Annotated in this window: 120 protein-coding genes and 1 riboswitch (1 of these 121 cut by a window edge); of the genes, 79 read left to right on the top strand and 41 right to left on the bottom strand. The window is 36.3% G+C overall.

The genetic code is table 11. From position 1 onward, the window contains the following. Positions 1 to 522 precede the first annotated feature (522 nt). From AC58NB_RS11805 to AC58NB_RS11765, 9 genes are all read left to right on the top strand, one after another. Entirely contained in the window at positions 523 to 1,422 is a 900-nt protein-coding gene (locus tag AC58NB_RS11805) for an EamA family transporter (protein ID WP_497427027.1), read from the top strand. Between the two features lie 236 nt (positions 1,423 to 1,658). Next, positions 1,659 to 2,018: an ArsR/SmtB family transcription factor gene (locus AC58NB_RS11800; protein ID WP_497427026.1), complete on the top strand. Its 360-nt coding sequence runs from the start codon at positions 1,659 to 1,661 to the stop codon at positions 2,016 to 2,018. 1 nt (position 2,019) lies between these two features. After that, positions 2,020 to 4,146 (top strand): heavy metal translocating P-type ATPase, encoded by a 2,127-nt coding sequence (locus tag AC58NB_RS11795; RefSeq protein ID WP_497427025.1) that lies wholly within the window; start codon positions 2,020 to 2,022, stop codon positions 4,144 to 4,146. A gap of 273 nt (positions 4,147 to 4,419) precedes the next feature. Further along, positions 4,420 to 4,863: a GNAT family N-acetyltransferase gene (locus tag AC58NB_RS11790; protein ID WP_497427024.1), complete on the top strand. Its 444-nt coding sequence runs from the start codon at positions 4,420 to 4,422 to the stop codon at positions 4,861 to 4,863. Positions 4,864 to 4,913: 50 nt separating this feature from the next. Next, positions 4,914 to 5,399 (top strand): methylated-DNA--[protein]-cysteine S-methyltransferase, encoded by a 486-nt coding sequence (locus tag AC58NB_RS11785; protein ID WP_497427023.1) that lies wholly within the window; start codon positions 4,914 to 4,916, stop codon positions 5,397 to 5,399. A gap of 105 nt (positions 5,400 to 5,504) precedes the next feature. Next, entirely contained in the window at positions 5,505 to 6,344 is an 840-nt protein-coding gene (locus AC58NB_RS11780; protein WP_497427022.1) for a MerR family transcriptional regulator, read from the top strand. A gap of 28 nt (positions 6,345 to 6,372) precedes the next feature. Further along, positions 6,373 to 7,596: an MFS transporter gene (locus AC58NB_RS11775; protein ID WP_497427052.1), complete on the top strand. Its 1,224-nt coding sequence runs from the start codon at positions 6,373 to 6,375 to the stop codon at positions 7,594 to 7,596. Positions 7,597 to 8,068: 472 nt separating this feature from the next. After that, positions 8,069 to 8,560: a GNAT family N-acetyltransferase gene (locus tag AC58NB_RS11770; RefSeq protein ID WP_497427021.1), complete on the top strand. Its 492-nt coding sequence runs from the start codon at positions 8,069 to 8,071 to the stop codon at positions 8,558 to 8,560. A 215-nt stretch (positions 8,561 to 8,775) separates the two neighbouring features. Further along, positions 8,776 to 9,387, top strand: a complete 612-nt coding sequence (locus AC58NB_RS11765) for a DedA family protein (RefSeq protein WP_497427020.1) — start codon at positions 8,776 to 8,778, stop codon at positions 9,385 to 9,387. A 46-nt stretch (positions 9,388 to 9,433) separates the two neighbouring features. On the opposite strand, the gene AC58NB_RS11760 is transcribed toward AC58NB_RS11765, so the two are convergent. Then, positions 9,434 to 10,372: an alpha/beta hydrolase gene (locus AC58NB_RS11760; protein WP_497427019.1), complete on the bottom strand. Its 939-nt coding sequence runs from the start codon at positions 10,370 to 10,372 to the stop codon at positions 9,434 to 9,436. Between the two features lie 331 nt (positions 10,373 to 10,703). On the opposite strand from AC58NB_RS11760, the gene AC58NB_RS11755 reads away from it, so the two are divergent. Continuing rightward, positions 10,704 to 11,936 (top strand): BRCT domain-containing protein, encoded by a 1,233-nt coding sequence (locus AC58NB_RS11755; protein WP_497427018.1) that lies wholly within the window; start codon positions 10,704 to 10,706, stop codon positions 11,934 to 11,936. A gap of 16 nt (positions 11,937 to 11,952) precedes the next feature. On the opposite strand, the gene AC58NB_RS11750 is transcribed toward AC58NB_RS11755, so the two are convergent. The 3 genes from AC58NB_RS11750 to AC58NB_RS11740 form a co-directional block, all read right to left on the bottom strand. Continuing rightward, positions 11,953 to 12,363, bottom strand: coding sequence for a putative ABC transporter permease (locus AC58NB_RS11750; protein WP_497427017.1), 411 nt, complete (start codon positions 12,361 to 12,363; stop codon positions 11,953 to 11,955). A gap of 60 nt (positions 12,364 to 12,423) precedes the next feature. After that, entirely contained in the window at positions 12,424 to 12,552 is a 129-nt protein-coding gene (locus AC58NB_RS11745; RefSeq protein WP_497427051.1) for a YpzI family protein, read from the bottom strand. Positions 12,553 to 12,735: 183 nt separating this feature from the next. After that, positions 12,736 to 13,920 carry a NupC/NupG family nucleoside CNT transporter gene (locus tag AC58NB_RS11740; protein ID WP_497427016.1) on the bottom strand — a complete coding sequence of 395 codons (1,185 nt, stop codon included), beginning with the start codon at positions 13,918 to 13,920 and terminating at the stop codon, positions 12,736 to 12,738. Between the two features lie 269 nt (positions 13,921 to 14,189). Between AC58NB_RS11740 and AC58NB_RS11735 the strand changes: the two genes are divergently transcribed. From AC58NB_RS11735 to AC58NB_RS11720, 4 genes are all read left to right on the top strand, one after another. Further along, the gene (locus AC58NB_RS11735; protein ID WP_497427015.1) at positions 14,190 to 14,978 is read left to right on the top strand and encodes an HAD family hydrolase; all 789 of its coding nucleotides are present in this window, start codon (positions 14,190 to 14,192) and stop codon (positions 14,976 to 14,978) included. 161 nt (positions 14,979 to 15,139) lie between these two features. Further along, complete coding sequence (locus tag AC58NB_RS11730) at positions 15,140 to 15,838, top strand: Crp/Fnr family transcriptional regulator (protein ID WP_497427014.1); 699 nt, start codon at positions 15,140 to 15,142, stop codon at positions 15,836 to 15,838. Positions 15,839 to 16,034: 196 nt separating this feature from the next. Next, a complete protein-coding gene (locus AC58NB_RS11725; RefSeq protein ID WP_497427013.1) occupies positions 16,035 to 16,205 on the top strand; it encodes a DUF1657 domain-containing protein in 171 nt (56 codons plus the stop codon). Positions 16,206 to 16,247: 42 nt separating this feature from the next. Then, positions 16,248 to 17,108: a DUF421 domain-containing protein gene (locus AC58NB_RS11720; RefSeq protein WP_497427012.1), complete on the top strand. Its 861-nt coding sequence runs from the start codon at positions 16,248 to 16,250 to the stop codon at positions 17,106 to 17,108. A gap of 565 nt (positions 17,109 to 17,673) precedes the next feature. Here the strand turns inward: AC58NB_RS11720 and AC58NB_RS11715 are convergent. Next, positions 17,674 to 18,699, bottom strand: a complete 1,026-nt coding sequence (locus AC58NB_RS11715; protein ID WP_497427011.1) for a nuclease-related domain-containing protein — start codon at positions 18,697 to 18,699, stop codon at positions 17,674 to 17,676. Positions 18,700 to 18,739: 40 nt separating this feature from the next. Further along, positions 18,740 to 19,012 carry a hypothetical protein gene (locus AC58NB_RS11710; protein ID WP_497427010.1) on the bottom strand — a complete coding sequence of 91 codons (273 nt, stop codon included), beginning with the start codon at positions 19,010 to 19,012 and terminating at the stop codon, positions 18,740 to 18,742. A 256-nt stretch (positions 19,013 to 19,268) separates the two neighbouring features. On the opposite strand from AC58NB_RS11710, the gene AC58NB_RS11705 reads away from it, so the two are divergent. After that, positions 19,269 to 19,481: a DUF3006 domain-containing protein gene (locus AC58NB_RS11705; RefSeq protein WP_497427009.1), complete on the top strand. Its 213-nt coding sequence runs from the start codon at positions 19,269 to 19,271 to the stop codon at positions 19,479 to 19,481. Between the two features lie 149 nt (positions 19,482 to 19,630). Here the strand turns inward: AC58NB_RS11705 and AC58NB_RS11700 are convergent, their stop codons facing one another. Beyond that, positions 19,631 to 20,908 (bottom strand): MDR family MFS transporter, encoded by a 1,278-nt coding sequence (locus tag AC58NB_RS11700; RefSeq protein ID WP_497427008.1) that lies wholly within the window; start codon positions 20,906 to 20,908, stop codon positions 19,631 to 19,633. A 347-nt stretch (positions 20,909 to 21,255) separates the two neighbouring features. Here AC58NB_RS11700 and AC58NB_RS11695 point away from each other — a divergent pair, with 347 nt between their 5' ends. Then, positions 21,256 to 21,666: a hypothetical protein gene (locus tag AC58NB_RS11695; RefSeq protein ID WP_497427007.1), complete on the top strand. Its 411-nt coding sequence runs from the start codon at positions 21,256 to 21,258 to the stop codon at positions 21,664 to 21,666. 111 nt (positions 21,667 to 21,777) lie between these two features. Here the strand turns inward: AC58NB_RS11695 and AC58NB_RS11690 are convergent, their stop codons facing one another. Next, on the bottom strand, positions 21,778 to 23,037 hold the full coding sequence (locus tag AC58NB_RS11690) for an esterase/lipase family protein (RefSeq protein ID WP_497427006.1): 1,260 nt from the start codon (positions 23,035 to 23,037) through the stop codon (positions 21,778 to 21,780). Between the two features lie 230 nt (positions 23,038 to 23,267). Here AC58NB_RS11690 and AC58NB_RS11685 point away from each other — a divergent pair, with 230 nt between their 5' ends. From AC58NB_RS11685 to glpX, 4 genes are all read left to right on the top strand, one after another. Next, entirely contained in the window at positions 23,268 to 24,119 is an 852-nt protein-coding gene (locus AC58NB_RS11685; protein WP_497427005.1) for a GRP family sugar transporter, read from the top strand. 21 nt (positions 24,120 to 24,140) lie between these two features. Then, positions 24,141 to 24,926, top strand: coding sequence for a glucose 1-dehydrogenase (locus AC58NB_RS11680; protein ID WP_497427004.1), 786 nt, complete (start codon positions 24,141 to 24,143; stop codon positions 24,924 to 24,926). A 116-nt stretch (positions 24,927 to 25,042) separates the two neighbouring features. Beyond that, a complete protein-coding gene (gene hpaB / locus AC58NB_RS11675) occupies positions 25,043 to 26,485 on the top strand; it encodes a 4-hydroxyphenylacetate 3-monooxygenase, oxygenase component (RefSeq protein ID WP_497427003.1) in 1,443 nt (480 codons plus the stop codon). Between the two features lie 185 nt (positions 26,486 to 26,670). Then, positions 26,671 to 27,645 carry a class II fructose-bisphosphatase gene (glpX, locus tag AC58NB_RS11670; protein ID WP_497427002.1) on the top strand — a complete coding sequence of 325 codons (975 nt, stop codon included), beginning with the start codon at positions 26,671 to 26,673 and terminating at the stop codon, positions 27,643 to 27,645. Between the two features lie 64 nt (positions 27,646 to 27,709). On the opposite strand, the gene AC58NB_RS11665 is transcribed toward glpX, so the two are convergent. The 4 genes from AC58NB_RS11665 to AC58NB_RS11650 form a co-directional block, all read right to left on the bottom strand. Continuing rightward, on the bottom strand, positions 27,710 to 28,051 hold the full coding sequence (locus AC58NB_RS11665) for a GtrA family protein (RefSeq protein WP_497427050.1): 342 nt from the start codon (positions 28,049 to 28,051) through the stop codon (positions 27,710 to 27,712). Between the two features lie 231 nt (positions 28,052 to 28,282). Next, entirely contained in the window at positions 28,283 to 28,885 is a 603-nt protein-coding gene (locus AC58NB_RS11660; RefSeq protein WP_497427001.1) for a tetratricopeptide repeat protein, read from the bottom strand. A 607-nt stretch (positions 28,886 to 29,492) separates the two neighbouring features. Beyond that, positions 29,493 to 30,281: a TIGR00266 family protein gene (locus tag AC58NB_RS11655; protein WP_497427000.1), complete on the bottom strand. Its 789-nt coding sequence runs from the start codon at positions 30,279 to 30,281 to the stop codon at positions 29,493 to 29,495. Between the two features lie 79 nt (positions 30,282 to 30,360). Beyond that, positions 30,361 to 32,511, bottom strand: coding sequence for an MMPL family transporter (locus AC58NB_RS11650; protein WP_497426999.1), 2,151 nt, complete (start codon positions 32,509 to 32,511; stop codon positions 30,361 to 30,363). Positions 32,512 to 32,768: 257 nt separating this feature from the next. Here AC58NB_RS11650 and AC58NB_RS11645 point away from each other — a divergent pair, with 257 nt between their 5' ends. The 3 genes from AC58NB_RS11645 (at position 32,769) to AC58NB_RS11635 (ending at position 35,583) form a co-directional block, all read left to right on the top strand. Further along, the gene (locus tag AC58NB_RS11645; protein ID WP_497426998.1) at positions 32,769 to 33,305 is read left to right on the top strand and encodes a YusW family protein; all 537 of its coding nucleotides are present in this window, start codon (positions 32,769 to 32,771) and stop codon (positions 33,303 to 33,305) included. Between the two features lie 288 nt (positions 33,306 to 33,593). Then, positions 33,594 to 34,532, top strand: coding sequence for a magnesium transporter CorA family protein (locus AC58NB_RS11640; RefSeq protein WP_497426997.1), 939 nt, complete (start codon positions 33,594 to 33,596; stop codon positions 34,530 to 34,532). 178 nt (positions 34,533 to 34,710) lie between these two features. Next, positions 34,711 to 35,583: a cation diffusion facilitator family transporter gene (locus AC58NB_RS11635; protein ID WP_497426996.1), complete on the top strand. Its 873-nt coding sequence runs from the start codon at positions 34,711 to 34,713 to the stop codon at positions 35,581 to 35,583. A 180-nt stretch (positions 35,584 to 35,763) separates the two neighbouring features. Here AC58NB_RS11635 and AC58NB_RS11630 read toward each other — a convergent pair whose 3' ends face one another. Beyond that, a complete protein-coding gene (locus AC58NB_RS11630; protein WP_497426995.1) occupies positions 35,764 to 37,053 on the bottom strand; it encodes an NCS2 family permease in 1,290 nt (429 codons plus the stop codon). A gap of 128 nt (positions 37,054 to 37,181) precedes the next feature. Here AC58NB_RS11630 and AC58NB_RS11625 point away from each other — a divergent pair, with 128 nt between their 5' ends. Together AC58NB_RS11625 and AC58NB_RS11620 are read left to right on the top strand one after the other, a co-directional pair. Next, positions 37,182 to 38,099, top strand: a complete 918-nt coding sequence (locus AC58NB_RS11625) for a LysR family transcriptional regulator (RefSeq protein ID WP_497426994.1) — start codon at positions 37,182 to 37,184, stop codon at positions 38,097 to 38,099. 284 nt (positions 38,100 to 38,383) lie between these two features. Further along, complete coding sequence (locus AC58NB_RS11620) at positions 38,384 to 39,610, top strand: aminopeptidase (RefSeq protein WP_497427049.1); 1,227 nt, start codon at positions 38,384 to 38,386, stop codon at positions 39,608 to 39,610. Between the two features lie 256 nt (positions 39,611 to 39,866). Here AC58NB_RS11620 and AC58NB_RS11615 read toward each other — a convergent pair whose 3' ends face one another. Both AC58NB_RS11615 and AC58NB_RS11610 read right to left on the bottom strand, forming a co-directional pair. Then, the gene (locus AC58NB_RS11615) at positions 39,867 to 40,091 is read right to left on the bottom strand and encodes a PF20097 family protein (protein ID WP_497426993.1); all 225 of its coding nucleotides are present in this window, start codon (positions 40,089 to 40,091) and stop codon (positions 39,867 to 39,869) included. Between the two features lie 190 nt (positions 40,092 to 40,281). Further along, the gene (locus AC58NB_RS11610; protein ID WP_497426992.1) at positions 40,282 to 40,914 is read right to left on the bottom strand and encodes a DUF421 domain-containing protein; all 633 of its coding nucleotides are present in this window, start codon (positions 40,912 to 40,914) and stop codon (positions 40,282 to 40,284) included. 184 nt (positions 40,915 to 41,098) lie between these two features. Between AC58NB_RS11610 and AC58NB_RS11605 the strand changes: the two genes are divergently transcribed. Then, positions 41,099 to 42,196, top strand: a complete 1,098-nt coding sequence (locus AC58NB_RS11605; protein WP_497426991.1) for an AI-2E family transporter — start codon at positions 41,099 to 41,101, stop codon at positions 42,194 to 42,196. A gap of 214 nt (positions 42,197 to 42,410) precedes the next feature. Here the strand turns inward: AC58NB_RS11605 and AC58NB_RS11600 are convergent, their stop codons facing one another. Next, positions 42,411 to 43,772: a hemolysin family protein gene (locus tag AC58NB_RS11600; RefSeq protein WP_497426990.1), complete on the bottom strand. Its 1,362-nt coding sequence runs from the start codon at positions 43,770 to 43,772 to the stop codon at positions 42,411 to 42,413. A 476-nt stretch (positions 43,773 to 44,248) separates the two neighbouring features. Between AC58NB_RS11600 and AC58NB_RS11595 the strand changes: the two genes are divergently transcribed. From AC58NB_RS11595 to AC58NB_RS11580, 4 genes are all read left to right on the top strand, one after another. Further along, on the top strand, positions 44,249 to 44,425 hold the full coding sequence (locus tag AC58NB_RS11595) for a hypothetical protein (protein WP_497426989.1): 177 nt from the start codon (positions 44,249 to 44,251) through the stop codon (positions 44,423 to 44,425). Positions 44,426 to 44,799: 374 nt separating this feature from the next. Beyond that, the gene (locus AC58NB_RS11590) at positions 44,800 to 46,059 is read left to right on the top strand and encodes a dicarboxylate/amino acid:cation symporter (protein ID WP_497426988.1); all 1,260 of its coding nucleotides are present in this window, start codon (positions 44,800 to 44,802) and stop codon (positions 46,057 to 46,059) included. Positions 46,060 to 46,122: 63 nt separating this feature from the next. Further along, positions 46,123 to 46,223, top strand: a riboswitch (TPP riboswitch). A gap of 114 nt (positions 46,224 to 46,337) precedes the next feature. Further along, positions 46,338 to 46,928, top strand: a complete 591-nt coding sequence (gene thiT / locus AC58NB_RS11585; protein WP_497426987.1) for an energy-coupled thiamine transporter ThiT — start codon at positions 46,338 to 46,340, stop codon at positions 46,926 to 46,928. 303 nt (positions 46,929 to 47,231) lie between these two features. After that, a complete protein-coding gene (locus AC58NB_RS11580) occupies positions 47,232 to 47,696 on the top strand; it encodes a helix-turn-helix transcriptional regulator (protein ID WP_497426986.1) in 465 nt (154 codons plus the stop codon). A 160-nt stretch (positions 47,697 to 47,856) separates the two neighbouring features. On the opposite strand, the gene AC58NB_RS11575 is transcribed toward AC58NB_RS11580, so the two are convergent. Next, the gene (locus tag AC58NB_RS11575) at positions 47,857 to 48,357 is read right to left on the bottom strand and encodes a universal stress protein (protein ID WP_497426985.1); all 501 of its coding nucleotides are present in this window, start codon (positions 48,355 to 48,357) and stop codon (positions 47,857 to 47,859) included. Positions 48,358 to 48,642: 285 nt separating this feature from the next. Here AC58NB_RS11575 and AC58NB_RS11570 point away from each other — a divergent pair, with 285 nt between their 5' ends. Beyond that, positions 48,643 to 48,807: a hypothetical protein gene (locus AC58NB_RS11570; RefSeq protein ID WP_497426984.1), complete on the top strand. Its 165-nt coding sequence runs from the start codon at positions 48,643 to 48,645 to the stop codon at positions 48,805 to 48,807. Between the two features lie 108 nt (positions 48,808 to 48,915). Next, a complete protein-coding gene (locus AC58NB_RS11565) occupies positions 48,916 to 50,925 on the top strand; it encodes a transglycosylase domain-containing protein (RefSeq protein ID WP_497426983.1) in 2,010 nt (669 codons plus the stop codon). Positions 50,926 to 51,044: 119 nt separating this feature from the next. Here the strand turns inward: AC58NB_RS11565 and AC58NB_RS11560 are convergent, their stop codons facing one another. Beyond that, the gene (locus tag AC58NB_RS11560) at positions 51,045 to 51,338 is read right to left on the bottom strand and encodes a hypothetical protein (protein ID WP_497426982.1); all 294 of its coding nucleotides are present in this window, start codon (positions 51,336 to 51,338) and stop codon (positions 51,045 to 51,047) included. Between the two features lie 438 nt (positions 51,339 to 51,776). On the opposite strand from AC58NB_RS11560, the gene fumC reads away from it, so the two are divergent. Beyond that, complete coding sequence (gene fumC / locus AC58NB_RS11555) at positions 51,777 to 53,165, top strand: class II fumarate hydratase (protein ID WP_497426981.1); 1,389 nt, start codon at positions 51,777 to 51,779, stop codon at positions 53,163 to 53,165. A gap of 68 nt (positions 53,166 to 53,233) precedes the next feature. On the opposite strand, the gene AC58NB_RS11550 is transcribed toward fumC, so the two are convergent. Next, entirely contained in the window at positions 53,234 to 53,452 is a 219-nt protein-coding gene (locus AC58NB_RS11550; protein ID WP_497426980.1) for an alpha/beta-type small acid-soluble spore protein, read from the bottom strand. Positions 53,453 to 53,772: 320 nt separating this feature from the next. Here AC58NB_RS11550 and AC58NB_RS11545 point away from each other — a divergent pair, with 320 nt between their 5' ends. Next, positions 53,773 to 54,021, top strand: a complete 249-nt coding sequence (locus tag AC58NB_RS11545; RefSeq protein WP_497426979.1) for a hypothetical protein — start codon at positions 53,773 to 53,775, stop codon at positions 54,019 to 54,021. Between the two features lie 101 nt (positions 54,022 to 54,122). Here AC58NB_RS11545 and AC58NB_RS11540 read toward each other — a convergent pair whose 3' ends face one another. From AC58NB_RS11540 to AC58NB_RS11530, 3 genes are all read right to left on the bottom strand, one after another. Further along, positions 54,123 to 55,223 (bottom strand): ABC transporter ATP-binding protein, encoded by a 1,101-nt coding sequence (locus AC58NB_RS11540; RefSeq protein WP_497426978.1) that lies wholly within the window; start codon positions 55,221 to 55,223, stop codon positions 54,123 to 54,125. A gap of 136 nt (positions 55,224 to 55,359) precedes the next feature. Then, positions 55,360 to 56,259 (bottom strand): PucR family transcriptional regulator, encoded by a 900-nt coding sequence (locus tag AC58NB_RS11535; RefSeq protein ID WP_497426977.1) that lies wholly within the window; start codon positions 56,257 to 56,259, stop codon positions 55,360 to 55,362. A 30-nt stretch (positions 56,260 to 56,289) separates the two neighbouring features. Next, positions 56,290 to 56,505, bottom strand: a complete 216-nt coding sequence (locus AC58NB_RS11530; RefSeq protein ID WP_497426976.1) for a YheE family protein — start codon at positions 56,503 to 56,505, stop codon at positions 56,290 to 56,292. A gap of 197 nt (positions 56,506 to 56,702) precedes the next feature. Between AC58NB_RS11530 and AC58NB_RS11525 the strand changes: the two genes are divergently transcribed. From AC58NB_RS11525 to AC58NB_RS11505, 5 genes are all read left to right on the top strand, one after another. Next, a complete protein-coding gene (locus AC58NB_RS11525; protein ID WP_497426975.1) occupies positions 56,703 to 57,839 on the top strand; it encodes a DUF445 domain-containing protein in 1,137 nt (378 codons plus the stop codon). Between the two features lie 93 nt (positions 57,840 to 57,932). Continuing rightward, positions 57,933 to 58,283 (top strand): YlbF/YmcA family competence regulator, encoded by a 351-nt coding sequence (locus tag AC58NB_RS11520; RefSeq protein ID WP_497426974.1) that lies wholly within the window; start codon positions 57,933 to 57,935, stop codon positions 58,281 to 58,283. Between the two features lie 176 nt (positions 58,284 to 58,459). Continuing rightward, positions 58,460 to 59,329, top strand: coding sequence for an HAD hydrolase family protein (locus AC58NB_RS11515; protein ID WP_497426973.1), 870 nt, complete (start codon positions 58,460 to 58,462; stop codon positions 59,327 to 59,329). A gap of 194 nt (positions 59,330 to 59,523) precedes the next feature. Continuing rightward, on the top strand, positions 59,524 to 61,026 hold the full coding sequence (locus tag AC58NB_RS11510) for a coproporphyrinogen III oxidase (RefSeq protein WP_497426972.1): 1,503 nt from the start codon (positions 59,524 to 59,526) through the stop codon (positions 61,024 to 61,026). A gap of 153 nt (positions 61,027 to 61,179) precedes the next feature. Further along, positions 61,180 to 61,971: an enoyl-CoA hydratase gene (locus AC58NB_RS11505; protein WP_497426971.1), complete on the top strand. Its 792-nt coding sequence runs from the start codon at positions 61,180 to 61,182 to the stop codon at positions 61,969 to 61,971. A 56-nt stretch (positions 61,972 to 62,027) separates the two neighbouring features. Here the strand turns inward: AC58NB_RS11505 and AC58NB_RS11500 are convergent, their stop codons facing one another. Further along, positions 62,028 to 62,213: a YhzD family protein gene (locus tag AC58NB_RS11500; RefSeq protein WP_497426970.1), complete on the bottom strand. Its 186-nt coding sequence runs from the start codon at positions 62,211 to 62,213 to the stop codon at positions 62,028 to 62,030. A 148-nt stretch (positions 62,214 to 62,361) separates the two neighbouring features. Here AC58NB_RS11500 and AC58NB_RS11495 point away from each other — a divergent pair, with 148 nt between their 5' ends. The 6 genes from AC58NB_RS11495 to AC58NB_RS11470 all read left to right on the top strand — a co-directional run bounded on the left by AC58NB_RS11495 (position 62,362) and on the right by AC58NB_RS11470 (position 70,227). Next, positions 62,362 to 63,261, top strand: a complete 900-nt coding sequence (locus AC58NB_RS11495) for an ABC transporter ATP-binding protein (protein WP_497426969.1) — start codon at positions 62,362 to 62,364, stop codon at positions 63,259 to 63,261. Further along, the gene (locus AC58NB_RS11490) at positions 63,254 to 64,495 is read left to right on the top strand and encodes an ABC transporter permease (RefSeq protein ID WP_497426968.1); all 1,242 of its coding nucleotides are present in this window, start codon (positions 63,254 to 63,256) and stop codon (positions 64,493 to 64,495) included. Before AC58NB_RS11495 ends, AC58NB_RS11490 begins: the two co-directional genes overlap by 8 nt. Before the next feature lie 221 nt (positions 64,496 to 64,716). Beyond that, a complete protein-coding gene (locus AC58NB_RS11485) occupies positions 64,717 to 65,943 on the top strand; it encodes a metallophosphoesterase family protein (protein ID WP_497426967.1) in 1,227 nt (408 codons plus the stop codon). 17 nt (positions 65,944 to 65,960) lie between these two features. Then, positions 65,961 to 68,945, top strand: a complete 2,985-nt coding sequence (locus AC58NB_RS11480; RefSeq protein WP_497426966.1) for an ATP-binding protein — start codon at positions 65,961 to 65,963, stop codon at positions 68,943 to 68,945. A 65-nt stretch (positions 68,946 to 69,010) separates the two neighbouring features. Then, the gene (yhaM, locus tag AC58NB_RS11475) at positions 69,011 to 69,949 is read left to right on the top strand and encodes a 3'-5' exoribonuclease YhaM (protein WP_497426965.1); all 939 of its coding nucleotides are present in this window, start codon (positions 69,011 to 69,013) and stop codon (positions 69,947 to 69,949) included. Between the two features lie 107 nt (positions 69,950 to 70,056). Beyond that, the gene (locus tag AC58NB_RS11470; RefSeq protein WP_497426964.1) at positions 70,057 to 70,227 is read left to right on the top strand and encodes a sporulation YhaL family protein; all 171 of its coding nucleotides are present in this window, start codon (positions 70,057 to 70,059) and stop codon (positions 70,225 to 70,227) included. A gap of 31 nt (positions 70,228 to 70,258) precedes the next feature. Here AC58NB_RS11470 and AC58NB_RS11465 read toward each other — a convergent pair whose 3' ends face one another. After that, entirely contained in the window at positions 70,259 to 71,113 is an 855-nt protein-coding gene (locus AC58NB_RS11465) for a peptidylprolyl isomerase (RefSeq protein WP_497426963.1), read from the bottom strand. A 285-nt stretch (positions 71,114 to 71,398) separates the two neighbouring features. Between AC58NB_RS11465 and AC58NB_RS11460 the strand changes: the two genes are divergently transcribed. Continuing rightward, entirely contained in the window at positions 71,399 to 71,485 is an 87-nt protein-coding gene (locus AC58NB_RS11460; RefSeq protein ID WP_497427048.1) for a YjcZ family sporulation protein, read from the top strand. A gap of 32 nt (positions 71,486 to 71,517) precedes the next feature. Further along, positions 71,518 to 71,604 carry a YjcZ family sporulation protein gene (locus AC58NB_RS11455; protein WP_066101882.1) on the top strand — a complete coding sequence of 29 codons (87 nt, stop codon included), beginning with the start codon at positions 71,518 to 71,520 and terminating at the stop codon, positions 71,602 to 71,604. A gap of 599 nt (positions 71,605 to 72,203) precedes the next feature. Here the strand turns inward: AC58NB_RS11455 and AC58NB_RS11450 are convergent. Beyond that, positions 72,204 to 72,779, bottom strand: a complete 576-nt coding sequence (locus tag AC58NB_RS11450) for an HTH-type transcriptional regulator Hpr (RefSeq protein ID WP_497426962.1) — start codon at positions 72,777 to 72,779, stop codon at positions 72,204 to 72,206. Positions 72,780 to 72,902: 123 nt separating this feature from the next. Next, a complete protein-coding gene (locus AC58NB_RS11445; protein WP_497426961.1) occupies positions 72,903 to 73,268 on the bottom strand; it encodes a YtxH domain-containing protein in 366 nt (121 codons plus the stop codon). A 215-nt stretch (positions 73,269 to 73,483) separates the two neighbouring features. On the opposite strand from AC58NB_RS11445, the gene yhzF reads away from it, so the two are divergent. Beyond that, on the top strand, positions 73,484 to 73,714 hold the full coding sequence (gene yhzF / locus AC58NB_RS11440; protein WP_497426960.1) for a membrane protein YhzF: 231 nt from the start codon (positions 73,484 to 73,486) through the stop codon (positions 73,712 to 73,714). Positions 73,715 to 73,774: 60 nt separating this feature from the next. On the opposite strand, the gene AC58NB_RS11435 is transcribed toward yhzF, so the two are convergent. Together AC58NB_RS11435 and serC are read right to left on the bottom strand one after the other, a co-directional pair. Then, complete coding sequence (locus tag AC58NB_RS11435; RefSeq protein WP_497426959.1) at positions 73,775 to 74,290, bottom strand: tryptophan transporter; 516 nt, start codon at positions 74,288 to 74,290, stop codon at positions 73,775 to 73,777. A gap of 87 nt (positions 74,291 to 74,377) precedes the next feature. After that, the gene (serC, locus tag AC58NB_RS11430) at positions 74,378 to 75,484 is read right to left on the bottom strand and encodes a 3-phosphoserine/phosphohydroxythreonine transaminase (protein ID WP_497426958.1); all 1,107 of its coding nucleotides are present in this window, start codon (positions 75,482 to 75,484) and stop codon (positions 74,378 to 74,380) included. 427 nt (positions 75,485 to 75,911) lie between these two features. Here serC and AC58NB_RS11425 point away from each other — a divergent pair, with 427 nt between their 5' ends. Continuing rightward, positions 75,912 to 76,655: an SDR family NAD(P)-dependent oxidoreductase gene (locus tag AC58NB_RS11425; RefSeq protein ID WP_497426957.1), complete on the top strand. Its 744-nt coding sequence runs from the start codon at positions 75,912 to 75,914 to the stop codon at positions 76,653 to 76,655. A 239-nt stretch (positions 76,656 to 76,894) separates the two neighbouring features. Here AC58NB_RS11425 and AC58NB_RS11420 read toward each other — a convergent pair whose 3' ends face one another. Both AC58NB_RS11420 and AC58NB_RS11415 read right to left on the bottom strand, forming a co-directional pair. Continuing rightward, complete coding sequence (locus AC58NB_RS11420; RefSeq protein WP_497426956.1) at positions 76,895 to 77,758, bottom strand: glycosyltransferase family 8 protein; 864 nt, start codon at positions 77,756 to 77,758, stop codon at positions 76,895 to 76,897. A 231-nt stretch (positions 77,759 to 77,989) separates the two neighbouring features. After that, positions 77,990 to 78,412 carry an HIT family protein gene (locus tag AC58NB_RS11415; protein ID WP_497427047.1) on the bottom strand — a complete coding sequence of 141 codons (423 nt, stop codon included), beginning with the start codon at positions 78,410 to 78,412 and terminating at the stop codon, positions 77,990 to 77,992. A gap of 519 nt (positions 78,413 to 78,931) precedes the next feature. Between AC58NB_RS11415 and AC58NB_RS11410 the strand changes: the two genes are divergently transcribed. From AC58NB_RS11410 to AC58NB_RS11400, 3 genes are read left to right on the top strand one after another with little or no spacing between them, the layout of a single operon-like run. Next, a complete protein-coding gene (locus AC58NB_RS11410) occupies positions 78,932 to 79,672 on the top strand; it encodes an ABC transporter ATP-binding protein (protein WP_497426955.1) in 741 nt (246 codons plus the stop codon). Continuing rightward, on the top strand, positions 79,665 to 80,864 hold the full coding sequence (locus AC58NB_RS11405) for an ABC transporter permease (RefSeq protein WP_497426954.1): 1,200 nt from the start codon (positions 79,665 to 79,667) through the stop codon (positions 80,862 to 80,864). Before AC58NB_RS11410 ends, AC58NB_RS11405 begins: the two co-directional genes overlap by 8 nt. Positions 80,865 to 80,882: 18 nt before the next feature. After that, entirely contained in the window at positions 80,883 to 81,608 is a 726-nt protein-coding gene (locus AC58NB_RS11400) for an EcsC family protein (RefSeq protein WP_497426953.1), read from the top strand. Between the two features lie 114 nt (positions 81,609 to 81,722). Here the strand turns inward: AC58NB_RS11400 and AC58NB_RS11395 are convergent, their stop codons facing one another. Then, entirely contained in the window at positions 81,723 to 82,907 is a 1,185-nt protein-coding gene (locus tag AC58NB_RS11395) for a M20 metallopeptidase family protein (protein ID WP_497426952.1), read from the bottom strand. A 226-nt stretch (positions 82,908 to 83,133) separates the two neighbouring features. Continuing rightward, complete coding sequence (locus AC58NB_RS11390; protein WP_497426951.1) at positions 83,134 to 83,631, bottom strand: antibiotic biosynthesis monooxygenase; 498 nt, start codon at positions 83,629 to 83,631, stop codon at positions 83,134 to 83,136. 283 nt (positions 83,632 to 83,914) lie between these two features. On the opposite strand from AC58NB_RS11390, the gene hemE reads away from it, so the two are divergent. From hemE to hemY, 3 genes are read left to right on the top strand one after another with little or no spacing between them, the layout of a single operon-like run. Next, positions 83,915 to 84,976, top strand: coding sequence for a uroporphyrinogen decarboxylase (hemE, locus tag AC58NB_RS11385; RefSeq protein ID WP_497426950.1), 1,062 nt, complete (start codon positions 83,915 to 83,917; stop codon positions 84,974 to 84,976). Further along, on the top strand, positions 84,976 to 85,914 hold the full coding sequence (hemH, locus tag AC58NB_RS11380) for a ferrochelatase (RefSeq protein ID WP_497426949.1): 939 nt from the start codon (positions 84,976 to 84,978) through the stop codon (positions 85,912 to 85,914). The genes hemE and hemH overlap by 1 nt, the downstream gene beginning before the upstream one ends. A gap of 29 nt (positions 85,915 to 85,943) precedes the next feature. Continuing rightward, positions 85,944 to 87,377: a protoporphyrinogen oxidase gene (hemY, locus tag AC58NB_RS11375; protein ID WP_497426948.1), complete on the top strand. Its 1,434-nt coding sequence runs from the start codon at positions 85,944 to 85,946 to the stop codon at positions 87,375 to 87,377. A 636-nt stretch (positions 87,378 to 88,013) separates the two neighbouring features. Here the strand turns inward: hemY and AC58NB_RS11370 are convergent. The 5 genes from AC58NB_RS11370 to AC58NB_RS11350 form a co-directional block, all read right to left on the bottom strand. After that, on the bottom strand, positions 88,014 to 88,862 hold the full coding sequence (locus AC58NB_RS11370; RefSeq protein ID WP_497426947.1) for a glycerophosphodiester phosphodiesterase: 849 nt from the start codon (positions 88,860 to 88,862) through the stop codon (positions 88,014 to 88,016). Positions 88,863 to 89,123: 261 nt separating this feature from the next. Next, on the bottom strand, positions 89,124 to 89,897 hold the full coding sequence (locus tag AC58NB_RS11365; RefSeq protein WP_497426946.1) for an HAD-IIA family hydrolase: 774 nt from the start codon (positions 89,895 to 89,897) through the stop codon (positions 89,124 to 89,126). 26 nt (positions 89,898 to 89,923) lie between these two features. Beyond that, on the bottom strand, positions 89,924 to 91,618 hold the full coding sequence (locus AC58NB_RS11360) for an ABC transporter permease (protein WP_497426945.1): 1,695 nt from the start codon (positions 91,616 to 91,618) through the stop codon (positions 89,924 to 89,926). Next, positions 91,615 to 92,745: an ABC transporter ATP-binding protein gene (locus AC58NB_RS11355; protein WP_497426944.1), complete on the bottom strand. Its 1,131-nt coding sequence runs from the start codon at positions 92,743 to 92,745 to the stop codon at positions 91,615 to 91,617. Before AC58NB_RS11355 ends, AC58NB_RS11360 begins: the two co-directional genes overlap by 4 nt. Before the next feature lie 16 nt (positions 92,746 to 92,761). Further along, positions 92,762 to 93,805, bottom strand: coding sequence for an ABC transporter substrate-binding protein (locus tag AC58NB_RS11350; RefSeq protein WP_497426943.1), 1,044 nt, complete (start codon positions 93,803 to 93,805; stop codon positions 92,762 to 92,764). A 1,077-nt stretch (positions 93,806 to 94,882) separates the two neighbouring features. Here AC58NB_RS11350 and AC58NB_RS11345 point away from each other — a divergent pair. Continuing rightward, complete coding sequence (locus AC58NB_RS11345; protein WP_497426942.1) at positions 94,883 to 95,023, top strand: hypothetical protein; 141 nt, start codon at positions 94,883 to 94,885, stop codon at positions 95,021 to 95,023. Between the two features lie 194 nt (positions 95,024 to 95,217). Here AC58NB_RS11345 and yhfH read toward each other — a convergent pair whose 3' ends face one another. Then, positions 95,218 to 95,352 (bottom strand): protein YhfH, encoded by a 135-nt coding sequence (gene yhfH, locus AC58NB_RS11340; protein ID WP_077247967.1) that lies wholly within the window; start codon positions 95,350 to 95,352, stop codon positions 95,218 to 95,220. Positions 95,353 to 95,702: 350 nt separating this feature from the next. Between yhfH and AC58NB_RS11335 the strand changes: the two genes are divergently transcribed. From AC58NB_RS11335 to AC58NB_RS11295, 9 genes are all read left to right on the top strand, one after another. After that, entirely contained in the window at positions 95,703 to 96,437 is a 735-nt protein-coding gene (locus AC58NB_RS11335; protein WP_497426941.1) for an MBL fold metallo-hydrolase, read from the top strand. A 17-nt stretch (positions 96,438 to 96,454) separates the two neighbouring features. Further along, entirely contained in the window at positions 96,455 to 97,444 is a 990-nt protein-coding gene (gene lplA / locus AC58NB_RS11330; protein WP_497426940.1) for a lipoate--protein ligase, read from the top strand. Between the two features lie 300 nt (positions 97,445 to 97,744). Next, positions 97,745 to 99,298 carry a fatty acid--CoA ligase family protein gene (locus AC58NB_RS11325; RefSeq protein ID WP_497426939.1) on the top strand — a complete coding sequence of 518 codons (1,554 nt, stop codon included), beginning with the start codon at positions 97,745 to 97,747 and terminating at the stop codon, positions 99,296 to 99,298. Between the two features lie 297 nt (positions 99,299 to 99,595). Further along, on the top strand, positions 99,596 to 100,585 hold the full coding sequence (locus AC58NB_RS11320) for an ABC transporter substrate-binding protein (protein WP_497426938.1): 990 nt from the start codon (positions 99,596 to 99,598) through the stop codon (positions 100,583 to 100,585). Positions 100,586 to 100,630: 45 nt separating this feature from the next. Next, complete coding sequence (locus AC58NB_RS11315) at positions 100,631 to 101,668, top strand: ABC transporter permease (protein WP_497426937.1); 1,038 nt, start codon at positions 100,631 to 100,633, stop codon at positions 101,666 to 101,668. After that, positions 101,643 to 102,437: an ABC transporter ATP-binding protein gene (locus AC58NB_RS11310; RefSeq protein WP_497426936.1), complete on the top strand. Its 795-nt coding sequence runs from the start codon at positions 101,643 to 101,645 to the stop codon at positions 102,435 to 102,437. Before AC58NB_RS11315 ends, AC58NB_RS11310 begins: the two co-directional genes overlap by 26 nt. Before the next feature lie 118 nt (positions 102,438 to 102,555). Then, a complete protein-coding gene (locus AC58NB_RS11305; protein WP_497426935.1) occupies positions 102,556 to 103,275 on the top strand; it encodes an AzlC family ABC transporter permease in 720 nt (239 codons plus the stop codon). Next, positions 103,275 to 103,580 carry an AzlD domain-containing protein gene (locus AC58NB_RS11300; RefSeq protein WP_497426934.1) on the top strand — a complete coding sequence of 102 codons (306 nt, stop codon included), beginning with the start codon at positions 103,275 to 103,277 and terminating at the stop codon, positions 103,578 to 103,580. Before AC58NB_RS11305 ends, AC58NB_RS11300 begins: the two co-directional genes overlap by 1 nt. A 33-nt stretch (positions 103,581 to 103,613) precedes the next feature. After that, entirely contained in the window at positions 103,614 to 104,174 is a 561-nt protein-coding gene (locus AC58NB_RS11295) for a nucleotidyltransferase family protein (RefSeq protein WP_497426933.1), read from the top strand. Between the two features lie 290 nt (positions 104,175 to 104,464). Here the strand turns inward: AC58NB_RS11295 and AC58NB_RS11290 are convergent, their stop codons facing one another. After that, entirely contained in the window at positions 104,465 to 105,217 is a 753-nt protein-coding gene (locus AC58NB_RS11290; protein WP_497426932.1) for an SDR family NAD(P)-dependent oxidoreductase, read from the bottom strand. Positions 105,218 to 105,386: 169 nt separating this feature from the next. On the opposite strand from AC58NB_RS11290, the gene AC58NB_RS11285 reads away from it, so the two are divergent. From AC58NB_RS11285 to AC58NB_RS11245, 9 genes are all read left to right on the top strand, one after another. Continuing rightward, on the top strand, positions 105,387 to 105,998 hold the full coding sequence (locus AC58NB_RS11285; protein WP_497426931.1) for a TetR/AcrR family transcriptional regulator: 612 nt from the start codon (positions 105,387 to 105,389) through the stop codon (positions 105,996 to 105,998). A 149-nt stretch (positions 105,999 to 106,147) separates the two neighbouring features. Further along, positions 106,148 to 106,903, top strand: a complete 756-nt coding sequence (locus tag AC58NB_RS11280; RefSeq protein ID WP_497426930.1) for an SDR family oxidoreductase — start codon at positions 106,148 to 106,150, stop codon at positions 106,901 to 106,903. Positions 106,904 to 106,953: 50 nt separating this feature from the next. Continuing rightward, complete coding sequence (locus AC58NB_RS11275) at positions 106,954 to 107,499, top strand: GNAT family N-acetyltransferase (protein ID WP_497426929.1); 546 nt, start codon at positions 106,954 to 106,956, stop codon at positions 107,497 to 107,499. 116 nt (positions 107,500 to 107,615) lie between these two features. After that, a complete protein-coding gene (locus tag AC58NB_RS11270; protein ID WP_497426928.1) occupies positions 107,616 to 108,152 on the top strand; it encodes a GNAT family N-acetyltransferase in 537 nt (178 codons plus the stop codon). 125 nt (positions 108,153 to 108,277) lie between these two features. Beyond that, positions 108,278 to 108,997 (top strand): nucleotidyltransferase domain-containing protein, encoded by a 720-nt coding sequence (locus tag AC58NB_RS11265; RefSeq protein WP_497426927.1) that lies wholly within the window; start codon positions 108,278 to 108,280, stop codon positions 108,995 to 108,997. An 81-nt stretch (positions 108,998 to 109,078) separates the two neighbouring features. Further along, complete coding sequence (locus AC58NB_RS11260; protein WP_497426926.1) at positions 109,079 to 109,516, top strand: GNAT family N-acetyltransferase; 438 nt, start codon at positions 109,079 to 109,081, stop codon at positions 109,514 to 109,516. A 61-nt stretch (positions 109,517 to 109,577) separates the two neighbouring features. Next, positions 109,578 to 110,471 carry a DMT family transporter gene (locus AC58NB_RS11255; protein ID WP_497426925.1) on the top strand — a complete coding sequence of 298 codons (894 nt, stop codon included), beginning with the start codon at positions 109,578 to 109,580 and terminating at the stop codon, positions 110,469 to 110,471. Between the two features lie 52 nt (positions 110,472 to 110,523). Next, complete coding sequence (locus tag AC58NB_RS11250) at positions 110,524 to 110,829, top strand: GNAT family N-acetyltransferase (protein WP_497426924.1); 306 nt, start codon at positions 110,524 to 110,526, stop codon at positions 110,827 to 110,829. A gap of 67 nt (positions 110,830 to 110,896) precedes the next feature. Further along, the gene (locus AC58NB_RS11245) at positions 110,897 to 111,769 is read left to right on the top strand and encodes an aminoglycoside phosphotransferase family protein (RefSeq protein WP_497426923.1); all 873 of its coding nucleotides are present in this window, start codon (positions 110,897 to 110,899) and stop codon (positions 111,767 to 111,769) included. A gap of 71 nt (positions 111,770 to 111,840) precedes the next feature. Here AC58NB_RS11245 and AC58NB_RS11240 read toward each other — a convergent pair whose 3' ends face one another. Next, the gene (locus AC58NB_RS11240; protein ID WP_497426922.1) at positions 111,841 to 112,134 is read right to left on the bottom strand and encodes a hypothetical protein; all 294 of its coding nucleotides are present in this window, start codon (positions 112,132 to 112,134) and stop codon (positions 111,841 to 111,843) included. A gap of 36 nt (positions 112,135 to 112,170) precedes the next feature. Next, positions 112,171 to 112,302: a hypothetical protein gene (locus AC58NB_RS11235; RefSeq protein WP_497426921.1), complete on the bottom strand. Its 132-nt coding sequence runs from the start codon at positions 112,300 to 112,302 to the stop codon at positions 112,171 to 112,173. Positions 112,303 to 112,406: 104 nt separating this feature from the next. Here AC58NB_RS11235 and AC58NB_RS11230 point away from each other — a divergent pair, with 104 nt between their 5' ends. The 5 genes from AC58NB_RS11230 to AC58NB_RS11210 form a co-directional block, all read left to right on the top strand. Continuing rightward, positions 112,407 to 112,787, top strand: a complete 381-nt coding sequence (locus tag AC58NB_RS11230) for a nuclear transport factor 2 family protein (RefSeq protein WP_497426920.1) — start codon at positions 112,407 to 112,409, stop codon at positions 112,785 to 112,787. 159 nt (positions 112,788 to 112,946) lie between these two features. Next, positions 112,947 to 113,399, top strand: a complete 453-nt coding sequence (locus tag AC58NB_RS11225) for a MarR family winged helix-turn-helix transcriptional regulator (protein ID WP_497426919.1) — start codon at positions 112,947 to 112,949, stop codon at positions 113,397 to 113,399. 23 nt (positions 113,400 to 113,422) lie between these two features. Next, complete coding sequence (gene paiA / locus AC58NB_RS11220) at positions 113,423 to 113,941, top strand: spermidine/spermine N(1)-acetyltransferase (protein ID WP_497426918.1); 519 nt, start codon at positions 113,423 to 113,425, stop codon at positions 113,939 to 113,941. A gap of 50 nt (positions 113,942 to 113,991) precedes the next feature. Next, a complete protein-coding gene (locus AC58NB_RS11215) occupies positions 113,992 to 114,699 on the top strand; it encodes a B3/B4 domain-containing protein (RefSeq protein ID WP_497426917.1) in 708 nt (235 codons plus the stop codon). 136 nt (positions 114,700 to 114,835) lie between these two features. Beyond that, on the top strand, positions 114,836 to 115,343 hold the 5' portion of the coding sequence (locus tag AC58NB_RS11210; protein WP_497426916.1) for an FMN-binding negative transcriptional regulator. 107 nt of this gene lie beyond the right edge of the window; only the first 508 of its 615 coding nucleotides appear in the window; it begins with the start codon at positions 114,836 to 114,838; its stop codon lies off the right edge, out of view.

Genomic DNA, 115,343 nt, shown 5'->3' with positions numbered 1-115,343 from the left:
AACTCCTAAGAGTTTGATGAAATTCTGAAGATGTAATGAAACTAGGTAGTCCTTTCATGTATTGGTATTAATTGGCTTAGAAACATAAAATTCTTAAGAAGACATGTATAGCTTATATTTTACATTCATATAAATAGTGATTATAATCTGTATGATATATTATATTTTTAAAAGCTGCATAGTAAGTGTGTGGCAGGTGGATTTTTAAATGTGTTGTTTTCGCCACCCATCCCTTTATTAGGGGTGGGTGTTTTTATTTTTCACTAGCTTCAGCTCCTAGGCCATCGAGTCATAAGTGTAGCTGCTAAAAGAGAGAAAAACACACTCTCAACGCATCTCCTCTTATGCTAGGCCTGGACAGTCGCTTCATTTTTTTATGCAATCTAGCTTCAGGGCCTAGGAGCTCAGGACATAAGCATAGCCTCTGCGGGGGGAGACCATCCCCCTTCGAGCCTCTGTCTTATGCTCCTCGCTCCTGACCAAGGCCCTTACGCTTTATATAATTTTAAGGGGGATTTTATTTTGGGAGTTTGGAAGTATGCTTTACTTGTTTTTTTAGGTGGTTGTTCGTACGGGGTGGTTTCTACTTTTGTGAAGCTCGCTTACGGAGAAGGATTTCTACAGGGTGAAATTACTGGGAGTCAATATTTATTGGGTGCTGTTATGCTGTGGATCGTGGCAATATTTGTACCTAAGGCTAAATTATCTGGTAAGCAAATAGTAATTTTATTAATAAGTGGGTTTCCCATGGGATTAACGGGAATCTTTTATAATAAATCGTTGACTTTTGTGGATGCTTCGTTTGCAATTATTTTGCTTTTACAATTTACATGGATTAGTTTTGTTTTACAATATATCTTTGATAAAAAGGCTCCCGGTAAGAAAAATATTATTGCTACAGTAGTCATTTTATTAGGATCCATTCTTGCCTCAGGTATCTTAGCAAGTAATGGTGAAATTTCTTTGGTAGGAATAATGTGGGGACTTTTATCTGCGACATCATTTGCCTCTTTCATTGTAGTGAGCGGACGCAGCAATATCCAAATTCACCCCATTTATAAGAGTGCGATGATGACGACGGGGGCAGCGTTATTAATTATAATTGTATACCCGCCAATGTTTATTTTTAATGGTACATTGATGGATGGCTTGTTGAAATATAGTCTGATTGCAGGTTTATGTGCTTCTGTAATACCACCTTTATTCTTCAATATTGGTATGCCTAAGATAGGCAGTGGGCTTGGAACTATCTTAAGTGCTTCGGAATTACCTATGGCCATATTGATGTCTGCTTTGGTGCTTAATGAAACAGTGACTGGCTTACAGTGGATGGGTGTAATGGTTATTTTGTGCGGTATCGCTTATCCAAATATAAGGGTAAGGTTGAAACGAAAAATTCAGAATGAACCAATTGAATTATAATTCTCTTGTATGAGAGATTGGCTTAGTTTAATCAGAGGCTGTCGACAATGTCGACAGCTATTTTTTTACTTAAATCGACTAAGATATGGAACATTCAAAGGAATTATAAGTTATGTTACACCCTAAAAAATCAGAATAGCCCGATCCTTTTTCTTATTCAAACATATATTTGAATGAAAAGTATAGTAGTTATATAATATAATCAAACGAAGGTTTGAATGAAGAGGGGTGAAAAAGTGAGTAAAAAGGATACATGTGATATATACACATTTGATCAAAAGAAGGTTGATCGTATTCAGGAAGATATACAGAAAGAGAATTTATCTGGTGTTGCTCAACTATTTAAAGCGCTCGCTGATGAGAATAGAGCGAAAATTGCGTATGCTTTATGCCAAGAAGAAGAGTTATGTGTATGTGACATAGCTAATAGTATTGATGCATCAGTAGCGACTACCTCTCACCATCTAAGAAGTCTTTATAAGCAAGACATCGTTAAATTTCGAAAAGAGGGTAAATTAGCCCTATATTCATTGGATGACGAACATATTAAACAAATTATCATGATTGCCTTGACGCATAAGAAAGAGGTGAAATGAGATGAGGGAACAAGTAAATACAGATCAACAAACGTATCGAATTGAAGGACTGACTTGTGCCAATTGTGCAGGTATTTTTGAGAAAAATGTAAGGAATATAGAAGGGGTTACAGACGCTAAAGTAAATTTTGGAGCATCTAAAATTTATGTGCAGGGTTCAGCAACGATTGAAGATATAGAAAAAGCTGGTGCCTTTGAACATTTGAAAATTCGTGATGAAAAAGAGAAGACAATCGAAAAGACGCCATTTTGGAAGCAAAAAGAAACGTATAAAGTATATGTATCCGCAATTCTAATAGTAATTAGCTGGATTTTAAGTCGTATGTACGGTGAAGAGCATCTGATTCCCACTATCGGGTATGGAGCGGCGATTCTGGTAGGTGGTTATACTCTTTTTATAACCGGGTTGAAAAATCTAGCTAAATTGACCTTTGATATGAATACGTTAATGACGATTGCCATCATTGGTGCAGCCTTTATTGGCGAGTGGAGCGAAGGAGCAACGGTGGTTGTCCTGTTTGCCATTAGTGAAGCATTGGAACGTTATTCAATGGATAAAGCGCGACAATCGATTGAATCTTTAATGGATCTTGCACCTAAAGAAGCTCTGATTCGAAGAGGACATCACGAAATCATGGTGGGTGTCGAAAACGTACTGGTCGGAGACATCATGATTGTGAAACCAGGTCAAAAAATAGCGATGGATGGTAAAGTGATAAAGGGGACTTCAACTTTAAATCAAGCTGCCATTACAGGTGAAAGTGTTCCAGTAGTTAAAACAATCGATGATGATGTCTATGCAGGAACATTGAATGAAGAAGGATTATTGGAAGTAGAGGTTACAAAACGAGTAGAAGATACTACTCTAGCGAAAATCATTCATTTAGTCGAAGAAGCTCAGGCAGAAAAAGCTCCATCTCAAGCTTTTGTTGATAAATTTGCAAAATACTACACTCCAGCAATCATCATAATCGCATTCTTTATAGCTATCGTGCCTCCGTTGTTTTTCGGTGCGGAGTGGAGTGTTTGGGTGTATCAGGGGCTCGCTGCTTTAGTGGTAGGCTGTCCATGTGCCCTGGTCGTATCAACGCCGGTTGCTATTGTAACGGCAATTGGTAATGCAGCCAAAAATGGTGTCTTGATTAAAGGCGGTATTCATTTGGAAGAAGCCGGCCATTTAAATGCGATTGCCTTCGACAAAACCGGCACCCTTACAAAAGGGATTCCAACCGTAACGGATTTTGTTACTTTTGGTGAAAATAAGAACGATCTATTACTAATCACAGCCGCAATTGAAAAAGGATCACAGCACCCATTAGCCTCAGCAATCACAAGAAAAGCAGAGGAGATGAAGCTGAATTATAAAGATCTCGTGCTAGAGGATTTTCAGTCCATTACAGGTAAAGGAATTAAAGCTAACATAAATCAGGAAGAGTATTATGTGGGAAGCCTGCACTTATTTGAAGAATTATTGTCTGATAACATGAAGGCAGAACACATAGAATATATCCGTTCTTTTCAAAACCAGGGGAAAACGATTATGATTCTTGGTACAGAAAAAGAAATATTGGCTATTATTGCAGTGGCTGACGAAGTGAGAGGATCCTCTAAAGAAATTATTCAGAAGCTCCATCAAATCGGAATTAAAAAGACGATTATGCTAACAGGAGATAATGAAGGAACAGCTACCGCAATTGGTAATGCAGTAGGTGTTTCAGACATTCAAGCAGACTTGCTGCCGGAAGACAAATTAAACTATATAAGAAAACTTCGCGAAAGCAACATGCATGTGGCGATGATTGGGGATGGAATTAATGATGCTCCTGCCTTGGCTGCTGCTAATCTAGGCGTTGCCATGGGTGGAGCGGGAACAGACACAGCCCTGGAAACAGCTGATATTGCTCTGATGTCTGATGATTTAAGTAAATTGCCATATACAATTAAGTTAAGTCGTAAGGCGCTGACCATCATTAAACAAAACATCACCTTCTCATTGGCTATAAAAGCTGTAGCTTTATTATTGGTCATACCGGGCTGGTTAACGTTATGGATTGCTATTTTTGCAGATATGGGTGCGACATTAATAGTAACTTTAAATAGCTTAAGATTGTTGCGAGTAAAAGAATAGGGACACAGGAAGCAGTTTGCTTCCTGTTTTTTATTTGCATAAAAGGAATCTGGAATCGATATAAAGAAATATAGTAAGAGGAATGGAGGATTATATGAATCAGAAAAAAGAGAATTGAAGCGGTTTTTATTGATCGAGTTGGTACGATTGGGGGAGACGATACCATTCGTTATCTTATTAAATTTGAGTGTTTTCCAGTAGCAGAGGATTTAAAGGATGCCGTACAGTGGATTTTTTAATTTATCAAAAAAGATAAACAGGGGGACAAAACAATTGGTAATTTATCAGGCGAAGCGTAAAGATATTGAAGGGGTAGCCTATTTATTTAATCACTATCGAGAATTTTATCATCAGTCTAGCGATAGTAATGGAGCGCTAGCTTTTATTAAAGAGCGTATAGAAATGATGGACTCCGTTATTTTTGTGACTTTGAATCATGATAAATATATTGGATTTGTTCAGCTTTACCCATCTTTCTCCTCTATTTCCATGAGACGGACTTGGATCCTTAATGACTTGTATGTTATACCTGAAGCAAGGCGAGATGGAGTCGGACAGATGTTAATTGAGGAAGCCATGAAATTATGTACGAAAACGGGGGCAAATTCATTATCCCTGCAAACGGCACCAGACAATGAACGTGCTCGAAAACGGTATGAAAAGAATGGTTTTATTAAAGATAATGAGTTTGATTCATATAACATGAATTTCAGTTAATGCTGTGAAAGGTTACTTTATGCAGATGTAATGAAAGGAGGGAGCTTGATATGAATAGAAAATATGTCTATTACTATACAACCTTAATAGGAAAAGTGGGGATTGCAGAAGACGGAACAGGAATCACAGATGTGTTCCTAGGTGAAAAGGCAATAGAAGCTGAGATAATGGAAACACAGTTAATTAAAGAAACTGCTTTGCAATTGGATGAATATTTTAAAGGAGAACGGAAGCGATTTTCTGTAGAACTCAATCCTCATGGTACACCATTTCAACAGAGTGTATGGAAAGAGTTGTTGGAGATTCCTTATGGAGAGACAAGAAGCTATAAACAAGTGGCGGAGAGGGTAGGGAATCCTAGTGCCTCTCGAGCAGTAGGGATGGCAAATAATAAGAATCCGATTTTTATTATCATTCCCTGCCATCGTGTCATCGGCTCTACTGGAAAACTGGTCGGTTACGGTGGAGGACTTGATATTAAGGAAAGGCTTTTGAAATTGGAATTTGAACTAACAAAGACTGAGATGAACGGATAGATATCAATCCATTCGTATCCGTTTTTTCATTGGCTCCTAAATGTCCTTGAATGATTTATAATAAAGTATATCTAATTGCACGAAAGAGACAGTAAGGAGTCAGAAATGGAAAAACAATATTTTTTGATTGGTGAAGTGTCAAAACTTACGAATACATCCGTTCAAACGTTACGATTTTACGATAAAATCGATTTATTTAAGCCTTCCTTTACTGATCCAGATAATCAATATCGATATTATAGCAATACGCAGTTGTTTTATCTGGATATCATTAAATCACTGAAGCATGTCGGGGTTCCATTGAGTGAGATTAAATCAATTTTACAGCTATCAGCGAGAGAGATAGCTGAATTATTAGAAGAACAGGAAATGAAAATTGAACAGCAGTTGCGCCGGTTGGAGGATATAAAGACCATATTGAGTTATAAGAAGAAACAAATACTGGACCAACCTTCTCCTGATCAATTGGAAAAAGTGTATATAAAAAAATATGATAAACAGCGTATCCTTACTTATAATCAGGCACCTTCATCCGCGACCATTATTCCCGTAAAAGAATATGGTCATTTAATGAAAGTCTTAGAGGATCATGGAACCGTATTTGATAGTGTATACTGTGCCACGTATCCATTAGAAAAATATGATTCTATACATGATTGGAAATATACGTCTCTCTTTACGCCGGTTTTAACGGACCAGGAAATATCGATATCGAATGAATTTATGGAAATGGATGAATTACCTGCTGGGGAATACATTTGTATTGCCTTCCATTCAGCGGAAGATGTTTATGAGTCCTGCTATGAGACGCTCTATTCTTATATTTTAAATCATAAAATACCAACCGAAAAGATTGTCTATGAACTATACATGCCTTTTACCGATACGGCAGTCAATGAAGATGATTTTATCGTTGAATTGAAAGTACGAATAAAATCTTCTTGACCCTATAGTTACTATAGGGTTTATTTTTATTAATAGGAATCATAAACTAGTATACAAGAAAAGGAGTAAAGAAATGTCAGGCAACAAGAATCAGAATAAAGTACTTATCCTTTTATTAAGTAACTTGTTTATTGCTTTTTTAGGGATTGGTCTTGTAATCCCGGTTATGCCAACCCTTATGCGAGAGCTTGGTCTGGATGGCACGATTATGGGCTATCTTGTTTCAGCTTTTGCGGTAGCACAACTTATCGTATCACCGTTTGCTGGGAAATGGGTAGATTTATACGGACGTAAACGGATGATCATAATTGGTATGTTTTTATTCGGAATATCAGAGTTGATATTCGGTTTAGGCGAACAGGTATGGGTATTATTCTTATCGAGAATTTTAGGCGGGATTAGTGCGGCATTTATCATGCCTGCAGTAACAGCCTTTATCGCAGATATTACCACAATAAAGGAACGCCCAAGAGCGTTAGGATATTTATCAGCAGCTATTAATACAGGCTTTATCATTGGACCGGGGATTGGCGGATTTTTAGCAGACATTGGTACACGTATGCCTTTTTATTTTGCTGCAGGATTAGGAATTTTTGCAGGGATTTTCTCCATTATCATGTTGAAGGAACCTGAGCGAACAGTAGAAACAAATGCTACAAAAGAAGTTACTAATAAAAAAGGATATCGTAAATTATTTACGGTAATCTATCTGATCCCATTCTTAATTATTTTATCTTCTTCACTTGGATTATCTACCTTTGAGTCTATGTATAGCTTGTTTGTTGATTACAAATTTGGTTTTACGGCTAAGGATATTGCGATGCTCATCACAGTTAGCGCCATATTAGGTGTAATTGCGCAGGTATTTTTATTCGAGAAGATTACTAGAGTGATAGGAGAAATATGGCTTGTTAAGGCATGTTTACTGGTGGGGGCTGTTTTTGCTTTCCTTTTAACCAGAGCAACTGCCTTTTGGAGCGTACTCACGGTTACATTTATTGTATTCCTCGCTTTTGATTTAATCAGACCGGCGATTACGACGTATTTATCACGGATTGCTGGAAATGATCAGGGATTTGTCAGTGGGATGAACTCAGCATTTACGAGTGTAGGAAATATCATTGGGCCGGCAATCGGCGGGATTCTATTTGATATTGAGCTCATCTATCCTTATACATTTGCGGCTGTATTATTAGGAATTAGCTTGTTGATTTCCTTCGTGTGGCACGAACGGAAAACGGAAGTATCGTAATTTAGTGATAAAAATCAAAGAAAACCAGCTGTGTTGGAAAATGCCGGCTGGTTTTGTCTTTTTTGCGGTTGATGAATCTAAACAGCTAGTAGCGGTTGAAAATCCCTCTTTCTTTTTCACCCCAATATGGAAGCGATGACTTTTCATCAATCATTTTACTCATTCCTTTAGCATATATTTAGGAAGTGTTGGAAGGAAGTCCTGCTCATATTATGTACAAGCCGTTTTTCAATACTTTAGTACTCTTTTAGCGTATAAATTACTCAAAGAGTTTTGCTCAATTATTTTCTATCCATTAGATTAGGTTGATCTTTATACTCTTAAGAGATATAGCGAAATTTTAAAAATTGTATAATAAGAAGATATTTAACTTCATTTTTAATAAATGACCATCTCAAACAACAGGCCCTATAGAATACTGTACCAAGACTGTTCATACAAGAATTATTTACTGTAAAGGAATGAGCAAGAGATGAACCTGCAAATTCGATTAGCCAAAAATACAGAAACAAAACAGATTGTCGATTTCTTAAGAGAGGTTGCTTCTTGGCTTAAATCAAAAGAAATCAATCAGTGGTCTTATTTATTATCCGGAGGAGAGGATGATGCAATAGAGCGAGCCATCCTTAACAAAGAGACCTATATAGCTGAATGCGATGATCAACTAGTAGGAACATTTACTATTTCACCCGTGCAAAGTGATTGGGATATTGATATATGGGGGGAGCGAAAGGACAGCTCCTTATATTTACATCGCCTTGCCGTAAGTACGGACTATAAGGGAAATGGATTAGGGTCTGAAATGATTCAGTGGATGGAAGAAATGTTCGCCGATCAGTACATATATCTAAGGCTGGATTGTGTGTCGACTAACCGTAAGCTGAATCAATTTTATCAAACATGTGGATACAAATTGGTGGGCTCTGCTGATGGATTTAATAAATACGAGAAACGATTAAGGTAAGCAAGATATCCTTATATTCACTGTGGGCAATAAGAATTTTAGGAAAGAGAGCTCATAAAGATAAGTGTTATTTATTTTACTTTCTGATTATTTTGTGATGATATAGTACAATGGAGATTACTATGATTGTCCAAGGAAGGAATATTTTGATAGTACTTAAGAGTATTTCTGATTGGTCATTATCGCATAACTGAATTATAGAAAGGATGGTCCAATTGGAGTCTTGGATTATGGATTTAATGGATCAATTCGGATATTGGGGTGTATTTTTTCTAATTGCCTTAGAAAATGTATTTCCTCCGATTCCATCTGAAGTGATTTTAACATTTGGGGGATTTATGACCCATCAAACGACTTTAACGGTATTTGGAGTCATATTGGTATCGACAATTGGTTCGGTTTCCGGAGCGGTCATATTATACTATATTGGCCGATTGCTTGATGTCAGTCGATTGGAGAAAATTATTGATCGGTATGGGAAAATTCTTCGTCTTACAAAAGAAGATATCTATAAGGCTGATGCCTGGTTTGATAAATATGGCATTTGGACCGTTTTATTTTGCCGTCTTATTCCCTTGATAAGAAGCTTGATTTCTATTCCTGCGGGGATGTCCAATATGAATTTCCCATTGTTCCTTCTGTTCACAACAATAGGTACGGTTGTGTGGAATACTATTTTGGTTTCATTGGGAGCAAGTGTAGGGGAAAATTGGCATGAAATCGTGAATTATATGGACGTTTTTTCGAATGTCATTTATGCATTACTTGCTCTGTTATTTGTCCTATGTATCATTTGGTATATCAGAAAGAGAAAAGAACGAAAATAAATTGGAAAACCCTTGTTCTCCTGATGGATGGAGTGCAAGGGTTTTTTTATTCATTCGGCATATACTCATCTAAAAACGAGTGTACCTTTTCTTCATATAAATCTGGGTTCCTATCATAGGCATTGCCATGTTCTGCTTTCGGAACTAGATACAAGTCTTTTTTTGTAGGAGTAGCCGCATAAAGTTCATGTACCATTTCAACTGGAACAAAGGTATCTCCTTCCCCATGGATATAAAGAATAGGCAGATTCGTTTTCTTAACCTGTTCAATGGCTGAAGCCTCTCCAAATGAATAGCCTGCTCGGATTTTTGTTAATAAACTTGTTGTTTGTACAAGTGGGAAACTTGGAAGACGGTACATCCTTTTCATTTGATAGGAGAGAACATCTTTAGCAGATGTATATCCGCAATCAGCAATGACCGCTTTTATTTGACTCGGCAGCTTCTCACCGCTAGTCATTAAAACAGTAGATGCCCCCATAGAAACACCGTGCAGGACGATACTTGAATCTTCTCCTTTACGATCGATTATATAATCAATCCATTGAAGATAATCCTTGCGCTCAGGCCAGCCAAATCCAATATAGTCCCCTTCACTTGCACCATGGCCACGCGCATCTGGCATAAGTACATTATAGTTTAGCATTTTATGATAATATTTTGCATATTCAGCCATATTCTTCGCCTTGCCAGCGTATCCATGCGCAATAATCACGGTTTGATTCGTTGGTTTATCAGCTTCCAAGTAATAGCCTTTTAATTTAAGACCATCCACAGAAGTAATCGATACAGTTTCAAAGTTCGAATTATTCATCCATGTAATTGCTTGATCCTGCAGAGAGTTATCGGTTGAGACCTCTAAGTCTGGATTATCATTCAGAAAATCCTTTTCAGAGCGATCAACAGCCACATTATAAAAGTAAAAACTGGCAGCAATCAGAATAGCCAGTATGAGAATAACCATAATCATCATCCACTTTTTCATTGTTCACATCCTTTTAACCAATTTCTTCATTACAACACGCATATTATTTGTATCAATTTGTCTAAAAGACAAAACATCTATATATATTCTAATAAACGATAACGTTTATTTCACTTGAAAAGAATATTTCTCTTATGATTGATTAAACATTTTTAGTTTGGCTGATTCGTTTTGATTATCTTTGGAGACCTGATTTTCTGAGTATAATCTCAATTTACTTCAGGTTATAGATGTAAAATTTTCCGTTAATCAAATTGGCAAACAACCTGCTAAAATATAGAATGACCTGAAATTTGCAGGTTAAATAGGATTTTCTAAAGGACGCAGATTAATGCATACAGAAAAACTCTTTCAAATAGTAAAACAATATATAGAACATACTTCCTCTCCATTGCTGATTAAACTACTCATTAATGGGTTGAAAGTCGATATGAACTATCAAAAGGGGCAGCTTCAGAAGATAACTATGATGGATCAAGAACATCTTGGTTTGGATGTGACTCATGTGGTTCGAGCAAGTGTGGATGTACCTGACAAGATTCCGTTTACTGGATTCGTAAGTGTTAGGGCATACGTCATTCATACATTTTCAGATTTTGAAAAGATGAATATGAAAGGCGAGTATTTAGATCATAAGGATTTAACGAAGAAACTAATGGTACGGCAGATGGATGGTGAGCAGAATAAATTAAGGGCAATTGTCTCAAGTATTGTTGATATTAATGATTATGATAATGAAAATATTCTTACCGAGATGGAACGGTTGGAATTTCTTCTAAATCAGGGGTTTCACGTAGTTTATCATGAACGGCTAGAAAACTATAAAGAAATAAGGAGGTATTATGATACCTTTCTGGAGTATCATCGGATGGAGATTGGCTATTCCATATCAGGTCTACAAATACTAACTGCTGATTCTCATGGTTTTACTGACGGATTAATACTACCGTTTTCACCAGATAAAGTGGTTCTAACCGTTGAAGATTGCTTTCCTAAAGTCGATTCCACAGGAAAAATTAATCCTATTTTAAAAATAAAAGCGATTGATATGGCAGGTGACCGTTATTTCTCTCTCCGGTTGCCTAATTACTCTGAAATTAAATTAATGGATATTCGAATTGGCGATCAAGTCTTAATGCAAGATGTCCACACCCTTATAGGGGTGGAGATAGAAAAACGGACAGGCACAGAGATTAGTATAACGGAACCAATAAATTGTCCTAAATGTGGGGCTAAATTAAAGAGCGATGCTGAGCAGCTATATTGTATGAGTATGAATTGTAAGATGAAGCGGGGATCCGAAAAAGATTATCAGAAGAAGGGGATAGAAGGTAAAACCATTGTTATTACTGGTACCCTTTCAATCAGAAGATATGAATTCAGGAAATTAATCGAACAATCGGGTGGGATATTGGCAGGGGTGGTTACGAACCAAACAGATTTTCTTTTAGTAGGGGAAAAAGGAATAGGAACGGTCAAATATAGAAAAGCACAATCCCTAAAGGTACCTATCGTAACAGAGGCCCAGTTCAGGTTAATGATTGATAAGGAAAAGGACCAATAATGTGATTGGTCCTGATTTAATTTATGCGAAGTTGAGATTGATTTTTCTGGAACAACCAAGAATGTAAACGAGGGTACAGGATAATTCCCACTATTGATAAAGGTAGCCATAAAAGAGCGTATGGCACACAAATTTGTCCATAGAAATTATAAGGAAGGCCGCTATAATCCCATATAGACAGCTTTAGCCATATATTTAAAATGAAACCGGCGCATAATTCTAAGAAGGTCACTAAAAGAGTACCAACCAAGGCTTTCATATAGAGAGGGATTTTAATTAGAGTGAGACATCCGAATACTGTGAAACAAATTCCGCCAAGTAATCCCATTGTCCAATGAGTATGTCCACGCCAAATCAACTCCACTAACAGATAGAGAGAACCGCCAATTATCCCGAGATGTAAGGTTTTCATGAGATTATAAAACATGGAAAGCCTCCTGGTATTAAGGTCAATAGGTTAAGAATTTAACCGAAATAACGGTAAAATTTATTGATCTTTTCGTGCTTCATCAGGTGTATCCAAACGTGTAGAACCATTATTGTGTAGATCTGGATCACGGTCAGATTCAACACGCTTGCTGTTTCTTAGTTTCTTTTCCTGTCTGTCTTTACCCATCATACCCACTCCTTTTTTATTGAATAGGATTAGGGTAACCGTTCTTTGACTTTTCATTACGATTTTTTAAAGAAAATTTAAGGAGAAGTAGAGGAAATCAATCTTTGTGTCGGCATGATCGAAAGTGACTAAATAAAAAAGGATAGGATACTGGTAATTCCCAATAATCCTATCCAAATGATTTTAGATAAATAGACCTACTATTGTAGCAGAAAGAATGGAAGCCATTGTAGCTACGAGGAATAGTTTAAAACCAAATGAGCTTACTTCTTTTGCTTTTGCGCCATTGATCGCTTGAATGGATCCGCTAATAATACCAATGGATGAGAAGTTAGCGAATGAAATTAAGAATGTAGAGATAACAGCAACTGCTTTCTCAGACAAGTCTGCCATTAAAGGTTGGAATTGTAAAATGGCAGCAAATTCGTTTGCTAATAATTTTGTACCCATTACAGAACCAGCTGTAATCATTTCACTTGCTGGGATACCCATAATGAAAGCAATTGGAGATAAGATATATCCAACAATTGTCGTTAAATCAACACCAACAATTCCACCGACAATTCCATTTAATAGTCCTAAAATCGCTAAGTACGCTACTAACATAACTGCTACGATTACGACTACTTTTCCACCGTCTAATGCGCCGGCACCAATGGCTTCAAAAACATTTTTTGTTTGAACCATGTCGTCAATATCGATTTCACTATCTTCCTTCGTTGCTTTAACTGGTGTCATGATAGAAGTAATGATTAATGCACTAAACATATTCAAGAAAATAGCGATTAAGACAAATTTTGCAGGCAGCATAGTCATATAGGATGCAATTAACGCTGCAGATACGCTTGCCATTGCTGATGTTGAAACAATAAATAGTCTGTTTGAATTTAGTTTACCAATTTGACTTTTAATTGCTAGGATGGCTTCTGATTGGCCGAAAAATATAGAGTTAACGGCATTGAAGCTTTCTACTTGCGGTAAGCCAGTGATTTTTGAAATAAGTCCGCCAATATATTTAATAATATAAGGAAGAATTTTGTAATGTGTAAGTACAGATAATAATGCAGATGTAAAGATAACTGGCATCAAGACATTTACGAAGAATGGAGAACCTCCCTCAGGAATCCATCCGCCGATAACAAAGTCTATACCTTCCTGGGAGTAACTCAATAATTTATTGAATGCTCCAGCAATCGCATCAACTACTTTTAAGCCTATAGTTGTACCTAATAACAAGAATGTTAGAACTAACTGGATACCAATCATGATGGCAACAGCTTTAAAATTGATATTCTTTTTATCATTGGAAAATAAATAGGAAATTCCTATAAACAATGCAATTCCGAGAATACCGAGAATAATGCTCATTAAAATAACCCCTCAATCTTTTTATTTATTTACTTTCATTTTGCTCAATGGTGAAATTTATAACCATTAACCTTGAAGAATTATACTGACATAACATGTGGACTTACAAGGACATATGTCCTAAATAAAATTTAAAAGAAATATATAATTTTTCAGAAAATAGAATCGTATATTTATTGAATAGAAATTGTTTTGAATCATGTGGAAAGGGTGGAAGTCATTTATAATCAATTTATACCTAACTACCAGAGAAGAGAGAGGGTTATCGGATGATAAAGTTGATAGCAACAGATATGGACGGTACATTTTTAGATGATCATAACCAATTTCCTAAGGATTTTTATAATATTTTTCATAAATTAAAAGAGAAAGATATCATTTTTGGAGCGGCCAGTGGACGTCAATATTATAATCTTGTGGAGAGATTCCACGATATACAGGAACAAATGCTATTTATTGCGGAGAACGGAACATATGTCGTATATAAAGGGAAAGAGCTATATTCCCAAACACTAAAATTAGAAGAAGCAAAGAAATTTGTAGAAATGGCGAGAAATATAGAGGGAGTACATATCGTCCTATGTGGAAAAAAAGCTGCCTATATCGAAAATTCAGCACCAGAGGCCCTTGTAGAAGTTAATAAATATTATGCTCGATGTGAGTTGGTCGATGATTTGATGCATTTGGAGGATGAGATTTTAAAGGTAAGCCTTCTTGACTTTAAAGGGGCTGAGCAAAACAGTGCAACCTACTTTACACAGTTTAAAAATGATTATCAAGTGACAATCGGTGGCTATTATTGGATGGATATTATGAATCCGGGTGCCAATAAAGGTATTGCCATAAAGCGAGTCCAAGAGCTTTTAAATATACAGCCCGATGAAACAATGGTATTCGGTGATTATTTAAATGATATTGAAATGATGCAAAGTGCGTATTATAGCTTTGCAATGGGAAATGCCCATGAAAAAATAAAAGAGATTGCTAGATTTGAAGCAAAAACTAATAATCAAGCAGGTGTCATTGAAACCATTAAAGAACATATCCTGATTGCCTAACGATAGATATAAAACAGAGTGGCTTTAGTATTTAAGTCACTCTATTTTGTTTGGAAATCATTATATATTTACCAATCACAGCATAAAAGCTATACTTCTATTCGTATTTTCATAATAATTATTGACTAATGAAGGTAAAATAATTGAAGGTGAAGCATCTGATGCAAAAAGCTGAAAAAGAGAAAAGCATTTTAAAGTATCTAAAAAAGTATAATATGTGCGAGATTTTCTCTGGCATTCAATTTAATGATATTGATGTATTGCAAATAAGAAAAGGACAGTTGATTTGTTCCAAAGGTGATGAAATCAACGATATGTATTTCCTTGTTGAAGGCAAAGTTAAAATATACACCATTACACCTGATGATAAACGTTTAATATTACGGTTTCAAAAATCATTAGGAATTATTGGGGATATTGAGTATATACAAGGTACGCTTGTGCTTCACACGATTGAAGCTAGCTCTGATTGCCTCGTATTCAAAATACCGTACCAAACAATTAGAAATACTGTAGGGAACGATCCAAGATTCCTGTCATTCTTACTGGATGTGGTTACACGTAGATTCCGTGCCAAAACAGATGCAGCAACATTAAATCTTTTATATCCTGTAGAAGTAAGATTAGCCAGCTTTTTATTATCAACAACTACAGATGGTGAGAGATCGGTTTATCATGAAGAAGCTGTAGGCTCAAGTTTAAAGGATATTGCGGATATGGTTGGAACAAGCTATCGACATTTGAATCGAGTGATTAAAAACTTTTGCAATGAAGATATAATTAGCAGATCGAATGGTAAACTTTTTGTTAAAGATATAGATAGGCTGAAGGAACTTGCGAATAATAATATATATGAATAAAATTTTTGAAGTATATTTCGTATGAAATATGCTTTTTTTTATTTTCAAGATTATTAATACATATTGATTACCGCTAATTAACCATTGTCGGTAGATGGAATCAGACTTTACACAGGAATGTATAAAAGTAAATTTACCATCACAAAATAAAGTTAAATGGATGGTCACCTTAATGTTGTTCAAGGAGGTAAAAAATGTGACTACAATAAAGACATGCTTGGCTAGTCTTGAAGGAATTGAAGCAAGTCTATCAATTTTAGCATTAGAGACAGTCCAAAAAGAGTCTACCGATGATTTACACGAAGCGATGCTACTTGTCGGAGAAATTGTTACAGATATTAAAAAACAGGTTCATACGATGGATTAACGAGCTGAAAATACTTTAGCTCATTTAGGATGTGAATGGAGAATGCCTGATTGGTTAGATGTCATAGTAAGATCTGTTCTTTTTTTGATAATTTTATTTGTGATCACCAAAATCCTTGGGAAAAAGCAAATAGCTCAGTTATCAATGTTTGAGTATGTTACCGGAATAACGATAGGGAATATCGGTGCAGAAGTTGTAACAGGGCTTGACCAAAAAATCCATCTAGGAATCATTGCTATTGTAGCGACAGCAGCCATTCCTTATGCCTCAAACCATATCACTCTTAGAAGCAAAAAATTCCGTGATATTGTTGATGGGAAAGGTACAGTTATTATGGAGGATGGTAAGGTTCTGGAGAATAATTTAAAAAAAGAAAAAGTAACTGCTGATGAATTTTTAGAAATGTTACGTAAAAATGGTGTTTTCGATATTGCAGAAGTAGAATACGCAGTGTTAGAAGCAAACGGAACTTTGAATGTCCTTTTGAAAAGAGAAAACAGGCCACTAACACCAAAAGATATGAACATAAAGGTACCAAAGGAAAAAGAAACAAGAACGGTTATTATGGACGGGGTTATCTTAGACGAACCGCTTGTAAGCATTGGTAAAAGCCGTTCTTGGGTACATACTGAACTAGCTAAAATGGATATGTCATTAGATAATGTGTTTTTAGGGCAAATAAATGCTTCTGGTGAGTTAACCATAGATTTATTCGATGATAAAATGAAGGTACCCTCTCTGCAAGAGAAACCACTTTTATATGCCACAATGAAAAAATGTCAGGCAGATTTAGAATTATTTGCCCATTCAACCGATGATCAGGAAGACAAACAGATGTACTTGAAAAACAGTCGAAAAATGCAAGATGCTATTGATAAGGTTGCCTATATATTAAAGAATTGAACTAAAGAGGACCTCTACTAATGGAAGTCCTTGTTATTTTACAATTATTGTAATTTATCGACAAAAAATTAGGGGACAGTACTAAATAAAGATGTTCAGGGTACTCTAATACCTAAAGCTATTCACCAATTATGAGCTGAAGAGAGAGAAGACCTAAATAGGCCTTCTTTTTTATTACCTGGGAAATATCAATTATTTTGATATAATCTCGAGTAGAGTGACTTTTAGAATTGACCCTAAAAATGGTCTGAGAAGACTGAATTCAGGGTATAGGGAGCTCGTTTTTCAATTCTGAAGGCAATATTGGAACAGCACTTGGGAACTTTATATATTTTTTTATCTTAACATTAATACCGGCAGGTTTATTATTAAGTGGAATGTATAAATACGTAATAGCGGCAATTATTATTTTATTAGTGGCTGCATTCTATTTCCTTTCTAAAAATAAAAGGGAAAAATAATACTGTAAATTTAATACGAAATAAATGCTTTAAAGACGGATATTAATATATCGTCTTTTTTTTTGCCTTTTTTATTAGGTGTTCGTAGTTATCATTTAACCGTGCTAATTAATTGTAGTATGCAATAGTTCCAACTGATATTGTTTGTCTTTCGTAGAACCAATTGAGGGGATATTAGATGATTTCATTAACTTCCGTGCTATTGAGTTGGAGGAAATACATAAAAATTCTCGGATCTCTTTATTAGAAATAAATGAACCAACAATCAAGGCGTAATCTTGTAAGGCTTGCAGATGTGCATGTATTGAGGTCGTTCCACAAACAGGACAATACCATTTACCTTGCTTTCTTAGCATAGAATATATTGTACATTCAGGGCATTGAATTCCAACAATAAGTTCCTTTCGGTTAATTTGGTAGGTTAGCAGAATATCAAGTGTATGAGAGGCATGATGTTTATTGATAAGTGATGCTATTTTCCGAATCTCTTTTTTGGAGAGAAGTTCTTTTGTATGTTTAATTTCAATCTGTTCGATTTTTTGCAAAAGACTTGTACTGCGAATGATGGAGGATGACTGATTAGTCTTAGGATAAGAACCATCACTTTTTAAAATGCAGTTCTGATTAACAAATACAACTACTATTTCAATTGGAGGGGTTGGCAGTTTATGATGTTGCAACCATTGTAGTAATTGAATTCTTTGATGATAAGCTTGATCTTCAGGAAGTGGAAAGTAATTCTCGGTACCATTCAACGTACGAATAAGCTGCCTAAATACAGAGTCAATTAGAATAGTCCCAGTTATATTTTTCACTTCAATGATGAGAATAAAATACGGAGTTAGAATGAGGGTATCAATTTGGAAGGAATATGTTTTATTGGTAAGGCGAACATTATGAAGAATAAAGTATTCTTTTTCATTAAGGAAACTTAAATAATAATCTAGAGAAGCTTCTCCTTTATATCCAGCATTTATTCTTGCAAGATCTTGTTCTACTTTTGCTCTCTGATAATGGTTAGTAGGTAATCGGTTAAGCAAAGCTTCTAGTTTCAGCATTTTCTCCGGTTTTTCCCTGTTTTTTAGAATCATAAGTTTTGTTCCTTTCCAACTGGCGTTTAAAATAATCATAACATTCTATTAAGTGTTAGCTTGTGTATTTATTGTGAAATCAAAGTAAACGAAATAGAGCCGAAGTAAAAGGGATAGAGCGGATAACAGGAAAAATCCAGCCGAAGTTGTCATGAATCCAGCCGAATTCGGCCAAAATCCAGCCAATCGCTTCTTTACTAGGGAAAAGTGAGTCTTTTTTAAAAAAACTAATAAAAAGTACAGCAGAGGAGAGTGGAATAGAGCCAAAGTGAAAGGGAATAGAGCGGATAACAGGAAAAATCCAGCCGAAGTAGTCAATGAATCCAGCCGAATTCGGCCAAAATCCAGCCAATCGCTTCTTTACAAGGGAAAAGTGAGCCCTTTTTTAAAAAACTAATAAGAAGTACAGCAGAGTAGAGTGGAATAGAGCCGAAGTGAAAGGGAATAGAGCGGATAACAGAAAAAATCCAGCCGAAGTAGTCATGAATCCAGCCGAATTCGGCCAAAATCCAGCCAATCGCATATTTCCAAGGAGAAATAATAGTCTTTTTAAAAAGGAGAAAAGTGACCCTTTTATCTTTTACATCAAAATAAGGGAGGAACATGAGATGAGATTAATTGTTAATCGGTTTGAAGGCGATATGGCAGTCTGCGAGAGATCTGATCAGAGCATGGTGGATATCGAGATAGGAAAATTACCTAGTGACGTAAAAACTGGGGATGTTCTTATTGAAAAGGACGGCAAGTATGAGCTTGATTTAACACAGACTGAAAAAAGGGAAAAATGTGTACAAGCTCTTATGGATGACTTAGTTGAATAGTGTGCTCAGTTTTACTTCTTACGCAGATAAAAAGCTCAGAGACAATAGGCTCTGAGCTTTTTAATATATACGATGCTATGAAAAAAGAAAAGTCGGTGTTTCATAAAAGTATCCGCATATGATGATTATAGCAAACAGAATTTCACCATTTATTCAGTTAGGCTCATTTGAGTCTTAATCTCTGAATTGGTTTCCGGGTGAATTCTTTGATCCAGAGCCGGAATGATCTTGATGAAGATTAGAATGCCGGCTATTCCAATACCTGTAATAAAAATAGATGTAGCTAAATTGGATAGATAGGCACTTAGCGTAATCGTTAGAGAACAGATTAAATTGGATACATTATAGGTTAATCCGTTTACTGCTAAATAAGAGCTCCGCGCATGTTCAGGAGGCAAATTCGCCATGTAATTTTGTTGGACAGGAACACGCATTACTTCAGCAACGGTAGCCACGATCATTGCTCCGAATAATAACCAAATATTATTGGAGTAAGAAATCACAGCATAACCTGCTACAAAGACAATACAACTGGTAATTAATACGTTTCTATCGTTCAAATTCGAAATGAGCTTTGTTGCAAACAAGGCTAAAATAACGACAAGAATAGTGTTTTCTGTACGCAGGAATCCAACCATCTCAATCCCGCCAAATTCAATTCCAAATAAATTTTGGAGGGGCAGATCTTCAGACAATCTGATACTCATATAACTTGTTAATTGAAATTCCATTTGTAGAACAAAGATGCCGGCCAATACATACATAATAAAAATCTTATCTTTAAAGACAGAATGATAATTAGAGAATAATTGTTTAATATGTTGATTGGGTGTTTTTTTCTCCGTTTTATTCGGTATGTAGCTTTCATCAATAAAGAATGTAATCAAGGTCCATGCTATCAATGAAGTAATAGAGAGAGCGAGGAGTAATTCAAAGAAGTATTCTCTAAACATAAATCCGCCGAGTGCTCCACCAAAGGCGATGGATAGATTGTTTGCCCAATACATGATTGTATACATCGATTTGCGTTCCTCGGGGCGGCTGACATCAATCAGCATTGCCTGGTTTGCCGGCCCGGCTAAGCCCCAGCATATACTATTAATGGTCATCATAAAAAATGTAATTAGCGGTTCTGTAAACCAAGGTGAATTACAGATCATCATCGTTAAGAATGCTAGAAAACGAAGAGATTCAGCAAAGACGATTAATTTTTTTCTACCAAAACTATCTGAAAAATAGCCTCCGAAGAAATTAATCGCTATGCCAACAAACACATTGATTAGCAATAAGAGTCCTGCCTTTTTGACTCCAAAATGTGAAGATAAATAAATCGCCATGAACGGAAATATCATACCTCCAATGGCGGAGCTTAAAAAAGACTCAATAATTCGTATTTTAATCGTACGGTGAAACTGTTTAAACCCCATGGATAACCTCCTTTTCCCATTATGTAATTTTATACCATTTTCACAATATTGCAATATTTATTTAGAAAATATAGAATATTCGTTTACTATGTGTTTTTCATTTTGATTTAAATATTAATGCTCAACTAGTGTATGGGGTTGGATTTCTTCACGAGTCTGTCTTCTGCATGGAATATGAATTGTTTTGTGCTGGATTTATAGTTGGATTTCTATCATACTCTTGTTGTGTGCATGAAACTGATATGTTTGTATATATATTTCTGGATATTAATGTAAAAATGGTAAGATATACATATAAAATTCTTCGCATTCATTAAATTAACAAGATGTCTTGAAAGGGGGATAACATGAATAAAAAGGTTTTTTTATTATGGGGAAGTATCATCTTAATCCTTTTTGGTGCTTGGTTTACATATCAAAATGTGACAAATGATGTCTATGCTGGCATGAGTATCATTCCAGAGAAAGAAAAAGACATTCCTTTATATGAAGGATTAAAACCAGACAGAAACTATTATTACATCAAAGGTAATCACAGTAAGGAAATTTACGAATTTTATAGGAAAGAGCTCACTGCAAAGGGATGGATGGTAGAACATTCAGATGGAGAAGACAAAGAACGTGGAAATGATTGGAATGATTTGTCGTTTTCCTGGTTGAAAGAAGGGTTCGATGGAGAACTGTATATGAGTATTAGTTATGATATAGACGAGAATGAAACACATGTGATGTTTGATAAATGGGACTTAGGTGAATGATATTTGCCAATAGATATTTTCAACAATCATTTGGGCAAAAAAGGCCAAGTTCACGGAATAGTGAACTTGGCATAAAATTAGTTTTATAGGTTGAGTTTAGTATAGAAAGAGTTACTTATCTAATGAATGTGCATTTTCGGCTATTTCTTTATATAAAGGATATACGTCAAAAGCCTTCGTTTTGCTGCTTAGGCTAAGAATACCGATAAAATCAATGTGATCCCAATTACTCTTAATAGGGTAGTAATTCCATTTGCCTTTTTCCACTATTCCATTATAAGCTTTTGCTGGATGGCCAAATGGGTAGAATGAAGATATAGTACTGACCAGTCCATCGTTAGGCCACCAGGATTTATCAATAATTGGCCCATCATTTGGATTGGTTCTACTGAATTTCCCTAAGAAACTGGTCGGTTGATACATGAATGTGTGTGTATAAATAGATGGTTTATGGTGACCTGTCAAAAGATCTTTTTTGGAGGTTTGGCCAGTATATGAAAAATAATAAACATCCGATTTTGTTTCTACTTCTTCATTGAGTACAGCCGCCCCTGGTGTACTTAAATCATATGCACTTATATCAGTGCTTTCCCAAACTTTACTGTTAATTACTTTAGAGAGGTATGATTTGAAAGATTCCCCGGGCTCTCTACGAATGCCCCAATGATCGAGTTTAAAATCATATACTAGATTTTCTTGGCTGATTCCCGTTATACTGCCGACACTGATGACTAAATCTTTAACAAAAGATATGATTCTATTTTCATCATCTGCATAGGTTGAACCGTTATGGGGAGTAGCTACACTGGTTACACTGTGCACCCAGGATTTATTGCCTTCAAAAAGAGGAGACATACTCTCTTCTGGATGGGCCAGATAATAGTCACGTTCTACCGCGCTGCCGTCTTCAAGAAGATCGACCAAACCACGTGTGGTTAATCCTCCCATGCTGTGGCCGACCAGATGAACTGGATGTTCGGCATCCCACTCAGGATAGACCCCCTCATATGTGCGCCCATAACGTGAATGTCCATGCTGTTTGGCGTGAGCTGCGCCGTAATCAACCGTGCCGCCTTTAATATAATAATAGAGTTCTGCGGAACGATCATAATTGCTGGCTACTGGACCGACACTTGCGACAAAGGTTTCATGTCCCTGAGCTTCTAAATACTGCTCTACATCCTTTAATCCTCCCCAATAATTGTAACCTAAAAATTCGCCTTCTCCCCATCCACCTAAACCATGGACCAGAACAATTGGATAATCATTGCCTTCGTTTTCAGCGGCACTCGCCTTTGACTGAGGATGAAAAGAAAAGAGGCTAATGATCAATCCTGTGACAAAAAACAGATTAATTACTTTCGATTTCAAACTAATTCCTCCCTGAAATAAATGATAGCCCATGACAAAGCGACGAGATTCGAGATATCACAAAAGGAGTATTTTGATAATTCTGTTATTTATACATAATGAGCAAGCGATAAATAAAGAATGATTTATAAATAGGAAAATCAACCTAACGTTTTCTGATAGGTAAATAGGGGTATTTTATATCAATACATAAGTAAAAAGATACTTTAAGGGTAGAAAGTGGGGTAAATATGTCAGGAATTTTGTTAGCGTTAATAGCTGCAGTATGTTGGGGCAGTTTAGTATTAATTAGTATGAAACTTGGTGGTAATCCATATAGTCAAACATTGGGAATCACAATGGGAGCATTTTTCTTTGCTATTATTATGCTGTTTTTCTCTGATCCCGAGTTTAATAGAACGGTTTGGATTGTAGGCATAATCTCAGGTGGATTGTGGGCAATCGGACAAACAGGGCAGTTTATAAGTGTCAAATATATAGGAGTTTCTAAAACTGTGCCGATATCTACGGGGATGCAATTAATAGGTACATCTCTATTCGGGTCTATTGTTTTTAATGAATGGAGTACGAAGACTCAAATTATTATTGGTATAGTAGCACTTTGCTGTTTAATTGCTGGCGTGGTTCTTAATTCAATTGGTAATGATAGCGATGAAGAAGGAAGCCAGTTTAAAAAAGGCATGATTACGTTGATATTATCGTCTTTAGGATATGTAGGCTATGTTGTCATAATAAGATGGTATGACATCGATGGGTGGTCAGCTATACTTCCACAGGCAATAGGGATGCTATCTGTCGGTCTTTTATTAGCATTTTGGAAGCGTGCATTTAATAAATATTCGATTCGGAATATGCTTTCTGGCCTTGTTTGGGCTACAGGTAATATTGCGCTTCTCCTATCAGTGCCAAAAATCGGTGTAGCTACGAGCTATTCATTATCTCAAACAGGTATCGTAATTTCTACTCTTGGCGGGATATTCTTATTAGGAGAGAAAAAAAGTAAGAAAAGATTAATAATGGTAATTGCGGGATGTTTCCTTGTTATTGCCGGAGGCGTTTTATTAGGATATACGAAAAAATAATAGTTGAGAGGAGAAACAACAATGTATAAAGATTTAGAAGGTAAGGTTGTCGTTATAACGGGAGCAAGTAAAGGGCTTGGAAAAGCTATGGCTATCCGTTTTGGGGAAGAAAAAGCGAAAGTAGTTGTTAATTATCGATCGACTAAAAAGGATTTAGATGAGATCGTTCGAAAGATTAAAGCATGTGGTGGGGATGCAATTACTGTTCAAGCGGATATTTCGAAAGAAGAGGATGTTAAAAGGTTAATAAAAGAAACCGTGGAGGCGTTTGGCACGCTTGATGTCATGATTAATAATGCCGGGATGGAAAATGAAGTACCTTCACATGAATTAAGCTTGGAAGACTGGAATAAAGTTATTTCTACTAATCTTACTGGGTGTTTTTTAGGAAGCAGAGAAGCTATCAAGTATATGATTGACCATCAAATAAAAGGTTCTATCATTAATATGTCATCTGTTCATGAGCAGATTCCGTGGCCTCATTTTGTTCACTATGCAGCTAGTAAGGGCGGAGTGAAATTGATGAGTGAAACTCTTGCTTTAGAATACGCACCAAAAGGAATTCGCGTAAATAATATTTGCCCAGGAGCCATCAATACACCAATCAATGAAGAAAAATTCAATGATCCAAAAGCGAAGCAACAAGTCCTTGATCTCATTCCTATGGGATATATCGGTAAGCCTGAAGAGGTTGCGGCTTGTGCAGTATGGCTTGCATCGAAGGAGGCAAGCTATGTAACAGGATTAAGTTTATTTGTGGATGGTGGAATGACTCAATATCCAGGTTTCCAGGCAGGTAAAGGATAAACGATTGGTTGTAAAAGAAGGACCAAGCCCTTTGGATTATTTATAGACCATCGTACATACATTGAAAAAGTATGTTCATAGTCTATTGTATCTGAATTTATAAGGGTGGGAGTATTATGCCGATAAGATCTGGATCGGAATACATCAAAAAGATAGACAGTCTTCATTCATCGATTTGGATAGATGGAGAAAAAGTGAATGGTAAAATTTCTGAACATCAGGCTTTTAAAGGGGTTATGAAGAGTCAGGCTGCTTTATTTGATTTACAGCTCAAGGAATCTAACCGGGATATCATGACCTTCCGCTCACCTGTTACCGGTAATCTGGTTGGGACTTCTTTTTTAGAACCAAAAACTAAAGAGGATTTAGAAAAAAGAAGACTGATGACACAAATATGGGCTACGTCGAGCGGAGGATTTTTAGGAAGATCACCTGATTATATGAACACGGTGATGATGGCATTTGCATCAGCATCCACTATTTTTTCAGAACAGGATGAACGCTTCACCAAAAATATGAAGTTGATTTTTGAGAATGCTCGCGAACACGATTTATCATTCACCCATACATTTATCAATCCGCAAGTAAATCGCTCATCTTATTATGCGGAAAACTTCACCCAGACGATATCAGCGCAGACGACTGATATAAAGGACGATGGGATTGTTATAAATGGTGCCCGGCTTTTAGCGACGCAGGGAGGAATTACAGATGAAATACTTGTCTTCCCTTCAAATGCTGCTGGGCATAATAAAGATTTGGCCTATGGTTTTTCCATCCCAAGCAACACGCCGGGGTTGAAATTTATAGGCAGAGAACCTTTTAACTATCGGGATTCAGCATTTGATCATCCTTTGGGCTCCCGATTTGATGAAGTGGACACTCTTGTCGTGTTTAATCAGGTATTGGTCCCATGGGATAGAGTATTATTTTACGAGAATCCTATCATCGCCCAAAAAATATATCAGGAAAGCAGTTTTCATCTATTAGCTGTCCATCAGGTTACAAGCCGGAGAATCATTAAATTGGAAATGATTATGGGTGTTGCCCAAAAGCTAATCGACTCGATTCAGGTGGGCGAGTATCAGCATATACATGAAAAAATCAGCGAAATCTATGTAGGAATGGAATCATTAAAGGCATTGCTGCTGGCATCAGAATTGAATGCCAAAGTAGACAAATGGGGAACAATGGTGCCGGATGCGAATCCTTTACAGGCAGCCATTTTGCTGTTTGCTCGTTTGTATCCAAGGTGTATGGAAATCATCCAATTAATCGGAGCGAGTGGGCTCATGGCTATTCCAACAAAAGCGGATTTTTCTTCAGAAGTTGGTGCGGATCTAGACCTATATTTACAGGGAGCAATCATAGATGCTGAAGAAAAAGTGAAGATTTTTCGGTTGGCTTGGGATATTTCTATGAGTGCCTTTGGATCGAGGCAATCCCTGTACGAACGGTTCTTCTTTGGAGATGCAGTCAGATTGGCTTCAGGGCTCTACATGAGTTACCCAAAAGAAAACTATATTAAATTAGTTGATCAATTCTTAAGTGAATATTAAGAGAGAAGGACAGTTATCGAAAAAAAGATAGCTGTCCTTTATTTTTTCATTAAATACTGGTCGTATTTCTTAATCAAAGCCTCCCTTATTCAAAACGTTTAATGCCAAAATTATGAACTTGTTTAATAAATAAACCGACTCTAAAATAGATAGGTAAAATGACTACTAAATGAGGGAAGTTGATTATGGAGTTCACCATGTATGCGAATAAAAAACACACCATAAAGCAAATAGCAGAAGAAATGCTAAATGTTACACAACAGGCTGCGATTGCCTCTTATCCCTGGATAGGAAAGGGCAATAAGATTGAAGCGGATGGTGCAGGTACAAAGGCGATGAGGCATCATTTAAATAAAATCGATATGTGTGGGAGAGTCGTAATTGGTGAAGGGGAAATGGATGAAGCACCGATGCTTTATATAAATGAAATGCTTGGAAGCGGGAATGGTCCTGCCATTGATATTGCTGTGGATCCAGTGGAAGGTACCACTTTAATGTCTAAAGGGAAAAATCATTCAATGGCTGTGTTGGCTGCTGCCAAAAGCGGAAGTATGCTTCACGCTCCTGATATGTATATGAAAAAGATAGCAGTTGGGCCGGGTGCAAAAGGATGTATTCATTTGAATGCCTCCTTAAAAGATAATATGCGATCAGTCGCGAAGGCTCTAGGGAAAGACGTAAAAGAACTGACCATTATGATACAGGACCGCGATCGGCATAATCTATTAATGACACAAGTTCTGGAAATGGGAGCGAAGTTAAAGTTATTCTCTGATGTTGACATTACAGGTGCTATTGCAACCGGCATTGATGGAATGGAAATAGATATGCTTGTGGGGACAGGCGGAGCACCAGAGGGTGTCATCACTGCGACAGCACTAAAATGTTTAGGCGGTGATTTTCAAGGGCAGCTTGTTCCAATGAATCAGGAAGAATACGACCGATGTGTACAGATGGGAATTGAAGATCCAACAAAAGTTTTCGAGTTGGATGAGATTGTTCGTACAGATGATTGCTTATTCTCTGCAACGGCTATTACGGATGGTATGTTTCTAAATGGGGTAAAAAAGCTATCGAGCGGAAAAATGAGTACGCACTCCTTATTATTGGTTGGCGCTAATACCAGAGATACAAAATTTATTCAGACGCACCACCAGTAATGCTTCTTGAAATCCTATAAAAGCAGTGACGATGTGCTTTTATAGGATTTTTTCGTCCTATGCCTTACTCTTTTGCAAGAATCATTTTTGAGATTAAAAAAGTAAAGGGGATTGCAATAATGGTAGCAATTATAGGCGCTATATTTTCATGGATGGAAAGCAACTGTACTAAAATATAAATGGCCAGCGTTGAAACGATAATATTCACGACATAGGTTAAAGGAAATTGCAGAAACTTTTTCAAAGTTGGTTTTGTTTGATAGGTAAAATAGGAATTCAGATAAAAAGAACCAATCATACTGATAAAGAAACCAAGTAAATGGGCTGTCATATAATTCATATGAAATCCCTCTTTAAAAAGTAAATACAAAACATAATAGTTAATTGTATTCACGATGCCAACCATATTGAATTTCCAGAATTCCTTTTCAAGTAAAATCATCATTTAAAACCAGCTTTCTCCGCTTTTTTTCTAGGTTATCTTATTATACTTGATTTAACGGACAGGTTAAATATTCCATAATAAAAAAGGGGAGTAAGATCGTTATGATGGGATATGAAGTAAATTGCTGCTATAACGAAATTTCTGGATATAAAAAGAAGTAAGACCGGAAATAATCATTCACGGTCTTACTATTTACTGGTTAAATAGATGAAACTCTTTCCACCAATCCATCCCTATATCCCGATAGTAATTTAATTTCGTTAGGTTATAGGAGTTTGGCTGATTCAGTAAATATTTGTGATATTCACCAGCTTGCTTTTTTTGTTCCTCCGTAACAGAACGATGGTTATCGAGTAATACATGCCCGAGTTGATGCAATAGACTGGAATGGACATTTTTCATCGCATCAGTAGGTGTATTTTTAGAGGCATATTGTAAGGATTTAAGATAATGGCTTGCTGATTTTTCATAATCATGCAGTAAGTAATTCATTTTTCCAATCGCTTCATGCACATGCATCCTATCCGTATCCGTTTTAGCCAGTGATAGGGCCTTTTCATATGTATCTCTGGCTTTTTGAAGGTTATTCACTTCTAGATATTGATCAGCCAAAAGAATAGTAGCAGGAAATAGCATTTTAATGACCCTTTTTGGCGTTTTATCAGTGACTGATAGCAAAGCGTCTTCTAAAAGTTGAATAATTGTTTCTGTATCAGTGCTTTCGTCTGCATCCAGTGCCTTATATAAAAGTTCTTCAGTAGGACTGATGGCTCGAATCTTATTTAAGATACTCATATATCATCACCCTTTTACAGAAAATTTATTATATTAACATAATTATAACATATTCAATCCCTCTTTAACTCTTTTAACTTAGTTGAAAATATGAATTTCATTTATGCGTGTATCCCAGAGAAACGATTCTTAAGAATAGCTAGACATAAAAAATGATGATAAATAAATGACATAAAGTAAAGTGGCCAAATAGCAAGAACATAGAAGTGAACCTGATTAGAAGAAAGTAAACCAGACCGACAATAAACATAACTCTAAACGATTTACCCAGTTGATTATGATGCCGACGATGAAAGAGAGAATAATGACAAGGGATAAGGAATAAACGGATTAATATCACTTAATACCAAGGTGAAGCTACATTGAGATCAGGTCAAATAAAAGGTAAGAACACCAATCATAACAAGTCCTAGATGAGAGATGAGTTGTCCTAAGAATAAGATGCAAAAAAGTGCGATTACATCAATAGGTGGATTGTTCTTTTTGAAGTAGTGAAAGATGAGATTTTATAAGAATACTCCTTTACTTTAAATTAACATACTATTCATTAAATTATAATAAAAAGTCCAATAGAAATTTTCTATTGGACTCCTAAATTGCTATTTCTTTATTTTCCATTAAACATATCAAAAAGTCCTTTTGCTACACTGCCTTCGTCGCTTGATCCGCCTCTTGAAGGCATAGCGGAAAATACTTTGCTGGCAAGGCGACTGAAAGGAAGTGATTGCACCCAAACTGTTCCTGGACCTCGCAGCGTGGCAAAGAATAAGCCTTCTCCGCCAAATAAGGCGGTTTTAATTCCTTTGGCTAATTCAATATCGTAATCGACATTCCTAGTCATGGCAACAATACATCCTGTATCTACCCGTATTTTTTCTCCAGGTGCCAATACTTTTTGATGAAGTGTTCCTCCTGCGTGAACGAAAGCGATTCCGTCTCCTTCAAGTTTTTGCATGATAAATCCTTCACCGCCAAAAAAGCCAGCTCCGATTTTTTTCTGAAATTCAATTCCTACTGATACACCCTTCGCAGCTGCCAAAAAGGAATCCTTTTGGCAAATAACTTTTCCTTCTAATTCACTTAAATCCAACGGGACGATTTTTCCTGGATAGGGAGAAGCAAATGATACATGTTTTTTCTCTGTTCCTTCATTCGTGAAAGTTGTCATAAATAAACTTTCACCAGTCAGGACCCTTTTTCCGGCACTGAATAATTTGCCCATCATCCCAGATTGAGAGGAAGAACCGTCTCCGAAAATGGTTTCCATTTGAATTTGCTCATCCATCATCATTAAGCTACCTGCCTCGGCTACGACTGTTTCATTCGGATCTAGCTCAACTTCTACAAATTGCATATCGTCCCCGTATATTTTGTATTCAATTTCATGGTTGTTCATCTTCAAAACACCTCCAAATTGATAAAGCCTTCAGTTGAATTTTAATCCAATCAGTTCACGGATGCGAATTTGATAGGCATCAATTCATACTTTTTCTCGTCTTCTTTTTTCCAGGGAACCACCAATTCCATTTACCCAGCAGCTTCATCAGTGAAGGTACAAGGACCATACGAACAAGGGTAGCATCAATAAAGATAGCTAAGGCCACACCAACCCCGATCTGTTTTACCGGTACAATGTCTGTAAAAGCAAAAGCACCTGTAACAGCAATCATAATAGCGGCTGCCGAAGTGATAATTTTGCTTGTTGTGATTAAGCCTTCAAGGGTAGCTTTATCGTTATCTCCAGTTTCTCGATATATTTCCTGAATACGCGAGATTAAGAAGACCTCATAATCCATACTTAATCCAAAAACAATTGCAAAAGTTAAGATAGGGATCATGAGTGCGATAGGATTAGGATCAACTCCTAAATTACCATATTGGAAAACCCATACTATAATTCCGAAGGCTGCACCAAGGGATAAGATATTCATCAGTATGGCTTTTAATGGAATGAGTACGGACCGGAATGCAATGAATAAAATGAAGTAGGTAGCCACAATAATGAGTAATAAACCTTTTGGAACCTGCTCCTGTATTTCATCGAAAATTTCCTGTGTAAATTTAGCCTGCCCACCAATTGAATGAGTCAGCTCTGGATGAATGTCACGATTCTCAGCTTCTCGAACCCAATCCTTAGCTTTGGCCGTTTTGTAGTCAGCATCAAGTTTAACGGTTATATGAGTAGTATCCTTATTCACAATTCTTTCAAGAACGGGAGCCAATTTTTCTCTAGCCTGTTCAGTTTGTAAGATTTGATATAACTCATCTGCTGATTTTGTATTTGTATAAGTGAAAATGGAATCAACCTGATCAACAAGTCTATCTTCTTTAAGCTCATTGATAAAAGCTTCTACGTTCTCGAGGGATTCCTTTGATAATAGGTCCTCTTGATCTTTTGTTTCTATTACAATCGGTACGTTCGATTGATTGCTTGGAAGGAATGAGTCTTCAAATTTTTCATAAGCAATTCTCGTTTGACTGTCAGCCGGCAAAGAATCTGCATTAGGTATTTCCAAATCTATATTTCGAATAGGTGTGGCTACAATAATTAAAATTAGTAAAGCTACTAAAGCGGTAATTACGGGTCGTTTCATTACGAAGTTCGCAAAACTTCTCCATTTACTATCTGGGTTTTCTTTTGTTTTTAAAATCATAGCTTTGTTAATATGTTTGCCAATAAGGCTTAATAAAGCTGGCAGGAAGGTTAGGGCCGAAATGACGGATATGAAAACAGCCACTATACCGCCGACGGCTATACTTCGGAATATATCAATATTAATGAAAAACATACCTGCGAGCCCAAGTACAACACATGTTCCTGAAAAAGCAATGGCTTTTCCGGCGGTTCTGTTTGTATTGCTGACCGCTTTCCTGACTTCATGATGCTGGAGTTCTTCTCTGAATCGATGGATATAGAGAAGGGCAAAATCAATGCTGACTGCTAAACCAATCATGGGAACAACATTTAGTACAAACACGGAAAGATTAATACTAGTCCCTATGAAATAAATAATGCCCATTGAGGATACAACAGCTACAATCCCAGTCATGAGTGGAATGGAGGCAGCAACCAATCCGCCAAATGCCAGTAACAAAACAATCATGGCTACTGGAATCCCAATCATTTCTGCATTTTTTAAATCATTCTGTGATGCCTTACTCATATCTTCTTCAATGACATGGCTGCCAGTGAGAGAAGCAGAAATATCATCCTGGTTCGCAATCTCCTGCTTTAATGCCTTAATATAATCTGCGGGTTCTTGCTTGTCTTCATTAAAAGAGATAGAGGCATAGGCAATCCCCTTTTTATATTGTGAATCGTTTTCTAAAGGCGATTCTATTGAGCTGATTCCATCAATTTCATTTACATCATCTAATACATGGTTAATCTTTTGTTTAAAATCCTTTTCCGCTAAATTCTCTTTATTCTCAAATAAGAGAATATAGGGAGATGCTGATTGGTCGAATTTTTCTTCCAGTAACTCATTTGTTTTGTCATAAGAGGACTCTTCCATCTCAAAGCCGCTACCTTGAAGAATTCCAGGCATTTTTAGAGCGAATAATCCCATTGCTAGTGTGAAAATAATCCAAATAGCTAAGATTATTTTACGATATGTATATAACATCTTTTAAACCTCCTATTTTAGCTCTGTTTTCATAATAATCCTATATACCCTAAGGATAGTGAACTTATCCTCACTTTTGCTTCCTATATACAACATAAAATCCTATCCCCTTTTTGAAAATGGAAACGGTTCAATAAATTGTATTTAAGAGTACAAGAAATACCTATTTGTAATAGAAAAATCAGGTGTATTTTTTGCAAATATGGGGAAATACTAGATCGTATGCTACATAAATAGACAATCTAGGAGGAAACAAGATGAAAAAATTATCTCTTATCTTGTGCATGTGTGTCCTAACAATATTTGCAGCAGGGTGCGGTAATAATGACGACGCGGGCACAAATAACCAAGACAATGACAATCAAGCAACAGAAAATAACAATGCAAATGATAATCAATCAACAGGAAATAACAACGCGAATGATACTACAACTGACAATAACACGGGTACTAATAACACTAATACCAATGAATCACCGTATTCTTTTAGAGAATTTGATCTTGAAGTGAAATACGACAATAATAAAGATTATGAAGTTAGCTATGAAAATGATAACGACGGAGTAGAAGCAACGATTGAAGATGATCTCAAAAATGAGCGAGTAAATGGCAATGAAGCCATTGACCGTCTAGATCCGATATTTAAAAAATTAGATATTAATTCTAATACATCACAGGAAGATGTTCTATCCAAGATCATGTCAGCGTTTGAATTAGATAAAAATTATCAAGCGATTGATGTGGACATTTCATTTAATGACGGGACAGAAAAAGAATATAGAAATAATAAGTAATTGAAATGCGAAAACAGAGCATCCCTTTGGATTGAAAAAGGGGATGCTTTATTTTGTTTTTTATGAATGGTTAATTTCCCATTGCACAGCTTTGAATGTTAGGTATAAGATGTAAGAGGCATAACTATCCACAAAGGAGTTGAGATTATTGAGTAACTACGATTCGGGTGACCCAGACACGAGCTTGCCTGAGGAAACCAACAGTACTTTTTATAACAGGTGGGGAAAGATAATCGTCATGCCTTTAAAAAGAGTTGTTGCTTCCTCATAATGAGAGGAGGTTAAATCATGTTAGAATATTATATTTCAGATACAACTAGTAAATTACAGAAGATCGATGAACTAAAAAAAGGATGCTGGGTGAATATGGTGGCTCCCAGCGAAAGTGAAATTAAATTAATCTCGGATCGTTTGGGTATACCTGAAGATTTTATTAAAGACCCACTGGACGATGAAGAACGTTCGCGCCTTGAAAGAGAAGATAATCATGTATTAATCATTGTGGACTTTCCTTATATTACGTATGATGATGGAGGATTTCCACTTTATGAAACTCTTCCGATTGGTCTGATTGTAACAGATGAGTGTTTTATTACGATCTCGCTTATTGAAAATCCAATTATTACTGATTTTATAAATAAAAAAATTAAGGGATTTTTTACGTATAAAAAGACACGGTTTGCTCTTCAAATTCTATTTAATATTTCGAGCTATTATTTAAGATACCTGAAACAAATTAATCGTAAGACGGACGACATTGAAAAAGAATTGCATCAATCGATGAAAAATGAAGAGCTGTATGCATTCCTAGCTTTAGAAAAAAGTTTAGTGTATTTCACAACGTCTTTAAAATCGAATAAAATTGTTTTGCAAAAGCTTTTACGTTTAAATCATTTAAAAATGTATGAAGAAGACAAAGATCTCCTAGAAGATGTTATTATTGAAAATACACAGGCGATTGAGATGGCAGAAACATATCATTCGATTTTAACGAGTATGATGAATACATTTGCTTCGGTTATTTCCAATAACCTGAATATCGTGATGAAATTTTTAACTTCTATAACGATTATCTTGTCATTTCCGACTATTGTAGCAAGTATATACGGTATGAATGTTAATTTACCTTTTCAAAATAACCCATATGCATTTATCGGTGTTATTTGTGTCGCCTTATTGTTATCATCCATTACAACCATTATATTTTGGAAAAAGAGATACTTTTAAAGATAGCAAAAGCTATCTCTTTTTTTTGGGTAAGCTAAATTTGTTGAGTGTCTTACATGAAAAAGATAAAATATTATTTTGCATAGAGATATCGTGAACTTTTATAACATTATCGATAGTAGGCTATTTTAAGGGTGTTAAAAGTGTGGGGTGAATGAATTTGGAACTTAGAGAAACAATGGCAAAGAAGGTCGCCTGGATTAGTATTTGGAGCAATATAATACTGACTGTTGGGAAGATTGTAATTGGAATAATGGCAAGCAGTGATGCGTTATTCGCAGATGGGATTCATTCAGCAGCGGATGTTTTTGCAGCGGTTATCGTATTATTGGTACTAAAAGTTTCGAATAAACCTGCTGATACAGAGCATCCATATGGACATGGTAAAGCTGAGGTAATCGTGTCCGGCGTAATTGGAATATTGTTGGTAATGGTCTCACTATACATTGTATACGAAGGTGTAGCAGGATTTTTCCATCCTGTTGAAACACCAAGTATGATTGCCTTCTGGATTGCTTTGTTTTCATACGTAGCGAAAGAATGTTTATTCCGATATTCGATGAATGTGGGCAAACGGGTAAACAGTAAAGCCATTGAAGCGGTAGCTTATGATCATCAGGCAGACATTGTTGCCTCGCTGGCTGCAGCAATCGGGATATTAGTGTCGTATCTTGGTGATAAACTAGGTATTACTTTTCTATTATATGGAGATAAAGTGGCAAGTATATTCGTTGCCTATTTAATATTTAAGATCGCAAGAGAAATGCTGACGGAAGCTTTTCACATCCTGATTGAACGGAATGTAGAACCGGAAATGTTGAAGGAATTTGAATCTGTCATCCTTAGTTTTGAGGAAGTCAGACGGATTGATCGCATTCGGGCACGAGAGCATGGGCATTATATCATGATGGATATTCGTATCTCAATCGACCAGGATAAAACGATTAAGGAAGGACATGATCTTTCCAGAGAAATCAAGAACGCAATGAAGAAAAAATTCGATCATGTAGAAGAAGTACTCATTCATTTAAATCCATACTTTCCTGAATAAACGAAAGCCAGTTTACATCTTATTTGTAAACTGGCTTTTTTCGTTTATATCGAAAACACGTATTTGGGATTGAAAGGGAACGGGCTGAACCAAAGAAACTCCCTATTTACTTAAATGAAATATATTTATATTAAAATCATAACCCGGACTGGCTATATAGTTCCAGTCTGGGTTTCTTCGTTAAATCGAAGTATATTGAAAGACGAAATTGAGCGTGAATAAAAGAGCGATAATATAAAGTGAAACAGAAACATCGCTTTTTTTCCCTAAAAATAACTTGATCAATGGATAAGCGATGAAACCAATGGCCATTCCATTGGCAATGCTGAATGTTAATGGAATTAAAACAATGACCAATAGAGCGGGAAAACTCTCGGTTAAGTCATTTAGATCGATTTCGGCAATATTTTGGATCATCAACGCGCCTATCAAAATTAAAATAGGGGATATTGCTGCATTCGGAATGATTTTTATAACCGGTATTAAAAACAACGAAGCTAAAAAGAACAAGCCTGTTGTGACAGCTGTTAATCCTGTACGTCCGCCTGCTGTAATTCCAGCGGCTGTTTCCACAGTGGCAACAGTCGGGCTTGATCCGAATATTCCGCATGTTAGGACGGATAGAGCGTTTGCCTTTAGGGCTTTATTATTTTTTTCTGGCTGCTTTATAGATGCCGTATGCGCATGAATTAGACCAATATTTTCAAAGGTTACAACCATTGCCATTGAAAAAGCAGTTAACAGAAAGCCGACTGAGAAGATATTAGTAAATGACATGGCTCCAAAAACTTCTCCGTAAGCACTAAATGAAGGTTGAGTCCATTCAAATCCATCAAGGTTTACGACTCCAAGTATAATGGCCAGAATAGTAATGATAGCGACACTGATTAGAAGATTTCCCGGTACATTGCGAGTAAATAAAATAAAGGTAATAGCAAGACCAAGAATCGTTAACAACGTTTCTCCATTTGTTAAGTCTCCAAGGGCAACAATTGTTTCAGGGGAGGAAACGATAATACCACTTTGCTCAAACCCGATAAACATTAATAGAATTCCGATCCCAACCGTAATTCCTACTTTTAAGGAATGCGGGATTGCTTCAATAATTTTTTTTGATAATGGAGTGAAAGCAATGAGCATAAAAAACAAACCTGACAGAAAAACAATTCCAAGGGCTTCCTGCCAGCTATAGTTGCCATTGATCACGATTGTATACGTGAACATAGCATTAATCCCCATGCCTGGGACGACAATGATAGGTGTATTACTCCAAAGCCCCATAATGATACAACCGAAAACGCAGGTAAGTATCGTTCCAATCATAGCAGCGTCATATGGAATTCCTGCTTCTGATAGGATTTTCGAATTGACAATTACGATATATACAATGGTGATAAAAGAAATAAAACCAGCAAGGATTTCGCGTTTTATAGTTGTGCCGTGCGACTCCAATTTAAATAATTTTTCCATGATGTGTCGTTCTCCTTTTTAAAAAGCTACCTTCCTATGCTATCATTGTGTCAAGTATATGAAAAATATCTATTTTATATAATATGTATATGTTTTTGATATAACAGAAGAAATGAAGGGAACAATAAATGGACATTAAGCAATTACGTTATTTTGTGGCGATTGCAGAAGAAAAACAAATTACGAAAGCAGCAAAACGATTACATATGGCTCAACCGCCTTTAAGTCAGCAATTAAAAAAAATGGAAGAAGAATTAGGTGTCCTCCTTTTTAATAGAAAAGGAAACAAGCTTGAACTAACCCAGGCTGGAACTTCTCTCTATCAAAAATCAATAGATATCATCAGAGTGTTTGAAGAAATGCTTACAGAAACGAAAGAAATGGTAGAGGGATTAAGCGGTAATCTTCGAATAGGGGTAAATACGTTCTCAGATTATCAATTAGCCGGATATTTAAATGAATTCCATAAACAATATCCGAATGTTTATTATACGGTTTATCAAGGGAACTCAGTTGAATTGACGAAGATGATTAAGGAGGGATTGCTGGACATAGGCTATGTTATTTTTCCAATCGAGTCACATGAGGTCAATATACTGCCGATAAAAACGGAACCATTTGTTTATTTAACGAATGAACAACGAGGGGGATCAAAACCAGACGTTTCTTTAAGAGAGATTAGTAAAAAGCCGTTGATCCTACCAAGTAATGAGGGTCTGGGAATCTATAAAATGATTGTCAGTGAATTTTCGCGGCTGCATATAAAGCCCGATGTGAAAAGTGAATGCTCAGATATCAAGCTATTACTCGAATTAGTAAAGCAAGGGTTCGGAGTTACCATTGTGCCGGAATCTGTTGTAAAGACATACGATACGCACCAGTTATATAGCTATCAGCTAGAAGAAAGAGACTTAACATCCACAGTTGGAGTTATTTGGTCAAAAGAAAGATATTTGACCAAAACAGTAGAGAATTTCTTGCATATGATTAGGCAAGAGTCCAATGGCAACCCTATTACTGATGAAAAAGATAGAATCAACAGGTAAAACATGGTAATACCAAAATCAATCCATAAACGGAAATGATTAATTTTTCGATTATAGTTTTTCTAATACCAAGGGGTAGACTGTATTCTTTGCTTCATATTATAGCAAGCTTCCTTAAGCTTTATTATTTTCCAGTTGCACGGAGGATAAGATAGAAAAAATAAGAGTAAGACCTATGGAATTTTTTTATTGAACTTTTCAGAGAAAAATATTGTTCAACTGTGTTTTTAAATAAGTAGTGGTAAGATAATATCAGAATCAAAGATGTATTAAAGGAGCTGGATATAATGAATTTTGAGCAAAAATTAGACAAATATGCTGAATTGGTTGTTAAAGTAGGCGTTAATATTCAAGAAGGTCAAATGCTAGTTATTTCCTCCTCAATAGAATCAGCACCCTTTACACGTAAAGTTGTAAAAAAAGCATATGAAGCGGGTGCAAAGCATGTGTACATAGAGTGGGGAGATGAAGAGGTTAGCAGAATCAAATATGAATTGGCTCCAGATGAAGCCTTTACTGAATATCCAGAATGGATCGTTGCTCAACGAGAGGAATTGGTGGAAAAAGGAGGAGCTTTTCTGTCCATCGTATCCCAGAGTCCAGATTTATTAAAAGGTGTTGATCCAAATAGGATTGCAAACTTTCAGCGAGCAGCAGGCACTGCGTTAAATAAATTTAGGCAGGCTACTCAATCTGATAAAGTGAGCTGGTGTGTAACGGCAGCTGCAGGAAAAGCTTGGGCTGATAAGATTTTTCCTGATTCCGAAAACAGTGTGGAATTACTTTGGGATGCTATTTTTAAAGCAGTCCGAGTTGAAAGTGAGGATCCGGTTGCTGCCTGGAAGGAACATGATGAAACCTTGCGTACAAAAGCAGACTATTTGAATTCTAAAAAATATAAAGTTCTCCATTATAAAGCGCCGGGAACAGATTTATCCATTGAACTGTCCGATAAGCATATATGGTGCGGAGCCGGAAGTGTAAATTCGAAAGGCATTACGTTTATGGCCAATATGCCAACAGAGGAAGTTTTTACGGTTCCTTATAAAGAAGGTGTGAATGGAACTGTTACAAGTACGAAGCCTTTAAGCTATGGCGGCAATGTTATTAACCATTTCACGTTAACTTTTGAAAAAGGGAAAGTTGTAGGTGTCAAGGCTGAAACAGGTGAGGATGTACTTAAGAATCTTCTCGATTCTGATGAAGGATCACGTTATCTTGGTGAGGTTGCTCTGGTACCGCATCAATCACCGATTTCCGATACAAATATTCTATTCTATAATACACTCTTTGACGAAAATGCATCCAACCACTTAGCTATTGGATCAGGTTATGCTTTTTGCCTGGATGGAGGCAAAGAGATGAGTGAGGAAGAATTAGCTAATCATGGTGTGAATATTAGTATAAACCATGTTGATTTTATGATTGGCTCAGCTGAAATGGATATAGATGGCGAATTAGCAGATGGAACAAAAGAGCCTATTTTCCGAAAAGGAAATTGGGCATTCTAATCAAGCTGTAAATAAAGCCGGAACTTAAATGTTCCGGTTTGTTTTTATCTAAAAAGAGCGTGCTATTTGTCATTTTTTTCGGCATTTATGTTTTTATAAAACTGTCTTCGAATAGATTGTTTTTATTGTGACCAATCACATTGTAGGTGCTAAAATACTGCCGCAGGAGAGGGCTTAACGCTACTTTATTATAAAAAAGCCCCTGTTCGTATTATAAGAAAAAAGACTACTCTTAAAGCTGCCTGGTTCATAAGCTCTATTCTTCATTGGAATAATCAATATGGACTTTTTTACAACCCTCACACAGATAAGCATCTACATAACTAATTGAAAAGCGACTTTGATTCGATAATAAAACTGATTCTTTATTCAGACTGGGTTCAATACTTAACTTAGATACTTTTGGTATCCAAGCAAGTCTAGTACCACTTTGTATATACCCTTTTTTCATTTCACTGCCGCAGTTAGGACATTCATCCAAAAATACCCCTCCTTACCGTACACTTTTTTATTATTTATATATTCTCTTAAGCATTCCATAAATCCTTCGTCTGCTATTCTGCCTCGTCACTAACATATATGTACAACAATAAAGGGTGTTAATCCTTCTTTCTTGGATCAACACCCATTATTATTGTTAAGTGACATACACTCTTAATAAGAAAGTAAGTTCACTCTAGACGGTTAGGCGGAGAAGGAGAGTGAACTTCTTCTACTTCTGAAAACAAATTTGAACTAGTTTCTTTCGATTTATTTATCGAATGTTGTTGTGAAATATTGATATAGTCCTGCGATACTAGCTGAGAAAGCATTTCATAAATTTTATCAATATCTCCCCTGGTAGCATATTTCTTCTTATCAATGAGGGAATAACCTAGTTGCCCACTAGGTTCAAGTGTAGCCCATTGAACATCTTTTATATTTTCTATTCCTTGTTGTCGTAAACGCATTTCTAATTTGTCTACTGAAAGACGTAATTTTCTTAAATTCTCTTCTTTTAATGTACTATTCTCAATGACAACTTTCGAACGACCTGTAAATATCTTTTCACTAAAGTCCCATTTCAATTGAATAAATTCGATTAATAGTAAAGTCGCTATAAGTATCGAAGCAATCACAAATGTAACCCAAATATTTTTCCCACTCACAGGTTGTATTAAAAGTGTACCGATTGAAATCATTATGACTGTCTGAGAAATAGTCATTTGGGAGATGGATCGCCTTCCCGCAAAACGAATTAATAAAACGCCAAAGATAATAATTAGAATGGATTTCCATATTAAGCTAATATCCATCATTGTCATAGTCCGTGTAAATATAAAGCTAAGTTCCTTTTACTAATCCCCTTAGTTAAAGAAGCTATCTTTATTATGATGATATCACAAGTGGGATGTTCATTTATAAAACATAAAAATGATGGGATGTTTTTTCTGATGAATAAATGAGTTATAATGGGGAATAACCGAATATGAGGAGAGGAGGATAAAAGTGAAGTCAAAATTACATTTTTGGACATTGGAAATTCTGTTACTGTTATTGGTTATTTATGTAAGCACAAAAATCTCTTTCTTATTTAATCCGATTGGGATTTTTATATCTACGTTGTTTTTCCCAATCTTAATTTCAGGATTTCTATTTTATTTATTAAATCCAATTTTAAAGTTTATGATGAATCGGAAAGTACCAAAAATCATAGGAATCTTAATTGTATACATAGCCCTGATTGGTTTAATTATATTTGGTGGAGCAACCGTTGGGCCGATTGTTTCGAATCAGATAACAGATATAGTCGAGAATACTCCGGAAATTATTGATGATATTGGAAGAATTATTGAGGATGCATCTGATTCCCCTTTGGTTAAATATGTGATTCAACAGGATTTTGTACAAATAGACCAACTGAAAGATAGATTACTTGAATTCTCAACAACTGTTACAAAGAATATCACGACTGGAGTCTCAGCCGTTGTCTCCTTTATCACAGATCTTACATTAATTATCATAACAGTTCCGTTCATCCTGTTTTATATGTTGAAGGATGGGAATAAGCTTCCAAATGCGATTATGAGATTTTTGCCATCTTCTTTTAGGAAAGAAGGAATGGTTATTATTCATGAAACTTCTGAGACATTGGCAAGCTATATACAGGGACAAATTATTGTCTGTATCTTTGTCGGAACATGTTGTTTTATAGGCTTCTTAATTTTGGACTTACCATATGCATTGACATTGGGATTAGTGATTGCAGTTACAAATATTATTCCATATGTAGGTCCGTTTATTGGAGCTGTACCGGCAGTGGTTGTCGGTTTATTCCAGTCTCCGCTAACAGCCATTTTGGTCGTTCTGGTGATCGTAATCGTTCAACAGATAGATGGAAATCTGATTTCTCCGTTGATTATTGGAAAGTCACTTAATATCCATCCATTGACCATTATCTTGATATTATTGGTTGCGGGAAGTTTAGCCGGTATACTGGGAATGATATTAGCCGTCCCAACCTATGCCGTTGTAAAAACTATTATCAAAAATATTGTTAGGCTCTATAGATTGTATAAGACAAACACAACCGTATTAACCGATTGACTTAGGAGCAGAACAGAGCAGAACCTGTGATACGGGTTCTGTTTTTTTTATTACCTACTAAAAGTCATATCTTCAGTTGGAAGATAGCTGGTAATTGTGACGGATTTGAGATAAATGACATACATTAAAAAGACTGCACATTCAATTAATAGGTTTTATCCTAAATGAATGTGCAGGCTCGTATGTCTCATTATTTAAAAATATTTATTACATTTTAGGAGAACAGAACATTATCCTCTTTGGCGATAGTTTGATGAGGTGTTTCTACTAGCTGATACTCTTTAACCTTTTGTTTGATTTTAACATAGTGGATATGATGATCCTCCATATCGATAATTGTTAATTCAAAACCTTCAAGATCAATTGTATCGCCCATCTTAGCATCATATTTTTCAGTTAGAACCCATCCACCGATAGTATCAATATCGCTATCATCCAAATCAGTGCCAAGCAAGTCATTGATTTCGCTGATTAGCACCTTGGAATCAAAGATGTAAGAACCATCAGGGTTTTTACGGATTTCAGGTACTTCGTCTGTATCGAACTCATCGCGGATTTCTCCGACAATTTCTTCAACAATATCTTCTATGGTAACTAATCCTGAAGTTCCGCCATATTCATCCATCAGAACGGCCATGTGGATACGCTCAGATTGCATCTTGACTAATAAATCATGAATCGGAACCGTATCAATGACACGGATAATCGGTCTGATATAGGGTTCCAGAGTAACGGTTGTTACCTGTTTATGCTGCACAAGATCTGTCAGTATTTCCTTTACATTCACTAATCCAATGATATGATCCTTATCCCCATCAATAACAGGATAGCGAGTGAATTTCTCTGCATGGAATACATCAATAAAATCTTTTACCAGGTCATCTTTTGATAAGGAAATCATTTCTGTTCGTGGCACCATAATTTCTTTAGCGATTCGGTTATCAAATTCAAATATATTGTTTACATATTTAAATTCAGATTGGTTAATTTCGCCGCTCTTCAAGCTTTCAGACAGAATAATTTGCAGTTCTTCTTCTGTATGTGCAATCTCATGTTCCGATGCAGGTTCAACCCCGACTAATCTTGCAGCAAGCCTGGCGGAACCATTAAGCGCCCAAATAAAGGGATACATTATTTTGTAGAACGCCATAAGTGGTTTTGAGGTAAGAAGAGCAATTGCTTCCGCTTTTTGAATGGCAACAGTCTTTGGTGCTAATTCGCCAATGACTACATGGATAAATGTGATTAACATAAAAGATAGAATGATAGTCAGTGTTTTCGAAACGGTATCTGGCAATGACAACAATGCCATAAATGGAGATAGGATAGAGGCAAAGGTTTCCTCACCTATCCACCCCAGTGCAAGTGCTGTAACCGTTATTCCGAGCTGACAGGCAGACAAATATTCATCCAGATTGGTAATGATTTTTTTTGTACTAATTGCCCTTTGATTTCCTTCTTCCAGTAATTGATCTATCCGTGAAGATCGAATTTTAACAATTGCGAACTCCGATGCAACAAAAAATGCGGTTAATGCAATTAAAATGGCTATAAAAACCAAATTCCATATGTCCAATAAATTTCCTTTAACCGTTTATGACGGTCAAGGAGTCACCTCCTGTAGTAGTAAGCTGATGTCCAGCTAAGTCGTTTAAATATATGATATAAGACTATGTGAATGTTTTTGGCCGTCAACTTCCCATGTGAATCACCCCTTGATTAAAAAAGAGAAGTATTTGGAAAAGAGTTATTAATAACCATTATATTAAATTTTCAAATGAATAGCATTTGTTTTTATTCCTAATTTATTGATATGAGTATATTTTCTTTAAAATAAAAAATAGGACTTTCTTTTTTTCTGCAATTTAGTAAAATTTAAAGGGTAGGCTTATTTATATAAATAACATGATTACAGTGTAATCTACATATGGTTGAAATAGAAAAATTGATTTTTGTTATATGTCAAATAAAATGCTCAAATGCAGGTTTGAGGGTTGGTTACCTGGGTATATTTGTATGGATTAGTATAAATTAGAGGTGGAGACTGTGTATATGGATATCGTATCTAAATTCAAAGTGCAGGGAGTTATCATTGAAAAGACAAAATCTCGTTATGAAATATTTACGAATGTATTTATTTCAGGTTCCTCTGTTTTGAGTAATGAAATAATGACTGAAAATACATATACATCAGAGTCCAAGAAGCAAGTAGATTTGAAAAGTCATTAATCATGATATATACATAAAAACATAATGGAATAATACGGAAAATTATTCTCTGAAAAGACGTATATAGGCGTCTTTTTTTTTTATAAGTGTTATTAAAGGTGGAATTACTGAACAGTGAATACTCGTTATTCGACATTTACTCTCAGTTCAGTTCTCTATATCGTTCTTGTGATAGTGAATCACCTTAAAATAAAGCTATAGCGCACTACATAAATACCTCCTGTAATTCTTTCCATTGTCATCTTAGGAATAATCTACTATTATTATATTATAATAATAAAAAACACATCTATTCAGTTGGATGGTTTTCTGATAAATCCTCCTTGTTAGGTAGGATTTTTAAAATAGTATCAAAAAAATGAAGGAGGACATCTATGAATCTTACAATTAAAATTATATTAGGATTATTTTTTGGTGCAATTGTTGGATTAGCTCTTAATATTTTTTCACCTCAATTATTTGAAATCTTAAATACTGTAGCATTTTCACCAATTGGCAGTCTGTTTATTAATGCTATTACCATGTTGGTTGTTCCAATTGTACTCATCTCAATTACTTTGGGAACAGCAGGTCTGGGTGATCCCAAAAAACTCGGGAGGATCGGTGGTAAAACGATTCTATATTTCCTGTCTACAACTGCATTTGCCATTACAATTGGTATATTCCTTGCATTAGTCATTAAACCAGGGAATGGAGGTAATTTTGATATTGCCTCGGCTGAATATACAGCCACTACAGCCCCCTCTATTTCTGAAACACTCATAAATATCATTCCAAAGAATCCAATTCAGGCGATGGCTGAAGGAAATATGCTCCAAGTAATTGTAATGTCTATTTTCTTTGGTATTGCAATTACGGCTCTTGGTGAGAAGACAAAGGGTATTATAAACCTGTTGGAGCAAGGTAATGAGGTACTAATGTACTTGGTTAACCTTATTATGAAGGCAGCGCCATATGCGACTTTTGCCTTGATCGCAACGGCTATTGGCAGTCAGGGTCTCCCGGCTATTAAAAGTATGGGTCTTTATATGGTTGTCGTGTTATTGGCATTATTGATTCATACCATTTTCACATACGGGGGAGCTATTGCCATATTCGCAAGACGAAATCCAATTGAGTTCTTCAAAAAGTTTTTCCCAGCTATGACAGTAGGTTTCAGTACATCATCTAGCAGTGCAACTTTGCCGGTAGCTATGGAACTTGCACAAAATGAGTTGAAAGTACCAAAAAGTATCAGCAGTTTTGTACAACCACTTGGCGCTACCATCAATATGGATGGTACAGCTATTATGCAAGGGGTAGCAACTGTATTTATTGCTCAGGCTTACAGCGTGGAACTTACGATGACGCAATTAATCACAGTCATTTTAACTGCTGTCCTTGCCAGCATTGGGACAGCTGGAGTGCCAGGTGTAGGGTTAGTTCTATTGTCAATGGTTCTTGGACAGGTTGGCCTTCCGGTTGAAGGTATAGGTCTAATATTGGGTATTGATCGTTTACTTGATATGACTAGAACAGCAGTTAATATTACAGGAGATGCATCCTGTGCGGTTATCATTGCTGAATCTGAAAAGAAACGTGAAGAAAAAGTAAATAAAGTAGAAGAATTTGAAGTAGAAGAAATGACTGCTTAATTAGTCTTAATAGATAATACTTGCTAATGAATGAAAATATTAGTAGGATGTAAGAAATGAATAGTATTCCACAAGGGGAGCCAATGGCTGAGAGTGAACGATTGAGTTCTGACCCTTTGAACCTGTTAGTTAACACTAGCGTAGGAATGTGGCTGAATAAATGTAAATGTAAGCAATGCGAGCCATTTTATGCGCGCATTGCTTTTTTGCATTTTTGGATGCCCGAATCAAGACTTTAGATTACGATTCAAAACTCTTGATTAGAAAGGGGAAGTTTAATGAGAAATAATCGATTATTATTTATGGTTGAGATTGCTGTTTTTTCTGCTCTGGCCTTTATCTTTGATTTATTGGCCAATGTATTATCTTTCAGTTTATGGCCTCAAGGAGGAAGCGTATCAATCGCTATGGTACCTGTCTTTTTAATGTCCTATCGCTGGGGTATCAAAGGAGGCGTAGCATCAGGTTTATTGCTCGGTCTACTGCAAATATTGTCAGGAACTGCTTATATCATGCACCCTGTACAAGGGTTCCTTGATTATATTGTTGCCTATACGGTTGTTGGCTTGGCGGGACTCGTATTTAAGTATGTTGAAAGAGAACAAATTCGAAAGAAAAATTTGAAAACTACTGGTATGATCCTTTTAGGAATCCTACTCGGCAGTGCCTTGCGCTTTATCGCGCATTTTATTGCCGGGATGGTATTCTTTGGTTCAGGTGTAGCGGATGGGCAATCGGTCGTAGTATTTTCGCTGCTGTATAATTTATCCTATATGATGCCCAGTGTGATAGTGAGCGGATGTATAATGATGCTGTTATTTGCTGCGGCACCACGAGTCATTCTAAGAAAACCTGCACATCATTCTTAAAAAGAATAAAATCGATATCTCGGCTCTCAACATGATTGAGAGCCTTTTTGAGTTTTACATTTCTCTCCCTATACGTTCTAACTTTTCGTTTCATAATGACTAGTTTTTAGTAGATAGTTCTTCTGACCCTTATGAATAATTACAGTAGGTTTTTAGGATGAAGAACAAGGGAATATAAAAAAATTAGTAAATATATACATTATAGTACCTATCTTCCATTTATTTCTATTATAATAGTAGTAGTGAACATTGATTGTGGAGTGTATATAAAATTAATTAATATTGATGGGAAGAGGGATGTTTATGAGTAAGGATGAGATTATTCGTCTAATATCTGAACGTATGAGGTTAATCCGGGTTGAGGTTGATTATACACAAGACAAGATGGCTGAAATTATAGGGATTTCCAAAAAAACATTGGTGCAAATTGAAAAGGAACGTAATGAAGCAAGTTGGACAACTGTTGTGGCTGTTGTTTCATTGTTTCGTGAAACTTTAACTGTGCAAACATTATTTGGCGGGGATCCACTCGAAGTTATTGAAACCGTTTCAAGGGAAAGAATTGATTATAGGAAAGAAAAGATGCTTGGTGGTAAGGTATGGTGGAAAGATGTTCTGCTTGAAGGCGGGTACGTTCTGCAACAAAATATGATTAGTGAACACTACCGGATCTTGGATGGGGATCAGTACCGGATCTATAGCTCATTAAATGAAAATGATGCCCATAGTAAATTTAAAGAACTAGTCAATAAAGTATTGCAATCATAATTTTTGTTATGGAGAGAGATTCCTGCCATACATATGAATGGAGCTATTCTGGGATGTCTCTTTTCAATTGAATGGTTTTTAGTTTGATTCGGCACATAGATGACCTCCTGTTTTTTTACAGTGAGGCAGGAGGTCATGTAAGAATTAGGAATATTTAACCTTATTTGGCTACTAAAACAGGGCAGCTGGAATTTTTAATAATTTTTTCAGAAACACTGCCAAGGAATAATTTACGAAGACCAGAGGTGCTGCTATTGCCAACAATGATTAAATCGGCACCTTCTTTCTCTGCATATTGAAGAATCATATCATCGGTTGTTCCTTCCAGTACAACAAAATGAGAATGGATTAGATTGTTATCTTCAAGGCTTTCTACATATCTTTCAATTTCCTCAAGTTGAGTAGTCTTAGATGGGTTGTCATTTATAAAAGGACTCTTATCTGAGATGATCGCCTGGCCATGGCTGGTATCCGCATAGAATGGTGCTGTGCTGGACGTAACAAATGTTTCATCATGAATATAAGCTTCATTTTTTTTCTCATAAACATAAACAACTGATAACAATGAGTTTTCATTACTCTTACAAAAGTTTAATCCCATTGATAATCCTAATTTAGCCGAATCTGAGCCATCAAACGCCACCAATATATGTTTAAACATATAGATTCAGTCCCTTCTATTTGGTTGTTCTTTTTTATTTATCCTAAATTTGATTATTGGAAACATGGTGAATAGATGAAGAATCTATTGGTAGGGTGCAATTTTGAAAAAAGATGTGTGAAAAATAGCCTATGATTTGAAAAGGCTCATAATTTGCTAAAAAAACCAGTGAAATTACACATAGTATTCAGTATGTAAAAAAATTAGATAAATATGCCAAAAGACCGGTGGTCATACCTCTCATTATCTTGTATTCTTGTATTATAGAAAAAAGAGGTGATGAGGATGTTAAAAGACGAACAACCCCAGGATATTCACCCTATTATTAAAAAATGCTTAACTCATTTGGATGTTTTGGGAGCAGATGTGAAAGTAAAACAAATAGTGTATATGTATATGGAAACATTGCATAAAGAAATTGAAGCCTCGAATAATGAGTTTATTAAATGAAAATAGAGTGAACATAAAACAACTGCCTATCAGTTGTTTTTTTATTTTTTGTGTATAATATGTAAAAATGCATAAAAATTTAATTGATTTTAGTGGAGGGATATAAGGATGGGTCATAAGTTTTTAAAAAAAGCACTTGGAATATTCGACCATTCTCGTCTAATACACATTCTTCTGCTTGGTATATCTTTTGTAGCTCTTATCGTGAGTATATTCTTTTATATACTTTTGAATCTGGAAGTTGATTTGTCTCATTTAAAGACTGAGCTTATGCAGCCAACTATTATTTATGATAGGGATAGAGAAGAGGCAAGCAAAATTTCGGGTAATAAAGCGGAAGGTGTCCCGATCGATAAAATTCCGCAGCATGTTATCGATGCCGTAATTTCCATAGAAGATCGACGTTTTTATGAACACAATGGAATTGACTATATAGGGATTATTCGGGCCGCATACAAAAATTTTACAGCAGGATCGGTCGTACAGGGGGGAAGCACCATTACACAGCAACTGGCAAAAATAACGTTGCTAACTCCTGAACAAACGTTAAAAAGAAAGTTGAAGGAGGTTGCCATTGCCAGTCAGATTGAACGCGAATACACAAAAGATGAAATCATGGAAATGTACTTAAATCAAATTTACTTTGGACATGGTGCCTGGGGAATCCAAAATGCCAGCAAAGTATATTTTGGTAAAGAAGTTGAAAAGATTAATCTTTCTGAGGCGGCTTTGCTAGCCGGATTAATACATGCTCCCTCAGCATTAGACCCATATAAAAATTATGATGCTGCTAAAAAGAGACAGAAAGTCGTGCTAAAGCAAATGGAAAATAGCGGTTTTATCACGAATAAAGAAAGGGAATCCGCAGCTAACACTGAAATCAAATTGACAGAATTAAGCGACCCGTTAAAAGGTCTGTATCCATATTATGTAGACCAAGTGATCGAGGAAGCTAGAAAAACATATGGAATTGTCCAGGATGAATTATTAACCGGTGGATACAAAATCTATACTGAATTGGATCAAAACATGCAAGCAGCTGTCGAAAAGGTATATCAACAAGATGAGTTGTTCGCAAAAGGATCAAATCCCAATGAGCTTGTCCAAAGTGGTGCTGTTTTGCTTGATCCCAAGACAGGAGGCGTACGGGCACTCGTGGGGGGAAGAGGAGATCACGTTTTTCTTGGATACAACAGAGCCACTCAGCTAAAAGCGCAGCCAGGTTCAGTGATGAAGCCGCTTGCGGTATATACACCTGCTCTTGAAGAAGGGTACAAACCTGTAGATATGATTATAGATGAAGAAATGGAATTTGCCGGAGGCTATTCTCCAAAAAATTATAATGATCAGTATGAGGGAGAAGTCCCGATGTTCGAGGCTGTTTATAAATCTAAAAATATCCCTGCAGTTTGGCTTTTAAATGAAATAGGTATACAAACTGGAATAGATTATGCAGAGAAGTTTGGTATTAAGTTAAAAAAGGAGGATCGTAATCTTGGTCTGGCTCTAGGAGGCTTAAATGAAGGGGTCTCTCCATTAGAAATGGCCGCTGCTTATTCCGTTTTTGCTAATGAAGGTATACGTCAGGATTCGCATCTTATCCAAAAGATTGTGGATGCGAATGGAAAAGAAGTTGGTGTATTTAAAGGAAAAGAAACAAAGGTTACCACCAAAAAAATAGCTGATAATATGACAGCGATGCTTAAAGGAGTAGTTGAGCATGAAGGTGGAACTGGAACAAATGCAAAAGTAGAAAATAGAGAGATAGCCGGCAAAACAGGTTCAACTCAGGTAAATGGAGTATCAGCACCAAATGCAGTAAAAGACCAATGGTTTGTTGGGTATTCTCCTAACCTTGTTGGTGCAGTGTGGATGGGATATGACAGAACGACAGTTAATCAGTATCTTTTAAAAGATAACACAAGCGGTGCAAATATTGTTTTTAAAGAAATGATGACAGCTGCATTGCAAAATATGGAACAGGAAACGTTTGATGTTCCAACAATCAACGATATGGAGAAAGAAGTTGAAAAAAACCGCTTCAAAAACTATTGGAAAGAGCAAAAGGAGAAAATCAATAAGAGTTTTGATGAATGGCTTAATCGCTGGAAAAATTAATGCTTGGCGGTCTTAGGATAAGGAACACTTAGATACAAAAAATCAGTAAACTGAAAAAAGCCCATTTGAAATCGTAATTATTACGGTTTCAAATGGGCTTTTCTTCTACCATTCAGTTATTAAGACATAGATGGCGTCAATTCAGTACTTTCTTCCAAACAAATAGTTTCGATTTGCTCGATTGCCTCTTGAGCATTTTCACCTTTAACAAGTACGTTAACCTGAGCATCAGTACCCAATGTTAAGAAAAATGCAGTTAATGAGGGAATATCATTTACATTTATTTCTTGGCTTTTCGTTGCTAGTTTTATTGTTCCATTATAGTTTTTCGCATAATCTGCAATACACATCAATTGTGGAAGTGTTATTTGTTTTTGAATAGAAAGTTCAGAAGAACCGATTTCGTAATTCATTTATCTCACCTTTTCCTCTGGATTATAATTATTTATATACACTATTTACCCTGTGTTTGATTTATTAAACAAAATATAGTTGAAGTGGGTAAATTATGTTGGAATGGAATGTTTGGAATAAATAGTAGGATAGTCATGAAATTGTAAAATATTTTCATTTTTTATCCATCTAGTTAAACGCTAATTATGTTATTTTTAACTTGATAAGGATTGGAGGAGGTTAGAGGATGGTTGATTACACAGTAACACTTGCAATAGCAAGTATCATAACGTTGGGATTTTTTATTGGACATATGTTTTGGAATGCGTAATCCCTTAAAAAGCCCCTATAAAATAACCAGATAATTACTCAAAATTTAAGCGCTATCATTTGACCGTTTGCTATAATAGAGAGTATGTTCTTAATAGTACGATAATTTTTAATAGGGGATGATGTAGGTGGAATATCGGATTGAAAAAGATACAATGGGAGAAGTGCGTGTTCCAGCTGAAAGCTATTGGGGAGCTCAAACAGAACGCAGCCGTAATAACTTTAAAATTGGTCAAGAGTTAATGCCGATTGAGATTGTCTATGCCTTTGCACACCTAAAAAAAGCTGCTGCCTATTCCAATTTTGAATTAGGTAATTTGTCAGAAGAAAAAAAGAATGCAATATCATATGTTTGTGACGAAATTATCGCAGGAAGTTTAGATAGTGAATTTCCTTTAAAAGTATGGCAAACCGGAAGTGGTACCCAAAGTAATATGAACATAAATGAAGTGGTGGCACGTAAAGGGAATGAATGGTTGGAGAAGAATGGATATGAAGCAACATTACATCCGAATGATGATGTAAATATGTCACAAAGTTCTAATGATACATACCCAACGGCTTTACATATTGCTGCTTATGATACTATACATAGAAATGTACTACCCGAAATTATTTCTTTTAGAAAAGTGCTGCAAGAAAAAGAACAGGAATTTATGGATATTGTTAAGATTGGACGTACTCACCTTCAGGATGCTACTCCATTAACACTTGGACAGGAAATAAGCGGATGGAGATACAGCTTTGAGCGTTCTGAACAGATGATTAAGGAAAGTGCTGAGAAAATGCTTAGCCTGGCGATTGGTGGTACTGCTGTTGGAACAGGGATTAATGCTCACCTTGAATTTGGTGATAAGACAGCGGGATATATATCTGAACAAACCGGATATAACTTTATTTCGTCGCCAAATAAATTTCATGCATTGACGAGCCATGATGAGATTGTTTATGCACATGGTGCATTAAAGGCTTTAGCAATGGATGCGATGAAAGTCGCTAATGATATTCGCTGGTTGGCAAGTGGCCCTCGCAGTGGGATCGGAGAAATTACCATTCCGGCAAATGAACCTGGAAGTTCTATTATGCCTGGTAAGGTGAATCCAACGCAAAGTGAAGCATTAACTATGGTTGCTGTTCAGGTATTGGGAAATGATACATCCATTGGTTTTGCAGCAAGTCAGGGGAACTTTGAATTAAATGTATTTAAACCTGTGATTGCGTATAATTTCCTGCAATCTGCCAGACTGTTGGCAGATGCGCTAAAATCTTTCAGGTTTAATTGTCTGGTAGGTCTTGAGGCAAATATTGAACGTATCCAAAAGAATGTTGAATCCTCCCTCATGCTTGTAACGGCGCTAAATCCGCATATAGGGTATGAGAAAGCAGCTGGGATTGCAAAACTTGCCTTTAAAGATAATAGTACGTTAAAAGAAGCAGCCTTAAAATTGGGTTATTTAACATCAGAAGAGTTTGATCAATGGGTAAATCCAAAAGATATGGTCAAACAAAAAGGCTGAAAATAACATTAGAAACCCCCTTCCGAATCATTCGGAAGGGGGTTTTAGCCATTTATATGAAGTTTTAATTAAGATTGAGAATTACCGCTCATTTGTTGCTCACCCATACGCACAAGTCGTTTGGTGATTTCTCCTCCAACAGATCCGTTCGCACGCGCTGTTGTTTCAGCACCCAGTTGTACCCCGAATTCGTTGGAAATTTCGTATTTCATTTGATTAATTGCTTCTGCTGCTCCTGGGGCAACCAATTGATTAGATGAATTACTGTTACTATTATTTTGACTCATATATAAGCTCCTCCATTATAAGTTAATTAGTTTGGCTGGGTCAGTCGGATTTGAACCGACAACAGGAAATTATCGTATGAAATCTCCAAAGCCCTTTAACGGCTTGACCCAAAGTTGTAAGTTTTGCGTCTTTCTAATAGCTAGTATGGAAGGGGTCACTTTAATTTATACACAGATATAGAAGTAAAAATTGGAATTACGCAGAAATGTCCGCAAAAGAGGTACTGAGACAGATAAATATTAATTTTACTGTCAGTAAACATAAAAATCTGACTAAGTGAAACGCTAAGGGAAAGACAAAGGTTAGGGGCGAATGTGATATGGAGTGTCCTTTATGTAATGGTTTAACTACCATCGTTTATCCATGTAAAGAGTGCGGCACAAGCATGGGTGATTTTGGAAAGGTGATGGATTACTATGATGATTACAGTGCATATCTGGAAACAGATATACAGAAGCAAACGGATGGTGATCCTCAATCAGTGGAACAGGCTGTATGCAGACATCTTTTATCATGCAGCCGATGTGGAAATGATGAGGTCATATCAATTCATGAAATGAATATTTAGAAATATATGGGGGTTATAACGAAAAAGAGAGGAAAATGGATTGGGAAGGAATCAAAAAGCCAAATCCATAAAGAGAATTTGGCTTCTTTTACCTTATCTATTTAAGGACGAATTCTAATTTCAGTTTCTATATCGAAGAAGTGAGCTTTGTTCATATCAAGGCCTAATTTTAACGTATCCATTGGACTGATATCAGTACGAGAATCAATACGTGCCACGACAGATTGACCTTCAATTTGTGTATAGAGCATTGTTTCAGCACCCATTAGTTCTGCTACTTCGATTTGGCAGGTAACGGTTGTTCCGGCAGATGCATCTATGAACACAGGCTCATCATGAATATCCTCCGGACGAATACCAAGTACCACTTCTTTGCCTACATAACCTTGTTTACGAAGATAGCTTAATTTTCCTTCAGGAACGGCAATACGTGTACTGCCAGCTACAAAATAGCCATCTTCTAATTTCCCATTAATAAAGTTCATGGCAGGGGAGCCGATAAATCCACCTACAAAGATATTTTCAGGGTTTTCGTAAACGTCTTTAGGAGCACCAACTTGATGAATATAGCCATCTTTCATAACAACTAGACGAGTAGCCATTGTCATAGCTTCTGTTTGGTCATGTGTTACATAAATGGTTGTAGTATTCAATCTTTGGTGGAGTTTAGCGATTTCAGCACGCATTTGTACACGCAATTTAGCATCAAGGTTTGACAAAGGTTCATCCATAAGGAATACTTTTGCATCACGAACTATGGCACGGCCTAACGCAACACGTTGGCGTTGACCACCGGAAAGAGCTTTTGGTTTACGATTTAAATATTCTTCAAGTCCGAGAATACGAGCAGCATCTTTAACACGGCGATCGATTTCAGCTTTGTCAAATTTACGGAGCTTTAATCCAAAAGCCATATTATCATATACGCTCATATGAGGATATAAGGCATAGTTCTGGAAAACCATTGCAATATCGCGGTCTTTTGGCGGTACGTCATTTACGCGTTTATCATCAATATAAAAATCACCTTTAGAAATTTCTTCTAACCCGGCGATCATACGTAAGGTCGTAGATTTACCGCATCCTGATGGACCTACAAATACGATAAACTCTTTGTCCTGTATGTGTAAATTGAAATCGGTAACGGCAGTTACTTTATTGTCATAAACTTTATAAATATGTTCTAATTTTAACTCAGCCATCTTTAAAATGTCCTCCTTAAAAACCATTTAGTAATGAAACCCTTTTCACAATTTATTTTACTAGTCTAATAGTTAAAAATATATGTTCATGTTGCACAAATAAATCAGGTGGGAAATGGTCGGGTTGCACTTATTACTAATTTATATTCTCCAATAAGCGAATGGCCAGATAGGCACATAAGCTATCCTCAAATTTGCGGACATCCAGATTCGTAATTTCATAAAATTTATCAAGCCGATAATTTAGGGTGTTTCGGTGAAGAAATAGTTGTTTTGCAGCAACAGTCGCATTAGCGTTGGCTTCAATATAAATTTTAATAGTCTGGAGTAAATCCTTTTCATTTTCCAACGTGCCCAGTAAATTTTTTGCAAGGGTAATACATAAAGCTTGATTTTCACCTATTAATAAAAGATTAAGAAATGCGGAAGAAAATGTGATGACTTTATCTCTTGTATTATATAAACATATTGCTTTAAAACATGTATCTTCGGAATCAAAATATGTCATTATTTCCTCTGTAAGAGGATAATTATTTCCGATAAATAAGCGGATATGTGCATATAAATCACTTTCAAGAGTATGAATGATAGCGTTGAAATCCTGATTTGTTAGAACAATAGATTTGGTGTTCTCGATGATGACACCGTTATAGGGATCTTTCCAGCATATAACCGGGTCATGAAAGAACCCATTTATAGCATCGGAAAAGTCTGTAATATTGACTTCGTTGTTAGGTAAATGAAAATGGATAAAGCGGTAAGAGCTATCTTCTATTTGTTGTAATACTTCAGTATCTTGTTGATATAAGAGATTATGCCACTGAATTTGCTGGGTAGATCTGTTTAAATATTCAGTATAAAGAAAAAAGGGTTTCATAAAAACATTTAATATAGCTTTTTGATCGGGTGTAACAGACCTTTTAGGGATACCAATATATTTATTCGAGTTTTCTATGTACCAATAAAAGAACTGATCATCCAATGGATATGGAACACGGATAGCGTCTGGAAAGAGCATAAGTAAGTCGGTGTTCATGAATAATCCTCCATATAACTTATATCATAGTCATTGATTATCATATATATGATAAAGCATTAGTTCGTGTACTCTAGATTCTAATTCTTTTTTCGTTTTGTCCTCAGGTATGGTGTTGATCCAAGTAATGGAACCGTCTTTAAGGTAAATTCCTTTACACCTTTTTTTTTCATAGTAAAAGGAAAACTTCCAGCCAGGTATTTTTTCTGTTTCATATAATGATTTCCATTCAAAATGATTAATCATAGAATACACCTCAAATTCTAAATAGTAGAATAATCATTATTATACCGTTTAATATTTACGATTCATATTTATTAACACCTCATGAGCGGGAGATCTTCATCAAAATCCGCTCCAAAATAGGTTTTGAAGGTTGCATTTTAACAAGTAAGAAGTCTAAACTAATCATTACACAAAGGAAGTTAAAAAGGAGCTACTGTATGAATATCGTTATAACAATTGTCACTGTAGTAGTGGTGGGTGCCCTTATTGGCGGGATTACTAATGCCCTGGCTATTAAAATGCTATTCCACCCATATGAGGCTATTTATATTTTTGGAAAACGTTTGCCATTTACTCCTGGATTAATACCAAAAAGACGGGATGAATTGGCAATTCAAATGGGGAAAATGGTTGTTGAACACTTAATCACTCCTGAGAGTATTAAAAATAAATTGCTTACTGGAGCCGTAAAAGTAGAGGCTAAGAGAATTGGTGAAAATATGCTGGATAAGACCATTTTTTCTGATATCTCTATAGAGGAGGCGCTTCAAAAAGTAGGGATGGCTGACATTCCGGATACAATCGTAAAAAGACTGGAGGTTCAGTCAATTGATTGGTTAGAAGATTGGTACAGTCAAAATCAGCATAAGTCTTTAGCTACCTTTATTCCAGTAAGTGTAGAGGAAAAAATAGAACATAAAATACCGGATACCTCTAAATATATCTTGGATAAAGGGATAGCTTTTTTTGCCAGTAATCAAGGTAAGGATAGGCTTCAAAAAATGGCTGATGACTTCATGAAAGAACGTGGAAAACTCGGCGGAATTATTCAAATGCTGTTAGGCAATGTGAATCTGGGAGAGAAACTACAGCCGGAGATTATTAAATTCCTCTCAAATCCAGGGACTAAGGATACTTTAACGCAAATCCTTCATAATGAGTGGCATAAAATAAAGCAAAAGCAGCTTTCGGAAGTAGAACAATTTTATACATTGGATGAAATGAAGAGCTTGATTCATAAAGGAATCTTAACAGGTTATAACAAAATCGATTTATCTAATGTGACACTTAATCAGCTAACTGGTGGATGGAATGAGACTGTTAAAGGGAGATTACTGCCAAATGTAATTGATGCAGTTGCCACACTTCTGATTGAAAAAGTACCAGTTATCATGGAAAAATTAAAATTACAGGAAATTGTCCGTGATCAGGTTGCTTCGTTCCCAGTCACTCGTCTGGAAGAAATGGTTTTGTCAATCACAAAGAGCGAATTGAAAATGATTACGTATTTAGGAGCCGTATTAGGCGGGCTGATTGGCGCTTTCCAAGGAATCTTTATGATTATCATGAATTAAAATTGTTCTGTCGAACATACAATGGATGTATAATGTTTTTGATAATGGTATAGTAATGGAGACTTCAGTGTAAAAGAAAACAGGAGGTATATCATGGCAGTTAATTTATATGATTTAGCTTATTCAGTAGAAAAAGGAATACGTGAAAGTGCGGAGTACGCAGAATTAAAGAACCAGTACAATGCTATAATGTCTGATGATGAAGCAAGAACGATGTTTAATAATTTTAGAGACATTCAAATGAATCTTCAGCAAAAACAAATGATGGGTCAGGAAATTTCTGAAGAAGAAGTAATGCAGGCTCAAAAAACAGTAGCGCTTGTGCAGCAGCATGAAGCCATCTCTAAATTAATGGAAGCAGAACAAAAAATGAGTGTGATTCTTACGGATCTAAATCGTATTATCACTAAACCATTGGAAGACCTGTACGGAACACAATCCTAATTAAATAAAGAACCGTTTGAGCGCATGAATGTTCTCCACTAGTTAGACATCCTAACTAACGTGAAGAATAAAGTTCTGGAGCTCAAGCGGTTCTTTTTTTCTTTTAAACGGTTCTAATTCTGTGAAAAATCACATACAGAATGTATATGGGCATCATGAAAGGTGGACTGAACATCATGGTATACAAACTGTTAATGATTAATTTGGATGGTGCGCTTTTATCCTCAAAAGGAAAACTCCATACTCTTACAAGAGAATCAATAGAATATGTAGCTAAAAAGGGAGTAGAAGTGGCCCTGTTAAGCTCGAATACTTATGACCATACACAGAGAACAGGGAAAGCTCTCAAGTGTAATCCGCATATTATTTCACATCAAGGTGGGTTTATTCTGGAAAATCTCAAAAATCCCGTTTTTGTTAAACGAATACCTGAAGATACAACTCTTGATATCGTCCGATTTCTGGAAAAGTTAGGTGGACATATCCGTTTAATTCATGAGGATGTGACAATCGGAAACCGAGTGGATCTGCCCACTCCACTCTTTGCAAGAATCAAATGGACGCCGGGTGATACTAATATATATGCCCAACAATTTGTTGACTCTCTTGAAGAGTATTTAAGCAGCCATCCAATGTCGCCACTGCAAATTGATATATATACGGATAATAAACAGGATAGAGCAGATGCGAAAGCCGGTCTCGAAGCGATGTTTGACAATGTAAAGATTCAGGAGGATCAGTCTAATAAGCTCGTAATTTTGCCAGAACAGGCTACGAAAGAGAAAGCATTTAATTACTTGTTAAAAAGCAGAGGCCTATCAGTAAATGAAGTTGTTTTAATTGGCTGTGATTTGGATGAATCAGAACTGGTAAGAAGAGCGGGATTAGGGGTTGCTATAGCAAATGCAGATATTGAGGTTAAGCGTTCAGCCAAATGGATTACCCGGAGTAATGATGAGTTGGGTGTGGCCTACCTGATTAAAGAGGTATTTAGAAGACAGCATCCGATTGGATTCTTAAAGAAGATGAATATCAAGATTGATTAATCGCATGGTATATAAGAGAAAGTAGAATAAGTTGGAAAAGGATAGCTGCATGGGCTGTCCTTTTTTATGTTTTATTAGGCTGAATATCCTCTAACCTAAATAGTCATGATAAGGAAGATGGGAAATTCATGATTGACCACTGTCTTCATGTTTTAGTAAACTGATATGTATTGAATTTTGAAAAGGGGATAGGCATGCGTATTTTAATAAATGGCATTGCAGATGAAAGGCTTTATCGACCTTTGTCTTTGATTGCGGACTTATTTTTTGAAGAAGCAACTTTACTCATCGATAATAAAACACCGTCAGATCTAACGATTACGTTAAATCAAGAAATCATTGATCATACATTATATACAAAAGCAGAATTAGAGGATTTTTCAAACAATAATGTGTATGAGTCCACATTTAATAGAGAGGTCATAGATCCTACTGATGAAAAGGCAGTTTTCAAGCAACGAAAGCATTCATTCTCCTATGTATTTCTGAAAGTGCTTGAGCAACAAACGGGAATCATTCAAAAATGGGGATTGTTAACCGGTATTCGTCCGACTAAATTATGGCATCAATATGTAAAAAGAGAGATAGATGCGTCTGTTGCAAAAAGAGAGCTGCGTAATTCTTATTCGATTTCAAATGAAAAATTAGATTTGTTGGAAGAAATTGCTGCCCGTCAATTAGATGTCCTTCCTGATTTATATGATTTGAAAAGGGAAGTAAGCATTTATATAGGAATTCCTTTCTGCCCTACTAAATGTGCATATTGTACGTTTCCTGCCTATGCCATTAATGGGCGTCAGGGAAATGTGACTTCATTCCTTGGAGGGCTTCATTACGAAATGCGAGAAATCGGTAAATGGCTGAAGGATAATAACGTGAAGATCACAACCATCTACTTTGGCGGCGGGACACCGACAAGTATTTCAGCTGAAGAAATGGACATGCTTTATGAAGAATTATATGAATCATTTCCAGATGTGTCCAAAGTGCGGGAAATAACGGTGGAAGCGGGCCGTCCTGATACCATTACACCGGAAAAATTGAAGGTCCTTAAAAAATGGAATATTGATCGAATCAGTATTAATCCACAGTCTTATACACAAGAAACATTGAAGGCAATTGGGCGACATCACACAGTGGAAGAAACAATCGAGAAATATAAGATGGCAAAAGAAGCCGGTATGAATAATGTGAATATGGATTTAATTATTGGGTTGCCAGGTGAAGGTGTTGCAGAATTGAAGAATAGCTTGGATGAAACAGAAAAACTAATGCCTGAATCATTGACTGTCCATACATTATCCTTCAAGCGGGCTTCTGAGATGACGAGAAATAAAATGCGCTATAAAGTGGCGGACCGTACAGAAGTGGAACAAATGATGAATGAAGCTGAAAAATGGACGGCAGCCCATGGATATCATCCATACTATTTATATAGACAAAAGAATATTTTAGGTAACCTTGAGAATGTCGGGTATGCTTTACCTGGAATGGAGAGTCTATATAATATACTAATCATGGAGGAACAGCAGACAATCTTAGGACTTGGATGTGGAGCGGCCAGCAAATTTATAGATCCTGAGACTGGGAAAATTACTCACTTCGCCAATCCAAAAGATCCTAAATCCTATAATGAGGGTTATGAACATTATACAAATAAAAAAATAGAATTCTTAAAAGAACTGTTATTGCGATAAATAAACAACCGAGTTGTCCAATTTGGAGAGAAACTCGGTTGTTTTTTCTATTTAATAGACAAAAAAATCTAAATAATTACACTTTTTAGTATTAAAACGCTTGCAAAAACATTTATAATAAAAATATATCAAATTTGAAAGGGGTTTTTGCCCGTGAAACCTGCCTCTGTTATCAAGAGCGTAGTTGTGCAAAAGGAAGGCACTGTCGCTACAGTATCACTAAACCGTCCTGAAGTATTGAATGCTCTTAATAAAGAGATGCTCGTGGAATTAAACAAAGAATTGAAAGCCTTGAGTCTTGATGAAGAAATTACAATTATTATTCTTAAAGGAAATGGGAACGGATTTTGCTCAGGCGGCGATATTAAATCGATGTTTAATTTGGGCAATGAAAAAGACTTTTATGGAATAATGGATTGTATTAATGAACTAGCCATGGCTATGTACACGATGCCTAAGTTAACCATTGCAGCAGTTCACGGGGCAGCAGCGGGACTTGGATTCAGTCTTGCCTTAGCGACCGATTGCATCATTGCGGAGCAGAAGAGTAAATTAGCCATGAATTTTATTGGGATTGGCTTGATTCCTGATGGCGGAGGACATTTTTTCCTAGAACGAAGGCTTGGAGAATTAAGAGCCCAAGAAGTAATCTGGGAAGGCAGTGTAATGAATGCTGAGCAGGCATCAGAAATTGGCTTGGTTGATGTGGTAGCGCAGGATAATCTTGAAGATGAGATACGGAGAAAAGTGGAAGAATGGCAAGCAAAGCCAATCCTATCCATGATTCGTACGAAAAAAATACTGGCAGAAACAAACCGTCCTAAATTATTAAAGATGTTGGAGTTGGAAAAACATTCACAGTTTGTGATGAGGCAAACGGAAGATCATGCAGAAGGCATTCAAGCGTTCATAGAAAAAAGAAAACCAAATTTTAAAGGGAAATAAAATAAGAAGGTCTGTGCAATTCCTGAGTCATAGCAAGGATTGTACAGACCTTATTTCTATCTATGAAATAATATAAGCTTGCCAAGCGGTGAGGTGAATCGATGTGTCTTTTCTTCATATCCTTTTTCATCCAGCAGCCGTTGTCCCATTTCTTTGGCCAAATCGTCATTCTCTGCCTGAATTGATTCTTCCAATATCTTTTCACCATTTGTCTCAAATACGGTTAATTTATAGGTTTTCATCTCTATACCTCCTATATTTACACTGATCTATCAGATGATTTTATTTTCGCATATAAAGTAAAAATTTGTAAAGTTTAGAATTACCTTTCAATTACAGAGCGGTGTGTATTAGAATAAATATAGATATTGAAAAAGGGGGGAATCTTTTTTGTCTTTGTCGGTAACTAATGTGAGTAAAAGATTCGGTAAATTTACAGCAGTGAATAATCTGTCACTTGATGTGCCGGAGGGTACGATGTTTGGGATGCTCGGAGCAAATGGAGCCGGTAAAACAACAACTTTCCGAATGATTCTCGGTTTGTTGGATCCAACAGAAGGGAGTATCAGTTGGAAGGGAAAGAAAATTGATTATTCTACAAGCGCAACGATTGGGTATCTGCCTGAAGAGCGGGGATTGTACCCAAAGATTAAAACAGGTGAACAATTAATTTATTTGGCTCGTTTACGAGGAATGAGCAGATCTGATGCCATAAAAGAGGCAAAAGATTGGCTGGATCGTTTTAATGTCCCGCAGTATTACGATAAGAAGGTTGGCGATCTTTCTAAAGGGAATCAGCAAAAAATACAATTTATTGCGTCAGTTATACATAAGCCTGAATTATTAATTTTAGATGAACCTTTTAGCGGGTTAGATCCTGTGAATGTAGAAGTATTAAAGAAAGCTGTACATGATTTAAGAAGAGAAGGAACGACGATCGTATTTTCCAGCCACCGAATGGAACACGTAGAAGAATTATGTGAACAGCTCTGTATACTTCAAAATGGGCAGGCAATTGTTAAGGGGTCACTAAAGGATATAAAACGTTCCTTTGGTAAAAAGAATATTGTCATCCATGCTGATTTTGCGCTGGATTTCCTGAATAATTATCCTGGTGTCACAAAAGCAACAGAAGTAACAGAAGGCATCCATTTGCAAATTACCAATGAGAAGGATGCCGAGTTGATATTACAGGACACAGTCAAACACGGCTTTATACGTAAATTTGAATTGGAAGAACCATCCTTGAAGGATATTTTCATTGAAAAGGTTGGTGCTCAATATGAATAAGTTTTGGATAATGACGTTTCAAACCTATATCTCAAAGGTTAAAAGTAGGTCTTTTATCGTATCAACAGCCATTATATTAGTAATGGTCCTAGCCTTTATGAACCTAGATCGAATCGTTGGTATGTTCGACAAAAGTGAGACAACGATTGGGGTAGTAGAAGAATCAGGAAGTTTTTATTCTGCGTTAGAAAATCAGCTTAAGGGCGGTGGAAGTGAATTAAGACTAGAAGCATATAAAACAGAAGCTGCCGCAAAGAAAGCTGAAGAAGAAGGGGAACTGGAAGGGTATTTAGTGCTGAGGGAACAGGATGATGTTCCGATAGGTGTTTATAAGGCCCAATCCATAGCCAATTCGAATGAAAGTACTGAAATCCAAAATGCTTTGCAGCAGATTCAAACAAGTGTGTTAACAAAGAAGGTTAATATTACGGATGAACAGCTGGCAGCTATATACAAACCTGTTTCGTTTGAAGTTGTCCCATTGAATGATCAGGCAAAATCGGAAGAAGAGCTGGATCAGGCCCGGGGTCTTGTCTATGTTATGATATTTGTGATTTATTTCTCCGTAGTTGTATATGCCAGTATGATCGCCAATGAAGTGGCTATTGAGAAATCCTCCCGAGTCATGGAAATTTTAATATCGAGTGTGTCACCCATTCAGCAAATGTTTGCGAAAATAACCGGTATTGCACTTTTGACATTAACTCAGCTTGCCATATTTGTGATAGTTGGCTATTTTTCGTTTAAAAACAATAGCAGTGGGATGGGAGAAATCTTCGAAGCTTTTGGGTTTGATAATATGAAAGCAAAAACAATTGTTTATGCGATTTTATTTACCTTCTTAGGCTATTTACTGTATGCAACGATGGCAGCCTGCCTTGGCTCTTTAGTAAGTAAGATTGAAGATTTACAACAGATGATTATGCCAATGACTATGTTGGTAATTCTCGGATTTATGCTTGCCATGATGGGGCTTACTAATCCGGAAGCAAAATTTATAACGGTTACTTCCTATATCCCATTCTTTTCGCCTATGCTTATGTTTATGCGAATCGGAATGCTTGAAATCTCTAATATTGAAATTGCCATAAGTGTTGGCATTCTGCTTGTGACGATAGGTTTATTAGCCTATATTGGAGCCAAAGTCTATAAAGGCGGAGTATTATTGTATGGAAATACTAGTTCATTTAAAGATATTAAAAAAGCACTCGATTTGACAAACAGCAATAAATAAAATGATATTTGCTCGCTTCCGATCTCGGGAGTGAGTTTTTTTATGTTTCTTAGCGGTCAGCTCACCTTGCAGAGACTCCAGTACTTCTCCCGGCTGATTAGAGAGAGTAGCAATAAATAAGTTTAGTCCATAACAAGATGATTGAAATTGAGTTTTTTAATTAGAAAAAGGTAAATTGAATAATTGTTTGTAGTAAAATGGCATGGAAGGAGTGTGGTACAGTGCGAGGTGTAAAATTTATACACGCAGCAGACCTGCATTTAGGCAGCGTCTTTACAGGGTTTCAACATATGCATGGTGCCATTTATGATCAAATAAAAAACAGTGGATATATGGCCTTAACAAAGCTTGTGGACAAGGCGATTCAGGAAAGAATTGATTTTGTTATTTTTGCTGGAGATATTTATGATCATGAAGATCGGAACTTGAAGGCACAATTAAAATTCAAGTCTGAAATGGAACGATTAAATCACCATTCTATCCCTGTCTATCTGATTCATGGAAACCATGATTATATAAATGGTAATTTTTTTGATATTAGCTTACCTCCAAATGTTTATGTTTATGGACATGAAGTAGAAGTTAAACAATTTATCAAAGAAGATGATGGAACCACCGTGAGTTTGTATGGTTTCAGCTACGATAAACGTCATATTCATGAGCGGGTCATTCAGGAGTATAAACATACGGGCACAGGTGATTATCATATTGGGATCTTGCACGGAAATTTAGATGGAGAGAGTGCCCATGGAAACTATGCACCTTTTTCGAGAAGTGAGCTACTCAGTAAACAATTTGATTATTGGGCCCTTGGGCATATTCACAAAAGGATGGAGATCCTCCATGACCCGCCGGCTATTTATCCAGGATGCCTTCAGGGCAGGAATAAAAAAGAAACAGGTGAAAAAGGCTTCTATATGGTTTCTTTGTCAGAATCAAATACTTCTTTAGAGTTTGTACCAGTATCGACAATGGAATGGAAAACAGAAACAATAGATGCAAGTCATATACTATCAGTAGATGAACTTATAGCATGTCTGGAAAGAGCAAAAGAAGAGGCTTATGAGCCGGATAAGTATATTCTGTTGAATATGGTCATTGATGCTTCCACAGTCGATTCCAGTCAAGAATGGCTTTACGTAGATATGGACAGTTTACTGGAAGGTATTCAGGATGAGGAGGAACTGAATGAGCCATTTGTATGGATTCACTCCTGTACATTGGTTCCGCCTCATTATACAAGTGGGAATGGCGGGGTGTCTGAAACATTTATGGACGAGCTTTTGAGGAACACTGCCAATATGAATTCTGAACAATATAAACAATATGGAGAAGCTCTCTTTACTCATTCTACGGCCAGAAAGTACCTGGAATCATGGGAGGAAAGTGAGTGGCAGCAAATTTTGGACGAGGCAACGTTAGAATTAGTAAAGCGTTTAAATCGTTGAAATGAGGAGAACATGCTTTGATTATAAAAAAAATACATATATACGGATTTGGTAAATTTGTAGACTACCAACTTGATTTAACTTCAAATATAAATATTTTCTTTGGAGAAAATGAAGCGGGTAAATCTACTATTTTCTCCTTTATCCATGCGATGCTATTTGGTTTCCCGGCAAAAAATCAAACAACCTCCACTTATGAACCAACAGGAGGCAGCCGATATGGCGGGATGCTGGTCATGGAGCTTCCTGAAATCGGTGAAATAAAAATTGAAAGAGTTAAAGGGCATCAGGGGACAGATTGTCAGGTTTATGACAAGTTCGGGAAAGTTGGCGGAGAAGAGAGAATAAAAGAGTGGTTAAAAGGAGTAGACCGAGAATTTTACGAATCCATATATTCCTTTAATTTAGACGGTCTGCAGGACATTTATCGGTTGGAAGAGGATCAATTGGGGAAATATCTCTTTTTTGCAGGTATGAGCGGTAGTGAGAAACTTTGGGATATGGAAGCGGGCCTGCAAAAACAAATGGATAGCCTGTTTAAGCCGGGAGGAAAAAAACCACTTATAAATCAAAAGCTTTCAGAATTGAAACAAAGCTCCCTTGCCATTCAGAAAGCAAGAGAGAAAGAGAAAAGCTATAATACGTTTTTGGATAAAAAAAGGAAATTAATTGAAGATATATCTAGTTATCAAGAAAAAATAGATCAAAATAAAGCCCAATTAATTCATTTAAAAGATTGGCAGAGGCTGTTGCCAAGCATTCAAGAGCTGGCTGCTATTGACGCCCGTCTTGATGAATTGAACGTGTCTTCTTTCCCGGTAAATGGGATGGGACGTATGGAAAAAATAGAAGCTGAGAGGACGGCAAAAGAAACATTAGTAAAGACTCAGTTAAATAAACTAAAAGACCTCCAGGATGAAAAGGATGATCTAGAAGTCAATGAACAGTGGCTGGCAAGTGCTGAAAGGGTACGACAAGCTGAGCTTTACTGTGATAAATTGAATGTCTTAAACGAGGAGATTCAGACCCAATCAATTGATTGGAAGCATATAGAGGATAAAATCATAAAACTGCAGGGAGAATTGCACACACAATTTACTCCAGAAGTGATTGAAGGCTTTGATACAAGTATCTTTCGCAAAGAAGAAATTAAACAGCTTGAATTAGAGAAGCACACACTTATCAAGAAGAAGATGGAGCTAGATACACAACTTGAAAAAGAACGGGTAAAATTAGAACAAATTGAACAAATCATAGATATTTATGAGAAAAAATTACTGCCTGACTATGAAAGAGAACGATTGAAAAAAACAGTAGAACAGTTTAATTATGTTGATCAGGCAGCTCAGGAAGAAAAATCGGCAAAGGAAGTCATTAAACGTTTAAAACAACGACGGGACCAAGCTTTGAAATCCGAGCAAAAGGGTAAGAAAAAACAGACAGTTATCTTTGGCTCTTTCCTATTCGCTATCATAATGGCGATTCTTTTACTCGTTATAGGGGGACAACTGCCAATTGGGATTGGAATAATAGTGGCAGTTGTCATTACCGTTCTTCTTATATTTATGAATTCCATGAACGGCAATCAGCTGCAATCAGAGGAATTAAACAAAGAAATTGCATACTATGAGAAACTAATAAAAGAATCATCTGTGATAAGTGTAGATGAACAAAGCTACAGAATGCAGCAAAAACTCCTTGAAGAGGATACGGAAAATAGAGAAAGGTGCAAGCTGGAATCACTGCGTAAAGAGCAACAGGAAGCGATATTTGACAGTTTAATTGATGCATTTGAGGAATGGGAAAAAGAGTTGGCTGTTTGTGAGAAAAAATTGATATCCCTTGGAAATGAATGGTCACTGCCTGATGATGTCTCCCGTACCATGCTTTCTGATGCTTTCGAGCGAATTGAACAGATTAAAAATCTGATCTTGGAGAAGAACAAGTTATCTTCATTGCTTTCTTATAATAAAGAGAAAAAGGTTGAGTATATCCGATATATTCAAAAGCTTGCAGAGGAATTTGGTGTGGCGATCAACCAAAGCATTGAGCAAATAAACCGCTCTATTATTCAAAAGTATAAGGAAAATGAATTGGCCTATAGGCAAAAAAATACACTTGGCGAAAAAATAGAAGAGCTTGAGGAGGAAATTAAACCGCTTCAGGACATTTGCATACAGCTTAATCAAGAAAAGCAACAGTTACTTCAGGAAGCAGAGTGCCATCATGTGGAAGAGTTCTATCAGCGTGGGAGAGATTCTGCGGAACGAAATCAGCTGAGCTCTGTGAAGAGACAATTGATAGGGCAGCTGGGAAACTATTCGGATCTTAATCTATATCATACTATTACAGAATTGGTTTTAAAGGAAAGAATAGCAGAGAAAGAGAGAGAGCTTGATAGCTATGAGGCCGCATTAAACCGCTTAAGAAAAAGAGTGGCTGAGGTGAAATATGAGATTACAAGGCTTGAAGAAGATGGGACTGTCGAGGAGTTGCTTCACAACCATCAAATAATCAAACAAGAATTCCAGCTATTGGCTAAAAAATGGACAACTTTAAGTATTACGAAGGGTGCTTTAGCTGAATCGATAAAATCGTATAAGGAAGAAAAATTGCCGGCAATTATTGAAAGGGCCAATGAGTATTTACGTAATCTAACAAATGGAAGATATGTGAAAATCCTATTTTCGGAAGATGGACAGGGACTTTCATTATTGGACCATAATGGAATGCAGGTCAACTCTAAAACATTGAGCAGAGGGACAGCTGAACTTACCTATGTTTCCATAAGACTTGCTTTAGCTGGAACTATTGATGGAAGGAAAGAATGGCCGCTTATCATGGATGATACGTTTGTTAATTTTGATGATAAGCGATCAGAGCGAATGATATCTCTGTTAAAGCATATTAGTAAAGAGGGGAATCAGATTCTCTTTTTCACCTGCCATGATCATATAGCAGCTATGTTTGATAAGCAGGATGTTATCCAATTAACAAGATAATTTTAAGCTAATAATTTTGGTTTGCATGATATAATAAAAATGGAATTGACCGGGGAGGGATATACATGAAGGGAATTGCCCATCATGAAGTTGGAGATACGATTGATCTTCATCTATTCATAAAGAATGCCATAAAAGGGACAGCGAGTAACGGTAAGCCTTTTTTATCATTAATATTCCAGGATAAAAGCGGAGAAATAGAAGCAAAGCTTTGGGATGTAAAACCTGAGGATGAGCAACTATATGTACCGGAAGCTATTGTACGTGTAACAGGTGATGTGCAAAATTACAAAGGGAAGCTGCAGCTGCGAATTCGTTCCATCCGTTTGAAGTACGATAATGAGTTGGTTAATATTGCGGATTTATTGCCAACGGCTCCTCTAGGTAAAGATGAAATGTCTGATACGATTACAAAATATATATTCGAAATGACGAATCCTAATATCCAACGTATAACGAGACATTTGGTTAAAAAATATTTAAATGAGTTTTTAGAATATCCTGCTGCCACGAAAAATCATCATGAATTCTTTTCAGGGCTGGCATACCATGTAGTATCCATGCTGAATTTAGCTAAATCAATTGCTGAACTGTATCCAACATTGAACAAAGATTTATTATATGCAGGCGTTATTCTTCATGATTTAGGGAAAGTTAAGGAACTTTCTGGACCGATTGCAACTACATATACGGTTGAAGGTAACCTGCTTGGCCATATTTCCATTATGGTGAATGAAATTGGGAAGGTAGCCGATGAATTAAATATTCATGGTGAGGAAGTTCTTATCCTTCAGCATATTGTTTTGAGTCACCATGGAAAAGCGGAGTGGGGCAGTCCAAAACCGCCATTAGTCAAAGAGGCAGAGATTTTGCATTATATTGATAATCTGGATGCAAAGATGAACATGATGGATCGTGCGCTTGATCGGGTAAAACCAGGAGAATTTACAGAGCGTATATTCCCGCTTGATAATAGGAGCCTTTATAAACCCAATATAAATTAATTTCTTTATGAAAATATGCTTTCTGTTTAACGGAAAGCATATTTCTTTTTTATAAGCATATAGTTTTAAAAAAGGATGTTGAATCCGTAAGGAGGGAGTAGACAAGCTTGTCATTATTTATTGGGCTGATCACAGCTGGAATCTTTTTAAGTGCCTTTATGACTATCAAATCAATCAGGGAAGAACAAAAAGTAGATGAATCCTATATTGAACAAGAGGGAAATATTTATATAGAAAGAATGGAAGAAGAAAAAAAGAAAAAAGCAATGGCACAATAAAAACCTCGACCAAAACGGTCGAGGTTTTTTTTTAAGATTCAAACGCATCTTTTAAATCTTTATCTTTTACTTCAATATCTGCAGCATCAATCACTTTTTGAATGGCTTCTTGAGCTTTTGCAGAATCGACTTTAGCTAGTTTAACATTTCTAGTTACTTCGTCTTTTGATTTTTCAAAGGAAGGATTATCATTTTCCTTTTTCTCTGTTACCTGAATGATATGGAATCCATGCTCAGTTTGGACGGGATCTGATATTTTGTTAACTTCAAGACCATAAGCAGCATCTTCAAAGGCAGTTACCATTTGTCCAACGCCGAACCAGCCAAGATCTCCACCTTTATCCTTGTTAGCTGTATCTGTTGAATATTTCTTTGCTAAGTCCTCGAATTTTTCGCCTTTATCAAGTTTAGCCTTAACTTCTTTTGCAGTTTCTTCATCCGCAACAAGAATATGGCGAGCTTTTAAATCGATTTTATATTTATTATTATAATAATCTTTAAGTTCTTTATCTGTTACATCAATGGAATCAAGAGCTGCTTTTTCCTGTAAAAGGTTGAATTTTACAGATTCTTTAAAAGCTTCTTCATCTTTAAAGCCAGACTGTGCCAATGCTGCTTCGAAGTTTTCGCCGAGGCTTTCTTTGGTTTCATCAACCTGTGCATTCACTTCTTTATCTGTTACTTTATATTTATCAGAGAGAACTTTTTTATATACGAGTTCTTTTACTGCTTGATCCCCGTATTGATCTTTTAATTGTTCATAAAGTTCCTCTTTAGTAACATTTCCCGCTTTAGTTTCAACTACTGCTTCATCCGATTCGTTGTTGCAGGCAGCCAGACTGATAAGTAAAGTCGCTGATGCCAACGTAACTAGCCATTTCTTCATCCACTACACTCCTTTTAGCGTGTTGCCAAAATATACAAGTTTTTCATGACAAGCCTAACTATAACATAAAACGAGTGTTAAAAAAAGAATAAGCCTAAATATTGTTTGACAATTATAACAATTGCTATGAATCGAGATGATGAATAAATGGAAAATCAAGCAATTTAAAATGACTTCGAAATGAATTAGAATCAATTAGAAAAAATCAAGTAACTAAGTAAAAGGCCCATTCCTTTTTACATAATTTGAATAAGATACGGTAGCAGCTCAAAAGGAGGTGTGATCATGAGTCAAGGATTTGATGGGGGATTTGCTTTCATCGTAGTTCTGTTCATTTTACTCGTGATTGTTGGTGCATCTTATGTGTACTAACTAAAGAAATGTGACTGAAGGGAGGATACAACATGTCTGGTGGATACGGCGGAGGTTTCGCTTTATTGGTAGTTTTATTTATCTTGTTGGTTATCATTGGGGCTTCATGGATCAACTAATTAATTTAGAATGAAAATGGCACACGATTGATAAGTGGCCATGTGTGCCAATAAAACATTATGTACAAAGTACATTATTGTTTAACCGGTGGCTTATGAGGGTATAAAAATCGCTTTAGCATCTCTTTTAGTCCATTATAACACCGGGGCACTTAAGTTTCATAGAATGATAGAAGACGGGTGCCGAGAGGCACTCGTCTTTTATATGGTGTAGGTTATTTCAATATAAGTAGAGACTAACAGGATGGTAATGAGAATATTGATCGTACGGAAAAACTTAGCCTGTTTAACTTCTGGTATTTCTTTTTTTATACAGAAGCTGTCTGATAACCTGTTTATATAATATAAAATAAAAAGTGCAAATAGTGAAAACGATATGAGAGATATCACCCTGTTATCCTCCTTGACGCTAGTTTCTCCCTTACATTATCAAAAAAGTGCCAATTCTGTAAAGAGTATGAATCATTTTAAAGATTATTGTTTAGGGGAAATATAGAGGGGGGGAATCGGAGAGATCTAAATTACATTGTGATTAAATACACAAGCCCATTCAAGATAAAAGCGGAGGATATAAATGGTCAATCCGCTTTTAACTAGTATTATTGAATGGGCTCTTTTTGGTGTTCGATTTTTTCTAGAACTCCATTTTCATCTGTGAATTCATTTTCGAGATTAGCAAAAGATTTTTCAAATATATTCATAAAGTCATCACCGTATATATTCTTCACAATCGCCATCATTTCCATCATATCAGGAAATTTTCCATATAAGTCTTTTAACGGTTGTGCACCCAAGTAGACGGAGTTCTTAGATGAATCGAATACTTTTACGAGTTCAAGTAATAGTTGATTTCCTTCTTCTGTAAGCTCAATATAGGTGTTACGTTTGTCATTTTCTTTTTTTGAAAATTTAAGAAGACCACGTTCTTCTAACTTCTTAGAAAAGTTAAAAGCTGTAGACACATGCATGACACCAAACTTAGCAACATCTGAGATAGAAGCACCTTTAAGATGATAAGCAATCCACAAAATATGGTGTTCATTGATATTTAAATTATAGGGTTTAATCCATTGCTGCCAATCTTTCTCAATTGCTTTCCAGAGAGCTTTGCTAAGTTGAGCAACGCGTTGTGTAAATAGCATAGCTTCTTTGATGGAATTCAAATTTTCAGCCATAATACGCTCACCTACTTTTTTTAATTTATCTTACTGATTTATTATCCTTATAAAATATTAAATAACAAAAAAGGTAATTTGCCAAATTTTTAGTTTTTTTACCTTAATTTTCTCGGCGGCGTTTTATTTTGTAGTGAGCGGAGAAATAGCAGTTTCAAGCTCCTGGATGGCTATTTCAACATCGTTAATTTGGACTTGAATGGCATTCGTATGAACTTGGCTATCTTGTTTCCAGTCTTCTAATGCCTCTTTCACACCTTTTACGAAGTCCTGAATTTGTGTTTTACTGACTGCTGTTGCCGATACACATTCTTCTTTTAATTGGAGAATACCTCCTTTTAAATCATGAAGAATGTCCATGGTCTCATCTTTGGAATGTTTAAGTTGTAATCGTAACTCTTTTCCAGAGTTAGGTGTGCTTAATAATACAGAGACTCCGGCTGCTGTAAATCCAGAAATAAAACCAATCAATAAAGATTTTGCTTTCATTACTATTCACCTCAATTTTATCTTTCCATAACAGATTTCTACATAAAGTTAAAATTCCCTTTAAAATTATTCCTTATATTTAACAATTCCTTTTTTTATATTATTTTAAACGTAAAAAACTATTTTCGGAAACTATTTTTGGTAAAATATTCATTTATTATTAGCTTATTTCTTATTTTTTATTCCTTCATTATGTTATTTCATATAAATAATGGATGTGCATACAATTAGATAGGAAGAATGATAAGGAGGGAGGGGAAGTAGGGATATTTATACTCATATTATTTCTTCTCAGTGGATTTTTAAGTATCTTGGTTTACTCCGTTATTTCATTTGGGAAAGGGGGCGTATATCCGGCCAGACGGGTACTAAAGGGTAGGATTCATATGAGCGGATTAGGGGTTGGTGTACTTCTTTTAGTATTAATTTTAATGTGGATATTCTAGAAATCGAAGAACATAAAGAAGAGGATGAAAGCCTGTTATGCACTTCATCCTCTTAGACTATTAATTAATGGCTATATTGGAACGTTTTAAAATGCCGCTGGCAATGGGATGGATAAAGGCCATTACGACAGTGTTGATAACTGTTGCGGGTAAGACTACGCCAGCTATTAATGCAAGAAAGGGGCCAGGTAATCCAATGATCAGGTAGGCAGATCCAAGAAATAGCATGCCGGAAATCAGCGTGCCTATAAAAGTAAGCGCAACTGAAATGGTAAATGTCTTTCCTAATCTTTGTACTAAACTAAAAATAGCATACATAAGTAAAGCGGTGAAAAATTTATCAATCAGATTTGGAACTAATCCTCCTGGAAAAGTAGTAGTTAATCCGGAAATAACTCCGGTTACGCTTCCCAACAGAACCGCATTTTTAAGATCTGGAAATAAAAATATCCCCAGAAACATCATAATCAGCATAAGATCTGGTTTCATGCCAAACACAATTCCGGGCATGACAGTATGCAGTACAGCTCCCATTCCAACCAACAAGGATAAAGTCACCATAGTTTTTGTATTCACTTCTCATCTCTCCTATTCTCATCTCATCTCATTTGCTTTTCCGATTGTGCTCTCATTGCCAATCGCGAAAAGGTTATTTAGAGTATATCATCCATTAGCAAAATTTAACACGTGAAGATGCTTATTTTTAAAATTATTCATGAAATGGGCTAGCTTTTTACAATGCTCTAAAGGAACAGCGTTATAGATTGAGGCTCTGCATCCGCCAATTGAACGGTGTCCGGCTAAACCGACAAAGCCTGCATCTTTAGATTCCTGAATAAATAATTTTGTTAATTCCTCATTAGGCAGTGTAAAGGTAATGTTCATGTTTGAGCGACTCTCTTTTTCAGCGTGGCCTTTAAAAAATCCTTTACTCTCGTCTATAGTCTGATAAATCGTTTTCGCTTTTTGGATATTGATTTGCTCTATTGCCTCAACACCGCCTTTATCTTTTGTCCATTCTAGAACTAAAGCCAATAAATAAATGGCCAAAGTCGGCGGAGTATTATATAAAGACTGGGATGCAGCATATGTATCATATGAAAGCATGGTTGGTAATTGTGGCTGTTTTTTAATTAAATCTTTGCGAATAATGACAACAGTGACGCCTGAAGGACCAAGATTTTTTTGAGCACCTGCATAAATAAGCCCAAAATCAGAGATATTGATTGGTCTGCTTAATATGTCACTGGACATATCTGCAATGAGAGGGACTTTGTTTGTCTTAGGGAATTCTCTCCATTGAGTGCCGTAAATGGTATTATTACTGGTGATGTGCAGATAAGAGGCATCAGCATTCAAAGAAATTTCTTCGTTTTCAGGGATTCGCTTATAGTTGGTCTGCTTTGTGGAAGCAGCGATTTCTGTTCGCCCAATCTTAGATGCCTCTTTTAAAGCTTTCTCGGACCATGATCCAGTCAAGATATAGCTTGCGCTCGTTTCTGGAGATAGAAGATTCATAGGTGCCATGGAAAACTGTAAACTGGCTCCACCTTGCATAAATAATACTTCATAATTATCAGGAATATTCATAAGCTCTTTCAATAGATTGGTTGCTTTCGTATGCACTTTACTATATTCCTTGCTGCGATGGCTCAGTTCCATTACTGACATCTGACTACCTTCAAAATTCATCCACTCTTGTTTCGCTTTTAATAGAACTTCTTCCGGTAGAGCAGCAGGGCCAGCATTAAAATTATAAGCTCTTGTCATATTTATTCCCCTTTCGATATCACGAACTTATTGTTTAAATCCTATAGTACTTTTAAGGGCTAAAGTTAGTAAATTACATCATATTCTACCTCAAAAAGCGATAGAAATAAATAAATATTCTGATTGTTACGCTAATTAGGAAAGATTTACATTTATTTGCAGACAAAAAGAGAGATTACATAAAAGGTAGAAAGGTTCATAAAAGGCCGTGTTGATATAAATTAATCTGGCCTTTATCAAACTTATTAGTAGATTAAAGAAAGACCCCTTAAACTCCTTCTCTAATTCTAGGAGATTTTGACTCATGCATGGTGAAGATAGGGTTAAATTCCATTATTATTCAAAACTGTTATATTCAATATCAGACAATGATAGAATAGATGTGCATGACTTGAAAGCGCTTGTAACTTAAGGAGGAATGGAAACTATGATGAATTTAAACGACAAAGTAGCCATTGTAACGGGAGGAGCTAGTGGTATTGGTTTAGCAACTGTAAAAGCTTTTGCTGTTAGAGGAGCAAAGGTTATTATGGCTGATTATAACGAAGAAGCTGGAATGACAAGAGCCGAAGAATTAAAAGTAGAGGGTTTTGATATAACATTTATTCAAGTTGATGCTGGCAACGAGGCTTCTGTAAAAAACCTTGTGAAGGAAACTATAACATTATATGGCCAACTGGATATTATGGTGAATAACGCTGGTATTGGGGCACTAAGTGAAACACATGAATTGGCCTATGAGGATTATGAAAGGGTGATTCGTGTTAATCAAGATGGTGTATTCTTTGGGATTAAGCATGCCATCAATCAGATGTTAAAATCCGGTGGAGGAGCGATAATCAATACATCTTCTATCTTAGGAAGTGTCGGAGAGCCTGGCGCATTTGCGTATAATGCATCGAAAGGTGCGGTTAACCTTATGACAAAATCAGCAGCTATTCAATATGCCAGTCGCGGGATCCGTATAAATGCAGTGGCTCCGGGTTATGTAGAATCTGGTATGGTAAACGAGGAGGCAATGGGAGATTTCTATGAAAACCTTGTCGCGAAACATCCAATTGGTCGTTTAGGTCTGCCTGATGAAATTGCCCATGCTATTGTGTTCCTAACAGAGAATGAATTCATCACTGGCACAACCATCCTTGTAGACGGTGGGTATACAGCGCAATAAAGATAGATGAGAAAAGGAATTCAGAATACTCCTATATGGATCTTATTCTGAGTTTTTTTTCTCTTTTGTCCCCTTTTTTATATCTGCTATCTGTTATACGGACAATAAATTACTCTCATAAAGTATATTTGAATAGTGTGCAATATCTATTGATATTCAATCCAAAATCTAAAAATTAAAAGCACCTCATTCGAGATGCTTTGAGTAGTCTAACTTATTGTGAAACTTCTTATAGAAGACTAAGATTTACTATTTAAGGTAGACTGGAAAAGTTCTTGTTCAACAGCGTATGCTTCACGAAAAGCCATCTTATCATAGTGTTTATATAGAGCATGAAATCTTCCGCTATAGTTTTGTTTCCAAGGTTTTTTCTTTCCGCAAAAGTGGAGAAAAACAGTGTGATTTATAACATAATCCATATCAAGCTGGTCATTGGATATTAATTTATAATAATTGTAGAATCTGGCATCATAATTATAAATGGTTTCATCTAATTTCTTAATATATTTGGAGTATAGGGCATTTAAGATATCCTGATCGGGTAAAATTAATTTTTTCTTATTCTCTTCTACAAATTTAAAAATGTCATCTTCTTTTATTACCTTTCGATGTGCTTTTAAATTCATTAACAGTACACCTGAATTGTAATAAGTGTCCAATTCATATGGTAATAGACGGATTTGATTGATTTCTTTAATTGATATCTTTTCATGGGAGGCAGCTGCAAATAAGTAATCTTCCAAGTCCATCTCATAGAGTGCATCAACAGAATTTAGAACAAGAATATCCGGGTCGAGATATAGAATACGATCAAGATCTTTCGGAAGGAATTTGAAGGCCAATAATCGATAATACATCTCTTTTGTATAATGCATGAGAACAGGTGCATCTTGAAAATGTTTACCATCCACCAGAATATTAAAAAGCTGACTGCCATTGCCATGAACAAATTGTTCTAACGAATGGAGTTCATCTGGTTTAAGTTCCGTATGCATGATAAAAATATTAAAGTTTTTATGTGGGTTATTGAGAAACAAAGATTGGAGCATAACTTTAAGTGGTTTTAAATAAGTGGAATTTAGCGTAACCAGTATATTAATCATATAAATCATCCTTCCAAGACTAGTAACTTCATTTATATGGGCTTATACCAAATGCTCTTATTTAGCTGAACGAGTAAGTCCAGTTCAACTTAATTATTCAACTATTTAAATAATATAGATATAGTATAATACACTTCTTCATTAATGCTCAAAGCATTATATCTACTAAATATTCAGTTTATTGTCATACCCAAAAAAGGCCACCTTATTAAAAAGGCAGCCACTTAGGGTTTATTGAATATGCTGACTGATCGACGTTGCAATAGCAGCGAGATCTTCACCCGTATATTCACTTGTATGTGTTTTCCAAACAGCGCCAAACCCATCATTTTTTCCATAACGTGGAATCAAGTGGATGTGGAAATGGAATACAGATTGTCCTGCATGTTCACCATTATTATTTAACACATTCATTCCAATTGGCTGATATTCCTGTTTTAAGGCGCGAGCTATTCTTGGAACCGCCTGGAATACATGGCTGGCTATTTCAGGTGTTAATTCATAAACATTTTCTTTATGTACTTTGGGGATGACAAGGGTATGTCCCTTAGTGACCTGGCTTATATCTAAAAATGCCATTACATGCTCATCTTCATACACTTTTGCGGAAGGAATTTCACCTTTACTAATTTTACAAAAAATACAATCTTCCATGGTCAACACCCTTTCTATTTTTTCATTCATTATGTATTAGTGTAGCACAGACAGAAACGGGAAAAAAGGAAAGGGACGCAACATATAATGTTACGCCCCAAGTCCTAGAGGGGAAGCTTAATTCCTGGATATTCTTACAGAATCTTCTCTGACTATTATTCCAATCGTTGAGACGGAGCAATTTTGTCATTTTCACATGTTATGTCCAATGCAACCATCCCCTTAACACTTGGAATTATTGATCCCAATTTCAGGTTCTAGGCCTTTAGCGAACACCCCATTTTCAAAAGAAGTACACTGATCAAACCCTAGGTTAAAGCCTTACGTTATCGCGAACCAACACCCCATTTATCAATGAAGTAAACTGAATGTTGTTCCCCTCTGATTATAGATTGCCCATGTTTCTTCCTAATATACATACGAAATGTCTGAAAAAGCTACGTATTTACTATTAGCATTTTCCGTTTTAGGAACCGTTTGTTACAATGAAAGGGAGAAAAAGAAAAGGAGACTGTCTCTATGTCATTGCTTGAAATTAATCATATAACAGGCGGTTACACAAAAACACCTGTATTAAAAGACGTGAGTTTTGAAGTGAAACCGAATGAACTTGTCGCATTGATTGGATTAAATGGGGCAGGGAAATCAACGATTATCAAACATATTATTGGATTGATGACACCGAAACAAGGCGAAATCAAAATAAATGGAAGCCAGTTTAAGGATGATAAAGATACTTATCGTAAGCAATTTTCATTTGTACCTGAGACTCCTATTTTATATGAGGAACTGACATTGGAAGAGCATCTGAAATTGACTGCTATGGCATATGGAATAGAAGAGTCAGTTTATAAAGAACGAGTGGAAAAGCTCTTAAAAGAATATCGTATGGAGAAAAGGCTGAAATGGTTTCCAGCCCACTTTTCCAAAGGGATGAAGCAAAAAGTAATGATAATGTGTGCCTTTCTTGCTGAGCCTTCTTTATATATAGTTGACGAACCATTTGTTGGACTTGATCCGCTTGCCATCCAATCCTTACTGGATATGATGAAGGATATGAAAGACCAGGGAGCTGGAATCTTAATGTCTACCCATATCCTGGCTACGGCTGAAAAATATTGTGACTCCTTTATCATTCTTCATGAAGGTGAGGTACGGGCTAAAGGGAACTTAGAAGATTTACGCAGTCAATTCAACATGCCTGGTGCATCCCTGGATGATATTTATCTGCAATTAACAAAGGAAGATCGCCATGAGTAGGGAAACTTTATGGAAAAACCGCTTTAATAATTATTTGAAAGAAACAACCAAGTACTTACGATATATATTTAATGGACACTTAGTTTTTGTGATGATTATTCTGCTTGGTGGAGCGGGGTATTATTATAGTGAGTGGCTTAAGACATTGACTCCTGAATTCCCAACCGTATGGATTATGGCGATTATCTTAGGATTGATAGTAACGATTAGTCCGGTTTCAACATTCTTTCGCGATCCGGACATTGTATTTTTGCTGCCGATCGAGTCAAAATTAACATCCTATATAAAAAAATCGATTATCTTCAGCTTGGTCATGCAGGGCTATATTCTTATCCTGGTACTGGCCATATTAATGCCGTTATATATGCAAACCATGCAAGAACAAACAGTATCTTTCTTGCGGCTGCTCATAGCTTTGCTGATCATAAAAGGGATTAATCTATGTTCTCGCTGGTTTGTCCTTTACTACAGGGAAAAAAGCACGACTCTTGTTGATGGGTTAATCCGTTTTGTTCTAAATACAGCCTTTGTGTATTTTCTTGTTAAGAATGAATCACTCTTTTTTATCGCGATTGTGTTGCTTCTTTTAGGAGGACTTTGTCTTTATTATTGGAAAAGCACTAGAGACGAAAGTATAAATTGGGAAAAGCTGATTGAGCTAGAAAATAGCAGGATGGCTGCCTTTTATCGAATTGCTAATTTATTTACAGATGTTCCGAAATTACGTGAAAAAATATCGGAAAGGCGCTGGCTTGGCAGTGTAATAAAGATTCTGTCCGGTAAGTCTGATAATCCGTTCAGCTATCTATATGCCAGAACTTTTGTCAGAGCAAATGATTACCTCGGGCTATTTGTGAGGTTAACAGTGATTGGAGCTGTTTTATTTCTATTTGTTGATCTTGGATGGGGAACGATTTTTGTCGCTGTATTATTTTTATATATGACAGGTTTACAGCTTTTGCCGATTTGGCATCATCATGATCAAAAAATGGTGATGGATTTATATCCGTTGCATACAGATTATAAAAGGAAGGCTGTTCTACAGCTGGTGATTACCGTTTTGGTTATTCAAAATTTAATTTTCTTTGTCACCATTCTTATTGGTGAAGGGGTCAAAATGGCTGTTTTAACACTGGTTATTGGTTTGGCGTTCGTTTTTCTTTTCAGGCCATTTGCAATGAAAAAAATGTAAGCAATATGGGGGTTAGGTATGCTATCTGAAAGGTTCGAGCAAAGAGCCAGACAGGAATTGGATTTATGGAAGCAAAAGATTGGTGTAAAGCCAAGTATAGCCATGAGACTATCCAGACAAGCTCAAACGGCAATCAATCAAAAAATACCTCAAAAAGTGCATGATATGATTAGCACTTCCGTTAAAACAATGGTAGATGGTGTATTATATGGTTCCACCTATTTTAAGAAAGTGGATCATACAGGGAAAACGCTTGAAGAAAAAGAAGACATTGCTCAATCTATGCTGAATGTATATAGAAGAACGGCGGTTATTGAAGGAGCTGGAACAGGAGCCGGTGGAGTATTGCTTGGTCTTTCTGATTTTCCTTTACTTCTTTCTATAAAAATAAAGTATTTATTCAGTATTTCTGAGTTATATGGATATGACCCGAAAAAATGGGAAGAAAGAGTATTTATCCTACTTGTTTTTCAGCTCGCGTTTTCATCTGTGGAAAAAAGAAAAGAGCTTCTATCAGTAATGGAAGACTGGGACAAACAAAAAGAATCCTATATGCAAATTGGTTGGCAAAGCTTTCAGCAGGAGTACCGGGATTCCATCGATTTTATAAAAATGATGCAGTTAGTACCGGGTATTGGTGCGATTGTAGGAGCCTGGGCCAATCATCAATTACTTGAACAATTGGGAGAAACAGCTAAATATGCCTACCGAATGAGATGGTTTAAGCAAATAGATAACAGTTAAAAGAAGAATGATAAAGAGGGAAAAACTGGCGTGGGAAAATAGATGCCAGTTTTTTCTATTTGTACATGATTCTAAAAAAATGCAGGGAATTGCTCGCTTCCATTGAAGCGAATGTTAGAAATAGCGCCATTCCTGAAAACCGATAGCAGCACTGCCTAAGGTCTTTGCAGCAATTAACATGGCATCTTCATTAAAATCAAATAAAGGATGATGATGTGGATAAGGATGATCCGTACCTTTCGGAGAAGCTCCGGTAAAAAACATGGCTCCTTTAACATTCTGCAGATAATACGAAAAATCTTCACCAACCATCAGCGGTTCCATTTTTTGTATATTTTCGCTACCGACAATATCGGCAGCTTTATATTCGATAAAGTCTGTTTCAGATTCATGGTTGATGGTTGAGGGGTACCCTCTGAAATACCGTAATTCGTAGTAGCAATTGTTGGCCAGGCAGACACCCTTAACAATTCGTTCGATTTCCTCAATGATCTGCTCCTGTATTTCTGGTTTGAAGGTTCGAACAGTACCCTCCAGAAAGGCTTTGTCAGGAATGATATTAAAGGCCTCACCAGCCTTGAATTTTCCTATCGATACAACAGCAGAATCCATTGGATCAATCTTTCGGCTCATAATCGTTTGTAAAAGGGAAACGACTTCTGCTGCGATGACCAAGGAGTCTTTAGAGGTATGAGGCTCTGCTCCATGGCCACCCTGGCCAAAAATAGTTATTTTAAACCGATCTGCGGTAGCCGTAATCGGGCCTGGGCTTATATAAATGGAACCAGTAGGAAATGGAGACCATAGATGGGTTGCGAAAATGGCGTCTACCCCATCAAGGCAGCCATCTGCAATCATAAATTTAGCTCCACCGGGTGCAAGCTCTTCAGCATGCTGATGAATAAAAACGTATGTTCCTGTTAACATATGCTGCATTTCTTTAATTGCCTTTGCCAAGACTAATAATAAAGCTGTGTGACCATCATGCCCGCAGGCGTGCATAACTCCTGGTACTGTTGAATGGTAAGGGACATTTTTGCCATCCTGAATGGGTAATGCATCAAAATCGGCACGCAAAGCAACAGTCCTGCCGGGGGATTTACCGTGTATGGTTGCGACAATTCCGCCCCCGCCTACATTACTCCGTATGGGAACATTTAATTCTTTATAAAAATTTTTAATAAATTGTACGGTTTTCTTTTCATGAAAGGAGAGTTCAGGGTGCTTGTGCAAAAAACGGCGTATGGTTACCATTTCTTTAAAATTATCCTCTAATCGTTGGAATAGCTCTTTCTCCATATAATCCCCCTATAAATAAATGACGTGGTTTCCTAATACTCTTATTTACATATATCTCCATTATCAAACTAATATTGGTAAAACTTCTATAAGTTTAGTAGATTGATATTAAAAAAAAGGGATAAAAAATAAGTGAAGCTGACATATGGAGATATGTCAGCTTAGTGATAAGAAGAGGTATGGGATATTTAATGAGAAACTTTTTGATTACTGACAAGTACCTTTCTCATTCATTGTTTTCATCTTTATGGGCATGGAAGGTGACGGTGTAAGGATTGCCTGTAAACATAACCTGTGTATTAAATGGATTGGATTTTTTCGTAAATAGCGTGCTTGAATCCCATTTGGCATAGGCTTGCTCGTTTTTCCAGCTCGTCATAACAACATAGGTATCAGATTTAATAGGTCGCAATAAACGCATAGTATAGACTCCATTTTGATTGTTTGCAGACACCAGTTTATTTTTAAGTTCAAATTCAAATGCAGGCCGATCTTCAATGGAAACAGGTATATTGTACAGGGCAAAGAATCCTTCTTGTGTAAGGAATCCAAATCCATCTATAACTTCGAATTTGCGTGCGGATGAAAAAATTGTTTTTTGATCCGTTTCATGGAGCAGAGCGGCAGTTTTAGGATTGTTCAATAAAATAAGAGGTAAATTTGTCCGCTTATCTTGTATTCTTTTTAGAAAACTGAAAGTTCCGGTCGTCATATAGAAGTACATTGTTTGCCCCCTAATTAAATATTTTAGTATAATGGACTCGTAAATAGAATTATTCTAATTTGTAACATTTCTTTTACCCATTATAAATTAATTTGTAAACTTTATTCGTTTCTTTGAAGATTTCGCAAGATTATAGTGAGTTGAAATTGAGTCTATTTTTTGACAATTTTTCAGGATTATATACAAGGGTAGGCCAAAAGGATATAGTTGTTATTGATGCCTAAACGATGTAAATCAGGAAAAAAATATAAAATATATAGTAATAAAGAAGGGTGGAGCGACTTTGATAGAAAAATTCAATGATACCTTCCTAAAAGCAATAAACAAAGAGAAGGTGGATCATACTCCGGTGTGGTATATGAGACAGGCAGGAAGATCTCAGCCTGAATACCGAAAAATTAAAGAAAAATATTCCTTGTTTGAAATTACTCATCAACCGGAATTAGCTGCCTATGTTACTCGACTTCCGGTCGAACAATATAATGTAGATGCAGCCATCCTATATAAAGATATTATGTCTCCTCTGCCAGGAATTGGTGTACAGGTAGATATAAAATCAGGAATTGGTCCGGTGATTGATAATCCAATTCAATCTTTAGCCGATGTCGAGAAGCTAGGTGAATTAAATCCTGAAGAAGATGTTCCTTATATTCTTGACACGATTAAATTATTGACTGAAGAACAATTATCCGTACCGCTTATTGGCTTTTCAGGAGCTCCTTTTACGATCGCAAGTTATATGATTGAAGGCGGCCCTTCTAAAAATTATACAAAAACAAAAGCATTTATGTACACCGAACCAAAGGCATGGTTTGCTTTAATGGATAAGTTGGCAGACACCATCATTGTCTATGTAAAGGCTCAAATAAAAGCGGGAGCTAAAGCAATCCAAATATTTGATTCATGGGTTGGAGCTTTAAATGTTCAAGACTATCAATATTATATTAAACCAATCATGAATCGAATATTCACAGAGCTAAGAGAAGAAAATGTCCCATTGATTATGTTTGGGGTAGGAGCAAGTCATTTGGCTAAGGAATGGAACAGTCTACCGCTTGATGTTGTTGGTCTTGACTGGAGATTGTCTATTACTGAAGCCAGAAATATTGGAATAAACAAAACAGTGATGGGAAATCTTGATCCAGCATTGCTTACTTCGTCCTGGGAAGTTATTGAGATGAAAGCAAAAGAGATTATTGAACAGGGATTACAGGAACCAGGACATGTATTTAACCTGGGCCACGGAGTCTTCCCTGGAGTAGATCCTGAAGTTTTAAAACGCTTGACAGCTTTTATACATGAATATTCCGCAACTATCATTGCATCAAAAGGAGTGGCTAAATAATGACACATACAAAGAAAAAAATCGGATTATTAGTAATGGCTTATGGTACACCATATAAAGAAGAAGATATTGAGCGTTACTATACACATATTCGTCATGGAAGAAGACCATCAGATGAAATGCTTGAAGATTTGATTTCAAGATATCGTGCGATCGGCGGCATTTCACCTCTTGGAAAGACAACGAACGATCAGGCAGCTCACTTGGAAGCAGCACTTAATAAAGCGCAGGATCAATATGAATTTGTTGCTTATGTTGGACTTAAACATATTGAACCGTTTATTGAAGACGCTGTTGAAAAAATGCATCAGGATGGAATCACGGAGGCAGTCAGCATTGTGCTTGCACCTCATTATTCCACTTTCAGCATTAAATCCTACAATGGACGTGCAAAAGAAGTTGCGGATAAATATGGCATGAATATTACTTCAGTTGAAAGCTGGTACAAAGAACCAAAATTCATCAAATATTGGGTTGACCATGTAAAAGAAGCATTTAATCAAATGACTCCGGAAGAAAGATCAGCAGCGGTATTAATCGTATCTGCTCATAGTCTACCGGAAAAAATTAAACAACTAGGCGATCCATATGAACAACAGTTGGAAGAAACTGCGAAACTGATTGCTGAGGGAGCTGGCGTTCAAAACTATGCGGTTGGTTGGCAAAGTGCCGGCAACACCCCTGATCCATGGCTTGGACCGGATGTTCAAGATCTTACAAGAGATCGTTATAATGAGCATGGATATAAAGCGTTTGTTTATACACCGGTAGGTTTTGTGGCCGAGCATTTGGAAGTTCTTTATGATAATGATTATGAGTGTAAGGTAGTTACGGATGAGATTGGAGCAACATATTATCGTCCAGCTATGCCGAATACACATCCTGATTTCATCAATGCCATGGTTGATGCCGTTATGAAAAAATTGGTACGTAACTGATAACCAACAATGAAAAGAAGGCGATAAAATTGGATTCAATGAAACAAAATATTGCAATCATTGGTGGTGGCATTGCAGGAATGGCGGCAGCCTATTACCTTGACAAGAAAGTAAAGGAAGAAAATCTTCCTTATAATGTGCTATTAATAGAGTCTACTACCCGTCTTGGCGGTAAAATGCAAACGGTGGAACGTGATGGATTTGTCATTGAGAGGGGCCCAGATTCCTTTTTAGCACGTAAAAAGAGCATGACAGATTTAGCGAAAGAAGTAGGGCTCGAAAGTACGATTGTTCTCAACTCAACAGGTAAATCTTATATTCTTGTAAAGGATAAACTGCATGCTATTCCGGGCGGATCGGTTATGGGAATCCCTACGGAAATAGGACCGTTTATTACAACAGGGTTGTTTTCTCTAACGGGTAAAATGAGAGCAGCTATGGATTTTGTATTGCCACGTTCCAAAGAAACTGGTGATCAGCCGCTAGGGAAATTTTTAAGGCGCCGTCTTGGAGATGAAGTGGTGGAGAATCTGGTAGAGCCCCTTCTTTCAGGTATCTATGCAGGAGATCTCGATAAATTAAGCACGATGTCCACGTTTCCCGATATGCTTGAACTGGAGAAAAAATACAAAAGTATCGTATTAGGTACAAAAAAGAATCGCCCTAAAAAAACAGTATCCCAAGATCAGAAACCAGCAGGGGACAGCAAGATTGGTATGTTTCGTACCTTTAATAAAGGGTTGCAATCATTGATAGATGCTATTGAAGCAAAGCTACCTGCGGAGCAGATTCTTAAAAGTACGAGAGTCGATCGAATTTTTAAAACAAGTGATGGGTATATGTTGGAGTTGAATAATGGGGAGCGCTTACCTGCCATTTCTGTTGTTCTAGCTACTCCGCATCAGGCTGTACCGCACATGCTGCCTGATTATGAGATGTTTGAACCATTCAAAAATATCCCATCAACATCTGTTGCTACGGTATCAATGGCATTTGATGCAAGCGCGATTAAAGAGGATATTGATGGAACAGGTTTCCTAGTATCAAGAAACAGTGATTATACCATCACGGCTTGCACATGGACTCATAAAAAATGGCCGCATACTACGCCTGATGGCAAGGTTTTATTACGTTGTTATGTAGGAAGAGCCGGTGATGAGGTAGTCGTAGACTTATCAGATGGTGAAATTGAACAAATTGTTTTAGACGATTTGAATAGAATTATGGAAATTACTGAAAAACCAGATTTTACGATCGTTACTCGTTGGAATGAAGGGATGCCTCAGTATGAAGTTGGTCATTTAGAGCGGCTGAAAACAGTCAGAGAAAAAATGGACAAAGAGCTGCCGGGACTTTATTTAGCTGGAGCATCCTATAATGGTATCGGAATGCCTGACTGTATTGATCAGGGGATTGCTGCCATGAATCATGTACTCAAATATATTGATAATAAAAATCTATAACTTTATAAAAAAAAAATCCGAGCATTTCCTTTTCATAGAGAAGGTGTTCGGATTTTATTTTTCTATTGTCTAGTTTGTAGTCTTTGTTTGATTAAAGAACTCAAATGAATATCCAAAAATACTATCATGGCCATCATAGATTGCTACACATCAAGAATCATAAGGATTAAGCATGGTGTACATCTCTTTAATTTTCTTGAACAGTTTTTTCTCTTGTCTCATGGGCAGGGTGTAGGAAGTTTGTTAAATACCTATTTATAAATATTTCGCCCAATACCAAAAACACAATAAAGAATATAAAGATCCAAATCCAAGTTATCATCTTAATCTCTCCTTAGTAAACCTGATATCTATGTAGCCTTTTTTCTTTTTATACCCTGATATAAAAGGAATGTAATCCCATTGAAAGGGAAAAGAGTAAATAATTAAACTGCTTTGATAGGTGAAAGTATGGATACTGTTTTCTATACGGATGGATTAAACTGTCTCGACTTTAGGAGTTGAAAGGATGGCCTTTGATAGCAGGAAATCAATACTTTATGCAGCTACGAAAAGGTTTGAAATATAAAAGTACTTCAACGGATAATCTGTTGAAGAACTTTTATGTTGTCATTGTTAAGAGAGAAATACTTGTTATTACTTTGATTTTATATAATCAGGATAGTCAGTGATAATACCATCCACATTCATACTTAAAAGAAATTCGGCAGATTCATGGCTGCGAACAGTCCAAGATTGAATTTTCATGCCCAGTGCGTGTACCTGTTCAACTAATGGTTTCGATACAATAGAATAGCTCGGGTTAAAGTAGTCTGCATATTGACTAAACTCAGATAAAGCTTGTTCAGAAGTATCTCCTTTAAAGGAAGTAAGAACACCAATTGGAACACTTGGTAGAAGGGTATTCATTTTTTTCATAGAGTCAAAATTAAATGATTGAATAATGATTTTATTGTTTTTTGGTTTATCAAGATTGCGTTCTTTCAATGCTCTGGCAACTTGCTCCTCAATACCTGGATATAGTTCTGGAGACTTTAATTCAATCAGTATCCCTATTTTTCCTCTGTATTTATCGAGTGCTTCACCCAATGTGGGGATTTTCTCTCCCGTAAATTGTTCGCCCTTCCAGCTACCGGCATCAAGGTATCTTAGCTGTTTAAACGTTAAATCACTTACCAAACCCGTACCATTTGTTGTTCGATCAACTGTATTATCATGTATTAACACAAGTTTGTTATCTTTGCTTCTTTGCACATCTATTTCAATATAGTCAGCCTTCATTTTGACCGCTTTATCAAAAGCAGCAATCGTATTCTCAGGAGCATAGCCGGAGGCCCCACGATGTGCAATGACATCCACCTTTTTATTGTTTCCTTGAACCTCTTCGGCAAAGGCTTCATTCCCACTGGTAACTAGTAAATTAAATGCAAAAACAGAGAATCCTAACAAAGCTATAGACATCTTGAAATTCTTATTTCTTTTCATATGTACATCCTCTCCATTATGAATTTTTTGCCTCCTTACAAATTATGATATAAGAAGAATGAATAGGATTTAAAATGAACATTATTATAAAAATAAGCCATTCCTACTATATAAATGTATATTTGGCTTTACAAATAGAGATGTTCGCTTATAAGGAAAAATGGTAAGTAGGCATAAGGTTAAGGTTTGGTAGCTGAATAGAGAGGGGTGCATATGAACATCGTCGAGATCATGCATCCATGTACAATGTGGATCTTTGATCTATAAGTTTGTTACTTCTTTTATACTTTCCAAAACAAACGAAGGTTGATAGTTGCTTTCTTGAAGCATTTCGCTTGTTGTTATACCTGTTAAGACAAGCACTGAATTTAAACCATTTTCATTTCCCATTTTAATATCAGTCTCAAGACGGTCTCCCACTATATAGCAATCGGCTGGCTTCATGTTCAAAACTTTTGAGACGACATATTCAGCCATTAATTTAGATGGTTTTCCGGTTACGGCCTCTATCGGTTTTCCGGTTGCACCTTCAAGTGCTCCAATCATAGCTCCGCAGTCTGGGATTTCCCCACCATTTATCGGACAGCTCCGGTCAGGATTTGTCGCAATGATCTTCGCCTGATTTAACCAAGCTTGAAACGCTTTATTGATTTTATCGTAGGTAAACTTCCGGTCCCATCCAAGAACCACATATTTCGCCTGTTTTTCATTATCGGTAATCGAGATTCCCATTTCAATCAACTCTTCAAATAAGGGTTGTTCTCCGATAACTAATACTGATTCCCCAGTCTTCAGATGGTCCTTTAAATACCTTGCTGTAATATAATTGGAGTTAATCACTTGGTCTAAAGTCGTATCAATCCCCAATCTTTTCAACTTATTTACATACTCCAGACGTGTAGAGATTGATTTATTGGTCAGGAAGACAACTTTATCGCCTCTGTTCTTTAATTCTCTGATGGCTTCAACAGCACCATCAATAATATTTTCATCTAAATAAACGGTCCCATCAAGATCGAATATAAATCCTTTCATAGCGTTCTTCCCCCCCAATAAAAACATTAATTTTTAGATAGACGGCTTGCAATTGCGTGCAGAATCGATACTAGGATTACAAGGAAGACTGACATAGCGGCAGCAGTATAGTATTCTCCTCGTAAAATATTTTGGAATATAGCCAAACTCATTGGTGCCCACTCTGCAGGTGCGATTAGTATCGAAATGCTCGTTTCCTTAATTACTGTTACAAATACCAGAATAGAGCCTGCCGCTATCCCCGGTAACATTAAAGGACCGATAATCGTAATGGCAGCTGTCAATGGAGTCGCACCTAAATTAATGGCAGCTTCCTCTATATCCTGTTTAATAGCTCTCATCGTTCCCATAGTCGAGCGAATCATATAAGGAAGTCTTCTGATGGTATAAGCGATAATTAATAAAAACGCTGTTCCGGTTAATTGTAAAGGAGCTGTATTAAAGGTTTGAATTAACGCAATGCCGAAAGCAATTCCAGGGACAATTAAAGGAATGTTGGTTATAAAGTCTAACTTCGAAGAATTTTGACGCACAACAAAATAGGAAACAAAAGTTGCGATTACAATACTCAAGATTAAGGCTCCAACAGCCAGAATGATACTGTTCTGAATGTTGCCCAATGAGTTCGTGAAGATTGTCTGATAATGTTTTAACGTATATCCTGATGGCAGTAAGTCTTTTCCCCAAGTGGTTGCGAGAGATTGAAGAACAATAGAGGCCATTGCAAGCATTGGAATCAATACAACGAGTCCAGAGTATAGGGAAAGAACTCTGGTTAAAATCTTATTGTTATTTAATTTTTGTGTTTTTGGTTTTCCAGAAACCGAACCAAAATTTTTGCCCTTAGTAAACAAATGTTGTAGCCAAAAAAAGAATGCTGCGACTATCATCATAACAACGGTTAAGATTGCAGCACCTCCCCAGTTAAAGAAGCCAGAGATTTCTCGATAGGCCTCAACTACTAATAAATTCAGATTTGTGGGAGCCAAGATGATTGGGGTACCGAAATCAGAAAAACTGACAGTAAAGATGAGCAGAGCACTTGAAATCACGCCTGGAATGGCTAATGGAAATGTAACAAAGATAAAGGTAAACCAGCTCTTCGCTCCTAAATTTTGCGATGCTTCCTCAAGTGTTATATCGCTGACTTTGAAGGCTGCTACCATGGGCCATAGGGCATAAGGGAAGAAGAAAAACACCTGAGCGATGATAATTCCTGTCATGGAATATGGATTGATTAACATACCATCTCCGCCGAGGACATTGTATATATAAGTAAACCAACCAGATCTTCCAAACATTAAAATAAAGGCATATGCCGAAATGAAAGTCGGAACAATCAACGGTATCGTACATAAAGCAGATAGTATCTTCTTAAATGGCATGGTTGTTCTTGCAATGCCGTAGGCTATAGGAATACAGATTAAGATGACGATGACAGCAACCGTTATGGCGAGTTGCAAACTGTTCACCAAAGAATTAAAGTACCCTTTATTAGAAAAAATAGACTGATAAGTCTCCAATGATGATGCTTTAAATTTTTCTATCGTTGAAGTAAATATGGAGGGATCGAAAAGCGCACCTAAGAGATTCACAGGCTGACCTGTAAAACTGACTAAAAAGACGGATACCAAGGGCAAGATCAAAAACAGGCCAAAGAAAAGATAAATGAGGATTTTAACTAGCTTTAACCCGTTTAATGCATCCTTTAGTTTACTCATATCAAAAGCACCCTTTCAGGTTCAATTGCCATTTTCACCTTTTCTCCTTCTTGTAAGATGCCGTCTCCAGGGGAGTATGTAGTATCTACAAATAAACGATAATTTCCAACCTTAACTTCATAACGGACAATAGAACCAAGATAGGTTGAAATCAGTATTTCTCCCTCTATTAGGTTAAGAGATTCGTTCAACATAGAGTCCATTGATTTATAAATCTGGATGCTTTCAGGACGGATAATGACCTCGACTTCTTTTTTACTGCCTTTATGAGTTGATCGTAATTTAAATCCATTCCCCTTTACGATTGAGATACCATTTTTTTCTTCAATAATAGATCCCTTTAACATATTGGAAGTTCCTACGAAATTGGCGATGAAAGGGGTAGCGGGGTTACTGTATAAATCTGTAGGCGTTCCAATTTGCATAACTTCGCCTCCATTCATGACCGCTACTCGGTCTGCCATACTCATTGCTTCCTCTTGATCGTGTGTAACGAAAATAGTTGTAATCCCAAGGTCTTGCTGGATTCTTCGGATGGTATTGCGCATGGAATGGCGCAGCTTTTGATCTAGATTGGATAGGGGTTCATCCATTAAAAGAACCGCAGGCTCCATAATCAATGCACGTGCTAAAGCCACACGCTGCTGTTGCCCACCTGATAATTCACTCGTTAATCGTTTTGCATATTGATCTAACTCGACATATTCAAGGATCTCGACAATCTTTTTTTCTATTACTTTAGGGGTTCTTCCTAATCGGCGATTAAGAAGGCGAGCATAGATTCCAAACTTTGATAAAAGATTGCTTGAATTTAATTGTTTGATATTAAGGCTGTATGCTACATTTTCGAAAACATTCATGTGAGGGAAAAGAGCATAACTTTGGAATACCATCCCACAATTACGTTTATTAGGTGGTATATTGTTCACTACCTTATCCCCAATGCTGATGGTTCCTGATGTTGGTTGTTCAAAACCGGCAATACATCGCATAGTGGTAGTTTTCCCGCAACCAGAGGGACCCAAGAGAGCGAAAAATTCGCCCTCCTGGATATCCAGGTTCACATTAGTTAATGCTTTTACACCTGAAAATTCTTTATTTAACTGATTAATTTTTACTGAACCCATAACAATCCACCTTTATTTACTGGAATTTTTCTTTCCACTCGTTTCGAACGCGATCATAATTTTCATTCACCCAGTCAATATCCAAATCCACAGCATTTGATTTTATCTTTTCAAGAGATAGAGGTGTTTTCGACTCTACTTCAGGGTTAATTGGTATGTGGTACCAATCTGCTAGGATTTGCTGGCCTTCTTTAGAAAGCAGGAAGTCAATGAATTTTTTTCCGCCTTCTGGATTAGGTCCACCTTCCACAATCGATACTGGATTTACAAGAATAGGAGTTTTGTCAGGAACGATGAAATCGACTGTTTCACCTTTAGCTTTTGCTTCATAAGCCATAAAATCAAATCCAATTCCAATATGTGCTTCACCCATTGCGACTGCTTTCGTTGGGGCTGAACCAGAATCTGGAGTGGAATTAGCCTGTTCCATCAATTTCTCGAAAAATTCCCATCCCTCCTTTTCACCACGCTGCATCATCTCATTTAAAACCATGAGAGTTGCAGTTCCAGAAGCAGCTGGATTCGGAAATTGGATTTTACCTTTCCATTTGGGATCTAATAAATCATCCCAAGTTTTAGGAGCATCCTCCGGTTTTACTAATTCCGTATTATATGAAAAACCTAATACAAATACTTCGACGCCAACATATTTGCCATCCTGATGCTTTACCTTAATGCCGTTTTCTACTACTTCCCAATCCTTCGCTATTTCAGGAGTATAGGCCCCGATAATTCCTTTGTCTGCATTTGCTTCGAAAGGAAGGATGCCTCCGCCTCCGTACCAAATATCAGCTTGCGGATTATCCTTTTCAGCCATCATTTTGTTCACTAATATATTTGTACCTGCATATTGAACATCAACACTGCCACCATGAAGTTCTTCAAACTTTGCTGCCAGTTCTTTGGTCATATCAGGTGTTTCAGGTGAATAGAAAGCGATTCTTCCACTATCTCCTTCTTTCCCCGGTTTTGCTGTTGAGTTATCTCCTGCACATCCGCCAAGTAACAGTACACTAACCGCTAAAAACATTGATGATTTTAACCAAGTTCTTTTTGACATAATTCAACCCCCTGTTCCCATTTTTATTACGAATAATAAGCAAAGAAAAAGAGAGAAGGCATCATAAATTCAAACCCTTATCATTTGTAAAGGCTTTCATTTTCTTCGGATTCATCTCTCAATCTCTTCTGTGAGTATTCGATTGCTTAATTATATTCAGTATCCCAAAGATTATAATAATGCCTAAGAAATTTTGTCCAGGTCCTTACTGATGAACACAGGATAATAAAATCTAGAGTATTTTAAATTAGTTTCGAAATATTGATCATACAATACAGTTTAAGTGAAGATATTAGACTTATTTTAGGAAGGATAGAAAATAGAGTGGTATTCTTGAAAACGTATGATTAGTAAAGTGGGATGGATAGGAAGAAACGAGTCATTTTTTATGAAATGAAACAGATATGAGATATGAACAATTCAAGCGGAATGCATTTAATTGGAAATGGCGGAAGAGACTGATGTTGTATATACATGAAATAAAAATAATAGAATGATTGACCCATCTGTATTCTATAATAAGCCGATTTTTATTTTCTTATATATCTATCGAAAAAGAAAAACGAAGCATGGTATACATGTAAAAATCATTTCAAACTAATGATTAAGAACAAAGAGGGACTTCGAGAAAGAAGTCCCATTTTGGTTTTATTTACCTGTCCTTTTAATCTTTTATTTAAAGCGGTTATTTCCCCCATAACCCATTGAATAATGATAGATCAAATATCATTTATGATATTAAAGATATGCAAACCTACACCTGAAATAAAAGTAAGAATAAACACGATCCATTTTGTATAATAAAAGCCCTTTATTCTATTACTAACCAGATTAAGAGTAATCATAAATAGAAATAAACCCAATGATACACCGATGGTTGTCCAATTATAGCTAAATTGGCTAGGAAGAAGTTCGGTTAATAGAAAAATACTTCCAACAAAAAACAGAATATTTGGGGGTTCTTTTCTTTTATATTTTTCAGTTCTTTTTGGTGTGTCTTCCATTTGTTTTGACACCTCATTTATCATTTCTTCTTATCCAATACTCTTGCGCTGTTCTTTAAGGTATCATAAAAGGATGGTTGATTTGGGAATGATTGGATTACCATCAATTATTCTAACACCTTCTCAAACGACATTAAATGGTTATTTTCCTGTTTTAAAAATAGGGGTTAAACAATCCCCGGTCAGTGCAAGGAAGAATCCAAGTGCTAAGTGACCAATTTTATGTCCATACGATTAATTTTTGCGTTCTTGCAAATAGTAAAAAGCAAAAAAATAACCAGCCATATAATTGGCTGGTTTTTTGCAAATCGCAAAATAGAGGGAATTTAAAAAATCAGGGACTGTATGAATACAGTCGATATGAGCATCCCAGGGTTAAAGGGGATTGCTGCTAACATTCATTAAAGACTATTCAGATACATGACGCAGGCATTTATCACAGACGATTCCGTAGCATTCATGCTGTTCTTCAATATTTTCACCGCATTCTGAACATTTCTTAGGGGGCAAGTTTCTGAAGAATTCCATAACGTTTCGTACCATGTTTAAAACCTCCGTTTTAATTTGATTTATAACAGCATTTTTTTCTTGAATCTGTTATATAACTGCTTGATAATGCTATTGTATTACAACAGATATGTGAAGTCAACACTGTTTTAGTACAATTTTGAAAAAGATGAAAAAATAGGCTAATTGTTATATATTGAGTGTGAAGCTTTATTAGATTCCATCAAGGTTTACTTTCCTATAAAGTGAAATGAGTTTTCGAGTGCGAGCACAAAGTGGAAAAGGATTGCTGAATGTAGAGCCTAATCCTTTTTGTTTGAAGGAAAGTTTCGTTCTAGTCTATGCGAACAAAATCAAGCTTGAATGATCTAGAATGGAGGGGTAGGATGCGTTTAACTATTATTGGATTTTGGGGCGGATATCCAGGAAAAAAAGAAGCAAGTTCGGGTTATCTAATTGAGCATGAGGGATTTAAATTACTGCTCGATTGCGGAAGCGGAGTATTATCTCAGTTGCAGGAATACATAAAACCAAGTGATTTGGATGCCGTTCTTTTATCGCATTTTCATACAGACCATATGGCAGACATAGGTGTATTACAACATGCTTTGTTAATAGATCAAATGTTAGGAAATCAAAAAAATCCATTGCCTATCTTTGCCCACACAGAAGATCAAACGTCAGCTGGTACGCTGACTTATAAAAGCCAGACAGTGTGGGAACCCATTATGGAAGGCCAATCTACTCAAATCGGTCCCTTTTGTATAAAGGCACTTAAAACAAAACATTCTGTTCCATGCTATGCTTATATGATAGAAGCAGGGGGACAAAAGTTAGCCTATACGGCAGATACGGCTTATTTTCCGGAACTGGTTCCTTTTTTCAGAGGAGCGAATGTTTTGCTATGCGAGTGCAATTTTTATGAAGGGATGAATGCTGAAAAAGCTGGGCATTTGACCAGTATTCAAGCTGGACAAATTGCTGAGGATGCGGCTGTTCAAACATTGATATTGACTCATTTACCTCACTTTGGTAATCAGAATGATCTAGTAAAGCAAGCAGCTAAAGTATATAAGGGTGAAATTGAATTAGCCAAAACAGGTTTACAAATTACCATTTAAATCAGGGGGAATCACACATGCTATTTTTAGATAATAGAGGAATAACAGATCCACGTATTAATTTGGCCATAGAGGAGTATGCTTTAAAACACTTGGATATCGATGAATCCTATTTGCTGTTTTATATTAACCAACCTTCGATTATCATTGGGAAAAATCAAAATACGATCGAGGAAATCAACAGCGATTATGTTGAAGAGAATGATATTATTGTTGTTCGCAGACTTTCGGGAGGCGGAGCGGTTTATCATGACCTCGGAAATTTGAATTACAGCTTTATCACGAAAGATGACGGTGAAAGCTTCCATAACTACAAGAAGTTCACTGAGCCAGTAGTTGAAGCATTGAAAGAATTAGGTGTAAATGCTGAGTTGAGTGGCCGTAATGATTTAGTGGTTGGAGAGCGTAAAATTTCAGGGAATGCTCAATTTGCTACTAAAGGAAGAATGTTCAGTCATGGTACCTTAATGCTGTCGAGTGAAATTGAAAATGTCGTATCAGCTTTAAAGGTAAAAGAAGATAAAATCAAATCTAAAGGAATTAAATCTATTCGCAGCAGAGTTGCCAACATATCTGAGTTTCTGTCTGAGCCATTGACGATGGAAGAATTCCGTAAAAAACTACTTGAACATATTTTTGGTGGGACGGAAAATATACAGGAATATCAATGGACAGATGAAGATTGGGAAAAAATCATGGAAATCTCTGAAGAACGTTATCAACAATGGGATTGGAATTATGGGAAATCACCTAAATTTAACATTCAGCATTCTCATCGTTACCCAGTTGGACAAATTGATATTCGCTTAGAGGTAGCCAAAGGGAAAATTGAGGAATGTAAAATATATGGTGACTTCTTTGGAGTTGGGGATGTAGAAGATATTGAAAAACGATTAATTGGTGTGAGATTTTCTAAAGCCGAGCTCGGACAAGCATTGAAAGATGTAAATGTCAGCCATTATTTTGGGAATATCACAACAGAGGATTTTGTTAATCTTTTATATTAAATAAAATCATAATTTGAAATCATTTTTGATTAAAAAGCTTCTGAGGGTCTAATATGCCTTAAGAAGCTTTTTTATATTTCCTTAAATAACTATTTCAAAAGAAATACGTTGTTTTTGTGAAAACATATCAAGGAATGGGTCTATTTTACTGTGTGTTGCTCTTTATAATGGATGGTTAGTCAATCCGTATATCTAATTTTAAATAGTTGCTTATACCTAGTTCTTTTTCTATAATAAAGATTGGGTGTATTTAGAATATTTTAACAAAACTTACACCTTTCTAACAGGGGAGGGAATAATATGAATTTATCAACCCAACTTCTAGAAACGGCAGAAAAGTTTAAAACAAAACCCGCTTATATTTTTATGGATCAGGAAACGAGTTATGCTGAATTGAATGGAGCTGTAACCCGTTTTGCTGATGGTCTTCAAAGTTTAGGGGTAAACAAAGGAGATAATGTCGCTCTATTATTGGGCAACTCACCGCATTTTATAATAGGTTTATATGGAGTATTGAGATTAGGAGCAACGGCTATTCCGATTAATCCAACCTATACACCTGATGAAATAGCCTACATATTAAAAAACGGAGATGTAAAAGCAGTTATCACATTGGATTTACTCATACCTATGTTTGACAAGATGAAACAAATGCTGCCTGAGATCAATCATGTCATTGTTTGTCCGTCCGGTAAAGGACCAGATGAACTGCCTCAGGATCTTTCGATTAGCGGCAAAATGAAACCGTTTACAGATGTGATCCGAATGGCAACTGGACAGTTTTCTGCCCCGGTAGTGGAGGAAGATGACACAGCTCTTATTTTGTATACATCAGGTACTACCGGTAAACCAAAAGGGGCAATGCTTACACATAAAAATCTATATAGTAATGCCAGAGATGTGGCTGATTACCTGCAGATTAATGAGAATGATCGTGTTATTACAGTACTGCCCATGTTCCATGTGTTTTGTTTGACAGTTTCCTTAAATGCTCCGTTGCTGAATGGCGGAACATTGATCATTTTACCTAAATTTAGTCCTCAAGAAGTATTCAGAGTGGCTGTAAAATATGAAGTAACTCTATTTGCCGGGGTACCGACTATGTATAATTATCTTTTGCAATATCCCGATGCCGATGAAAATAGCTTTAAAACTTTACGCTTTTGTATTTCCGGCGGTTCGGCTATGCCGGTTGCTTTATTAACGAATTTTGAGAAGAAGTTTAATGTGATGATTTCAGAAGGATATGGTCTATCAGAAGCATCCCCTGTAACCTGCTTTAATCCAATCGATCGCCCAAGAAAACCTGGCTCCATTGGTAAATCAATTATTCATGTGGAGAATAAGGTGGTGGATGAATTGGGTGAAAAGGTTCAATCGGGTGAAGTTGGAGAGTTAATAGTGAAGGGTCCAAATGTGATGAAGGGCTATTATAAAATGCCTGAAGAAACCGTAGCGACTATTAAGGATGGTTGGTTATATACGGGTGATTTAGCTCGAGAAGATGATGAAGGTTATTTTTATATTGTAGACAGGAAAAAAGATATGGTTATTGTCGGTGGATTTAACGTGTATCCAAGAGAAGTGGAAGAGGTCTTATTCGCCCATCCAGAAATATCGGAAGTAGCCGTAATAGGGGCTCCGGATCCGAATCTTGGAGAAGTCATTAAATGTTTTGTAGTGTCCAAAAATCCTGATTTGACGGAAGAACAGTTAATTCACTACTGTCAGGAGCATTTAGCTAAATATAAAGTACCGGAATCGATTGATTTTATGGAAGAGCTCCCCAAAAATACAACCGGTAAAATTCTGCGCAGAGCCTTAAAAAATGCTGTGCTGCAACAAATAAAATAGAAGAACGGTTACTTGGACCCGCAGTGATGCGGGAATTTTTTTTGTTATAAATGAAAAAAATCTTTCCTTATTTTTTTGAGTTTATGCGCGATTGAATTTTTATTCATTTCCTTGTTGGATGTCACCTATTCTTCTTGCAAAAAAAATCATATACTATAGCATTTCTGTGTGGATCCGCCTTGATTTCTGTTGTCTGAAAATTCAAAAATAACGATTGCGTTTGTAAAATTTTAAAGCTATAATTTAACAAATAAAAGCATAGAAGCATAAAAGTGTAAAAGGATGGGGGAGCAAAATATGAAAATAAGGAATTTGTTAGGAAGTATCGCGGTACTATCAGCCATTGCACTTACGGGTTGTAGTTCGGATAATCAATCATCCGGGGATGGCGATTCAAATGGGAAAGAAAAACAATATAAAGTAGGAATTTCTCAATTTGTAGAACATCCATCGCTTGATGAAGCAACGAAGGGCTTTAAAAAGGCGCTGGAGGATTCCGGACTGTCCATTAAATATGATGAACAGAATGCTCAGGGTGAGTTAAACAATGTTCAAACGATTGCCAATAACCTAGTGAGTGAAAAAGTAGATCTTATTTTTGCGAATGCAACGCCAAGTGCGCAAACTGCAGCTAATGCAACGAAAGATATACCCATTGTATTTACATCTGTTACAGATCCAGTTGGGGCAAAATTAGTTTCCAGTAAGGAAGCGCCGGATAAAAATGTTACCGGAACGACGGATGCCCATCCAGATGCCATTCCTAATACGGTGAAGTTAATCAAAGAAATAGGCTATAAGAAGATTGGAACAATTTATAATGCCGGTGAACAGAATTCGGAGGTTCAAGTAGATACTGTTGAAGCAGAAGCAAAGAAAAATGGACTAAAACTTGAAAAGGTTTCGGTTGCAAACACTTCTGAAGTAAAGCAAGCTGCAGATTCCTTAGTGGGCAGAGTGGATGCTCTCTATGTCATAACGGATAATACAGTGGTATCCGCACTTGAGTCAGTGATTCAGGTGGCAGAAAAAGAAAGTCTTCCATTATTTGTTGGTGAACTAGATTCTGTTAAAAGAGGTGGTTTTGCCGCATATGGTTTCAATTATTACGATATTGGTTATCAGGCCGGTGAACAGGCTATCCAATTGTTAAAGAGTGAAAAAGAGGTAAAGGAACTGCCTGTTGAAGCACCAAGCAACTTGAAATTGGTTGTTAATAAGTCAGCCGCTGAGAAAATGAAGATAGATTATACCCAAATAAAAGAAGAAGCTGAGTTTGTGAAATAGTTCTTTCAGCCGTAAATAATTCCAAACAGAAAGGGAGGGTAATACGTGTTTGCATCTGTTTTTGGTTCGGTGGAAGCCGGCATTATATATAGCCTTATGGCATTAGGTATTTATTTATCATTTCGAATTCTTAACTTTCCCGATATGACAGTGGACGGCAGCTTTGTAACAGGGGCAGCCGTTGCTTCTATTTTAATTACAGGCGGAACAAATCCATTGCTCGCTACTATTTCTGCTATATTTGTTGGGTTCTTCGTTGGAATCGTGACGGGGTTACTGCATACAAAAGGTGGAATTAATCCGCTCTTATCGGGAATTTTAATGATGATTGCCTTATATTCTATTAATCTAAGAATTCTTGGCAAGCCAAATGTATCATTATTATCAGAAGATACGGTTTTTACCCAGCTTGGTACATGGTGGTCCAGCCTGAGAATGGATGACTGGATTGGTTCTGTTTTTACAAGCATTGGATTAGAAAGTTACATCCCTCATACATGGTCTATAGTTTTACCGATGGTTGTAGTTGTTCTCCTTGTGAAAGTAGTGTTGGACGCTTTTATGAAAACGGAGATTGGTCTTGCGATTCGGGGCACAGGAGATAATGAACAAATGGTTCGCAGCTTTTCAGTTCATACGGATATAACAAAAATGCTCGGACTCGGAATCGCTAATGGACTGGTGGCTTTATCAGGAGCTTTTGTTGCACAGTATAACGGTTCCGCTGATGTTGGGATGGGAATCGGGATTATTGTCATTGGACTTGCTTCCGTTATTATCGGAGAAGCAGTATTTGGTTCCAAGTCGATTGCCAGAGCTACCTTTGCAGTCATTGGTGGAGCGATTCTGTATCGATTGGTTGTTGCCTTTGCCCTTAAAGTGGAGTTTCTTGAAGCGGGAGATATGAAATTAATCACAGCAGTTATTGTCATCGTTGCCTTGCTCATTCCGAAATGGATAGACGGTACAAAAAAACGCCGTAAAAGACGCAATCGAATGAGAAGCTTACATGCTGAACCCGCTAAAACCAGTATAGATCGGAATGGAGGAGAGCAACTTGCTGCAACTAAGTCAGATATTTAAAGTATTTAATGAGGGCTCTCCTGATGAAAAAGTGGCATTGAATCAGATAAATCTTGAACTGAAGCAGGGTGATTTTGTAACGGTTATTGGTAGTAATGGAGCCGGTAAGTCTACGCTAATGAACTTGATTTCAGGTAAAATCTTGCCTGATTCAGGGAGAATCGTCATTAATGATACCGATTTAACGTATGCTGGAGAGCATCGTCGTGCCAGGAAAATAGGAAGGGTCTTTCAGGATCCGTTGGCTGGGACTGCGCCGACGATGACGATTGAAGAAAATCTGGCGATTGCCTATGCCAGAACAAAAAAAGCAGGGCTCGGGTTCGGTGTTACAAATAAGCGCAGAAAATTTTTTAAAGCCAAACTGGCAGAGCTTCATTTAGGGCTCGAAAACCGCTTATCAGCTAAGGTCGGATTGTTGTCAGGCGGAGAACGGCAAGCATTATCTTTATTAATGGCTACGTTCACAGAACCGGATATTCTGCTTCTTGATGAACATACCGCAGCGCTTGATCCGTCGAGGGCAGAGCTAATAACGGAGCTTACGAAGAAAATCGTGAAAGAGCACAAATTGACAACCTTAATGGTTACCCACAATATGCAGCAGGCTCTTGATCTGGGTAATCGATTAATCATGATGGATAGCGGAGAAATTATTTATGAAGCAGATCAAACCTCTAAACAGACGCTAACGATAGATCTATTGATGAATGAATTCCAAAAACTAAAACGGAATACGCAAATCTCTGATCGAAGCTTGCTGGGATAATCTATTTATACGAGTAAACAAACAGAAACAGCAAGCTTAAGCTTGCTGTTTCAATCTATTTTAGACAATCATCCTTGTTGGAATAAATGGCAACAGTAAGTGTGGAAAGGGGTATGTCATGGAGGTGCAGGTAGCCGAGCGCAGTATATCGGATTTTAAGGAAGGGGTTCAGGCAGGAGTCAGTATTGCGATTGGCTATTTCCCGATTGCGCTGACCTTTGGTTTGCTCGCCAAATCATCAGGTATATCATTGGGCGAGGCCTTATCAATGAGTATATTTGTTTATGCGGGTGCTTCACAATACACAGCATTAAATTTACTGTTACTAGGTACAGATGTATTAGGAATTATTGTCGCTACATTTATTTTAAATATCCGTCATTTATTAATGGCGACGTCCATACAGTTAAAATCAGCGAAGGATCCTTTGTGGAAAAAGGATATTTATTCTTTTGGAATTACAGATGAAACATTCTCGGTCGCTTCTTTTAAAAATGGAAAAATAACGGCAGGCTATATGTTTGGGCTCGGAGGGATTGCTTATCTCAGCTGGGTCCTCTGCACAGGAATTGGTTATTTGTTTGGAACCAGTTTACCTAAAAGCTTACAGGAAAGTATGAGTATTTCCCTCTATGCCATGTTTATTGCTCTTTTAATACCATCCTTGTCGAAGAACAGAAAAATTTTCATCCTTGCCGGTACGGGAGCAATTTTTAACACCTTATTATCCATAACGGGTCTATTACCCACAGGCTGGTCGATTATTGCGTCTACGCTTGTTTCAGCCATTTTAGTGGAATGGGTGTATACAGTGATTGGTAAAGGGAGGACAAGCTAATGACTGCTTCTATTTTTATGCTTGTACTGGGTATGGCACTCGTTACATACATCCCAAGATTGCTGCCGTTTATTTTATTTAAAGAAATGAAACTTTCTCCCTTTTGGGAAGGTGTTTTAAAAAACATCCCTTTTGCAACACTGGGTGCCTTAATTTTTCCTGGTGTTCTTTTTATACAGGAATCGATTTGGATGGGATTAATTGGAGGGATGTCAGCCATCATTCTCTCTCTGCTTGGAGCTAATGTTATGCTTGTAGTAGTAGGATCGATTGGTATTTTAACAGTGTTGTCTATTTTTTTATAATGTTACGCCAGTACTAATAGGAGTTGAGGAGAGGTGATTGCGATTAAATATGAAAATCAGTTGATAGAAATTATTAAACAAGATGACTACTTATTTTCATTATTGAAAGCCGTTGAGAAATTGAATTTAAATGATGCTTGGATTTCTGCGGGATTAATTAGAAATAAAGTCTGGGATGGTTTACACAACATTATTACGCCAATAAATGACATTGATGTTATTTATTTTGATCAGTCGGATACAAATCGGGAAACAGAAAAGAGTTTAGAAGAACAATTAGAGATTCTAGTGCCTAACCAACCTTGGTCCGTGAAAAATCAAGCAAGAATGCATTTGAAAAATGGATTTGAACCTTATCATTCTTCTTTTGATGGGGTTGCCCATTTTCCTGAAATACCTACAGCAATAGCTGTAAAATTATTTACGAATAAATTAGAGATAATGGCTCCATATGGTCTAGAGGATTTGTTTGAAAAGCGGATTAAACCTACTCCTTACTATCAAAAAAACAACAACTTACATGTAATATATAACGAGCGTCTGAGGGAGAAAAAATGGGATATGATTTGGAGTGACTTATATATAGAAGTTTAATATACTGCTTGTGTCTAATATTCATAGGAATTTAGGGTGTTGATATACCTTTTTTGTTGAATCTTTTTATGGTAGAAAGCATTACTGCTATAAATAAATGAAAATGAATACTAAATATGTGGAAAAATACACTTAAACGATTAGTGGCGTTACTTCAACATCAAGAGTTTTGATCAGTTCTTTTTTGTTATACAGCTAAGGCGAGGTCAGCTGTAGATATAAAATCAAAGCCATTCTGTATGAATGGCTTTGATAATTTTTCATTTAGATTCTTTTTTTGTAGCTTTTTACTATAATCTCATTGCACCGTCAATTATATTTGCAGTTCCAGAAATGTAATCGGAATCATCACTTGCTAGGAATAGAGCAAGTTTGGCAACATCAATAGGTTCACCAACTCTACCAAGAGGAATCATCCCGATAACACCTTGCATCGCCTCGTCAGTAGTAATTGTATCTGTTAACATTTTGGTTGCTATTGCACCTGGGTGAATAGAATTCACTCGGATCTTATCTGGTCCAAATTGAACGGCAGCTGAACGAGTAAGTGCTTCAACTGCACCTTTACTTGCAGTATATACAGTAAAACCACCAGAGTTATCAACACTTGCCATTGAGCCGATGTTTACAATAGAACCGCCACCTGCTTCTTTGATATAAGGAGCAACTGTTTTCATACCAACAAATTGGCTCCAAGCATTAATATTCATACCAAGATTCCAGTAATCAATATTAGTATCTTGATAAGGTTTAGTAGCAAGAATGCCAGCATTATTAACTAAAATATTAATTTTTCCAAAGGCTTTAATAGCTTCTCCTACTATAGTTTGCCATTGTTCTTCGGATGATACATCGTGTTTAAGAGCAATTGCACTACCAGGATTCTCTTCATTAATTTTTTTTACAACGTTTTGAACATTTTCAAATGCCACATCAGTAGCGATAACTTTTGCGCCTTCTTGTGCAAATAGAATAGCTTCAGCAGCACCTTGTCCTGCACCTGCTCCAGTAACTATAGCAACTTTCCCCTCTAGTCTTTTCATAGTTAAATCCTCCTTTGATTCGAAACCGATTACACTTGGTTTAACAATCGATTATAATTTAATTATAAGAAAATAGGTCGAAAATCACGATATATAAGAGATTAGTAAATGTTCATTAATAAACATATCTTCAAAGAATGTATAAAAAAATTTGTAGGTGGTGAAAGTGATGGCAGAGTATCAGTTTTTAGATAAACGAATACAACGAACAAAAAGAGATTTATATAATGCATTATTTGAATTATTATTGCAAAAAAAGTATGAGCAAATAACTATCAAGGATATTATCGACTTAGCAGGATATAGCAGAGGAACATTCTATATTCATTATAAGAAGAAAGATGATATGTTATATGAGATTATTGATATTCTTTTTGATGAAGCACGTAAAGCACAACGGAGTTCATATATAAAGGAGGCTGCTATCGATGTTCAAAGACTAGAAAACGAGCCTATTTTTATTCTTAAACATTTTAAACAATATGGTGAATGGTACAAAATTCTACTAGGAGAAAATATACAAATTGATTTTCGTGAAAAATTAACTAATATGTTTGCTGAATTATATTTAGAAGATTTTGATTTTCAGAATACAAATGATGGGATTAGTATAAACAAGGATTTATTAAATAAATATTATTCATATGGATTAATGGGTTTAATCTTGGATTGGGTTATTGCTGATTTCCCTACTGAACCTGAAGAGTTTTCTAAAGAGTTAGTAAAGATATTTAAATATTCACTAGGAACTATTCGAAATCAAAATAAAAAATATAGATGATGTAACTTTAAAAACTTTAAAGAGAGTCCTGCTAGTTTCTAAATTTAGCAGGACTCCTTTTTTACATATCAATATTAAATGCATTAGTTGTAAAATTTTGGATTAATCATTATGATTAATCTTATACCTGATTTAACGGAGGGAATATGATGACTTCTTTGTATGGGAAAACAGCTGTAGTAACTGGAGCGAGCAGTTCGCGAGATATCGGAACGGCTATTTGTAAGAAATTAGCGTCACAAGGAGCGGATATTTTCTTTACATACTGGAAGTCAGTACGGGATTGGCCAGAAAACTTTTGTAATGAGATCCAAACAAGCGGAGTCCGTTGCAGAAGCATGGAGATTGATTTGTCGAATGAGCACGCTGCATATGAGATTTTGGACCGTGTTTCTGGAGAATTGGGAGTGCCATCCATATTAATTAATAATGCAGCCCATTCAACAAGCGATGGGTATTTGAATTTGGATGTAAAAATACTGGATGATCACTATGCAGTTAATATGAGAACTACTTTTTTACTATGTGTGGAGTTTGCTCAGCGCTTTAAAAAAGCCGGATACCAAGCAGGCCGAATCATTAATATGACCTCAGGGCAGGAACTGGGCGCAATGCCTGGTGAATTAGCCTATGCTGCTACAAAAGGGGCTATTTCTGCATTTACTCGATCATTGTCTGCTGAAGTAGCTTCATTAGGGATTACGGTAAATGCCTTAAACCCTGGTCCAACCGATTCAACATGGATGACAGATGGAATTCGGGAGAATCTCTTACCAAAGTTTCCGATGGGGCGGATAGGTGTACCAGAGGACGTAGCTCGTATGATTGGTTTCCTAGTGTCTGACGAAGGAGAGTGGATAACTGGTCAAGTTATTCATTCAGAAGGCGGGTTCATACGAGGTTAAAAGGCTATTAATAAAGAAGTCTATTTAATAGCTAACGAATGGAGATGAATATGAAAATAAACAAACGGGAATTTCATTCAAATGGTATGACCTATACGATTCGATCGGCAATTAAGAGTGATGCAGAGGCTTTATCTGGCCTGCGTGTTCAAATTGATGGAGAAACAGAAAATATGGATAGAGAAAAAGGAGAAGCATTTATGAATGCTTTCGATTTTGAACAGCTGATTCATTCTGATGCCAATAGCTCAAGAAATCTATTCTTAGTGACTGTAGTCGAGGAACGAATTGTAGGCTATAGCAGATGTGAAGGGATAGAATTGAAAAGGTTTCTTCATAAAGTGGAATTTGGCGTGGGTGTATTGAAAGAGCTTTGGGGATACAGCGTTGGTAAAAATCTTTTAAAAGAGTCTATCTCATGGGCAGACTCCATTGGCATTAAGAAGATGACTTTAAATGTAGGAGAAACAAATCAAAAAGCAATTGAGCTGTATAAAAGACATGGTTTTGAAGTGGAAGGGATTTTGAAAAAGGATAAACGTCTATCGGATGGTAAGTATTATAGTACGGTTGTAATGGGTAGATTCAATGATTGAGTGGGTATTTCTTGGAAAGTAATTGAGTAATGGCTTCGGTTTGTGTAGCAAATTTAAGGTAGTTTAGTGTATTGGTTTGGTATACATAAATGTTCAGAGGAAGGCTGGTTAGCCATATGTCTAAGGAAAATGAGGTAGTTATAAGGCCATTTAAACAAGAGGATTTATATTCTTTATGGGAAATAGCGTATAAAGAAGAATCTCCTGAATGGAAAAAGTGGGATGCCCCTTATTATGACCATAAGTCGATGACCTATAATGATTTCTTTAAGAAAAGGGATAAGATTATTGATCAAGAACATTATTGGGGGATAGAAGTAGAAGGGAAAATAATCGGTACAGTCAGTTATTATTGGGAACATGAGCCTTCGAAGTGGTTAGAAATGGGCATCGGTATTTATAATCCGCAATACTGGAATGGTGGATATGGTTCGATAGCTTTAAAGTTTTGGATTAACCATTTGTTTGAAACGATGCCTTTAGTGCGCGTTGGGTTCACAACCTGGTCCGGTAATCACAGAATGATTAAAGTTGGTGAAAAATTAGGGATGCAAATGGAAGCAAGATTAAGAAAATGTCGATTCTATAATAATGAGTATTATGACTCTATTAGAATGGGATTATTGAGAGAAGAATGGGATACTATGAAATAATGTTAAATCAAGAGCTGTCAACCAGTTCTTTTTTCTTTTTTAACAAATAGACAGATACGTAGAAGGAATTTTCTTTCTATATGTAGAATCCACTAGTAGGAAATTTGTCGAATCAGAGGTGAGTCATGGATCCATTCAAAAAGTTGAACCCAAAAGAAGCTGCTCATCAGTTTATCAAAAATTATTTTCCAAACTGCCAGGGTGCCCTATTGGCAGGCAGTGTTGTTCGAGGTGAGGCAACGGAAACATCTGACCTTGATATTGTGATTTTTGACAAAGGTATCAGTTCATCTTATCGAGAGTCATTCATAGAATTTAATTGGCCTATCGAAATCTTTGTACATAATTTAACCTCTTATAAACCATTTTTTGAAAATGATTGTGAACGGGCAAGGCCTTCACTGCCAAGAATGGTATCGGAAGGTGTGGTTTTAAAGGATGATGGAATAATCGATTCAATTAAAAAAGAGGCTAAAGAAATACTGGGAAAAGGCCCAGAAGAATGGTCAGCCGAAATGATTAATATAAAGCGTTATTTTATTACGGATGTTCTTGATGATTTTAAAGGCAGTACGAATCGGGCAGAGGAGCTTTTTATAGCCAATGCGCTTGCTGAATTGGTAAGTGAATTTGTATTACGAACAAATCGAAAATGGATTGGTGCATCTAAGTGGATAGTTCGCTCTTTAAAACAATTTGACGAACAGTTCGCAAACCTTTTTGTAGAAGCTTTTGATCATTTTTATCGGACAGGTGAGAAAAACCAAGTCATTCATTTAATTGAAGATGTATTAAAACCCTTTGGTGGACAGTTATTTCACGGATTTTCAATAGGGAAAAAATAAAGGTTATATAGGGAGATTAGCTAAAGTCACTAATAGATATATGGTGAATAAAATTAACGGAATGTTCGGATATTAGAGGGGATGAATACATTTATGATTAAAGAACTTCAATCAAAAAATGAGATACTGGAAGCATTTCCGGTTATGAGACAGCTACGGACTCATCTTGATGAACATACATATTTAAATTTAGTACTGGATGCACAAGAAAACGATAGATACAAAATGCTCGCTTTAGTTGAAGATGGTGAAGTGGTTGCAGTTATTGGGTTTAAACCGATGATCACCCTTTATAATGGTCGATTTGTTTGGGTATGTGATCTGGTCACGGATATAAATAAACGGTCAAAAGGATATGGTGAACAATTGCTTACATATGTTCATCAATGGGCTAAGGAAAACAAGTATGAAACGATATCCTTATCATCAGGATTGCAGCGTAAAGCTGCTCATCGTTTTTATGAAGAGCGGATGAACTATGACAAAGTAAGTTATGTATTTAAGAAGTCTTTAAAATAGGAATGACTATATATCCAGGTCAGTATTTAAATTTTTAATCTCCTATGGAGGTATTGTCATAATGAAACAAAGTTTACTGGGAGCCATTTGTTTATCCTTAGCCGCGAGTATGTGGGGCGGAATGTATGTAGTTAGCAAATATGTTTTAGATTATATCCCGCCATTGACGTTAGTGTGGTTACGATATTTGGTGGCTTTTGTTGTTTTGTATGCCATTTTGGGTACTGTTCAAATTAAAAATAAGACTCGAGAAACGATAAAGAAAAAAGACTGGTTGCTGCTGGGATGGATCGGGTTTATAGGTTATTTTGTATCAATCGCTCTTCAATTCATTGGTACCAAACTATCGGATGCCCACACGGGATCGTTAATAACGTCAGCTACTCCAGCTTTTATGGTTATTTTTGCAACGTTTATTCTGAAGGAAAAGCTAACGGGTAGAAAAGTTATTTCAGTCCTATTGGCAACCATCGGAGTCATCACGGTCATTGGCTGGGATACAAAGGCTGGAGACCATTTTTTGGGAAGCATGATTTTAGTGGGGGCTGCGATTACTTGGGCGTTATTATCCGTTTATGTAAAACTAGCTTCAACGCGGTTTTCGGCTTTAACAATCACTACTTATGCTGTAATGTTTGCGCTTGTTTTTACAACACCCGTAATGATAGGGGAACTTCAATCCAATAGTGTCGATTACGATCACGCTTTAGTTATTTTGGGGATTATCTATTTGGGAGTAGTATCAACAGCAGGAGCATTTTTTCTTTGGAATAAAGGACTGGAGCTAATGGATGCAGGGATAGGTTCATTGTTTTTCTTTTTTCAGCCATTGGTGGGTTCATTCTTAGGATGGCTTTTACTAAATGAAAAGTTGGACGTTCATTTCTTTATTGGGGCGATTCTAATTATAGCAGGTGTAGTAATTGTTACTCTTCCAAAGAAGAAATCGACGTAACCAGATAGATGAATAGGAAGAAGGACTTTTGAAAAAATGATGTCGAAATAATGTGGATAACATTATTGAATTGGTCGCTTTCTTAAGTATTCATAAAAGTGGCGATAAAACGGTTGATATTGGTTTAGGAATGAGGCCGGATTTAACGGGAAATGGCAAGGGGATAGAATTTTTAATAGCATCAATGAACTTTATTCGATCAAATTTTATACCTGATAAAATCACCCTATCAGTTGCCACCTTTAATCAAAGAGCTATAAAAGTATATAGGAAAATTGGGTTTAAAGATGCCGGGATTTTTATGTGGGAGACAAACGGAAGCACATTTGAGTTTTTGAAGATGGTATACATATGTTGAATTGTTTGAGAGTGCTATAAAAGAAATCCTTCGTTAGGAATTTCTCCTGTATAACGACAATGGGGGTGTGATTTTGATCATAAAACGAGTCATTGAACAATTTGGGCTGCGGGTATTATCCATAAATGAGGTTGAGAATTCTTATAGTTCAACAGTCTATAAATGTAAGTTGCTTAATGGCGAAAATCGGTATATCAAAATTCCGTATACAAAATTGAAGTTCCAGCGGGAATTAGAAGCTTATGAAATTTTGAAAGATAGGGTTGTCATTCCGGAGTTATTAGATTGTTGGATTGGTGATGAGAATTGTCCTGGTGCTTTTTTATTATCCGAATTGAAAGGACAACCCTTAACCACACAGGTTTCACCAAAGGCAGCTTATCAAGTGGGGGTTATTCATGCTTCGATGCATTCTATTCAGCTGCCACCTAGAAAAGAGTTGAATTCCATACAAAATGAATTCCAGAATTGGTCTAGTTTTGTTGAATCTAAATTTTACAGTTTTGCCGAGGATGTAAAAGATGTCCTGGATGAACATTTATATAAACAATCCATAGAAAAGTTTGAAATTATGAAAGCGCTTCTGCCTGAACCTGATGGGCCTAGCTTAGTACATATGGATTTTCGCCCAGCAAATATTATAATGGATGGCGATCAAGTCTCAGGAATTATAGATTTTGAATCTGTACGATTTGGTTCAACAGAAATTGATTTCACTAAACTTCACCGTGACTTTTTAAGCTATGACCATTCCCTTTATCAAGCCTATAAAGAAGGCTATCAAAGTATCAGACCTCTGCTTGATTTAGAAATTGTCTTACCTTTTTATCGATTTACAGATGCTTTCAATAGTATCGGATGGTGTAAACAGCGCGGAGTCGAAAAACACACTGACTTTCTTGAAGAAAATCTGGTTATATTAAAAAAACTGTTACGTTAAAACTAGAGATGATTTAAATAATCATGATTTCTAGGCGAGTTAGCATTGGAAAAGCTGTCCATTTGGACAGCTTAGCTTTTACCGAAGTGCATTTCATCGTCCAAATCGAGTGAAAATGTGGAGCCAGTAGAGGTATGTCCATTAATCCATTCCTGTGACATTCTTGATACATTAGCCCAATTGGGGATTTTTGCATTATGTTCCGAAACCCAGCTTAAACAATATTGTGGATCAATGTTTTCTTCATAGCATTGGGTTAAAAAAGTCTGGATATTGAATTCTGTACATTTTTCAAAAGAACCACAAGTATGAGAAAAGATTTGTTCCATTTTTGTTTGAATAACATCTTTATTATACTCTGTCATCCGTATTCTCCTTTCTGTTTCACAATGGTAATTTGATTACTCATCATTCGATTTAATATGTGAACCATGGCGACTATCTACAGTAGGTATATGTTTTAAAGGAGAATCACCGTTTTTTGATGTCTTTTCTTGATTACGTACTCGAAATTGGTTTTGGTTATTTTTCATTTTCCCTCACCTCCATGCTTAACATTTGAAGAAAGACAGGAAAATATTCAATTGACTCAGAAGAAGTTGGATAATTATAGCTAATAAAGTAAGGGGAAGATTTAATGGACATAAATTTAAAAGAACATCTCAAAGAACTAGAGGAAAGTCATATTAGTCTTGAAGTTCGTAATAGTCGAGAAAAATTGGATCAAATATTGGCAGATGATTTCTTTGAAATCGGTAGTTCAGGCTATATGTTTGATAAAAAAACATGCTTAGAAACAGGAGTTGTTTTAACGGAGATGTCACTCTATAACTATGAAATCTATCCGTTAGCATCCGGTGTCGTATTATCCACCTATTTTATTGTAGATAAAACGAGAGCTCGTAACACATACCGAAGTTCCATCTGGAAATTTATTGATGGCAGATGGCAATTATATTTTCACCAAGGTACCATCTCGCCATTAGGACTAAGTGAAGTTTTAAAAGTCAACAATTAGAAGTTGATTGAGGATAAGGATAGTAAGTGACTTATAGAAGGAATAGGGGTTTGTTTCCAGCTGGATAGCTGCACTTTCATTTTTGTTGTAATTGCAACAAAATATTTTATAATAAATATAAGAGTATATTGGAGTACATAAAGTATTGGAGATGCAATTATGAAAGAGATTTTACGCGAAATTGGAATGATTGCCAGAGCATTAGATTCGATAAGTAATATAGAATTTAAAGAATTTAACCTTACAAAGGGGCAGTACTTATATCTGGTCCGGGTATGCGAAAACCCGGGGATTATTCAAGAAAAGCTGGCTGAAATGATAAAGGTTGACCGTACGACTGCAGCACGTGCCATTAAAAAACTTGAAATGAATGATTTTATTGAAAAGAGAGCAGATCCACAAAACAAGAAAATAAAAAAGCTCTTTCCAACAGAGAAGGGGAATCAGGTTTATCCATTTATAAAAAGAGAACATGATTATTCCAATAAAGTTGCCTTAGCTGGATTTTCTGAAGAAGAAATGGAAACTATTTCCAGTATGCTTCAAAGGGTTAGAAAAAATATTGAGGTAGACTGGGAATTTATTAAAAAGGGCAACAAAAGAACGTATTGATATCATAAAGGAGACATCAAAAAATGAATGTGAATATAAAAAAGTGCAGCCTTGAAGATTTACAGAAACTCCAAGAAATCAGTATTCAAACATTCACTGAAACATTTAAAGATCAGAATTCACCTGAAAATTTAAAGGCCTACCTAGAAAGAGCGTTTAATCGTGAACAGTTGGAAAAGGAATTGTCCAATCGGTTCTCTGAATTCTATTTTATCTATTTCAATGAAAAACTTACGGGTTATTTAAAGGTAAATATTGATCAAGCTCAAACTGAGGAAATAGCTGATGAGACACTCGAAATTGAGCGGATTTATATAAAATCAACATTTAAAAGGAATGGGCTCGGCAACTTTCTGATGGATAAAGCAATGGAGATAGCTATCGAAAAAAAGAAGAAGCTTATATGGCTTGGAGTTTGGGAAAAGAATGAGAATGCTATTGAATTTTATAAAAAATGGGGCTTTGTACAAATTGGAGCTCACTCTTTTTATATGGGGGACGAAGAACAAGTGGACTATATTATGAGCAAGTCATTGATTTAATTATTGAAAGACCTTATATGATTAGAATCTATGTTATGGAGTGATTTGGAATGAAATTTATAGTTGATACAGAATTTTGGGATGTCTTTCCGGAGGCTCAAATTAACATGTTAATTGTCAGAAATATTAATAATCAGGATTCGGATAATGATCAAAACTATTTCTCAGAACTTCTTAATAGAGCGTCTAAGGAAGCTGCTAAGTTTTTAACAGAAGATCCATTTAGCCAAAATCCCGTGATTGATGAGTGGCGTAAAGCATTTGGTAAATTTAAAACGAAAAAGGGGACTCGCTCTTCCATCGAAGCCTTGCTAAAGAGAGTCAATCAGGGTAGAGAATTTTCTCCAATTAATCCTTTGGTAGATATGTATAACAGTGTTTCTCTAAAATATGCAGTTCCCTGTGGAGGCGAGGATATCAATTTGATTAAAGGTGATTTACATCTTGGAAAAGCAAAAGGAGGAGAATCCTTCCTGCCACTGGGTGCCGATCATGATTCACCGGCTTTACCAGAGGAAATCATTTATTACGATCAGGATGGTGCTATTTGCCGATGTCTAAATTGGAGAGAAGCTCAAAGAACAATGCTAACCGCTGATACGACTGACGCCGTCCTTTTCATTGAATCAATCAACAAAGAACAAAAAGAACGGGCTAATCAAGCCATGGATGAATTGAAGCATCTAATTGATTCATACTTCAACACTGAAAGCACCAGTGTGCTATTGACTGCAAAAGATTCATCTTTCGATTTTTAAGTTATTTTATATTAATCACTATCCATATTAATCTATGTATATCCGAGACTATAAATAGTTAAGTTACAAATTGTTTATCTGCCGTGTAAGTTGTAAGTCCGTTTTGCATAACTATAAGAAGGTGGGATTTAATCATATGTACATACCTGAGTATTTTAAAATAGATGATAAAGAAACCATTTATGATTATATTGAAAAATATAGCTTCGCGACATTATATTCACAACATAATGGTGAACCTTATGCTACCCATTTGCCGCTATCATTGAATAAAGATGAACATGCCTTATACGGTCATATAGCACGTGCAAACAAACAGTGGCAAGACTGGATAGATCAAAAAATCTTAGTTGTTTTCCAAGGACCTCACTGTTATATTTCTCCTTCTTATTATGAAACGACTAAAGCAGTACCTACATGGGATTATGTATCTATTCATGTATATGGAAAAATAGAGCTTATTAATGAAAAGAATAGAGTACTTTATCATTTAAACGACTTGGTAAATAAATATGAGAAGTCAGATAGCCCATATAATTTACAAGATGTAGATCCTGTTAGTATAGAAGAAATGACGAAAGAACTAGTAGCTTTTAAATTGACTATCACAAATATAGAAGCACAAGCAAAGTTAAGTCAGAATC

It is taken from the genome of Pradoshia sp. TA40_28, assembly GCF_059694525.1.
This window is presented reverse-complemented; position numbering and strand designations above follow the sequence as displayed.

Excerpts from the sequence above, each read along its gene's own strand:
- AC58NB_RS11280 (WP_497426930.1), top strand. The coding sequence starts at position 106,148 with ATGACTTCTTTGTATGGGAAAACAGCTGTAGTAACTGGAGCGAGCAGT.
- AC58NB_RS11355 (WP_497426944.1), bottom strand. The coding sequence starts at position 92,745 with ATGGGTTCAGTAAAAATTAATCAGTTAAATAAAGAATTTTCAGGTGTA.
- AC58NB_RS11655 (WP_497427000.1), bottom strand. The coding sequence starts at position 30,281 with ATGAACAACCATGAAATTGAATACAAAATATACGGGGACGATATGCAA.
- AC58NB_RS11255 (WP_497426925.1), top strand. The coding sequence starts at position 109,578 with ATGAAACAAAGTTTACTGGGAGCCATTTGTTTATCCTTAGCCGCGAGT.
- yhzF (WP_497426960.1), top strand. The coding sequence starts at position 73,484 with ATGTGCATACAATTAGATAGGAAGAATGATAAGGAGGGAGGGGAAGTA.
- AC58NB_RS11350 (WP_497426943.1), bottom strand. The coding sequence starts at position 93,805 with ATGTCAAAAAGAACTTGGTTAAAATCATCAATGTTTTTAGCGGTTAGT.
- AC58NB_RS11325 (WP_497426939.1), top strand. The coding sequence starts at position 97,745 with ATGAATTTATCAACCCAACTTCTAGAAACGGCAGAAAAGTTTAAAACA.
- thiT (WP_497426987.1), top strand. The coding sequence starts at position 46,338 with ATGAGAAATAATCGATTATTATTTATGGTTGAGATTGCTGTTTTTTCT.
- AC58NB_RS11270 (WP_497426928.1), top strand. The coding sequence starts at position 107,616 with ATGTCTAAGGAAAATGAGGTAGTTATAAGGCCATTTAAACAAGAGGAT.
- AC58NB_RS11490 (WP_497426968.1), top strand. The coding sequence starts at position 63,254 with ATGAATAAGTTTTGGATAATGACGTTTCAAACCTATATCTCAAAGGTT.
- AC58NB_RS11415 (WP_497427047.1), bottom strand. The coding sequence starts at position 78,412 with ATGGAAGATTGTATTTTTTGTAAAATTAGTAAAGGTGAAATTCCTTCC.
- AC58NB_RS11610 (WP_497426992.1), bottom strand. The coding sequence starts at position 40,914 with ATGACAATGATGGATATTAGCTTAATATGGAAATCCATTCTAATTATT.
- AC58NB_RS11500 (WP_497426970.1), bottom strand. The coding sequence starts at position 62,213 with ATGAAAACCTATAAATTAACCGTATTTGAGACAAATGGTGAAAAGATA.
- AC58NB_RS11525 (WP_497426975.1), top strand. The coding sequence starts at position 56,703 with ATGAATATCGTTATAACAATTGTCACTGTAGTAGTGGTGGGTGCCCTT.
- AC58NB_RS11795 (WP_497427025.1), top strand. The coding sequence starts at position 2,020 with ATGAGGGAACAAGTAAATACAGATCAACAAACGTATCGAATTGAAGGA.
- AC58NB_RS11395 (WP_497426952.1), bottom strand. The coding sequence starts at position 82,907 with ATGGAGAAAGAGCTATTCCAACGATTAGAGGATAATTTTAAAGAAATG.
- AC58NB_RS11235 (WP_497426921.1), bottom strand. The coding sequence starts at position 112,302 with ATGAAAAATAACCAAAACCAATTTCGAGTACGTAATCAAGAAAAGACA.
- AC58NB_RS11580 (WP_497426986.1), top strand. The coding sequence starts at position 47,232 with ATGAGTAAGGATGAGATTATTCGTCTAATATCTGAACGTATGAGGTTA.
- AC58NB_RS11410 (WP_497426955.1), top strand. The coding sequence starts at position 78,932 with ATGTCATTGCTTGAAATTAATCATATAACAGGCGGTTACACAAAAACA.
- AC58NB_RS11320 (WP_497426938.1), top strand. The coding sequence starts at position 99,596 with ATGAAAATAAGGAATTTGTTAGGAAGTATCGCGGTACTATCAGCCATT.
- AC58NB_RS11565 (WP_497426983.1), top strand. The coding sequence starts at position 48,916 with ATGGGTCATAAGTTTTTAAAAAAAGCACTTGGAATATTCGACCATTCT.
- AC58NB_RS11750 (WP_497427017.1), bottom strand. The coding sequence starts at position 12,363 with ATGTTTTATAATCTCATGAAAACCTTACATCTCGGGATAATTGGCGGT.
- AC58NB_RS11450 (WP_497426962.1), bottom strand. The coding sequence starts at position 72,779 with ATGGCTGAAAATTTGAATTCCATCAAAGAAGCTATGCTATTTACACAA.
- AC58NB_RS11680 (WP_497427004.1), top strand. The coding sequence starts at position 24,141 with ATGTATAAAGATTTAGAAGGTAAGGTTGTCGTTATAACGGGAGCAAGT.
- AC58NB_RS11705 (WP_497427009.1), top strand. The coding sequence starts at position 19,269 with ATGAGATTAATTGTTAATCGGTTTGAAGGCGATATGGCAGTCTGCGAG.
- AC58NB_RS11740 (WP_497427016.1), bottom strand. The coding sequence starts at position 13,920 with ATGAGCATTATTCTCGGTATTCTCGGAATTGCATTGTTTATAGGAATT.
- AC58NB_RS11515 (WP_497426973.1), top strand. The coding sequence starts at position 58,460 with ATGGTATACAAACTGTTAATGATTAATTTGGATGGTGCGCTTTTATCC.
- AC58NB_RS11305 (WP_497426935.1), top strand. The coding sequence starts at position 102,556 with ATGGAGGTGCAGGTAGCCGAGCGCAGTATATCGGATTTTAAGGAAGGG.
- serC (WP_497426958.1), bottom strand. The coding sequence starts at position 75,484 with ATGACAAGAGCTTATAATTTTAATGCTGGCCCTGCTGCTCTACCGGAA.
- AC58NB_RS11695 (WP_497427007.1), top strand. The coding sequence starts at position 21,256 with ATGAATAAAAAGGTTTTTTTATTATGGGGAAGTATCATCTTAATCCTT.
- AC58NB_RS11770 (WP_497427021.1), top strand. The coding sequence starts at position 8,069 with ATGAACCTGCAAATTCGATTAGCCAAAAATACAGAAACAAAACAGATT.
- AC58NB_RS11535 (WP_497426977.1), bottom strand. The coding sequence starts at position 56,259 with ATGAACACCGACTTACTTATGCTCTTTCCAGACGCTATCCGTGTTCCA.
- AC58NB_RS11665 (WP_497427050.1), bottom strand. The coding sequence starts at position 28,051 with ATGGTTGGCATCGTGAATACAATTAACTATTATGTTTTGTATTTACTT.
- AC58NB_RS11510 (WP_497426972.1), top strand. The coding sequence starts at position 59,524 with ATGCGTATTTTAATAAATGGCATTGCAGATGAAAGGCTTTATCGACCT.
- AC58NB_RS11240 (WP_497426922.1), bottom strand. The coding sequence starts at position 112,134 with ATGACAGAGTATAATAAAGATGTTATTCAAACAAAAATGGAACAAATC.
- AC58NB_RS11345 (WP_497426942.1), top strand. The coding sequence starts at position 94,883 with ATGGTTGATTTGGGAATGATTGGATTACCATCAATTATTCTAACACCT.
- AC58NB_RS11365 (WP_497426946.1), bottom strand. The coding sequence starts at position 89,897 with ATGAAAGGATTTATATTCGATCTTGATGGGACCGTTTATTTAGATGAA.
- AC58NB_RS11530 (WP_497426976.1), bottom strand. The coding sequence starts at position 56,505 with ATGATTAATCATTTTGAATGGAAATCATTATATGAAACAGAAAAAATA.
- AC58NB_RS11550 (WP_497426980.1), bottom strand. The coding sequence starts at position 53,452 with ATGAGTCAAAATAATAGTAACAGTAATTCATCTAATCAATTGGTTGCC.
- AC58NB_RS11745 (WP_497427051.1), bottom strand. The coding sequence starts at position 12,552 with ATGGGTAAAGACAGACAGGAAAAGAAACTAAGAAACAGCAAGCGTGTT.
- lplA (WP_497426940.1), top strand. The coding sequence starts at position 96,455 with ATGCTATTTTTAGATAATAGAGGAATAACAGATCCACGTATTAATTTG.
- AC58NB_RS11400 (WP_497426953.1), top strand. The coding sequence starts at position 80,883 with ATGCTATCTGAAAGGTTCGAGCAAAGAGCCAGACAGGAATTGGATTTA.
- AC58NB_RS11370 (WP_497426947.1), bottom strand. The coding sequence starts at position 88,862 with ATGAAAAGAAATAAGAATTTCAAGATGTCTATAGCTTTGTTAGGATTC.
- AC58NB_RS11700 (WP_497427008.1), bottom strand. The coding sequence starts at position 20,908 with ATGGGGTTTAAACAGTTTCACCGTACGATTAAAATACGAATTATTGAG.
- AC58NB_RS11590 (WP_497426988.1), top strand. The coding sequence starts at position 44,800 with ATGAATCTTACAATTAAAATTATATTAGGATTATTTTTTGGTGCAATT.
- AC58NB_RS11230 (WP_497426920.1), top strand. The coding sequence starts at position 112,407 with ATGGACATAAATTTAAAAGAACATCTCAAAGAACTAGAGGAAAGTCAT.
- AC58NB_RS11660 (WP_497427001.1), bottom strand. The coding sequence starts at position 28,885 with ATGAGTATCTTAAATAAGATTCGAGCCATCAGTCCTACTGAAGAACTT.
- AC58NB_RS11540 (WP_497426978.1), bottom strand. The coding sequence starts at position 55,223 with ATGGCTGAGTTAAAATTAGAACATATTTATAAAGTTTATGACAATAAA.
- AC58NB_RS11595 (WP_497426989.1), top strand. The coding sequence starts at position 44,249 with ATGGATATCGTATCTAAATTCAAAGTGCAGGGAGTTATCATTGAAAAG.
- AC58NB_RS11285 (WP_497426931.1), top strand. The coding sequence starts at position 105,387 with ATGGCAGAGTATCAGTTTTTAGATAAACGAATACAACGAACAAAAAGA.
- AC58NB_RS11760 (WP_497427019.1), bottom strand. The coding sequence starts at position 10,372 with ATGAAAAAGTGGATGATGATTATGGTTATTCTCATACTGGCTATTCTG.
- AC58NB_RS11780 (WP_497427022.1), top strand. The coding sequence starts at position 5,505 with ATGGAAAAACAATATTTTTTGATTGGTGAAGTGTCAAAACTTACGAAT.
- AC58NB_RS11390 (WP_497426951.1), bottom strand. The coding sequence starts at position 83,631 with ATGTACTTCTATATGACGACCGGAACTTTCAGTTTTCTAAAAAGAATA.
- AC58NB_RS11635 (WP_497426996.1), top strand. The coding sequence starts at position 34,711 with ATGGCAAAGAAGGTCGCCTGGATTAGTATTTGGAGCAATATAATACTG.
- AC58NB_RS11360 (WP_497426945.1), bottom strand. The coding sequence starts at position 91,618 with ATGAGTAAACTAAAGGATGCATTAAACGGGTTAAAGCTAGTTAAAATC.
- hpaB (WP_497427003.1), top strand. The coding sequence starts at position 25,043 with ATGCCGATAAGATCTGGATCGGAATACATCAAAAAGATAGACAGTCTT.
- AC58NB_RS11650 (WP_497426999.1), bottom strand. The coding sequence starts at position 32,511 with ATGTTATATACATATCGTAAAATAATCTTAGCTATTTGGATTATTTTC.
- AC58NB_RS11265 (WP_497426927.1), top strand. The coding sequence starts at position 108,278 with ATGGATCCATTCAAAAAGTTGAACCCAAAAGAAGCTGCTCATCAGTTT.
- AC58NB_RS11260 (WP_497426926.1), top strand. The coding sequence starts at position 109,079 with ATGAATACATTTATGATTAAAGAACTTCAATCAAAAAATGAGATACTG.
- AC58NB_RS11645 (WP_497426998.1), top strand. The coding sequence starts at position 32,769 with ATGAAAAAATTATCTCTTATCTTGTGCATGTGTGTCCTAACAATATTT.
- AC58NB_RS11625 (WP_497426994.1), top strand. The coding sequence starts at position 37,182 with ATGGACATTAAGCAATTACGTTATTTTGTGGCGATTGCAGAAGAAAAA.
- AC58NB_RS11275 (WP_497426929.1), top strand. The coding sequence starts at position 106,954 with ATGAAAATAAACAAACGGGAATTTCATTCAAATGGTATGACCTATACG.
- AC58NB_RS11720 (WP_497427012.1), top strand. The coding sequence starts at position 16,248 with ATGCCTGATTGGTTAGATGTCATAGTAAGATCTGTTCTTTTTTTGATA.
- AC58NB_RS11735 (WP_497427015.1), top strand. The coding sequence starts at position 14,190 with ATGATAAAGTTGATAGCAACAGATATGGACGGTACATTTTTAGATGAT.
- AC58NB_RS11465 (WP_497426963.1), bottom strand. The coding sequence starts at position 71,113 with ATGAAGAAATGGCTAGTTACGTTGGCATCAGCGACTTTACTTATCAGT.
- AC58NB_RS11445 (WP_497426961.1), bottom strand. The coding sequence starts at position 73,268 with ATGAAAGCAAAATCTTTATTGATTGGTTTTATTTCTGGATTTACAGCA.
- yhfH (WP_077247967.1), bottom strand. The coding sequence starts at position 95,352 with ATGGTACGAAACGTTATGGAATTCTTCAGAAACTTGCCCCCTAAGAAA.
- AC58NB_RS11545 (WP_497426979.1), top strand. The coding sequence starts at position 53,773 with ATGGAGTGTCCTTTATGTAATGGTTTAACTACCATCGTTTATCCATGT.
- AC58NB_RS11570 (WP_497426984.1), top strand. The coding sequence starts at position 48,643 with ATGTTAAAAGACGAACAACCCCAGGATATTCACCCTATTATTAAAAAA.
- AC58NB_RS11300 (WP_497426934.1), top strand. The coding sequence starts at position 103,275 with ATGACTGCTTCTATTTTTATGCTTGTACTGGGTATGGCACTCGTTACA.
- yhaM (WP_497426965.1), top strand. The coding sequence starts at position 69,011 with ATGAAGGGAATTGCCCATCATGAAGTTGGAGATACGATTGATCTTCAT.
- glpX (WP_497427002.1), top strand. The coding sequence starts at position 26,671 with ATGGAGTTCACCATGTATGCGAATAAAAAACACACCATAAAGCAAATA.
- AC58NB_RS11785 (WP_497427023.1), top strand. The coding sequence starts at position 4,914 with ATGAATAGAAAATATGTCTATTACTATACAACCTTAATAGGAAAAGTG.
- AC58NB_RS11455 (WP_066101882.1), top strand. The coding sequence starts at position 71,518 with ATGTCTGGTGGATACGGCGGAGGTTTCGCTTTATTGGTAGTTTTATTT.
- AC58NB_RS11730 (WP_497427014.1), top strand. The coding sequence starts at position 15,140 with ATGCAAAAAGCTGAAAAAGAGAAAAGCATTTTAAAGTATCTAAAAAAG.
- AC58NB_RS11630 (WP_497426995.1), bottom strand. The coding sequence starts at position 37,053 with ATGGAAAAATTATTTAAATTGGAGTCGCACGGCACAACTATAAAACGC.
- AC58NB_RS11685 (WP_497427005.1), top strand. The coding sequence starts at position 23,268 with ATGTCAGGAATTTTGTTAGCGTTAATAGCTGCAGTATGTTGGGGCAGT.
- AC58NB_RS11425 (WP_497426957.1), top strand. The coding sequence starts at position 75,912 with ATGATGAATTTAAACGACAAAGTAGCCATTGTAACGGGAGGAGCTAGT.
- AC58NB_RS11225 (WP_497426919.1), top strand. The coding sequence starts at position 112,947 with ATGAAAGAGATTTTACGCGAAATTGGAATGATTGCCAGAGCATTAGAT.
- AC58NB_RS11215 (WP_497426917.1), top strand. The coding sequence starts at position 113,992 with ATGAAATTTATAGTTGATACAGAATTTTGGGATGTCTTTCCGGAGGCT.
- AC58NB_RS11755 (WP_497427018.1), top strand. The coding sequence starts at position 10,704 with ATGCATACAGAAAAACTCTTTCAAATAGTAAAACAATATATAGAACAT.
- AC58NB_RS11420 (WP_497426956.1), bottom strand. The coding sequence starts at position 77,758 with ATGATTAATATACTGGTTACGCTAAATTCCACTTATTTAAAACCACTT.
- AC58NB_RS11640 (WP_497426997.1), top strand. The coding sequence starts at position 33,594 with ATGTTAGAATATTATATTTCAGATACAACTAGTAAATTACAGAAGATC.
- AC58NB_RS11560 (WP_497426982.1), bottom strand. The coding sequence starts at position 51,338 with ATGAATTACGAAATCGGTTCTTCTGAACTTTCTATTCAAAAACAAATA.
- AC58NB_RS11715 (WP_497427011.1), bottom strand. The coding sequence starts at position 18,699 with ATGATTATTTTAAACGCCAGTTGGAAAGGAACAAAACTTATGATTCTA.
- AC58NB_RS11460 (WP_497427048.1), top strand. The coding sequence starts at position 71,399 with ATGAGTCAAGGATTTGATGGGGGATTTGCTTTCATCGTAGTTCTGTTC.
- paiA (WP_497426918.1), top strand. The coding sequence starts at position 113,423 with ATGAATGTGAATATAAAAAAGTGCAGCCTTGAAGATTTACAGAAACTC.
- AC58NB_RS11290 (WP_497426932.1), bottom strand. The coding sequence starts at position 105,217 with ATGAAAAGACTAGAGGGGAAAGTTGCTATAGTTACTGGAGCAGGTGCA.
- hemH (WP_497426949.1), top strand. The coding sequence starts at position 84,976 with ATGACACATACAAAGAAAAAAATCGGATTATTAGTAATGGCTTATGGT.
- AC58NB_RS11335 (WP_497426941.1), top strand. The coding sequence starts at position 95,703 with ATGCGTTTAACTATTATTGGATTTTGGGGCGGATATCCAGGAAAAAAA.
- AC58NB_RS11520 (WP_497426974.1), top strand. The coding sequence starts at position 57,933 with ATGGCAGTTAATTTATATGATTTAGCTTATTCAGTAGAAAAAGGAATA.
- AC58NB_RS11575 (WP_497426985.1), bottom strand. The coding sequence starts at position 48,357 with ATGTTTAAACATATATTGGTGGCGTTTGATGGCTCAGATTCGGCTAAA.
- AC58NB_RS11405 (WP_497426954.1), top strand. The coding sequence starts at position 79,665 with ATGAGTAGGGAAACTTTATGGAAAAACCGCTTTAATAATTATTTGAAA.